This window comes from Proteus genomosp. 6 (assembly GCF_040139785.1).
Lineage (GTDB): Bacteria > Pseudomonadota > Gammaproteobacteria > Enterobacterales > Enterobacteriaceae > Proteus.
Genome location: NZ_JBEEVJ010000002.1, coordinates 52,863 through 168,205, shown reverse-complemented (window position 1 = coordinate 168,205; position 115,343 = coordinate 52,863). Strand labels below are relative to the sequence as shown.

91 protein-coding genes, 2 tRNA genes, 4 pseudogenes and 2 riboswitches (1 of these 99 only partly in view) are annotated in these 115,343 nt (G+C 38.6%); of the genes and pseudogenes, 45 read left to right on the top strand and 52 right to left on the bottom strand.

What is annotated here, in order from left to right:
- Positions 1 to 319, top strand: the 3' portion of a protein-coding gene (locus ABN212_RS03310; RefSeq protein WP_198626222.1) for a hypothetical protein. Its footprint begins 17 nt before the window's first position; 319 of the gene's 336 nt are visible here — the last part of the coding sequence; the start codon falls outside the window, past its left edge; it ends in the stop codon at positions 317 to 319.
- A gap of 63 nt (positions 320 to 382) precedes the next feature.
- On the opposite strand, the gene ABN212_RS03305 is transcribed toward ABN212_RS03310, so the two are convergent.
- Both ABN212_RS03305 and ABN212_RS03300 read right to left on the bottom strand, forming a co-directional pair.
- On the bottom strand, positions 383 to 1,327 hold the full coding sequence (locus tag ABN212_RS03305) for a sugar kinase (protein ID WP_349442867.1): 945 nt from the start codon (positions 1,325 to 1,327) through the stop codon (positions 383 to 385).
- Positions 1,327 to 2,346 (bottom strand): SPFH domain-containing protein, encoded by a 1,020-nt coding sequence (locus tag ABN212_RS03300; RefSeq protein ID WP_198620728.1) that lies wholly within the window; start codon positions 2,344 to 2,346, stop codon positions 1,327 to 1,329. The genes ABN212_RS03305 and ABN212_RS03300 overlap by 1 nt, the downstream gene beginning before the upstream one ends.
- A gap of 153 nt (positions 2,347 to 2,499) precedes the next feature.
- Between ABN212_RS03300 and ABN212_RS03295 the strand changes: the two genes are divergently transcribed.
- A complete protein-coding gene (locus ABN212_RS03295; RefSeq protein ID WP_198632372.1) occupies positions 2,500 to 3,213 on the top strand; it encodes an NUDIX hydrolase in 714 nt (237 codons plus the stop codon).
- On the opposite strand, the pseudogene aes reads toward ABN212_RS03295, so the two are convergent.
- From aes to ABN212_RS03230, 14 genes and pseudogenes are all read right to left on the bottom strand, one after another.
- Positions 3,210 to 4,179 (bottom strand): annotated as a pseudogene (gene aes / locus ABN212_RS03290) (acetyl esterase). The gene ABN212_RS03295 and the pseudogene aes sit on opposite strands and share 4 nt — an antisense overlap.
- Before the next feature lie 320 nt (positions 4,180 to 4,499).
- Entirely contained in the window at positions 4,500 to 5,999 is a 1,500-nt protein-coding gene (locus ABN212_RS03285) for a helix-hairpin-helix domain-containing protein (protein ID WP_349442866.1), read from the bottom strand.
- Between the two features lie 27 nt (positions 6,000 to 6,026).
- Positions 6,027 to 7,523, bottom strand: coding sequence for a PP2C family serine/threonine-protein phosphatase (locus ABN212_RS03280; protein WP_349442865.1), 1,497 nt, complete (start codon positions 7,521 to 7,523; stop codon positions 6,027 to 6,029).
- Positions 7,523 to 8,563: a TerY-C metal binding domain-containing protein gene (locus ABN212_RS03275; protein ID WP_198620733.1), complete on the bottom strand. Its 1,041-nt coding sequence runs from the start codon at positions 8,561 to 8,563 to the stop codon at positions 7,523 to 7,525. The genes ABN212_RS03280 and ABN212_RS03275 overlap by 1 nt, the downstream gene beginning before the upstream one ends.
- A gap of 105 nt (positions 8,564 to 8,668) precedes the next feature.
- Complete coding sequence (locus tag ABN212_RS03270; protein WP_075672662.1) at positions 8,669 to 9,307, bottom strand: vWA domain-containing protein; 639 nt, start codon at positions 9,305 to 9,307, stop codon at positions 8,669 to 8,671.
- Complete coding sequence (locus tag ABN212_RS03265) at positions 9,307 to 9,948, bottom strand: TerD family protein (protein ID WP_349442863.1); 642 nt, start codon at positions 9,946 to 9,948, stop codon at positions 9,307 to 9,309. Before ABN212_RS03265 ends, ABN212_RS03270 begins: the two co-directional genes overlap by 1 nt.
- 17 nt (positions 9,949 to 9,965) lie before the next feature.
- A complete protein-coding gene (locus ABN212_RS03260) occupies positions 9,966 to 10,604 on the bottom strand; it encodes a vWA domain-containing protein (protein WP_160230680.1) in 639 nt (212 codons plus the stop codon).
- Positions 10,605 to 11,117: 513 nt separating this feature from the next.
- Positions 11,118 to 11,615, bottom strand: a complete 498-nt coding sequence (locus ABN212_RS03255; protein WP_109373001.1) for a tellurium resistance protein TerW — start codon at positions 11,613 to 11,615, stop codon at positions 11,118 to 11,120.
- A gap of 284 nt (positions 11,616 to 11,899) precedes the next feature.
- A complete protein-coding gene (locus ABN212_RS03250; protein ID WP_198620736.1) occupies positions 11,900 to 12,844 on the bottom strand; it encodes an HpcH/HpaI aldolase/citrate lyase family protein in 945 nt (314 codons plus the stop codon).
- Positions 12,844 to 13,050 (bottom strand): annotated as a pseudogene (locus ABN212_RS18835) (RNA-binding protein); the annotation flags it as partial. The pseudogene ABN212_RS18835 and the gene ABN212_RS03250, both read right to left, overlap by 1 nt.
- A 125-nt stretch (positions 13,051 to 13,175) precedes the next feature.
- Positions 13,176 to 13,920: pseudogene (locus ABN212_RS03245) on the bottom strand (cysteine protease StiP domain-containing protein); the annotation flags it as partial.
- A 2-nt stretch (positions 13,921 to 13,922) separates the two neighbouring features.
- Positions 13,923 to 14,693 (bottom strand): hypothetical protein, encoded by a 771-nt coding sequence (locus ABN212_RS03240; protein ID WP_349442862.1) that lies wholly within the window; start codon positions 14,691 to 14,693, stop codon positions 13,923 to 13,925.
- A complete protein-coding gene (locus ABN212_RS03235) occupies positions 14,686 to 15,822 on the bottom strand; it encodes a phosphoribosyltransferase domain-containing protein (RefSeq protein ID WP_198630316.1) in 1,137 nt (378 codons plus the stop codon). Before ABN212_RS03235 ends, ABN212_RS03240 begins: the two co-directional genes overlap by 8 nt.
- Positions 15,823 to 15,836: 14 nt before the next feature.
- The gene (locus ABN212_RS03230) at positions 15,837 to 16,904 is read right to left on the bottom strand and encodes an ATP-grasp domain-containing protein (RefSeq protein WP_198620740.1); all 1,068 of its coding nucleotides are present in this window, start codon (positions 16,902 to 16,904) and stop codon (positions 15,837 to 15,839) included.
- A 324-nt stretch (positions 16,905 to 17,228) separates the two neighbouring features.
- Between ABN212_RS03230 and ABN212_RS03225 the strand changes: the two genes are divergently transcribed.
- The 6 genes from ABN212_RS03225 to ABN212_RS03200 all read left to right on the top strand — a co-directional run bounded on the left by ABN212_RS03225 (position 17,229) and on the right by ABN212_RS03200 (position 21,817).
- Positions 17,229 to 17,813 (top strand): TerD family protein, encoded by a 585-nt coding sequence (locus ABN212_RS03225; RefSeq protein WP_198632368.1) that lies wholly within the window; start codon positions 17,229 to 17,231, stop codon positions 17,811 to 17,813.
- The gene (locus ABN212_RS03220) at positions 17,814 to 18,974 is read left to right on the top strand and encodes a TerD family protein (protein ID WP_311748511.1); all 1,161 of its coding nucleotides are present in this window, start codon (positions 17,814 to 17,816) and stop codon (positions 18,972 to 18,974) included. It abuts the gene before it with no gap.
- Between the two features lie 25 nt (positions 18,975 to 18,999).
- Complete coding sequence (locus ABN212_RS03215) at positions 19,000 to 19,455, top strand: tellurite resistance TerB family protein (protein ID WP_109373009.1); 456 nt, start codon at positions 19,000 to 19,002, stop codon at positions 19,453 to 19,455.
- A 34-nt stretch (positions 19,456 to 19,489) separates the two neighbouring features.
- Entirely contained in the window at positions 19,490 to 20,530 is a 1,041-nt protein-coding gene (locus ABN212_RS03210) for a TerC/Alx family metal homeostasis membrane protein (RefSeq protein ID WP_198620743.1), read from the top strand.
- A gap of 53 nt (positions 20,531 to 20,583) precedes the next feature.
- On the top strand, positions 20,584 to 21,162 hold the full coding sequence (locus ABN212_RS03205) for a TerD family protein (RefSeq protein ID WP_100158820.1): 579 nt from the start codon (positions 20,584 to 20,586) through the stop codon (positions 21,160 to 21,162).
- A 79-nt stretch (positions 21,163 to 21,241) separates the two neighbouring features.
- Positions 21,242 to 21,817 carry a TerD family protein gene (locus ABN212_RS03200; protein WP_109373011.1) on the top strand — a complete coding sequence of 192 codons (576 nt, stop codon included), beginning with the start codon at positions 21,242 to 21,244 and terminating at the stop codon, positions 21,815 to 21,817.
- Positions 21,818 to 21,907: 90 nt separating this feature from the next.
- On the opposite strand, the gene ABN212_RS03195 is transcribed toward ABN212_RS03200, so the two are convergent.
- The gene (locus ABN212_RS03195; protein ID WP_198620744.1) at positions 21,908 to 22,582 is read right to left on the bottom strand and encodes an HAD family hydrolase; all 675 of its coding nucleotides are present in this window, start codon (positions 22,580 to 22,582) and stop codon (positions 21,908 to 21,910) included.
- Positions 22,583 to 22,999: 417 nt separating this feature from the next.
- Between ABN212_RS03195 and ABN212_RS03190 the strand changes: the two genes are divergently transcribed.
- Both ABN212_RS03190 and ABN212_RS03185 read left to right on the top strand, forming a co-directional pair.
- Positions 23,000 to 24,526, top strand: a complete 1,527-nt coding sequence (locus ABN212_RS03190; protein ID WP_198632365.1) for a methyl-accepting chemotaxis protein — start codon at positions 23,000 to 23,002, stop codon at positions 24,524 to 24,526.
- 267 nt (positions 24,527 to 24,793) lie between these two features.
- Entirely contained in the window at positions 24,794 to 26,323 is a 1,530-nt protein-coding gene (locus tag ABN212_RS03185) for a methyl-accepting chemotaxis protein (protein WP_198620746.1), read from the top strand.
- Positions 26,324 to 26,481: 158 nt separating this feature from the next.
- Here the strand turns inward: ABN212_RS03185 and ABN212_RS03180 are convergent, their stop codons facing one another.
- From ABN212_RS03180 to rpsU, 7 genes are all read right to left on the bottom strand, one after another.
- A complete protein-coding gene (locus ABN212_RS03180; protein WP_198620771.1) occupies positions 26,482 to 27,399 on the bottom strand; it encodes a bestrophin family protein in 918 nt (305 codons plus the stop codon).
- Positions 27,400 to 27,606: 207 nt separating this feature from the next.
- Positions 27,607 to 28,326, bottom strand: a complete 720-nt coding sequence (locus ABN212_RS03175; RefSeq protein ID WP_349442861.1) for a scabin-related ADP-ribosyltransferase — start codon at positions 28,324 to 28,326, stop codon at positions 27,607 to 27,609.
- An 87-nt stretch (positions 28,327 to 28,413) separates the two neighbouring features.
- Positions 28,414 to 28,773 (bottom strand): hypothetical protein, encoded by a 360-nt coding sequence (locus ABN212_RS03170; RefSeq protein ID WP_198626213.1) that lies wholly within the window; start codon positions 28,771 to 28,773, stop codon positions 28,414 to 28,416.
- A gap of 554 nt (positions 28,774 to 29,327) precedes the next feature.
- Positions 29,328 to 29,404, bottom strand: a tRNA-Ile gene (locus ABN212_RS03165).
- A gap of 317 nt (positions 29,405 to 29,721) precedes the next feature.
- The gene (gene rpoD, locus ABN212_RS03160; RefSeq protein ID WP_198620772.1) at positions 29,722 to 31,578 is read right to left on the bottom strand and encodes an RNA polymerase sigma factor RpoD; all 1,857 of its coding nucleotides are present in this window, start codon (positions 31,576 to 31,578) and stop codon (positions 29,722 to 29,724) included.
- 186 nt (positions 31,579 to 31,764) lie between these two features.
- Complete coding sequence (gene dnaG / locus ABN212_RS03155) at positions 31,765 to 33,513, bottom strand: DNA primase (RefSeq protein WP_198620773.1); 1,749 nt, start codon at positions 33,511 to 33,513, stop codon at positions 31,765 to 31,767.
- Between the two features lie 112 nt (positions 33,514 to 33,625).
- Entirely contained in the window at positions 33,626 to 33,841 is a 216-nt protein-coding gene (gene rpsU, locus ABN212_RS03150) for a 30S ribosomal protein S21 (RefSeq protein WP_001144069.1), read from the bottom strand.
- A gap of 342 nt (positions 33,842 to 34,183) precedes the next feature.
- Between rpsU and tsaD the strand changes: the two genes are divergently transcribed.
- Positions 34,184 to 35,203 carry a tRNA (adenosine(37)-N6)-threonylcarbamoyltransferase complex transferase subunit TsaD gene (gene tsaD / locus ABN212_RS03145; protein ID WP_198620749.1) on the top strand — a complete coding sequence of 340 codons (1,020 nt, stop codon included), beginning with the start codon at positions 34,184 to 34,186 and terminating at the stop codon, positions 35,201 to 35,203.
- A gap of 81 nt (positions 35,204 to 35,284) precedes the next feature.
- Here tsaD and ABN212_RS03140 read toward each other — a convergent pair whose 3' ends face one another.
- The 5 genes from ABN212_RS03140 to plsY form a co-directional block, all read right to left on the bottom strand.
- Positions 35,285 to 36,697 carry a 3-deoxy-7-phosphoheptulonate synthase class II gene (locus ABN212_RS03140; protein WP_198620750.1) on the bottom strand — a complete coding sequence of 471 codons (1,413 nt, stop codon included), beginning with the start codon at positions 36,695 to 36,697 and terminating at the stop codon, positions 35,285 to 35,287.
- Positions 36,698 to 36,756: 59 nt separating this feature from the next.
- Complete coding sequence (locus ABN212_RS03135) at positions 36,757 to 37,155, bottom strand: cupin domain-containing protein (RefSeq protein WP_196532807.1); 399 nt, start codon at positions 37,153 to 37,155, stop codon at positions 36,757 to 36,759.
- Positions 37,156 to 37,233: 78 nt separating this feature from the next.
- Positions 37,234 to 37,758, bottom strand: coding sequence for a prephenate dehydratase domain-containing protein (locus ABN212_RS03130; protein WP_198620751.1), 525 nt, complete (start codon positions 37,756 to 37,758; stop codon positions 37,234 to 37,236).
- Positions 37,759 to 37,774: 16 nt separating this feature from the next.
- Positions 37,775 to 38,473 carry an RraA family protein gene (locus ABN212_RS03125; protein ID WP_349442859.1) on the bottom strand — a complete coding sequence of 233 codons (699 nt, stop codon included), beginning with the start codon at positions 38,471 to 38,473 and terminating at the stop codon, positions 37,775 to 37,777.
- A gap of 440 nt (positions 38,474 to 38,913) precedes the next feature.
- Positions 38,914 to 39,570 carry a glycerol-3-phosphate 1-O-acyltransferase PlsY gene (plsY, locus tag ABN212_RS03120; RefSeq protein WP_023582777.1) on the bottom strand — a complete coding sequence of 219 codons (657 nt, stop codon included), beginning with the start codon at positions 39,568 to 39,570 and terminating at the stop codon, positions 38,914 to 38,916.
- A gap of 104 nt (positions 39,571 to 39,674) precedes the next feature.
- Between plsY and folB the strand changes: the two genes are divergently transcribed.
- Positions 39,675 to 40,025 (top strand): bifunctional dihydroneopterin aldolase/7,8-dihydroneopterin epimerase, encoded by a 351-nt coding sequence (folB, locus tag ABN212_RS03115; RefSeq protein ID WP_099074474.1) that lies wholly within the window; start codon positions 39,675 to 39,677, stop codon positions 40,023 to 40,025.
- Here the strand turns inward: folB and ABN212_RS03110 are convergent, their stop codons facing one another.
- Together ABN212_RS03110 and ABN212_RS03105 are read right to left on the bottom strand one after the other, a co-directional pair.
- Positions 40,026 to 41,264: a multifunctional CCA addition/repair protein gene (locus ABN212_RS03110; RefSeq protein ID WP_198620753.1), complete on the bottom strand. Its 1,239-nt coding sequence runs from the start codon at positions 41,262 to 41,264 to the stop codon at positions 40,026 to 40,028. It lies immediately after the preceding gene.
- A 26-nt stretch (positions 41,265 to 41,290) separates the two neighbouring features.
- Complete coding sequence (locus ABN212_RS03105; protein ID WP_109373056.1) at positions 41,291 to 41,911, bottom strand: TIGR04211 family SH3 domain-containing protein; 621 nt, start codon at positions 41,909 to 41,911, stop codon at positions 41,291 to 41,293.
- A 219-nt stretch (positions 41,912 to 42,130) separates the two neighbouring features.
- Between ABN212_RS03105 and ABN212_RS03100 the strand changes: the two genes are divergently transcribed.
- From ABN212_RS03100 to hldE, 3 genes are all read left to right on the top strand, one after another.
- Positions 42,131 to 43,054 carry an inorganic triphosphatase gene (locus ABN212_RS03100; protein WP_198620755.1) on the top strand — a complete coding sequence of 308 codons (924 nt, stop codon included), beginning with the start codon at positions 42,131 to 42,133 and terminating at the stop codon, positions 43,052 to 43,054.
- Positions 43,055 to 43,080: 26 nt separating this feature from the next.
- Positions 43,081 to 45,921 (top strand): bifunctional [glutamate--ammonia ligase]-adenylyl-L-tyrosine phosphorylase/[glutamate--ammonia-ligase] adenylyltransferase, encoded by a 2,841-nt coding sequence (gene glnE, locus ABN212_RS03095; RefSeq protein WP_349442858.1) that lies wholly within the window; start codon positions 43,081 to 43,083, stop codon positions 45,919 to 45,921.
- 96 nt (positions 45,922 to 46,017) lie between these two features.
- Positions 46,018 to 47,442: a bifunctional D-glycero-beta-D-manno-heptose-7-phosphate kinase/D-glycero-beta-D-manno-heptose 1-phosphate adenylyltransferase HldE gene (gene hldE / locus ABN212_RS03090; RefSeq protein WP_109373059.1), complete on the top strand. Its 1,425-nt coding sequence runs from the start codon at positions 46,018 to 46,020 to the stop codon at positions 47,440 to 47,442.
- Between the two features lie 108 nt (positions 47,443 to 47,550).
- Here the strand turns inward: hldE and ABN212_RS03085 are convergent, their stop codons facing one another.
- Positions 47,551 to 48,255 (bottom strand): GntR family transcriptional regulator, encoded by a 705-nt coding sequence (locus tag ABN212_RS03085; protein ID WP_198632361.1) that lies wholly within the window; start codon positions 48,253 to 48,255, stop codon positions 47,551 to 47,553.
- A 301-nt stretch (positions 48,256 to 48,556) separates the two neighbouring features.
- On the opposite strand from ABN212_RS03085, the gene ABN212_RS03080 reads away from it, so the two are divergent.
- Complete coding sequence (locus tag ABN212_RS03080) at positions 48,557 to 50,185, top strand: alpha-glucoside-specific PTS transporter subunit IIBC (RefSeq protein WP_349442857.1); 1,629 nt, start codon at positions 48,557 to 48,559, stop codon at positions 50,183 to 50,185.
- Positions 50,185 to 51,507 (top strand): 6-phospho-alpha-glucosidase, encoded by a 1,323-nt coding sequence (locus tag ABN212_RS03075; protein ID WP_349442856.1) that lies wholly within the window; start codon positions 50,185 to 50,187, stop codon positions 51,505 to 51,507. Before ABN212_RS03080 ends, ABN212_RS03075 begins: the two co-directional genes overlap by 1 nt.
- A gap of 101 nt (positions 51,508 to 51,608) precedes the next feature.
- Here the strand turns inward: ABN212_RS03075 and ubiK are convergent, their stop codons facing one another.
- Positions 51,609 to 51,929, bottom strand: a complete 321-nt coding sequence (gene ubiK, locus ABN212_RS03070) for a ubiquinone biosynthesis accessory factor UbiK (protein WP_198620759.1) — start codon at positions 51,927 to 51,929, stop codon at positions 51,609 to 51,611.
- 202 nt (positions 51,930 to 52,131) lie between these two features.
- Positions 52,132 to 52,290, top strand: a riboswitch (FMN riboswitch).
- Between the two features lie 124 nt (positions 52,291 to 52,414).
- Between ubiK and ribB the strand changes: the two genes are divergently transcribed.
- From ribB to ABN212_RS03050, 4 genes are all read left to right on the top strand, one after another.
- A complete protein-coding gene (gene ribB / locus ABN212_RS03065; protein ID WP_023582768.1) occupies positions 52,415 to 53,068 on the top strand; it encodes a 3,4-dihydroxy-2-butanone-4-phosphate synthase in 654 nt (217 codons plus the stop codon).
- A 178-nt stretch (positions 53,069 to 53,246) separates the two neighbouring features.
- Positions 53,247 to 54,032, top strand: a complete 786-nt coding sequence (gene ygiD / locus ABN212_RS03060; RefSeq protein WP_198630324.1) for a 4,5-DOPA dioxygenase extradiol — start codon at positions 53,247 to 53,249, stop codon at positions 54,030 to 54,032.
- Between the two features lie 344 nt (positions 54,033 to 54,376).
- Positions 54,377 to 54,628 (top strand): type II toxin-antitoxin system CcdA family antitoxin, encoded by a 252-nt coding sequence (locus tag ABN212_RS03055; RefSeq protein ID WP_198626206.1) that lies wholly within the window; start codon positions 54,377 to 54,379, stop codon positions 54,626 to 54,628.
- Positions 54,628 to 54,948: a CcdB family protein gene (locus ABN212_RS03050; RefSeq protein WP_198626205.1), complete on the top strand. Its 321-nt coding sequence runs from the start codon at positions 54,628 to 54,630 to the stop codon at positions 54,946 to 54,948. The genes ABN212_RS03055 and ABN212_RS03050 overlap by 1 nt, the downstream gene beginning before the upstream one ends.
- Before the next feature lie 98 nt (positions 54,949 to 55,046).
- Here ABN212_RS03050 and ABN212_RS03045 read toward each other — a convergent pair whose 3' ends face one another.
- From ABN212_RS03045 to tolC, 3 genes are all read right to left on the bottom strand, one after another.
- A complete protein-coding gene (locus ABN212_RS03045) occupies positions 55,047 to 56,210 on the bottom strand; it encodes a glutathionylspermidine synthase family protein (protein WP_109373065.1) in 1,164 nt (387 codons plus the stop codon).
- A gap of 8 nt (positions 56,211 to 56,218) precedes the next feature.
- Positions 56,219 to 56,947 (bottom strand): DUF1190 family protein, encoded by a 729-nt coding sequence (locus ABN212_RS03040; protein WP_072070058.1) that lies wholly within the window; start codon positions 56,945 to 56,947, stop codon positions 56,219 to 56,221.
- A gap of 329 nt (positions 56,948 to 57,276) precedes the next feature.
- On the bottom strand, positions 57,277 to 58,674 hold the full coding sequence (tolC, locus tag ABN212_RS03035; protein ID WP_109373066.1) for an outer membrane channel protein TolC: 1,398 nt from the start codon (positions 58,672 to 58,674) through the stop codon (positions 57,277 to 57,279).
- Between the two features lie 213 nt (positions 58,675 to 58,887).
- On the opposite strand from tolC, the gene nudF reads away from it, so the two are divergent.
- The 10 genes and pseudogenes from nudF to ABN212_RS02990 all read left to right on the top strand — a co-directional run bounded on the left by nudF (position 58,888) and on the right by ABN212_RS02990 (position 73,656).
- Positions 58,888 to 59,523 carry an ADP-ribose diphosphatase gene (nudF, locus tag ABN212_RS03030; RefSeq protein WP_349442855.1) on the top strand — a complete coding sequence of 212 codons (636 nt, stop codon included), beginning with the start codon at positions 58,888 to 58,890 and terminating at the stop codon, positions 59,521 to 59,523.
- Between the two features lie 226 nt (positions 59,524 to 59,749).
- Positions 59,750 to 60,589 carry a 3',5'-cyclic-AMP phosphodiesterase gene (gene cpdA, locus ABN212_RS03025; RefSeq protein ID WP_109373068.1) on the top strand — a complete coding sequence of 280 codons (840 nt, stop codon included), beginning with the start codon at positions 59,750 to 59,752 and terminating at the stop codon, positions 60,587 to 60,589.
- 3 nt (positions 60,590 to 60,592) lie between these two features.
- Positions 60,593 to 61,168 (top strand): esterase YqiA, encoded by a 576-nt coding sequence (yqiA, locus tag ABN212_RS03020; RefSeq protein ID WP_198620762.1) that lies wholly within the window; start codon positions 60,593 to 60,595, stop codon positions 61,166 to 61,168.
- A 124-nt stretch (positions 61,169 to 61,292) separates the two neighbouring features.
- Positions 61,293 to 63,188, top strand: a complete 1,896-nt coding sequence (parE, locus tag ABN212_RS03015) for a DNA topoisomerase IV subunit B (RefSeq protein WP_198620763.1) — start codon at positions 61,293 to 61,295, stop codon at positions 63,186 to 63,188.
- 31 nt (positions 63,189 to 63,219) lie between these two features.
- Positions 63,220 to 65,400: pseudogene (parC, locus tag ABN212_RS03010) on the top strand (DNA topoisomerase IV subunit A); the annotation flags it as partial.
- 51 nt (positions 65,401 to 65,451) lie between these two features.
- Complete coding sequence (locus ABN212_RS18830; RefSeq protein ID WP_406588771.1) at positions 65,452 to 66,177, top strand: DNA gyrase C-terminal beta-propeller domain-containing protein; 726 nt, start codon at positions 65,452 to 65,454, stop codon at positions 66,175 to 66,177.
- A gap of 64 nt (positions 66,178 to 66,241) precedes the next feature.
- A complete protein-coding gene (locus tag ABN212_RS03005) occupies positions 66,242 to 66,991 on the top strand; it encodes a 1-acylglycerol-3-phosphate O-acyltransferase (protein ID WP_198620765.1) in 750 nt (249 codons plus the stop codon).
- A 387-nt stretch (positions 66,992 to 67,378) separates the two neighbouring features.
- Positions 67,379 to 68,800 carry a cell division protein FtsP gene (gene ftsP, locus ABN212_RS03000; RefSeq protein ID WP_198620766.1) on the top strand — a complete coding sequence of 474 codons (1,422 nt, stop codon included), beginning with the start codon at positions 67,379 to 67,381 and terminating at the stop codon, positions 68,798 to 68,800.
- A 453-nt stretch (positions 68,801 to 69,253) separates the two neighbouring features.
- Positions 69,254 to 72,484: an autotransporter Pta gene (gene pta, locus ABN212_RS02995; RefSeq protein WP_198620767.1), complete on the top strand. Its 3,231-nt coding sequence runs from the start codon at positions 69,254 to 69,256 to the stop codon at positions 72,482 to 72,484.
- Between the two features lie 113 nt (positions 72,485 to 72,597).
- Complete coding sequence (locus ABN212_RS02990) at positions 72,598 to 73,656, top strand: hypothetical protein (RefSeq protein WP_198632356.1); 1,059 nt, start codon at positions 72,598 to 72,600, stop codon at positions 73,654 to 73,656.
- A 37-nt stretch (positions 73,657 to 73,693) separates the two neighbouring features.
- Here the strand turns inward: ABN212_RS02990 and ABN212_RS02985 are convergent, their stop codons facing one another.
- Positions 73,694 to 74,308, bottom strand: a complete 615-nt coding sequence (locus ABN212_RS02985) for a LysE family translocator (RefSeq protein ID WP_349442852.1) — start codon at positions 74,306 to 74,308, stop codon at positions 73,694 to 73,696.
- Between the two features lie 175 nt (positions 74,309 to 74,483).
- Here ABN212_RS02985 and folA point away from each other — a divergent pair, with 175 nt between their 5' ends.
- A complete protein-coding gene (folA, locus tag ABN212_RS02980; RefSeq protein ID WP_349442851.1) occupies positions 74,484 to 74,969 on the top strand; it encodes a type 3 dihydrofolate reductase in 486 nt (161 codons plus the stop codon).
- A gap of 438 nt (positions 74,970 to 75,407) precedes the next feature.
- Here the strand turns inward: folA and apaH are convergent, their stop codons facing one another.
- The 6 genes from apaH to lptD are packed head-to-tail and all read right to left on the bottom strand — an operon-like array spanning position 75,408 to position 82,194.
- The gene (gene apaH / locus ABN212_RS02975) at positions 75,408 to 76,229 is read right to left on the bottom strand and encodes a bis(5'-nucleosyl)-tetraphosphatase (symmetrical) ApaH (protein ID WP_198620961.1); all 822 of its coding nucleotides are present in this window, start codon (positions 76,227 to 76,229) and stop codon (positions 75,408 to 75,410) included.
- Positions 76,230 to 76,231: 2 nt separating this feature from the next.
- A complete protein-coding gene (gene apaG / locus ABN212_RS02970; protein WP_006535978.1) occupies positions 76,232 to 76,609 on the bottom strand; it encodes a Co2+/Mg2+ efflux protein ApaG in 378 nt (125 codons plus the stop codon).
- Positions 76,610 to 76,634: 25 nt separating this feature from the next.
- Entirely contained in the window at positions 76,635 to 77,453 is an 819-nt protein-coding gene (rsmA, locus tag ABN212_RS02965; RefSeq protein WP_156734007.1) for a 16S rRNA (adenine(1518)-N(6)/adenine(1519)-N(6))-dimethyltransferase RsmA, read from the bottom strand.
- Entirely contained in the window at positions 77,446 to 78,444 is a 999-nt protein-coding gene (pdxA, locus tag ABN212_RS02960) for a 4-hydroxythreonine-4-phosphate dehydrogenase PdxA (RefSeq protein WP_349442850.1), read from the bottom strand. The genes rsmA and pdxA overlap by 8 nt, the downstream gene beginning before the upstream one ends.
- Positions 78,434 to 79,771 carry a peptidylprolyl isomerase SurA gene (gene surA / locus ABN212_RS02955; protein ID WP_198632353.1) on the bottom strand — a complete coding sequence of 446 codons (1,338 nt, stop codon included), beginning with the start codon at positions 79,769 to 79,771 and terminating at the stop codon, positions 78,434 to 78,436. Before surA ends, pdxA begins: the two co-directional genes overlap by 11 nt.
- Positions 79,772 to 79,821: 50 nt before the next feature.
- Complete coding sequence (gene lptD / locus ABN212_RS02950; RefSeq protein ID WP_198620958.1) at positions 79,822 to 82,194, bottom strand: LPS assembly protein LptD; 2,373 nt, start codon at positions 82,192 to 82,194, stop codon at positions 79,822 to 79,824.
- Positions 82,195 to 82,624: 430 nt separating this feature from the next.
- Between lptD and djlA the strand changes: the two genes are divergently transcribed.
- Positions 82,625 to 83,425, top strand: a complete 801-nt coding sequence (gene djlA / locus ABN212_RS02945) for a co-chaperone DjlA (RefSeq protein ID WP_023582748.1) — start codon at positions 82,625 to 82,627, stop codon at positions 83,423 to 83,425.
- A gap of 243 nt (positions 83,426 to 83,668) precedes the next feature.
- Here the strand turns inward: djlA and rluA are convergent, their stop codons facing one another.
- The 6 genes from rluA to thiB all read right to left on the bottom strand — a co-directional run bounded on the left by rluA (position 83,669) and on the right by thiB (position 93,146).
- Entirely contained in the window at positions 83,669 to 84,322 is a 654-nt protein-coding gene (gene rluA / locus ABN212_RS02940) for a bifunctional tRNA pseudouridine(32) synthase/23S rRNA pseudouridine(746) synthase RluA (RefSeq protein ID WP_072064290.1), read from the bottom strand.
- A 55-nt stretch (positions 84,323 to 84,377) separates the two neighbouring features.
- On the bottom strand, positions 84,378 to 87,281 hold the full coding sequence (gene rapA, locus ABN212_RS02935; protein WP_349442849.1) for an RNA polymerase-associated protein RapA: 2,904 nt from the start codon (positions 87,279 to 87,281) through the stop codon (positions 84,378 to 84,380).
- Between the two features lie 185 nt (positions 87,282 to 87,466).
- The gene (locus tag ABN212_RS02930) at positions 87,467 to 89,821 is read right to left on the bottom strand and encodes a DNA polymerase II (protein ID WP_349442848.1); all 2,355 of its coding nucleotides are present in this window, start codon (positions 89,819 to 89,821) and stop codon (positions 87,467 to 87,469) included.
- An 88-nt stretch (positions 89,822 to 89,909) separates the two neighbouring features.
- Entirely contained in the window at positions 89,910 to 90,611 is a 702-nt protein-coding gene (thiQ, locus tag ABN212_RS02925) for a thiamine ABC transporter ATP-binding protein ThiQ (RefSeq protein WP_198620955.1), read from the bottom strand.
- The gene (thiP, locus tag ABN212_RS02920; RefSeq protein WP_349442847.1) at positions 90,604 to 92,184 is read right to left on the bottom strand and encodes a thiamine/thiamine pyrophosphate ABC transporter permease ThiP; all 1,581 of its coding nucleotides are present in this window, start codon (positions 92,182 to 92,184) and stop codon (positions 90,604 to 90,606) included. The genes thiQ and thiP overlap by 8 nt, the downstream gene beginning before the upstream one ends.
- Complete coding sequence (gene thiB / locus ABN212_RS02915) at positions 92,184 to 93,146, bottom strand: thiamine ABC transporter substrate binding subunit (RefSeq protein ID WP_198632392.1); 963 nt, start codon at positions 93,144 to 93,146, stop codon at positions 92,184 to 92,186. Before thiB ends, thiP begins: the two co-directional genes overlap by 1 nt.
- 115 nt (positions 93,147 to 93,261) lie before the next feature.
- Positions 93,262 to 93,353: riboswitch (TPP riboswitch) on the bottom strand.
- 112 nt (positions 93,354 to 93,465) lie between these two features.
- Here thiB and rppH point away from each other — a divergent pair.
- The 7 genes from rppH (at position 93,466) to ABN212_RS02880 (ending at position 99,906) form a co-directional block, all read left to right on the top strand.
- Positions 93,466 to 93,996 (top strand): RNA pyrophosphohydrolase, encoded by a 531-nt coding sequence (rppH, locus tag ABN212_RS02910; RefSeq protein WP_036934096.1) that lies wholly within the window; start codon positions 93,466 to 93,468, stop codon positions 93,994 to 93,996.
- Positions 93,997 to 94,004: 8 nt separating this feature from the next.
- Complete coding sequence (gene ptsP, locus ABN212_RS02905) at positions 94,005 to 96,251, top strand: phosphoenolpyruvate--protein phosphotransferase (protein WP_196532776.1); 2,247 nt, start codon at positions 94,005 to 94,007, stop codon at positions 96,249 to 96,251.
- 79 nt (positions 96,252 to 96,330) lie between these two features.
- The gene (gene lgt / locus ABN212_RS02900; protein ID WP_109373089.1) at positions 96,331 to 97,221 is read left to right on the top strand and encodes a prolipoprotein diacylglyceryl transferase; all 891 of its coding nucleotides are present in this window, start codon (positions 96,331 to 96,333) and stop codon (positions 97,219 to 97,221) included.
- Positions 97,222 to 97,267: 46 nt separating this feature from the next.
- A complete protein-coding gene (locus ABN212_RS02895; RefSeq protein ID WP_198626198.1) occupies positions 97,268 to 98,119 on the top strand; it encodes a thymidylate synthase in 852 nt (283 codons plus the stop codon).
- A gap of 181 nt (positions 98,120 to 98,300) precedes the next feature.
- Positions 98,301 to 98,810: a potassium:proton antiporter gene (locus tag ABN212_RS02890; protein ID WP_349442846.1), complete on the top strand. Its 510-nt coding sequence runs from the start codon at positions 98,301 to 98,303 to the stop codon at positions 98,808 to 98,810.
- Entirely contained in the window at positions 98,804 to 99,448 is a 645-nt protein-coding gene (locus ABN212_RS02885) for a prepilin peptidase-dependent protein (RefSeq protein WP_198626197.1), read from the top strand. The genes ABN212_RS02890 and ABN212_RS02885 overlap by 7 nt, the downstream gene beginning before the upstream one ends.
- Complete coding sequence (locus ABN212_RS02880; protein ID WP_349442845.1) at positions 99,445 to 99,906, top strand: DUF2509 family protein; 462 nt, start codon at positions 99,445 to 99,447, stop codon at positions 99,904 to 99,906. Before ABN212_RS02885 ends, ABN212_RS02880 begins: the two co-directional genes overlap by 4 nt.
- An 87-nt stretch (positions 99,907 to 99,993) precedes the next feature.
- On the opposite strand, the gene ABN212_RS02875 is transcribed toward ABN212_RS02880, so the two are convergent.
- Complete coding sequence (locus ABN212_RS02875) at positions 99,994 to 100,116, bottom strand: hypothetical protein (RefSeq protein ID WP_269812639.1); 123 nt, start codon at positions 100,114 to 100,116, stop codon at positions 99,994 to 99,996.
- A 134-nt stretch (positions 100,117 to 100,250) separates the two neighbouring features.
- On the opposite strand from ABN212_RS02875, the gene recC reads away from it, so the two are divergent.
- Genes recC through recD form a run of 4 tightly spaced genes read left to right on the top strand, consistent with a single transcriptional unit; the run spans position 100,251 to position 112,059 of the window.
- Positions 100,251 to 103,634 (top strand): exodeoxyribonuclease V subunit gamma, encoded by a 3,384-nt coding sequence (recC, locus tag ABN212_RS02870; protein WP_349442844.1) that lies wholly within the window; start codon positions 100,251 to 100,253, stop codon positions 103,632 to 103,634.
- Between the two features lie 15 nt (positions 103,635 to 103,649).
- Complete coding sequence (gene ptrA, locus ABN212_RS02865; RefSeq protein ID WP_349442843.1) at positions 103,650 to 106,538, top strand: pitrilysin; 2,889 nt, start codon at positions 103,650 to 103,652, stop codon at positions 106,536 to 106,538.
- Entirely contained in the window at positions 106,535 to 110,146 is a 3,612-nt protein-coding gene (gene recB, locus ABN212_RS02860) for an exodeoxyribonuclease V subunit beta (RefSeq protein ID WP_349442842.1), read from the top strand. The genes ptrA and recB overlap by 4 nt, the downstream gene beginning before the upstream one ends.
- A gap of 2 nt (positions 110,147 to 110,148) precedes the next feature.
- Complete coding sequence (gene recD, locus ABN212_RS02855; protein ID WP_349442841.1) at positions 110,149 to 112,059, top strand: exodeoxyribonuclease V subunit alpha; 1,911 nt, start codon at positions 110,149 to 110,151, stop codon at positions 112,057 to 112,059.
- A 72-nt stretch (positions 112,060 to 112,131) separates the two neighbouring features.
- Here recD and argA read toward each other — a convergent pair whose 3' ends face one another.
- A complete protein-coding gene (gene argA, locus ABN212_RS02850) occupies positions 112,132 to 113,466 on the bottom strand; it encodes an amino-acid N-acetyltransferase (RefSeq protein ID WP_196532769.1) in 1,335 nt (444 codons plus the stop codon).
- Positions 113,467 to 113,705: 239 nt separating this feature from the next.
- Between argA and amiC the strand changes: the two genes are divergently transcribed.
- A complete protein-coding gene (gene amiC, locus ABN212_RS02845) occupies positions 113,706 to 114,968 on the top strand; it encodes an N-acetylmuramoyl-L-alanine amidase AmiC (protein WP_109373098.1) in 1,263 nt (420 codons plus the stop codon).
- 204 nt (positions 114,969 to 115,172) lie between these two features.
- On the opposite strand, the gene ABN212_RS02840 is transcribed toward amiC, so the two are convergent.
- Positions 115,173 to 115,249, bottom strand: a tRNA-Met gene (locus tag ABN212_RS02840).
- Positions 115,250 to 115,343 lie beyond the last annotated feature (94 nt).

Below are 115,343 nucleotides of genomic sequence, written 5' to 3'. Positions count from 1 at the left end.
GTTATATGCATGGATTGCACTCATGGCGTTTAGTTTGGGTTGGATTGCTCAAGGATGGCATCGAGACAATATGACGTTAGAACAACGGATGTTAATAACGGTAATCGAAGATCAGGTGAGCATGGATGCTTGCCCTGATCTTCAACTTTTTTCTTCTTTTTTTGGCGATAAATCACTAGAACACGCTTCTTCACTTCGGTTTTCTCCGTCATATCAAGAGATGGTGAAATTGAGTTTAAATAATCAGTGTGCCAATGCTGACTTTATTACTGTGTTTAATAATACACAATGTGAAGTTGGTGGCGATTTAATTAACTGATAATTAATAGATTTATTCTATTTTTGTCATGTCTTTATTGTTATTTATTCACCCTCATCAAGCCTAAATACGCTGACGCCCTTTAGGGCTAATAAGTTGGCCTTGTATGTCCGCGATACCAATATGTGCTATACAGCCTGCATTAAACTGTAAATAGTCATCTTCGATACCATCAGAAAAAATAACCCCATTTTCAGGCATTAAAGATTCTAATTGTAAAGGTGAATCAGGCTCAATTGTTCCAAAGGTTAGAGCTACGCCTGTTGTTCGACTTGGAAAAGGTTCTCTCACACTAAATTGCAGCTTTTTGTCACCCCAGCTAAATCCTTGTAACAGGGGATGTGATGCTTCTCCTGTGATTGCCATCGCGCCAGCGAGAATAGATTGAAACCAACCTGTCGAGCCAAGTCCCGTAGACACAATAATTCCTGATGAAGATTGTGCTTCTTGAGCACCACTCCATTGTAAAATATAGCGTGCAGACGTGTGGCTTTTGGGGCCAATAAATAGATCATTAACGGCTAACAGTGATTGGCCATCATTGGTTGTCGCTTGTGCAAAGGTCACGGATTTAAACGGCATTTTCTGATTAATGGTATTAATCACCGTCTCTTTTAATTCACCTATTTCAAAAGGAAGTAATTTGCCATCCCATCTTGAAGGATCGGGATTGATGGCAATAATAGGCTGTCCATTAAGGTATTTCAGTGTATTGGCGACCAGCCCATCTTGACCAATCACCACCACAATATCGTGGGGTGAGAATTGATAGCTAGGCAATAAGTTTCTTTCTAATAGCTGAAAACGTCCCAATGATTTTAAAACCAGCTCTGCTTGTGTTAGTTGTTTTTGATATAAGTTGTGTTCGTTGAGGTAATCCGTTACCTCAACATTGTTGTGTTCTAAATAGAATTTGGCTTGTGACCACGTATTAAAACGCTCAATTAATTCCTGTAAGCGGCTTTTTCTCATCACCAGAACAAAGCGAAAATCTTCGTTACGTTGCATTATTTACTCCCTTTTTTCATAAATTGGCTAAATAAATCAGGAGTGATATTTAACTCACCAATTTTCCCTGAATTCAGCGCTAAGGTTTCAAATGCCATTGCCATTAATTGCTGAGAGTCCATTTTTGCTAGTGCCATGGCTTTTAGGTTTTCAACTGGCAGTTCACGATAAGCACGCATGGTCGCTTCAATAGCATAAGCATCAGCTTCTGATTGTGTTCGCTGATTTTCAGCACTTAACGCGACCAGTTCTTTACGTTTTGCTTCAGCATTTACTTTGGCTTCAAGGCGCTCTTTTTCAATCTCCGCTTGTTCCCGTAATAATGTGCGTTCGTTTTCTAAACGTGCTTCTTCAATTTCTTGTCGTTTACGTTGAACAGATAAGTCGGTTTCCAATTCAGCCTCTTTAATGGTGCGTTCTTGTTCTACCGAGAATTTACGACGAGCATAAATGGCATCGTCGGCTTCTTTCAGTAAGGATTCTCTTGCTTCGGCTTCGAGTGCTTTTAAGGTTTCTGGTGATGGAGTGATTGCTGCAATAGAGACATCTAAAATCGCAATACCTAATGCATCTAATGATGGGTGTTCAATTAATTGTTCCATCACCAAAGTAACTAATGATTGGCTAAGTAATAACGCTTCTCTAAGTGGTGTACTTTGGATCTTTGCTTGGATTAAGGTTTGTGCAATACGCACAACGCGATCACTGAGTTTTAGTGGATCTTCTGATGCATAAGATTTGCCGTTTTTGCTCAAGTTAAAATTGAGCACTTCTGCGGCTTTTTCAGGTGTTTTGACCTGAAATGAAATTTGTCCTTGAATGCGTAAGCCCTGAAAGTCCGAGGTTTGAAAGTTGAAAATAAATGGCGCTTCTTGGGCGTTTAAAGGTAGTGCGGCAATAGAGGTTGTGGCTGAGTTATACCAAAAACTCAATCCTTTACCTTGCTGGCGAATTTTGCCGTTTACCGATTTAATAATGAAAGTTGATGAGTCTGCTTTGAAATAATTTAAGTTAAACATAGGATATCTCCAATTAGTGTCCTTATGACAATAACTGGATTGTGTCCTATCGACACTATGCTTGTCAACTGATTTAGTGTCTTTATGACAAAATTTGATTTTTTGCTGTTTAGGCTTAAAATAGTTTCATCGTTTTCTAATAAAGCTTACGCCATGAATGAACAAGATTTTTTAGCCAGTTATAACCGCCGTGATTTCCTATCCCCACTGATTACTGTTGATGCGGTACTGTTTACTTATCATGAAGAGCAGTTAAAAGTATTGTTAGTGAAAAGAGGAGAGCATCCTGAAAAAGGAAAATGGGGTTTACCTGGTGGATTTGTCGATGAAGTACAGGACAAATGCCTTGACGATACTGTGCTAAGAAAATTAAAAGAGAAAACGGGTGTGATCCCTCCTTATATTGAGCAACTTTGTTCCGTGGGAAATAACCAGCGTGATGTAAGAGGTTGGTCTGTGACGGTCTGTTATACCGCGTTGATTGCACATCAAGTGTGTGAAGCACATATTGATTCCGTGGATTCGGTAATGTGGTGTCCTATTGATGAGATTGCACAACAACGCTTAGCTTTTGATCACCATGAATTAATTACACAAGCAAGAGAGCGATTAAAGCAAAAATCACTCTATTCGATTGTGCCTGGATTTGCATTGCCAGAAGTTTTTACCTTGCCAGAGTTGCAACATGTTCATGAAATTCTGATTGGTAAAGAGATCCAGAAAAAATCCTTTAGACGACGCATCGAACAAGCTGATTTATTGATTGATACAGGAGAAAAGCGGGCAGAGAGAGGACGCCCTGCAAGTCTGTATCGACTTAAAGAGGCGTCTGCGGATTATCGTTTTATTCGAAATCTTGAGTTTTAATTCTTAAGTTGTTTTACAAAGTAATGAGCGCCATCTCGAATGGCGTCATCAGCCACTTTCATCATGCGTGAGTAGTGTAAAAAGGCATGTAATGTGCCTGGATACATTTTATATTCACAAGGTGATTGATGTGCTTCAAGGGTTTTAAAGAGAGTCACGCTATCATCAATAAGTGGGTCGTATTGTGCGCTGGCGATAAAGCAAGGGGGAATATCTTGCGTTAAATCGTTATTAAATAAGCAATAATAAGGTGCATCACGATTGCCTAACGCGGTTAAATAGGCATTATCATATTCTTCTAGATCTTGCTGGCGCAACCCATCCCATTCACCACCATAAAGCCGACGGCTAGTGGAATCACGTAAACCGTATAATCCATACCATAATAAAGCTGCACTTACCTTGCCACAGTGGATTTGTTTGTCGCGTAACCACAGTACAGTAGCAAGCGATAACATGGCTCCCGCAGAATCGCCTGGCAAAACCAATGTGTTGAGTGTTAATACCGTAGTGTTCAGCATGTTGATTATAAAACTGGCAGACTTGCGCTGATTCATCAATCGCTTGTGGATAATGTGCTTCTGGTGATAGTGAGTAATCAATACCAATCACTGCACAACCTGTATAAGACGCGAGTAAACGCATAATGCGATCGTGGGTATCTAAATTCCCTAAAATAAAGCCCCCGCCATGAAGATAATAGAGTGTTGCGGGTGTTTTTTCTGTGGGTTGATAAAGGCGTGTTAGAACCTCGCCATAAGACGTGCTAACGGAAATATCTTGAATGCTAAACATTTCGGGTGCATCTGCATTCCAATAACGTCTGTCTTGATTGTAAGCAAGGCGCATAGAAGGGTAGTCATTACTTTCTGGCGCAGGTTGCGGATTATCTGCATAAAATTGCATAACTTGTTGCATTTCTGGCGAAATAAGTTCTAGTACATTGATTTTATTTTTAGTTTTCATTAGCCCCTCCAATTATCACTGCTCGGTATTGTAAATACTGGGGCTTAATAAACTGGGATCTTGATATCCAATATTGAACGTTAGCGCTAAATAGCAAGGGTGAGACGTGAATATGTGATCTGACTTTGATTTAAATAGGACGGCTGAAATATGATTAATTACACAGTTTTTCTTAACTAAATGAAGGTTTAGAAATAAAAATGATTATTGGATTAAATTAGTGTCTGTAGAATAAGACATCTAAAAAAATAAGTTGAGAATTAAATCAATAAACAGAGAATAACCCTTTATTAATTAAGTGGATTATTCTCTCTTTATCGTTAATTTGAGACTAATTGCACCACAACCAGTCGTCCGCCTTCTTCTGTTGATAATACAAATTGCAACCCATCTGTTAGCGCAATTTTATCGCCAATGGCTATCTGTTTTTTCTCTGGCAATACCATCAATCCCTCAATACGTTCATTCACCAGCCACCATGTTGAATTGTGAAAAACGAAATAACCGACACGTTTTTTCTGTTCATCAGTAGTGCGTTCATTGGGCGCAATAAGGCGATTAACATGCCAAGGAAAGAGTGATTGATTACTCCATACCATTAAGCGGTGATCGTCAGGTCTGAAACTGCCTGCCTTACGTGAAGAGTAGAGATTTAAAATCGGCAATTGACCTTTATAAGGCGTATGGCAATAAGGACAAACGGGCTGTGTTTTTCCAGAAAAAACATACCATTGCTGTTCACAATCTTTATTTTGACAAGGCTGAACTAAATCTACCGTTTTGACTAAAGCCGTCTCCCATTCATCTGCGGTAGGGCGTTGTGAAGGATCGTGTAATCCCGTGATAAACGCTCTTTCAAAAAGAGGCGTAAGGTAAGGCCCCATAATGGTATAAGGGATTTTTTGGGGATCAGCCCAAGGTAGCGATGACGGTTTTACCTGATTAAGTTTTACCGCATTGCTACGATCAGTTGGGTGCTCAATAAATAACGCTTTTTCACCCATAGAGAGCGTTTCATCACGCATTTCATCGTCAAGATCGTGAATTTTACCGCCCCGTAATGGGTGACGATAAAATAGATACATATAGATTAATACTGCAAGTGCGTGTCTATCTGTCGTGATGCTTGGCAAAATACGGTTAGGATCTTCTTTCGGTAAATGGCTGGTTTTTACTACTTCAGGCGCGATAAAGTCAGGGGTTCCCACCACATCAGGCGGATATTTACCGGGAACCACTAAACCGTCAATATCAATCACACAGGCATGACCTTGCTCAGGATCGATAAGGACGTTTTTATAGCTTAAATCACTGTGGCATAAGCCTGCTGCATGCATTCGTCGTACTGCACGAGAGAGCAATAAACAGACTTTAAGGTAATTTAATAGATTACCTTTTTCACGAGGATCGAGAAATTTATTTTGGTTATTGGCACTTGCAAACCATTTACCTTCTTTTTCTCGACCTTTTATCGCAAGAAAGTCATTGTTTTTAGAACCATATTTAAAGAAAAAGTGGGATTGATAAGTTGGAACAACAATACCAATTTTACCTTGATGTTCGACAACATCCGTTGGCCAGCAAAAGAGGTTTTTCCAATATTCTCCACCACTTTGTTCAAAGATATTATGTCGATAAGAGCCTGTTATCATATCGATTCTATCTTTGGCTTGTGCATTCTGTTGTGTTTTATAGAAGGCAACAACGTAGGTTCGGTCAGGGGAAAAATAGACATCTTTCATTGAGCCAGAGCCAATGATCTCATTGACGTACTGAACTGTTTTTCCACTTTGCGTTGTACAGGTAATGATCTCTGCCATGAAACTCACCCATTCTCTCTTTTATGATTACCAAGCCACAACCAGAGTGCGGTCATCGTGATTGCCTGCTGAAAAGAAATTCAGCCATTCAGCCAATGCGCTATCTGCATGTTCAGGAGAGGCTAAACAAGGCGATATTTCATCAATGAATGCAGCCCATTTATTGGGATCTTGTAAGCCATTATCCGTTTCAAATACGGGATCGGACACTCCGTCTGTCATTAAAATAAGATGTGAAATTTCTTTCCACTTACCAATAATAATGCGTCGATTAAATTCAGCATCGTTGAGCGCACTATCATCAAGAAAACGGGTTTGTCCTGCATATTCACCACTATCAGGAATACCTAAAATACGCACTTTTCCAGCAGTACCATAAGCGGCAATCGCACCATCTCCCATCCAAAATGAGGCAGCAAATAACTCATCATTGATACGCAAAGAAACCGTGGCTAATAACGTTGTTGAAAATGATTTTACGGGTTCATTAATATGAATCGCTTCATTTTTGAGGTTATTAATTGCTAATTGGGCGGCATTACGAAAGAGTTGTGCAAAGAAGCTTCCTACTTGATTAATGGCGCTGTTGTCATTCCATTGATGGATGGTTTCAAGATGAGGTTTAATTGCTTCATTTTCCAAACTTAATTGTGATTTTAAATAGTGGCTGACCGTATTGATAGCAATGCGTGAGCCTTCGCGAGAATAGCGAGCACTGCCTGCACCATCAGCAACAATTAAAATATTCCATTGGCTTTGGTTATCGTGGTGAATATAAAAATCATCATCACGGAATGTGCCTGCATGTTCATGAGAACGCCCACGACGGCTTGCTCCTACAATTCGAATGTCTTCTTCAAGAATAAGTTGGCTATCGATGTGGGCTTTGGGATAAGGGCTATCAGCGGGAGGTTCATTGATTTGCCATAAGCTACGCGGATCAGGATTGATGATTAATAAGACTTCATCTTGATAACGAATAGCATTAACAGACCAATGGACAACCAATATGAAATTGCCACTTTTTGTTGGCATTCCTACTAAGCAACAACTTTCATGATCAAAGGTTATTCCAACTCCTTCAGGGACATCAACCGCTTCAATTTCGGCAATTTCGAGGGTATTTAGCTCGATACTGAGCGTAGAATTGAATGCAGTGCCTACTTTTGCATTAGAAAGGGTAATTTTTGCCGTAGGGCGATGAATAATCGGTTTTTCTGTTGGCATTGGTGATGAGTGTGTTGGAATTTGACCTGGCTTTAATGGACACTCTTCTGGTAATGATGTTTCTTCAGCAGCTAAATTGCGAGCTGGTGGCAATAACAGAAGAATAGGGGGGATTTTGTCTTGTGGTGTTATTTTTTCTGCCGCTTTAGCATTGATTTTATCAATAATAAAATCAATGTATTGAGCGATTTCCTCATCTTCATACAACGCAATAACAAGTTCTTCATGCACTGGAATGCGATGTTGTGTCAGCGTGTCATCAATAATCAGTTTTGTGAGTAGGGCTTTTTTATCCATTAGCCTTTACCTCGTGTGACATCAAAGTCAGATTGGCTGCTGTTATCACCAAAGGTGATGTTGTTATCACACCAAGGGCAAACAACGCTTTCAGGGCCATTCACACAAAGTAATTTACCACATTGGCAAACGGCAAAAGCAGTAGCATTGCCGCAATAAGGGCAGCCAGGTGTACCATGAAGTTCGCTGGTGTTAACTTGATATGCCGTGGCGCTGAGATCACTCCATGCAAAGTAATCTTCATTTAAAGTGTAGCAACCCGTTAAGTTAAAACCATTAAGATTGAGGTTAAAATCGAGCCCTGAAGCTTTCATTGGTGGTCGTTCATATTTCATTAAATAAGGTGAACGTGTGTGGCTACAACGCCCGACAAAAGTGACACAAGACTCATCATAGGCACGAGCAACATCATCTTTCGCAAGACGAACAATATACTCTGTTTGATTTAAAAGTGGTGGCGGCTCTTCGCCAACACTTCGGCTATGAGAAACCACTGACATCGTTATCCATTTAATGAAACGAGTAAAATCGCCTTCTTGTGCTTCGGTAAATAACAGCACGTTTTCAGTTAATTGCGACAGCACATGTAAGTCTGCACTTAAGCCTAATCCAATCGCAATTAAGTTAACTTTGTTGGCGTAGTGAGCTTTCCAGCGCTTGATCTCTTGCGCGTAATCATCAGTAGGTCTGCCGTCAGTTAAAAGATAAACGACAGGTTTCCAATCGCCTTTTTGCTCAAGTGTGGTTTTTCTTACTTGCGTGTCGATTTGGTGAGAAAGTTCTCGTAATGCGCTGCCTAATGACGTGCCTCCGCCTAAAGGAAGTTGAGGAGGATAAAAAGAGACGACTTCAGTGAGTGGAACAATCGTTTTTGCAACACCAGCAAAGGCGATAACAGAAATACAAGCCGTTTCAAGGGCGTGCGGATCTCTTCTCAGATCGTTAATAATAGTTGTTAGACCGTCATTCATCTTTTTTAGGTTTTCACCGATCATTGATTCTGAACAATCTAAAACAAAGAAAATGGGTAGCCTTCTCATTGTTATACCTTATCTCTTTATCGTGGCTGTTATGTATTGTGATGGATAAACCAAAGTCTGAATAAAATAAAAGCAAAGCCTTTTGGAGCGCTTTGCTTTTGTAGATCACAGTACCAGTTGGATTTCAGGAGGTGGCGGCGGTAGGGTGTCTTTATCCGTATTCACTCCTGCACTTGAACTGCCAGATGCAACACTGGCAGAAACCCATTTAAAAAAGCCAGAGAAGGCATTGGAGTCTAGCGTTTCTAAAGCTACCACTTGAGATGTAAGCTCTTTAAGGTGATCGTGTTTGGCTTTAGGGCCAACAGCACAAGCGATGATCGAACCAAATGAACGCTTTTTCACTTCTTTAATCGCTTCACCATAGGCGTAAGCATCAGACGGTGTGCCATCCGTCATTAAAAAAACGAGAGGACGCCAGTCACCTTTTTGATCACCATCGGAACGTTTAATATCACGATCGACACACTTGATTAAACATTCCAGCGCAGCACCCGTGAAAGTACCGCCAGAGCTAGGTACGGTGATATCTGAGAATTGGAAATCTTCTAATGCAGTTAATGGGATAAATTCACGAGCCTCGTTATCATAGGTAATGATAGAGATATGCACGCTTTCTAATGCGTAAGGATCTTGTCTCAATGCATTAAGCATTGTTTGTATCCCAACGTTAACCGCATGAATAGATTCACCTCTCATTGATCCTGAAGTATCAATCAGCAGGTAAACGGGAAGTCTTCTCATTAGGCGAAATCCTTTAAGTAAGAAATAAAGCTATCTGAACTTGAAGGCTCTCCAATGGCGTTCAGTTTCCAGCCATTATCTTCTCTGACTAATTCAGCAAACAGCATTGAACGTTGGTTGTTGAAGGCTTCGCCTCCAGATAAATCAAAACGAGCCATTTCTACATTTTTCGCATCAACAGCGCGGATAAAGGCGTTTTGTACTTTACCAAAATGTTGTTGTAGTTCTCGACCATTGTAAATCTGAACAATAAAGACAATTTTGGTAAATTTAGGATCAAGTGTGTTTAATTTCACAATGATCTGTTCATCATCGCCATCACCTGCGCCTGTTCGGTTATCACCCGTTAACCAAATTTGTCCTGATTTGTGTTGTAGGCTATTAAAGAAAATAATATCGCCATTAACGAGAGAAGGTTGCCCACCTTCAATTTGACCTAAATCGTTTACTTTGTCATTTTCACCACATAAGAAGGCAATAACATCTAAATCGTATTCTTCGCTTTTTTTACCAAAAAGCCCACCAAGGAATCCGCGTTTTTCTTCGTTGATATCCCAGCCTAAACCGATAGTAACAGAGGAAAGGTCATATTCATTTTTCTTTAAACTAACACCTTGTCCTTTTTTTAAACTAATAGACATATTCATTCCTTTTTTATTTAAAGTACAACGTTAACCTCAGGAGGTGGCGGTGGTAAGTCATCAAGATCACTAATATCTTTCTTAGTTAAATCGACTTTTTGACTACCGACAGAAATACTGGCTGAAACCCACTTAAAGAATGACTTAATGGTATTGGAGTCCGCAGTATCTAGCTGTAATACAATTTCAGTGATATTTTTTAGTACATCAGTTTGTGCTGATTGTCCTGCTGCACACGCAATAACAACGCCAGTGCGTGCCGCTTTAAATTTCTCAACGCCTTTTTTCCAATCGTCTGTGGGGGCGCCATCTGTCATCACAAAAACTAACGGACGCCAATCTCCTTTTGTTTCAGCTGTAGTTTTTTGTACTTCTTTTTCAATACGACTAGAAACTAAAGTGAGCGCAGAACCTAATGCTGTTGTTCCACTTGCGACTAAATCTGGTACTTTAAAATTGATTAAATCAGTGAGTGGCACAACCTGTTGCGCGGTTGAGTCAAAGGTGATGATAGAAATATAAGCAGTTTCTAATGCGTAAGGATCTTGGCGTAGTGTTGATAAGAGCATTTCAACGCCATTTTTTACTGCTGCAATAGGCTCTCCATACATGGAAGTCGATGTATCAAGCAAAAGGTAAACTGGCAATCTTCTCATGCATTTATCCTGTGAGTGAGATAGAAATAAGCGATTAATATACTAACCGACCCATGAAGGTGTTCAATTGAGATTATGCTTAGTTTAATTAAATTAGAGAAAAAACGCAGTGATGATTGTCCAATATTATTAATCTGAATGAAGATAGTATGAAAAGTAAAATAAAAGAGAAATTAGCCTGTTTGTCATCCTTAAATTGAGTGATGGAGCGATTTTATTTTATTAAAGAAAATATATTTTATTGAACCGTCTTAATAAGAGTAATGCTAAATGAATGACTAATAGTGATTAGGTATAAATACTCTTTTTAATTAAAAAATAACAATTATAAAAGTCAATAAATTCAAAGTATTAGTTAATTGGTGTTTTTTGTTTTTAAAGTAATTTAAAATAAATTAAGAATGTGAGGAAATATATGAAACAATTCTATTAGATAAGTGTTTTTATATATTTTCTGCTTTTGTTGTTTTTATAAAATAACTTGATACCGAAGTATCAAGTTGCTTTTTTTATTTAATTCGAATTCTTTTTTTCTTTTTCTTTCTCTGCTATTTCAGCGAGTGTTGATTGAATTAAATTTTCAATATAGTGATCAACTAATAATTCAACAGCTTCACTACGTGTGGAATTATTTAAATAAGATAATCTATCAATCTTGCGCAATGCTGACATTTTTAATGAAAGTGAAACAGATTTTTTCTTATCTTTATCGAGATAAACTCGGCTTGTCATTCCATTGTGGCGTAGATCTTCGCTGGCGGATAATGCCTCACGCATACGGCGTAACGCCTTACTATCGAGTTGACCTCGTTCAGTCATTTGATATGCACGAGAGGCTTTGCTGTATTTTATTTCAGCACCATAAGAATCTCTTATCTCTTTTAATACACGAGTTAACGTAGGCTCTGAGCATTCAAGAGCAGAAATAATCTTAATGGTTGGAACCTTTTTTCCTGAGCTTAAAAGGGTTGCCAGTGTAAAGACTCTGACCTGACGAGTGCTTAATTGCATGCTTAGTTACCACTTATTTTGTCATTGGTGTGTTAAAATATTCAGCAATAATTTCTATTATTCTTGTTCTGTGTTGACAAGGATAAATAAAATAAGCCGCCTATTAAATGTAGTATAAATTAATAACTGAAATAAAAAAAATACACTTTTTTAAATAAAAAGATTCACGTTGTTCTTATAAGTTCTAGTTAAAGATAACATGCTTTAACTAGAAACTTATAAATCGAAATCAATATAAGATAATTATTTTATCTTATCGAATTTATCACCTGCTATAGAGTATTTTATGTTGCGTTAAAACGTTGAGCATTATTTTGTTGGTTAGGAATAATGCCATAAATTTTAGCTCTGGTTAAAATACTCAATGCCCAGCGACGATGTGTTGCTGGTTCACACATTGCACCTTGTGATTTAAAGACGGCTTGTGTTGAATTTAAAATACGTAATGCATCTGAATGATCGGATTGAGACACCATGAGAGCTTGTTCAATTTTATGAATTTGCTTTGGATGGATCGCTGTTTTACCGACAAGTCCATTAGCAATATCAAGTGCCAGCTCTTTATCCATAATATGGTGATCATCAATATGCTCACAAACAGGTGCTGTGAGGGCAAATTGGCGAGCGCCAAAGACAGCAACTAACATTTTTATCACGTAACCCATTGGGCCATCATAAAGTGTTAATTGGCGATTACGTCTAAGAGAAATGACATTCATTAAATCATTACCACCAATACGTAATGCAATAATTCTGTTATGACAAGGGTGAGTTAGTAGGTGGTTTGCAAGCTCTGTCATTTGAATAACATCAAACACTTCTTCTGTTTCAAGTGTTGGCATCATACATAAATGCGTATTTTCAATAATATTCCACCAAATTGGCAGAGAAACTTGTGTGAACTTAGGCAAAACAAGACCATCGATGGCGCTGACATCAAGATTTTCAGTGATCCATTGACCCATTTCAGTGTGGCGAGGGCGAATAAACAGCAGTGGCCAATGGCTACAATCGCTGTTTTTTTTGTGCTCTGCTAAGGTATTTAATAAGGTTGCCAAGTTTTCTAATGCAACAGGAATATCTGCATCACTCACGGCATCTTCTAAACAGATAATTAAAGAGCGTAACCCTTCAATTTTCTGATTGATGATTGTGGGTGCGATATCTGTTCGTGTCGCGGGCATATAAAGCGTTGCCCCTAAATTCCATGGGGATAATCGTTCAATCATTATTTCACCTTTTTAATGATAGTCACTGCACGATATTGACCAAGCGCTTGCCCTATTTCAATAACAGCAATATTTTTTTCCTGCGCAAGATAAACCAGTAACGCGACATCAGGATCGGTTATTTCTCTCACAAGAACATGATCAGGTACACGGCGTAAAACAGCGCGTGTAGCTTCAGCAATACCGGGTTTTATACGATTGATATTTGAAATATCATATTTGTTTGCAAGTGAACTAACGACGTTTTCGCTCAGCTTTTTTAAGTCTGATTGTTGTTCTTTAAATGTAGCTAGTGGAGTATCGTTATCGATTAATGTATCAACGACTTTTCCAACAGTATCAACAAGGTAACGACTGCATTCATACTGTTTTAAATGTTGGCAATCCACAAAACCATGAAAGCCTTCTTCAGTCCAAATTGAACGTGAAATTAATCCTGAAACAGGCGCTCCCATGATCCCAAATGGGATAAGCCAATCTTCATCGCTGGCACTTAACCATGCACAGCCACAAGGATCAGCAAGGACGACAAGACGAGGCTGAGCTGGATAGCCTTTTCGCCCTGATAACGAACGAATAAGTTCACCTGTAATAGCGCCTTTTCCTGTCCATCCATCGACAAACACAATACCTTCTGTACCGTGGCGTTGTTCTATCCATGAAAGCGCTTCGCTATCAATGCCTCTATCTCGAATAATACTAATGCCGTAGTGATAAGAGGTTTTTCCCATTTTACGTAATGTTTGTTGCAACATGACGCCTAAAGGAACACCTGCACGAACAAGGCTTGTCAAGATAATTGGGGTATCACCAAAGCGTTCAATCAATGATTTAGCCAGCATTATGACTTCAGTTGCTAAGCGTGTAGCGCCTGTTTCTAGCGCTTTTTCAAAGAGATCTAGATGCCATGTTGTTGGCTCTGGCTCTTGACTTAGCATGTCAGAATAGTGGCGCTTACCCGATTGTATCAGCTCTTCTTTTAACTCAACGGGCGTCATTTCGATATTAACCGGTTGAAGTAGAAAATCGACATCCCCTGATACATAAGAGCCCGAAAAAGGCTTATGATCCATCATGTTTATTCTCCAAAAATTTTTGTGTTGATCGCATCCGCAAATTGGCTTTGACGAGGAAGTCCATACCAACTACATAATTTCATAAAGCGATGATCACTTAGGCTGTCACCGAGTCCAATCACAGGAAAAACACCACGCTCAGTTTTTAATTTATTGAGCAAATAGGTGGTAGCTTTGCCTTTTTCGATAGGCTCAGGTAACCAAGCAATATTGTTGCTGTTACGATGAATATAAAAACCTTCAGTTGAGAATGTTTTTTCTATCTCATCACCTATGGTGTATAGCTCGTCTAATCGGGTGCTATCGTTATGCTTCATGACTAAATAAATAGGCAAATCACCGTATTCATAGTTAATTCGCGCCCAACCATCAATATTTCGTTCCGCCATTAATTGCGTGATTGATTGTTGTAGAGTCAATAAACGCTGTGTATATGGCGCTAAGCTTTGAGTGATGTGGTTTTGCCATTGTGTATCAGCATTGCCTTCTGGCGTTAATATCACCGCACCATGTGTAGTAATCGCCCAAGAATGAAAAGGAATGGTGACTCGGCTAATCTCTTCTGTTCCACGAGCAGTAACAGGAATTAAATCCGCATGCTCTAACATCCAATCTACAAGCATGGCTTGCTCTTGGGTCATAAAGCTACGGGGTTCTAAGCTTCTATCTAGCGCGCCAGTCTTATAGGGTTCTAGTGCTAATTCATCCACCATCTTACGACGTGTTTGAAATAGTGTGTCATCGAGATCAGTTAAAATAACGGGCTTAGTCATAACTAATTACCTCAACAATAGGTGCAACTTTATTGAGGGCTTCAATCAGTTGGTTATCAATGCTTTCAGCTGGTGTTTCACAACAAAGCAAAATGCGATCAAATTGTTGATGCGCCACGTTATAGACGAAGTTAGGAATACCTAAACCATAATTATCAGTAAATGTGATCGCTGATTGAATGGCAAAATTAGTTGAAATAGGTGAACGCGTTGTCGAACTATATTTTACGATAGCACCTTGTTTTTCAAGACGTTCAGCCAATAAAAACGGCTCCCAAACAAATTCTCCCGATCCTAAAACAAGGATTTTTTCACCTAAAGAAGCATTGATGGATAAACCCAGATCGCTTGCGGGCGTTGTCATCCCTAATCGACCCCAGCTCTGTTTACCAGTGATAGCAACTTGCCCTGATGCAGTGATATTAACGTTAGGCATAACAGGTAAAGGCGCATTTGGATCGGCATCCCATTGCCACTTCCCTTGAACTAAAGAGAGGGTTTTAATCGGTAATGGGGAGCGCTCAGCGATAGAATCACCACTCCAATCGGTTAAGGTTACCGCTATAACCTGCTCAATATGGGTTAATCCACCTTCTTCACGTAGTGCTGAAAGCAGGTTGATAAAGGTATTACCTGTAGTCGCTTCATCATCAATTAATACAACGGTTTTTGCTTTTTGTACCCACTGGCGTTGCTCTGCTGTTGTAGGTAAATAGAGTAAGTGATCAGTCGCGTGGCTGTGATTTTCTTTAAATTCACACAGCAACTCACCTTTATCAACAGGATGACGTGTTGATGTTAAATAAATGGCTTGTTGATAGCGATTTCTCACTTCATCAAAAATGCCAGCACCTAAACCCACCGCCGTTTCTGCCATACCAATAAACAGTACAGGACCTTCAAGTGAGTCAGGAAATTGATGGGCAAGTTTTTGGTAGGTTTCACGCATTTTTTTCGGTGAAACAGGAATATGACGACCTAATACTTTACTGACAAATAGAAATGCACGCTTAGGATTGCGTCTTTCTGCAATATCAAATAATTCATCAAGTAACTCAATAGAACAATTTGGCGTCACACTTAATGTGCCACAAGAAAGAAGGCGACGATAAACGGATGAGTCACTCATACTATTTTTCATTATTAATTATTATCCGTACTGATTAAGTTTGTTAACGCTGAATTGAAAACAATAGAATCGGTGATTGAGCGTATTTTTGTTGGTGTAAAATGGTTATTTTGGGCTTCAGCCTCTTCAATACTTATTAATCCTAATTGGCGTAAAGCAAAAATACCTGCAAGATTAATTCCACAATGTTGGGTATAACCAATACCACCAGAAGGGCGCATATTAATTTCAAGTAAGAGTGGGCGACCTTGATGATTATTTCGAGTTTGCACATTCACAAGACCATCGGCTTTCATCGCCGTTGCGCACGCTTTACCTAATTCATAAGCCTCGCCTGAGATCTCTAGATGTTGTATTGCACCCTCTTTGCGTCGAGCTACAGCTGCAATAACATCACCTTGTTCAACCACCATATCAACAGAGTATTCAGGACCAGGTAAATAAGGCATTAAGACTAAAGGTTCAAAATGTTCAACTGCCTTTAATGCATCAAGATATTGTTGAGGATTGACTTGGCGATTTTCTGGGTGATTAAACAGTGCCATCGGTGAAACTTGATTATCAAAGCGCCAAAAACCCATACCATAAATCCCTTTTACAGGTTTGATGCATAAAGGTATTTCGCCAAAAGGAGGCTCTTTTATATGCGTTTCTAATTCATCGATAGATTTAATGTAAATAGAAGGTACTGCAGGAAGCCCACATTGTTCCATCGCTTGTGCAAATGCAACTTTATTATCAGCTAACTGAAGCTGTTCAAGTTGTGTGGCCCCAGTTGTTAATTTTACCCCAAATGACTCAATTTCTTGGCGGTGTAATTCAAACCATGCGCTATTACGACCGGTGTGAATGGCACGGACTTGATGCTGTCTTACAACATCATCGATAAATTGTAAGCGTAATGTCTCTTCAAGAGGTTCATAAAAAGCCCCATCAGCAAGCGATAAAATCTCATTTCGAGTATGACGATGAGATGCGAGCACAAAGATCTCTTGGTGTTGCTGTTTTGCAAAGTCTTTAACACTTTGAATTATATCGCGTTGTGATGATAAACCTTCCATAAACCAAATTGTGTTATTCATTACTCTGTATACCGTGAAATAAAAGTGTAGGGTTCAATGCTTATAATCATGAAGATTTCGAAGAACTGTGTCAATCATAATATGATTTATTTGAGTTAATTTTTAAATTGGGTAATTGAGTAAGTTATTATTATGATTTTTTTGTGTTTTTAATATTTTATTACAATGAAAATATCATTAATATCAATAAATTGACAAAACTTTAAATTTAAGTGAGAAAAATAGTCTTGCTCGTGTACTTCATCATGATATGATGATTTTCATGATATGGAATTAATCACAAATGGCGTTATTGTTTCACTCTACCTCTGAAGGAATTTAATTATGGTTTCATTAAGCAAGAATCAAACAGTTTCTCTCAGTAAACAAGTACCTACACTGAGCCACTTAATGTTTGGTTTGGGCTGGGATCCGATTAAGAAAAAAGGATTATTAGGCGGTCTTTTTGGTGGTGGTGGTTCTATCGATTTAGATGCAAGTTGCGTATTACTTGACGCAAGTGGCAATCAAATCGATACCATTTGGTTTAGAAAATTAAAATCAAGTTGTCAGTCGGTTATTCACTCTGGTGATAACTTAACGGGTGACGGTGATGGCGATGATGAAATAATTTTCGTTGATTTAAACCGTTTACCAACAAATGTTGAATACTTGGTATTTACAGTAAATAGTTTCCGTGGACAAACATTTAATGAAGTTGAAAACGCATTCTGCCGAGTTGTTGATAAAACAACGAATAAAGAGCTGGTGCGTTATACCTTAACAGAGCAAGGCTCTCATACAGGTATCGTGATTGCTTCTTTACAACGTAATCATGGTCAATGGGATTTCACTGCGTTTGGTGCGCCTTGTAAAGGCCGTGTTATTAATGACATGATGCCTGATATTGTGGCTACGGTGGTGCGATAAATGAATATGACTCCAGGCGGGAACGTACCTGTTCCTAATCAAACATTAATCATTAGAATTCAATCTGGTGCACCAGTTGATGTGTCTGCTTTTAGACTTTATGCGTCAGGTAAAGTGAATGGCGACACCGATATGGTGTTTTATGGACAGACAGCTAATGATGATCGCACCGTTATTTATGCGACAGCAGGAAACAGCACATCTTTTACGGTGGATCTAACGCGTTTACGTCCAGATGTTGAAAAAATTGCGTTTACGGCGACTTGTGAAGGTCAACAAACTATCGCAAATTTACAACGATTATCAATTCAAGTTGATGCTAATAACGAAGTTGTGGCGAACGGCAATGTTGATATTAACGGTCGTCCTGAAGCGGCATTAATTTTAGGTGAATTGTATCTTCGTAATGGTAGTTGGAAGTTCCGTTTTATCGCTCAAGGATTTAACGGCGGTTTAAAGCCATTAGCTGAACATTTTGGTGTTGATATTGCAGACTCAGCACCAGCACCAGCACCAGCACCAAAACCGGCGCCAGCGCCAAGTTCGGTGAACTTAAGTAAGGTTTCTTTAACTAAAGAAAAACCGGCAATTAGCCTAACGAAGAAAGATGACTTCGGTAAAATTCGGATCAACCTTGATTGGCATCGAGAAAGCAAAAGTGGGGGTTCTGGGTTATTAGGTGGGTTGTTCGGTGGCAATAAAGGTATCGATTTAGATATCGGTGCTTTTGTTGAACTTCAGCAAGGACATAAGTCCGTTATTCAAGCATTAGGAAACGGGTTTGGTGATTTCAATCGTATTCCTTATGTTGAATTGCAAGGCGATGATCGTACGGGAGATGTTGCTGGTGGTGAATGGATCTTTGTGAATGGACGTGAATGGAAAAATATCAAGCAAGTGCTGATTTTCGCGTTTATTTATGAAGGTGTACCGAATTGGAGCAAAACAGATGGTGTTGTCACCATTCATGTACCAGAACAACCTCCTATCGAAACCCGTTTAACTGACGGTAATAATGGTCGCAATATGTGTGCGATTGCACGACTCGTTAATGAGAATGGTTCGATAAAAGTTGAACGTCTCAATGAGTTTTTTAAAGGTCACCGTGATATGGATAATGCCTACGGGTGGGGATTTCGCTGGACAGCGGGTTCTAAGTGATCAAGTTGATATAAGGAAAAATAGCATGAGTTTTTTTAACAAATTAAAAGATGGTTTTAATTCAGGTCGCTCTGAGTTAGCAAAGCAAGTTGGTCGCTTTAAAAACAAAAAATTTATGCAAGGCACTGTTGCTGTTTGCGCACGTATTGCCATTGCCAGCGGTGGAGTGAGTTCTGAAGAAAAACAGAAGATGCTCGGTTTTTTAAAAGCATCGGATGAACTTAAAGTTTTTGATACTTCTGAAGTTATCGAATTCTTTAATAAGCTAATCCTGAGTTTCGAATTTGATACTGAAGTCGGTAAAGGCGAAACCATGAAGTATATTCTGGCAATGAAAGATCAGCCAGAAGCTGCGCAATTAGCTATTCGTGTCGGTATTGCTGTTGCGAAAAGTGATGGTGATTTTGACAATGATGAAAAAGAAGCTGTGCGCGCTATTGCCATTGCATTAGGCTTTGAGCCCGCAGAATTTGGTTTGTAATTAATTTAATATAGGGAACCGTTTAGGAATTATTATGGTATCCACACATATTGGTTTTCCGACAGAAACTGTCATTGTCTTTGTTGTACTTGCGATTGGCGCTATTTTTATCGACTTATTTATGCATCGCTCAGATAAGCCGATAACATTAAAGAATGCCATATTTTGGTCTATATTCTGGGTTGCTATTGCAATGGTATTCGCAGGATTCCTTTATATTCACCATGGTGCAGAGGTTGCGAGTTTATTCGTAACAGGTTATGCGCTAGAGAAAGTGCTTTCGGTTGATAACTTGTTTGTCATGATGGCGATTTTCTCTTGGTTTGCTGTGCCTGATCGCTTCCGTCACCGCGTTCTTTATTGGGGTATCATCGGTGCTATTGTTTTCCGTGGGATCTTTGTTGCCATCGGTACAGGACTGTTAAGTTTAGGACCATATGTTGAGATAGTATTTGCCTTAATCGTGGCTTGGACGGCAGTTATGATGCTGAAAAGCGGTGATGATAGTGAAGAAATTGAAGACTATTCGCAGCATCTTGCTTATCGCTTAGTAAAACGATTTTTCCCTATATGGCCAAAAATCACTGGACATGCATTCTTACTAACACAAAAAGAAGTTGATGTAGAGTTAGCGAAACCTGAAAACAAAGATATTACTATCGGTCGTGGTACAAAAGCTGCGCTATATGCAACGCCACTGATGCTGTGTGTGGCAGTCGTAGAGCTTTCTGATGTGATGTTTGCTTTCGACTCGGTTCCCGCTATTATCGCAGTAAGCCGTGAACCTTTAATTGTATATAGTGCAATGATGTTCGCAATTTTAGGCTTACGTACGCTTTACTTCGTGTTAGAAGCGTTAAAACAGTATCTCGTTTACCTTGAAAAAGCGGTTATTGTGTTGTTGTTCTTTATTGCTGTAAAACTGGGTCTAAATGCAACAGATCATATTTGGCAACATGGATACAGCATCTCCGCGACAACCAGCCTATTTGTTGTGCTTGGTGTTCTTGCTCTGGGTATTATTGCAAGTTTCTTATTCCCAGAGAAAAAGGATAATGAAGGTAAGTCAGAATAATTAGTATTCTTGAGAAATCAGAATATCAAAAACTAAATTAAAGAGGTTAAAAAATGAGCGTTTCTCTTTCTAAAGGTGGTAATGTCTCTCTGAGCAAAGCAGCCCCAACGATGAAAAACGTCCTTGTCGGACTTGGTTGGGATGCCCGTTCTACAGATGGTCAAGATTTTGACTTAGATGCATCTGTATTTCTGTTAGCGGCTAATGGAAAAGTACGTAGCGATGCCGATTTCATTTTTTATAACAACTTAAGATCTGCTGATGGCTCTGTTGTTCACACGGGTGATAACCGTACTGGTGAAGGCGATGGTGATGATGAAGCGCTGAAAATCAAATTAGACATGATCCCAAATGATGTCGATAAGGTTATCTTCGTTGTGACTATCCATGATGCGCAAGCTCGTCGCCAAAGCTTTGGCCAAGTATCAGGTGCATTTATTCGTTTAGTTAATGATGACAACCAAATTGAAGTTGCTCGTTATGACTTAACGGAAGATGCATCAACAGAAACAGCAATGTTATTTGGTGAGCTATATCGCCATAACTCGGAGTGGAAATTCCGTGCTGTTGGTCAAGGTTATGCAGGTGGTTTAGGTTCAGTTTGTGCTCAATACGGTATTAATGCCTCTTGATAGTGGATTTATAAGACACTAACCGCTGGCAGTCATAAGATGTGATTGCCAGTTTATTCAATAAAGTAGGAGCTTTGATATGGCAGTTTCCCTTGTTAAAGGCGGTAATGTTTCTCTGACTAAAGAAGCACCAACAATGTCGGTTGCTATGGTTGGTCTAGGATGGGATGCCCGCGTGACTGATGGCGCAGAGTTCGATTTAGATGCGTCAGTGTTCATGGTAGGTGAAGATGGAAAAGTACTTTCAGACGCAAGTTTTATCTTCTTTAATAACAAAGTGAGTCAATGTGGAAGCGTTGAACACCAAGGAGATAACCGTACTGGGGAAGGCGATGGTGATGATGAGCAAGTAAAAATCACCCTATCAAAAGTCCCTGCTGAAGTGAAAAAATTGGTATTCGCAGTCACTATTTATGATGCTGAAAATCGTAAACAAAACTTCGGTATGGTGAGCAACAGTTTTATGCGCGTTTTTAATAACGACAATAATACTGAAATTGCACGCTTTGATCTTTCTGAAGATGCATCTACAGAAACTGCAATGATCTTTGGTGAGTTATATCGCCATGGTACAGAGTGGAAATTTAAAGCTGTAGGTCAAGGTTTTGCGGGTGGTTTAGGTGCATTAGCATCACAACACGGCGTGAATATCTAATCTCTACACTATTAGTACATATAGTACATAGTGCATGGTAAAAACCCTCGTTAATCGAGGGTTTTTTTGTGCTCAATTTTGTGGGTAAGATTATTTTTTTGTTTCTATCTTTATGGGTGATTTTTTCGATTTACTTTTGCCTGTATGAAAGTGGCGCCAATGAGGATCTTGTGCTGCAAAAAGCAACTCATGATCACCTCGAGAATCTCCCCAAGCTCTTAAATGATATTGTGTGAGATCCCCATAAACACTTTCTAACCGCTTGATTTTTTCACCACAGCGACAGTTATTACCAATAATTTTCCCCGTTAATACACCTTCAACAACTTCGAGCGTTGTACCAATTAATTTAATGCCTAAGCGATCAGCAAAGGGTTGTAATACCATTGCTGGTGATGCTGAACAAATGGTGACTTCAGCGTGACTGTTCACCTCTTCAGCAACGGCTAATAAACCGGTAGGGCGCATTAGTTTAGCCCAGTAAAGTTGGCAGAAGGCTTCGGCTTTTTCTTTTAACCAATTCTCATCAATGTTGGTTAAAAAGGTTTTAATAAGTACTTCTTTTAATTCATCACGAGTAAGTTTGCGTCTAAAGCAACGTAATGTGGGCAATACCATCTTAATCAAACGGCGTGAAAATTTACGTTTACCAAAAGCAAACTTTAAAAAAGGAATAAAACTGTCGTGATAGGTCAGCGTGCCATCAAAATCAAACACTGATAATGTTTTTACGGTGTTTTTTGAGTTTTCAAACTGAGGTTGCATAAAAAGTTAAGCTCCGTAAATCATCAGAGTTTTTTAAGGTCATGGTGCATATTATATCATCGTTCTCAAAATGAGATAGTACGGTTGTTACTTATTGAAAATAAAACTATTTATACTTTTATGAATAATAGGGTGTAGGAATAATCGATGAAAAGCATCAGCAGATATTGGCTACCCAATAAAGTAATGTGTGATTGATAAAAAATAGCGTATTTATTATTAACATTATTGGTTGCATTATTTTATAAAATAAGAATAAAGCGTGATTTATTTAAAATATGATTAGTAATTATTTATAGAATAAAAATTTTTAAATAAAAATTATTAACTTATATGCATCAATGAGAATTAAATAAAAAAATAACTTCGTCGATAAAAAATAAAGTTTATCGATATGTACATATAGGTATTTTTATTATGAGTATTAAACAAAGTGCTAAAATAGGCGCATCTGCACTGTTATTAATTTTTATTTTATCCTCTGCATTATCTACATTTTTCATCTATAAAATGAAAAATAATTTTACTCAAGTTGAAGTATTATTGACACGTTACACCGATGTTTTGATGGCGCGTTATCAATTAGCGATTATGCGTTCTAATGTGAATTTTCTGATACAAGATACCGCCGAAACAAATGCTAAAGATGCTGAAATTATTGAGAAAAACAAAAAAATTGCGGTAAGTGCTAAACATGCAATGGATATATGGGTAAAAGAAAAGAAAGTCACAGTAGAAGCACAAAAAAGTGCAGATGAAATAGCAAAGTTATTTTATAGCCTAATTGATAGACTCTTGATTGCGTCAAATGGCTCAGAAGCAATACATATAAAGGATACAGAGTTTGCCAATGATTTTGATAGATTAAATAATTTATTTGATAACTATGTTTCTGTTAAAGCCAAAAATAGTGCTGGGCTCAGAAATAGACAAGATACGATGGTTCAGCTTTCTATTTATTCCACTCTCATATCCTTATTAATTCTATTCGTTATTTTATATTTTGCTATTCGTTGGATAAACAAAACCTTTATTTATAACCTTAATACGTTGTCTAATGTGTTAAATAAAGTTGGTAAAGGGGAATTAGTTTTCGATTTACCTAAAATGAAAAAAGATGAATTTGGTGAGTTATTTTCACATGTGAGTGATATGCAAAAAGCGTTAACTTCTACCATTCTTACCGTAAAAAGAGAAACGTTAGAGATAAAACGAGGAGCTTCTGAAATTGCATCAGGTAATCAGGAGCTCTCTGCTCGTACTGAAGAGCAAGCTAGTGCATTACAACAAACCGCAGCCAGTATGGAAGAGATTAAAACCGCAGTAGCCAATAACACCGAAAATACTCAAGAAGCCAATGAGATTATTAATCAATCCAATGACATCGTTATAGATGGTGCTAGTGTAATGAAAGAAGCTATCTCATCGATGAAAAAAATAGAGCAAGGCGCGTTAAAAGTGGGTGAGATTAACGAAGTGATTAATAATCTTGCGAGTCAAACGAATATTTTAGCGCTAAATGCAGCAGTAGAAGCTGCGAGAGCAGGGGAACAAGGGCGAGGTTTTACCGTTGTTGCGGCTGAAGTAAGAAATTTAGCAGCCAAAAGTGCAGATGCTGCAAAAGAGATCAGCCAGATATTAAAAGCATCTATAAAAGATGTCGCAGAAGGAACCGCTCTCGTTAATAAAACGGGAAAACATATGCAAGAGATCGTTTCTTCAATTACAAAAGTAAATAATATTATGCAAGGGATAAGTCTCGCTTCTGAAGAGCAACGGGTTGGTATTGAACAAATTGCGGTGGCGATTAATCAGATGGATACGGTTGTGCAACAAAACGCCTCTTTAGTGGATCAAGGCGCATCTTCAACGATGATGTTAGACGAAAAAGCGCAGGTATTGATGGATAATGTAGCGGTATTTCAGATTGAGGAACCGATGTAATAACGATTAAAACAGCTCACTTTGAAGTATTGTATTGAAGTGCGCTGTTTTATTTTTAACTTATTAATAACACTAAAATATTATTTCATTGTGAGATATTATCAAAGTTAAAATATGAATATCAGTATAAAAAACTAGTCGCAATCATTGATTGAAAACTGTAATAAGTGTTTGTATCGATAATTCTGATTAATAAGTAAATAAAATCTATTTCGTGCCGATAAATGAGTACATTTGTATCACTTTATTACCGGGGTGGATTATTTCATGAGTATTGAAAGATCAGCTAAAGTAGGTTCTATCATATTATTAGCCATTTTCTTATTATCATCTGTATTGTCGTCATTTTTTATTTATAGGATGCAAGAGAACTTCGCATCATTGGATTCTTTGAATACCAGATTGAATAGTGTTCAAGAAGCAAGGTATGAATTAGCGACCATTCGTTCTCACGTCAACTACCTAATGTTGTTGAAAACAATGACGGATGAGAATAAGCAAGAAACAATTAAATCACTTGTTGCTGAAGCGAAAGAGTTGGCGACAAAATCAAAAGCGACTATCACACATTGGGTAGGCGTGAAGAAGATAAGTCCCGACGCTCAACGTAATTCAGAACAACTATCAGTGTTATTCTATTATCTTCTAGATGAACTTATTGCACCTATCGATACGCTAGATTACACAGAATCAAACCTCTCTGGTGACTTTAATCGTTTATCTGATCTCTTTGATGAATATCTTATGATCACTAAAGCTGTGAATGATGATATTAAAACACAGCAAGCTTGGATGGTTCATCTTTCTATTTATACCTCGATTATTGCGTTAGCCATTATCCTTTCTCTGCTTTATATGGTTATTCGTTGGATAAACAAAACTTTTATCTTCAATCTCAATACATTGTCTTCGATTTTACAAAAAGTGGGAGAGGGAGATTTAAGTTTCACTCTACCTAAGAAACGAAATGATGAGTTTGGAACTTTGTTCTCTAATGTAGGGGATATGCAAACAGCGCTAACATCGACTATTCAACTTGTTAAAGAAGAAGCGCTAGAGATCAAAAAAGGTTCGGCAGAAATTGCTTCTGGCAACCAAGATCTCTCTTCTCGTACTGAGGAGCAAGCAAGTGCTTTACAACAAACAGCAGCAAGTATGGAAGAGATAAAAATCGCAGTAGTGAATAATACGGATAATGCGATTTTAGCAAACTCCATTACCGCAGAAACACGCGATTTAGCGATTGATGGTTCTAACATTATGAATGATGCGATTAACTCAATGAAGAAAATTGAGGTAGGAACATTAAAAGTTGCTGAAATCAATGATGTGGTTAATAACATAGCAAGCCAAACCAATATTCTGGCATTAAACGCAGCCGTTGAAGCGGCGCGTGCAGGTGAGCAAGGCCGTGGATTTACTGTTGTTGCAACAGAAGTGAGAAATTTAGCAGCAAGAAGTGCAGATGCTGCGCGTGAAATTAATCAAATTATCAGAGAATCCGTTGCTGATGTGGCTCATGGCCGTGAGTTGGTTAATAAAACGGGTGAGCATATGCAAGAGATAGTCTCTTCTATTACTAAAGTCAGCGATATTATGCAGGGTATTAGTATTGCATCAGAAGAGCAAAAAGTCGGGATCGAACAAATTGCTGTCGCAATTAACCAAATGGATTCTGTTGTACAGCAAAATGCTGCCTTGGTTGAACAAGGTGCAACATCAACAATGATCTTAGATGAGAAAGCACAAAACTTAACAGATAAAGTTTCAGTCTTTCAAATTAAAGAACAATATTAATCCGTTAAGTTAGTCTGTTAATATTGTATTCAAAACAAGCTCACTCTGAGTGTAAAACTCAAGTGAGCTTTATTATTATTGGCTTTAGCCAGTTTAAGTCGCGTCAGCGTCTTAAATATAAAATCACCCGCTTACGGGTGGTTATGATTATTTATTGATCATAGTAAGTTATAATGTTTATCTGGTCTTACAGTTATCGGTAATGGGGTAATATCTTGCATTTCTAATAAGTTTCTTTCAATCGTATTACAAATGGCATTTAAGGGTAAGTCATTTGCAGATACACCAAAAGGATCTTCTAATTCTTCAGCTAATGAATCCCAAGATAAAAAAGTATAAGAGATAAAAACTGATACAAACGGTGTCATATAATGGAGATCTGCTACCAAAGCAAAAGGTAATAATGTACAAAATAAATAAACAGTACGTTGCAATATCAAAGTATAAGCAAATGGAACTGGGGTATTTGAGATCCGTTCGCAACCTCCGAGTACATCAGATAAATTATTAATATCTTTATTAATTGATTGAAAAATAACATCACTTATCATCTTGTTATCTCTCAGTTCACCTATTTTTAAACCGATATGTAATAAAATACGATTAGTGGGATAAGGGCTATTCATTATTTCATTAAATAAAGTTCGAGGTAATAGGCGGTAAAGATCAACCATTGGATCTGTTTTTCTTAGCTCGTGCTTTAAGCTCCAACTAAAAGCAATTAATAGATTAGAAAAGTCTCGATTAAATTGTTTATCTTCAGGTAATAATGCTTTTATATTTCTTAATATATTACGATGAGTAATTAACATATTACCCCATAGGGTTCTGGCTTCCACAAGCCTGCTATAGCTTGCATTATTTCTGAAACCAAGGAATATTGCGATGGCAATACCGAGTAAACTAAAAGGAGCAACTGTTAAGTGTATTCCTAATTGTTCATACCATTGATAAATCAAAATAGCGATAATTGACATGATAACATTAAGGCATAAACGAAAGATTATTTTTGAAAGCACTGAACCATGCCAATCAAATAACCGAAAGAACCAGTGTTGATTAGGACGAATGACCATAATAGTAATTATATAAGACAAGATTTGAATTGTGAGAATATTATCTCAATAAAAGAAGTAATAAGCCAATTAATTCTATTAAAATAATTAATAAGTATGAAAGTTCTGATTCATATATACCTATATGAATCAGAAAGATAAATTTATATTATTAGACATGAGTATCGTTAATGTAATAATGCAGACATAGTTGATTTGATTTATTAATCATAATGCTTCAGCCACCTCCATAACTGTACTTAGTACAGAACCCCAAGTGAATGAAGATGAAGGTAGCACTGCGGATGCTTCTGCTAACTCATTGTTTATATTAGTCATAGATAATCCCATCACTAGATGAGGTAAATTATCTATTTTTAATGGGTTATAACCTTTATAGGGTTCATCAGATGAATATGTTTTTTCTGGTGAATAATGAGGATTTACCATTGTTTCTTCAAGGATCTCACTACCTTCTTTAGTGTAAATAGTGACAAGTTCTATTAATTGATTTGGAATATTTATATATGCAGAATATTCTTGCTCTTCAGTTAATACTGATCTTAATACGTCACTAACACGTTCTTTAATTTTATCATGATAATAATAGACAGTCTCAAGTGCAGAATAAAAATTATTTGTTGCCCTTATCTTATAAATATAAGATTTATTTTCGCTTGAGACATTGAGTAAATCTTTTGCGAATTTTTCACTTGATTTAAAACTTGATGTTGTCGGAATAAATGCAGAGTCTTTACTCCCTCTTCTCCCTGAAACACCGTTTACATGGGAATGAAAATTGATATTATTTCCCCAAGCGACAAATCCTTTTTTAAATACCTCCTCGGGTGGTCTTGAATCTGCTCGGTACACTTTACTAACAGGTCTTGCATATGATATTTGTATATTAAATAAAATAAATAATATAATTAAAATTATTTTTTTCATTATAACCTCTATTTTTCAATAAATGCTTTATAGTGTTATGTCATTTCCCTTTTTTATTTAGTCATGATTTCTTTTACTTTTGGATAATTAGTGTCTTGATAACCCAATCATAAAGAGGGCATCGTTACCAGGAAAAGTTTTTTCACTTCCAATACATACGGCTATATTTGTTTGTGTCAGAAATGAAACCTTAGCGATATCGTAAAGTGCAGTTGCGTTGTACATAATGCCATAATGATAAGAGCCACCAGTGGTAGGGACAAATTTTATATTGGCTGCTAACACTGGTTTTTCCCCATCGTTATAACTATTAGTTACAACCGTGAGGCTGGAAATTTTGCCATTTTTTACTTTTCCATTTAGTTTTTTGCAATAACCGTCAAAATCAATACCGGCATGCGAAAATGCTGAAAAGGAAAGAATACTAATAATAAGTAATTTTTTCATTTATAACCTCTATATTTGTTTACGGTATTTATATGTGATTGTTGTGTATTCCATTCAATAAATAATTAATGTTTATTGTGGGGGCTAATATGTACATCAAGGTAATGGAAACGATTTAAATATACAGAGGTGAATTATTTTTTAAATATTTTATTTTAATATGTTGTAATGGAAAAATAATATGTTTTTTTGGATCAAGAAATTTTCATATTCTATTAATGAAAGAATAAAGTTTGAGATGTGGAAAAAGGAACACGATAAAAAATAACACATTAATAGTAAAAGAAATTTCATGCTTTACGTGGGATTGATGATCCATATTTCACGCGAGAGCATTTTAGAGAATATTTATTTTTCAGTGAGTTATAGATTTTTGAAACTGAAATAGAATGGAATTCAAAACAAATAATAAAAAATTTTTAAAATGTAGTGATTCTATAAATATTAACGTAGCTAAAAATATCTGATGGGGCAAAAATGGGGCAATGGTTTATAGAAACAAAAAAGCCACTTGCTAAGAAGTGGCTTAATATGCTGATTTAACAGCTAAAATTTGGTGGCCCCTACTGGACTTGAACCAGTGACCAAGCGATTATGAGTCGCCTGCTCTAACCAACTGAGCTAAGGGGCCTTAATGGAGTGTGATTATACGTGCCATTTGGCACGAGGTCTAGCCTTTGAATGACTGTATGCGCAAATTCTGTTCAATCTAAACAATAAAAAAATAAAACAGAGAATAACTGTGATATCAATAACATAGAGTAACGATTTATGGATAGGCTTACGCACAGGTACAATAATATAAATAATAAGGCTATTTTTTATAAATATATGTAGGTGAAATCTATCGTAGATTAGATAGATTGTAGATACCGTATCGAAATTCCATAAAAAAACGCCTGTGATATCACAGGCGTTTGTTATAACTTTTATTGAAAAGTAAGTCGATTACTCATCAAGGAAGCTGCGTAACACTTCAGAACGGCTTGGGTGGCGTAATTTACGCAGTGCCTTCGCTTCAATCTGACGAATACGTTCACGGGTAACATCAAACTGTTTACCCACTTCTTCCAAGGTATGGTCGGTATTCATATCGATACCAAAACGCATACGCAGGACTTTCGCTTCACGCAATGTTAAGCCTGCTAACACTTCGTGAGTTGCTGAACGTAAGCTTTCTGATGTTGCAGAATCCAGTGGTAATTCGAGAGTAGTATCCTCGATAAAATCACCTAAATGTGAATCTTCATCGTCACCGATTGGGGTTTCCATGGAGATTGGTTCTTTAGCGATTTTCAGTACCTTACGGATCTTGTCTTCAGGCATCAGCATGCGTTCTGCAAGCTCTTCTGGTGAAGGTTCACGCCCCATCTCTTGCAACATTTGACGAGAGATACGGTTCAGTTTATTAATCGTTTCGATCATGTGAACAGGGATACGGATTGTACGCGCCTGATCAGCGATTGAACGAGTAATTGCCTGACGGATCCACCATGTTGCATAAGTTGAGAACTTATAACCACGACGGTATTCAAATTTATCAACCGCTTTCATCAGACCAATATTCCCTTCCTGAATCAGGTCAAGGAACTGTAAGCCACGGTTGGTATATTTTTTCGCGATAGAGATAACGAGACGTAAGTTCGCTTCGACCATCTCTTTTTTCGCACGACGTGCTTTTGCTTCACCGATAGACATACGACGGTTAATATCTTTAACCTGTTCGATTGTCAGTCCAGTTTCAACTTCAATTTGTTGCAGTTTTTGTAAGCTGCGTTGTACTTCTTCTTCAATACCTGCCAGTTTTTCAGACCAAGGCTTATTCATTGCACGAGCAGCAGTGAACCATGTGTCATTGGTTTCGTTACCTGTAAACAGCGTAATGAAGGTTTTCTTTGGCATCTTAACTTGATCAACACAAAGACGCATGATGTGACGTTCTTGAGCACGAACTCTGTCCATCATGTCACGCATATTGTTAACCAAATAATCAAATTGTTTCGGTACTAAACGGAACTGTTTGAAAATTTCAGATAATAATAAGATTTCAAGCTCTGTATCTTTGTGGTTGCGACCTTTCGCCTTGATAGTTTGGCGAGTTTTTTCATATTGCTCACGAAGCTCAGTAAATTTCTGACGCGCTAATTCAGGATCGATGCTGTTATCATCATCGCTATCGCTGTCATTGTCGCCATCTTCATCTTCGTCTTCATCTTCGTCTTCAGCGCTGTTGTCAACTTCATCATCATCTTTGCCTAAGTTGACATCTTCACTTTCTGCCATTTCTTCGGCATTAGGGTCAATAAACGCAGTAATTAAGTCTGAAAGACGTGCTTCGCCAGCTTCAACGCGATCATACTGTTCAAGAAGATAAGTAATTGCTTCAGGATATTCTGCAACGGAACATTGAACTTGGTTAATACCATCTTCAATGCGTTTTGCGATATCAATTTCACCTTCCCGGGTGAGCAGTTCAACGGTACCCATTTCGCGCATATACATACGCACAGGGTCGGTTGTACGGCCAATCTCAGATTCTACACTAGAAAGTACCTGAGCTGCGGCTTCTGCAGCATCATCATCAGTATCATTTGAATTTTCTGCCAGCATCAGATCATCGGCGTCAGGTGCTTCTTCCATAACCTGAATGCCCATGTCGTTAATCATCTGGATGATGTCTTCGATTTGATCTGAATCGACGATATCTTCCGGCAGATGGTCATTGACCTCAGCATAGGTCAGGTAGCCTTGCTCCTTACCTTTAGTAACAAGTAGCTTCAGCTGTGACTGCGGGTTTTGCTCCATAAGACGGTATCCACACTTCAAAGTAATTTGGGTTGGTGTCGGTCGGCGATAACTGTTCAGCCAACAATAACTACGGAGGGGCATTTTCATTGTCGATTGCTACGGTCCCCTCAGCGTAGCAAATGTAGGTTTTTAGTACCTACCGATAGCGGCAATTAAGCCGTGTTTTTAATCTTAATTCTGTGTTTACTTTTTAACGCGTGCCTGTATTATCAATTGGACTTCTTCGCGTTCATCTTGCGTTAGGCCTTCTGTTCTCTCTTTCGCAATAAGTGTGTTTAAACGTTCATCCATTGCGGTTAAAAAAAGATGATCTAACGTGTCTGTAAAGGTTTTTTCTGCAATCTCATCTATATCTATATCGTTCCACATTGCCAATTTTTCAAGCTGTTTACCGAATTTATTCTCTCTATAGAGTTCGATAATCTGTCCCGTATTTAGGCCAGGTTGTGCTTGGCAAACAGAAACTAATTCAATAAAAAGTGATAGACCTGCAATTTTTTCTGTACTTAATCCCTCGAGAGGGGGCACTAATTTAGAGAATTCTGGGTTTTGTATCAATAGGGCAATCAATATACGCATCGGTGTTGTGCGTAATTTTGTCGGTTGATACGATAAATCGTGATTAACCGGCGTTCTACCAAATAAACGATCCATCTGCTCAATATCGGGATTTCCCGTTAAGCTTCCAAGCTCTCTTAATAAATATAGACGTAAAGTTTCACTTGGGATCTTATCTATTAATGGTCTGGCTAAACTATATAGCTTACCATTGCCTTCTTGAGTACTCAGATCCACTTGAGGAACGAGTGAATCAAATAAAAATTCTGATAATGAATGTGCTTGTTCCATACGTTTTTCAAAAGCTTCTTTACCTTCACGACGAACCAATGAATCGGGATCATCACCTTCGGGTAAAAACATAAAACGTAAAGAGCGACCATCATTTAAAAAAGGAAGGGCGGTTTCTAATGCTCGCCATGCGGCATCACGTCCAGCTCTATCTCCATCATAGCAGCAAATAATGTTATCCGTTGTCCGAAAGAGCAACTGGATATGTTCTGCTGTGGTGGAGGTTCCTAATGAGGCAACGGCATAATCAATACCAAACTGCGCTAATGCCACAACATCCATATAACCTTCAACAACTAATAGCTTTGTGACGTTATTATTAGATTGTTGCGCTTCATAAAGTCCGTAAAGTTGACGTCCTTTATGGAATATCTCTGTTTCTGGTGAGTTTAAGTATTTAGGTAAATCATCACCTAAAACACGCCCACCAAAGGCAATAACACGACCACGTCTATCTCGGATAGGAAACATGACTCGTTGGCGAAAACGATCATAAGTGCGACCATTATCGTTAGTTATTACCATACCCGCTTCAAGAAGTAAGGCTTTATTATCGGCACTTTGACCAAAACGTTTTAGGACGTTATCCCAACCTGTTGGTACAAATCCAATAGAAAAACGGGTAATAATATCTTCACTAAGCCCACGATGCGCAAGGTAGTTTCTTGCTTCCTGTGCATCAGGTTTATTGAGAGCGCTACTATAATACTGATTCAATTTCTCCATCACTTGATAGAGATTTTGTCTTATATGTCGTTCAATAGGGCTACTGCTTGTTCCTGATTCATAAGGAACGTCTAACCCATGCATTGCTGCTAACTCTTCAATGGTTTCGACAAAATCGAGTCTGTCGTAATTCATCAAAAAATCAATAGCATTGCCATGCGCGCCGCAACCAAAACAGTGGTAAAACTGTTTGTCGCTATTTACTGTGAAAGAGGGCGTTTTTTCATTATGAAACGGACAACACGCTGAATGATTTTTGCCTTGTTTTTTTAACGGCACGCGAGCGTCGATAAGATCGATGATATCGGTTCGAGCTAGCAAATCATTGATAAATGAACGTGGAATTCGTCCAGCCATAAGCCCTTTTACGCCTGTTGTTGAACGAGAATAAGCCGCGCTCTCAGGAGAAAGCACGGCCTTTAACTGCGACTACAGTGTCTGCATACGTTGCGGTATAAGCCGCAAAATATTAGTACAGACGAGTACGACGTGCGTTTTCGCGAGCTAATTTTTTAGCGTGACGTTTTACTGCTGATGCTTTAGCGCGTTTACGTTCAGTCGTTGGTTTTTCATAAAACTCACGACGACGAACTTCTGCTAATACGCCTGCTTTTTCACAAGAGCGTTTGAAACGACGAAGAGCAACGTCAAATGGCTCGTTTTCACGTACTTTGATTACCGGCATGTGCCTCTCACCTCAATAGAAATCGGTTTGCGCTGGCATTATTTAAGCCAGCCGACATTTAAAATGGTGCGGAATTTTACTTCAAAGCAGGGCACTTTGTAAAGAGATGCACAAAATTGAAACGCAAACTCTCACTTTTGTGTCTTTTTAATAAGTACACAAAAAGCGACAGTCGCTAACCACACATTTAAATCACTTAAAATAGGTGAATAATTATAGACCAGAAAAAGGAATTTGTCACATGCTGGTATGTAAAAGATGTTGCGAAGGCGTATAAAATCACCGAAATAATGATACAATCGATTCATTACGCGAGTTAGCGAAGAAGAATTTGGAAGCGTCATGCGAGTTTTAGGTATTGAAACATCTTGCGATGAAACCGGTATCGCAATCTATGATGATAAAGCCGGCCTATTAGCGAATCAACTTTATAGCCAGATTAAACTGCACGCCGATTATGGTGGGGTAGTTCCTGAGCTTGCTTCACGGGATCATATCCGTAAAACAGTACCTCTTATTCAAGCAGCACTGAAAGAAGCAAATCTTACGGCGCAAGATATTGATGCGGTTGCTTATACTGCTGGCCCCGGTCTTGTTGGCGCGTTGCTTGTAGGGGCAACCATTGGACGCTCATTAGCTTTTGCGTGGGATGTCCCAGCTATTCCTGTTCATCATATGGAAGGCCATTTATTGGCTCCAATGCTTGAAGAGAAAACACCAGAGTTTCCATTTGTGGCACTTTTGGTTTCTGGTGGCCATACACAGTTAATTAGTGTGACGGGAATTGGCGAATACGCCTTATTAGGTGAATCTATTGATGATGCTGCTGGCGAAGCTTTTGATAAAACGGCAAAACTGCTGGGATTAGATTACCCTGGTGGCCCAGTATTATCGAAAATGGCGCAACAAGGCACAGAAGGTCGCTTTGTCTTTCCTCGCCCAATGACAGATAGACCTGGACTTGATTTTAGTTTCTCGGGTTTAAAAACCTTTGCAGCTAATACTATTCGTCAAAATGATGATTCAGACCAAACTCGCGCTGATATTGCACGGGCATTTGAAGATGCGGTTGTTGATACGCTTGCGATAAAATGTCGTAGAGCTTTAGAACAAACAGGCTTTAAACGTTTGGTGATGGCAGGTGGTGTAAGTGCTAATCGTACATTACGTGCAAAAATGGAAACCGTAATGAAGCAATTAGGTGGCGAAGTTTTTTATGCGCGTCCTGAATTGTGTACTGATAATGGCGCAATGATTGCACTAGCAGGAATGATCCGCTTTAAAGGCGGTACAGAAGGCCCGTTAAGTGTGACCGTAAGACCTCGCTGGCCTTTAGCTGAGTTGCCTGCATTAACGCGTTAATAGTTATAAGCTAAAAAATAATTCAAAATTGAAGCGCTTTGGTGTGTTATCAAAGCGCTTTTTTGTATCTTTATTTTAAAGCTAGCTATAAGACATTGTCGTCCAGTGTTGTCCCACAAGAAAAGCGAGCTCTAATGATTGTGTTCGATTAAGTCGAGGATCACATAACGTTTGGTAGCCATGACTTAAGTCCGTAGGATTAATTTGTTGTAACCCACCTGTACATTCAGTGACTTCTTGTCCTGTCATTTCTAAATGTATTCCTCCTGCCTGAATACCCATATCATGAAGAATATGAATAAAAGCACGAGTTTCTGAGGCAATATCAGAAAAATGTCGAGTCTTGATACCTGTACTGGTAGATTGTGTATTGCCATGCATAGGATCGATAAGCCAGATAACAGAGCGCTGATGATGTTGTATAGTTTCGACCAATTCAGGTAGATGAGAATGAATGGCATCTTTTCCCATACGTACAATTAAAATAATTTTACCTATTTCATTTTCAGGATTTAACCTATCAATCAGCTGAATGAGTTTTTCTCCTGACATTCTTGAGCTACATTTTATACCAATAGGATTTTCTATCCCGCGAAGATATTCAATATGAGCGTGGTCAATATCGGTTGTCCTTTCTCCAACCCAAACCATATGTGCTGAACAGTTATACCATTTGTTATCTTCAGAATCTTGGCGACTCATTGCTTCTTCATAATGCAAAAGTAATGCTTCATGGCTGATATAATATGAGGAAGTATCGGGACGCTTATTGATAATATATTGCTGAGAATGATAGAGCTGCTCCAACAAATTAGAATAGTGTGCAGGCTCTGTTGAACCTGGGTAGGTTTTAATCTCTAGTGCGGTTTTATGTCCTGCATATTGAGTATAATTCATTGCTCGTAACAAATTTAATGTTACCGCAGAATGATGATAAGCCGTGATCATTCTTAGTGGATCGGGCTGTCTGCTTTTGCTTGAGAAATCTAGACCATTAATAATTTCGCCACGATAGCTGGGTAAGGTTAAGCCATTTAGTGTTTCAAAAGGTTGGCTGCGAGGCTTGGCATATTGTCCTGCGATACGTCCCAGCTTTATCACGGGTAATCCTGTTGATTGCTCTATTAATGCAGACATCTGTGCCAAGGTAAAAGTTAAATCTCGAATAATGGTTGATTGGCAATTATCAAAAGATTCTGCGCAATCTCCACCTTGAAGGAGAAAAGCTTCTCCATTCGCGACTAGTTTTAATAAATTTTTAAAAGCTCTTATTTCTGATGCCAGAATTAATGGTGGACTGTCTTTTAATCTTTCTTGGCAATAAGTAAGCGCATGAATATCTGGATATTCTGGTAATTGTTTGGACGGTAATGCCTTCCACGATGAAGGTCGCCATGATAATGAAACCACATTGCTTGATAGTATGTGATTGGCTAATTGAGGTGTTTTATCATTACGTCCGGTCAAAACATCAATATCATAAGTACTAAACATCGTGAGTACTCCTATAACTGACGAGAGAAGATGAGCGAGGATTAAACCTCGCTACACACTTATTCTTGTGGTTGAGAGGTCTCTAAATAGGTTTTGATAACGCCATTTTGTCTCGCCACATAGTCTTCTCTTACTGGGGTATACACATCAATAACCTCAGAAGGCTCTAGTGCGATAGCGTGGTGAACAGCCCAAGAGGGAATAATAAAAGAGTCACCAGCATGTAAATAAACGATGCGATCATCAACAGTGAGTTTGAGCGAGCCCTTTAATATTGTTGTGGCTGTTTCATGCTCATGTTTATGTTCTGGAATAATGGCATTAGGTTTAAATGTCCAAAATGCAATTGTAAAATCAGTGCCATGAATAAATTTGGCTTGAATTTTACTTTCTTCACCTTCATTGCGATTTAAATCCATATCATAAGAAATCATTTCATCAGACAAATATAAGCTCATATTTTCTTCCTCATTATTTAAAAATAATATCCCATTAATGAATAATTCATAGATAGTTAATTGAAATGTAATCAATGATTAATTCAATTTTGAATGAATGGAAAATCCCATTGGCACTGGGCCAAAGTCATATAATATATTTAAGTGATATTTATTAGCGGCTTTTAATGTTGTAATACAACCGTCAACATTTCCTAAGCTACATTGTAAAGCTGCTTCACTATTAGAATTGAAAAGTTCTTTCTCAATATTGTCGAGCTCTTTAATTTTATTAAAGAGATCTTTAGGTGCAGGATGAGAACCTAATTTTTTTATTTCATTAATATTGTTAAATCGACTAGCAAACAACATATTATGAGTGTCCATAACAAAGCAGTCGGTTAATTTAATAAATGAAAGATTACTAAAAACAATATTATGTAAATAGGGATAAACAATACAACCTAACAAAACACTATTTGGACTTTTCTCCATCTCTTTCACTGCGGTTTCTAACGTAGGATGAAGAATAATATTACCTTGTTGGTTATTTTTATTTAACCAGTAATGTGCGGCCTTTTCACAGTTTGTTCCAGAAGGCCCTAAAGTATGAATATTTATCATTTTTATGAAGCCTCAATTATATACGACCAGTTGTGTTAATTAGCTCAGGTAAGCGTTCCCCTTGTTTGATTTTCTTTAGCATACTATTTTCAATGCTATGAATTTTTTTTGCTTCTTCTAGTACTTTATCAACGAGGTTTAAGGGAATAATTACGGTGCCATTAGGATCTGAAATTACTAGATCGCCACTATAAATAGTTGAGTATTCAATAGTACAATGGGTTCCAGTCTCACTCACAAGGTAGGCTCCTTGTGTATCTGTGGGAGTAAGATTGGTGGCAATAACTGGAATTGTTAAATCCATAAGTTCATTTTTATCGCGTACAGCTCCACCTAGAATAATGGCGTCAAATCCGAGCTTTTCAAAATAAGTACAGCTCATTCCACCTGCAAGAGCCGCTTTTGTGATTAATTCATACCCACCAGCAATATAAATTAATCCTTTGGCATCTGTTAATTCAGGAACTAAAAAAGGGCTTACTTGCTCCCAAGTTGAAGGTTGTTTTTCTAAAATAGATTTTTGTTTCCTTATTAATTTCCATTGAACTGTATAAGCTTGGGCTACGGAATAAAAATCTTCTAGATTAATACTTCTTAATTGACTATTCAGGACGGTTGTTTTTCCTAACCCATCAAGAATATCAACCAATGTTGATGTACTTAACTTCATTTTTTTTATTGAGTTAATTATATTTTTATCTATTTTTACAAACATAGTTTACTCCAATAAAATGGATGGTTAAATAATTGTTGTTTTTTGGGCTCGTATTAATTAATAGATGTAAATTAATGGTTGTTCAAGTAATTTGTTATTGGAAAAGATGAATTTAATATAGTTCGATGATTATGTTGATTATTTGATTTTAATAATAACTTTAATGTTGTTTGTTTAATTGTTGTTATAATTTTTATTGGTTAATATTAATTGGGGTTGATTTTTGTTTTCTAATTTAATTAACCTCTATGGTTAATTCTATTTTAATAAAACTGTCATGTTTATTTTAAGGCAATATGCTGCTAACTATTATTTAAATGACTTTTAATTACAATTAAAATTAGGGATAATTAATTTATTAAGTTTATATTAAAGAGAAAAAAAGCTACTTATTAATTTAATAGGTAGCTTTTTTTATTATGACATTTGGGCAAAGGAGGTTAATCTTCTTTTTCTTGCTCTTTAGCTTCTTGAATGATCTCTTTTTCTGTTTTTTCAGTCTTTTTCTTTAATTTATGCCAGATACGGCTCTCTTGACCACGCCATAAACGTTGAATATTGTCGTGATGACGGTAAAGTACCAGACATGATAATAAAGCAACGGGATAAGTGAATTCTGGTTTAAACCACCAAACATAAAAAGGGGCAAGCAGTGCGCTGATAATCGCACCAAGCGATGAATAGCCACTCAGTAAGACGGTGAGTAACCACGTTCCTGCGATAAGCCCACTTAAATCCCAACCAATGGCAGCGATAGCACCAAATGCAGTGGCTACACCTTTTCCGCCTTTAAAGTGGAAAAAAACAGGATAAATATGACCTAGACAAGCTGCTATTGCGACAATACCGAGGTAAAAAGGAGGCACATTTAAGTAATAGGCGAGCCAAACAGGGATCATCCCTTTTAGGACGTCACAAATAAGAACGGCTGCCGCGGCTGCCTTTCCTCCAATACGTAGGACGTTGGTTGCTCCGGGATTGCCAGAGCCAAATTTTCTTGGATCAGGGAGTCTTGCCAGTCGGCAAATCAATATCGCGCTGGAGATTGAGCCGCACAAGTAGGCGAAGATGATCATTCCAAGTGCGTTAGCACTCATTTGTATTCTCCAATGTTTATGTAAGTTCGTTAAGCATGTATGGATAATACGCATATTTCATCGGAAGTGGTATCCGATGAGCAGAAAAAATAAGAGATGACGTGATGGATATCGTATTTATTGAGCAATTATCAGTAATAACCACAATCGGTGTTTATGATTGGGAAAAAACCATAAAACAAAAATTAGTGTTCGATATCGAAATGGAATGGGATAACAAACGCGCATCCCAAACTGATGATGTGGTTCATTGTTTAGATTATGCCAGTGTGAGCAATGCAATTATTGACTATGTTGAGACTCGACGTTTTGAATTAGTTGAACGTGTTGCTGAAGAAGTGGCACAGCTATTGATAACGCAATTTGCTGTACCAAGAGTAAAAATTAAATTAGCGAAACCAGGAGCTGTTGCACAAGCCACAAATGTAGGTGTGATTATTGAGCGTAAAGCTTAATTAGCGCTGTTCCTGATTAAGTCGCGATTTCCATTTTATAATCGCGACTTCTCGTTGCTTGGTTAGCGCATCTCGTATTGCACTGCCTTTTAATCCACTTTCAATGATTGGCTTAATATCCACATTATTTGCAACAAGGAAAGCTTGGCAAAGAAACGCACGTTGTGGATAAGCAATATTTTCTAAGCCTTTACGTCCTCTCGCATCCGCTTCACTCACCATTGCAAGTTGTTCAACACGTTCTGGTTTTCGCCATGCATCAATAGCATCAAATAAGCGGATTATTTTAGAGGGGCGCATTCTATCAATACGATGGATATGATCATGAAATCTTGCCGTTAAACGCGCGAGATCACGGATATGATTAGGAATACGATAACGTTGACACAAGGCTTCAACTAAAGGCACACCCGCAGGGCCATGACCGTGATGATGAGGCCAATTTTCAGGAGGTGTTAATCCTTTTCCCAAATCATGGCATAAGGCACTAAAGCGTACCGCAATATCGTCTGTTAATTGACTGGCGATATTAAGTACCATCATGGCATGAATGCCAGTATCGATTTCTGGGTGCCATTTTTCAGGAGCAGGTACACCAAACAAAGCATCAATTTCAGGAAAAAGAACGCTTAAAGCACCACATTGACGTAAAACTTCAAAATAGACTTGAGGCGCGGGGCTCTCAAGGGCTTTTTCAGTCTCTTTCCAAACACGTTCAGCAGTCAGTGCATTTAACTCACCACTTTGTGCCATCGTCTTCATTAATTGCAGTGTTTCAGGTGCAACATTAAATCCTAAAGGCGCAAACCGTGCCGCAAAACGTGCAACTCGCAAAACTCTTAACGGATCTTCTGAAAATGCCTCAGAAACATGGCGAAGTTGTCTCGCATTGATGTCATCTATGCCGTGGTAAGGATCGACATATCCGCCATCAACGGAATAAGCGATAGCGTTAATGGTGAGATCACGACGCGCAAGATCGTCTTCTAATGTGACATCGGGTGCTGCATAGCAAGTGAATCCCGTGTAACCTGAGCCTGATTTTCGTTCTGTACGCGCAAGGGCATATTCTTCATGAGTATCTGGATGAAGAAAAACAGGAAAATCTTTGCCTACTTGTTGATAGCCTTGTTGTAATAGCATTTGAGGTGTTGCACCAACAACAACCCAATCTCTGTCTTTTACTGGCATCTGTAACAGTTGGTCGCGTACAGCGCCACCAACAAGGTATATATTCACGGGATCACTGTTCCTTTGGTTGGATATTAGTTCATCCAACGATCATTACGTTTACGACGACGCGGAATAATATGTGGAAGGATCAGACCAAAGACAAGACCTGCACCAGCAACACCACCACCATACATAAACCACTGTAAGATGATATCGCGTTGTCTGTCATCTAATTGTTGATTAGCAAAATCGAGTTTTTTCTCTGCGACAGCGAGCTTAGTTCTCATTTGTTCATTTTCTTTTTTCAAGCCATTGATGATGTCATCACTGTTTGAAACTTTATTTTGCATATCTATTGTACGTTGATTCCAACTTTGGTCGATATTCGCCAGTTTGTCGCGCAGTGTTTGGATCTCTTTTTCCATCGCAGGAATGCGAGTACGCATGCTTGGCTGAGCACTCAGTTGGCTTTCAGGTATCCAAACAGTACGATCTTTATCGTCTTTAATTTGTACGTAGCCCGTTGCTGCATTACGAGAAAGTACGGTGACTGTTGAGCCAGAATTTAAAGAGCCAACGATTCGATACTGATTTCCTGGTCCACTATGCACATAAGTGGATAATTCATCGGAAACATAACGAGTTTCTGCGTGTGAGCTCAGAGAAAAGCCTAAGCCAAGTAAGGAAAGAAAAAGTAAGGGTAATTTTCGCATTATGTTTTCAACTTTTTTATCTATACAAGAGAATATTTTTACTGATACTAAAGAGTAAAGTTTGCGTAAGCAAATAGTAAACCAGAATGAGAACAGTCTTAACTGGTAGAATATAGGGATAATCTGCCTTTTATTCATTATTGTTATTAGGCTATCACTTGCAAAATGAAAATGCGTCAAATATTTTACTAATCAATTGATTTACTTAAGGGAAATAGAATGAGCCAATTAGAAACTGAACTCAAAATGAGTGCCATACCTGCCGCTATTCCTCACATTATTCAGCGCATTCTGACTCTACCTCATCAGCATACTGCACCCAAAAAGCTGACTAATCTTTACTTTGAAACCGCAGATAATCAAATTCGTCGCTGGGATATGGGGCTGCGTATTCGTGGTGTTGATGAACGTTATGAAATGACAATTAAAACTGCTGGTAAAGTCGTTGCTGGTTTGCATCAACGTCCAGAATATAACGTGGAATTAGAACAACCTAAATTAGATTTAGCACGATTCCCAGCAGAAATCTGGCCTGAAAATACCGACCTTACACAATTAGAGTCTCAACTTGATGTGCTGTTTAATACGGACTTTTACCGTGAAATTTGGCTGGTGGATTTTCAAAATAGCCAAATTGAAGTGGTGTTAGATAAAGGTGCTATTCGCACTCATCAATATGAGTTGCCCATTGAAGAGTTCGAGTTAGAACTCAAAAAAGGCAATGTGTCAGATGTTATCGCATTAGCGACTTATTTAGGTGAAAAGGGCGGATTGCGTCTTGCTTCTCGCAGTAAGGCGGCTCGAGGCTATTATTTGGCGAAAGATAAACCTGCATTATCGTTGAGTGTGGTGAATCTTTCTCCTAGTGATACAACGGCTCAGCAATTGACTAAATGGTTAAGTGCGATACAGGCATTAGAAGAAGCGATTTTTGCCAATCCGACGCCACCGACAATTACCATGCCTGCCATGTTGGCATTATTTTCAGATTGGTGCAAAAAACAGTCTGATTTGCCTAGATCTATGGAACAATCACTCAATGCGATTTCACCGTTAACATTTACAACAGCAACCGACTATTATCATGTTTTATGGTTGAATTTTAAGTTATCTTCTATGGCATGGTTACTGTCTATTGCTTAATTTCCTGACAACTTGAGAGTCTATTTATGTCTGTTATCGGTGTATTTCAACAATTGTGGAATAAAGCACAGTGTGGGTTCTCTTCTCAATTGAATGCGTTAGCGCCTTTTAGTGAACAAGAACAACAGTTTTTTGCTTTTAGCCCCTTTGTAACAGAACATTTGCGCGTTAATCCTCAATGGTTGACTGATATCAGACAAAATCCGCCAACGAGTGTGGAATGGCAGAGTTATGAGCCTCAATTGACAGCAAAATTAGCCGATATTGATAATGAAGATGACGTTATGCGAGTTTTACGCCAATTTCGTCATCAACAATTAGTGCGCATTGCATGGCTACAATTTTTTCAATTAGCCGATATTCCTTGTGTGCTAAAACATTTGAGCGTATTAGCTGAAACATTAATTTGTGGCGCAAGAGATACGCTTTATCAGCAATGTTGCCAACAATGGGGAACGCCTTGTGATAATGGGGGAAAACCTCAGCCATTACTGATTTTAGGAATGGGAAAACTAGGTGGGTTTGAACTTAACTTTTCTTCTGATATCGACTTAATTTTCGCCTATCCTGAAAATGGGTTTACACAAGGTGGACGACGAGAATTAGATAATGCGCAGTTTTTTACGCGCTTAGGTCAAAAGCTGATTAAAGCGCTGGATCAGCATACTATTGACGGTTTTGTCTACCGCGTTGATATGCGGTTACGTCCTTTTGGCGAAAGTGGGCCTTTGGTAATGAGCTTTGCGGCACTGGAAGATTATTATCAAGAGCAAGGGCGCGATTGGGAACGTTACGCCATGATCAAAGCACGCGTTTTAGGGGCAGAAAAGAAAGAGTATTGCCAAGTATTGCGCCAAATGTTGCGTCCTTTTGTTTATCGTCGTTATATTGATTTTAGTGTTATTCAATCACTTAGAAATATGAAATCCATGATAAGTCGTGAAGTTCGTCGTCGTGGCATGATTGATAATATAAAATTAGGCTCTGGTGGTATTCGTGAAATCGAATTTATTACGCAAGTTTTTCAGCTAATTCGTGGTGGTAGAGAGCCTGAGCTTCAAAGCAATTCATTGTTAACGGTGCTTAACGTTATTGCGAAACTTGAATTACTCACCGCAGAAGAAACGGCACAATTGACTGAAAGCTACCTTTTTCTTCGCCGATTAGAAAATCTTTTACAGTCTATTGGTGATCAACAAACCCAAACCTTACCTGAAAGTGAAGAAGATAAAGCCAGATTGACTTTGGCAATGGGATTTGATGATTGGGAAGCGCTTTATCAAGAAATTAACCACAAGATGCAGGCTGTTTCCGTGATTTTCACGCAATTAATCGGTGAAGAAGACGAAAACGATGATGAAGACGATATCTCTGAATTTAAGCGTCTTTGGTTACTTGGTCGCTTGCCTGAAACATCATCATTATTTCATGAAACATTAACCAGTGAAGCGCTTGATGCAATAAATCAGACGTTGCAGAATTTTCGCCAAGATATTGGCAAGCGAACCATTGGGCCAAGAGGACGCGATGTTCTTGATGCCTTAATGCCAAAACTATTGGCTAAAATTTGCCAGCAACCCCTTACCTTAGTGACACTACAACGCGTGACGCCTTTGCTATTAAGCATTGTGAGTCGTACAACGTATTTAGAGTTGATGCAAGAATCGGATGAAGTTTTAACGCATGTTATACGACTTTGTGCGGCATCACCGATGATCGCTGAACAATTAGCGCTTCATCCTTTACTATTGGACGAATTACTTGATCCTAATTCTCTCTATCAACCCCTGCCTTTAGATGCGTATCGTGATGAATTACGCCAATATTTATTACGTGTACCAGAAGAAGATGAAGAGCAACGATTAGAAGCATTACGCCAGTTTAAGCAAGCCCAATTACTACGTATCGCCGCTGAAGATATTACAGGTGTATTGCCAGTAATGAAGGTTAGCGATCACTTAACGTATTTAGCGGAAGCTATTATTCATGCTGTTGTTCATCAAGCTTGGTCATATATGGTGAAACGTTATGGTGAACCTGAACATTTAGCTCATCGTGATGGGCTGGGTTTTGCGGTGATTGGATACGGTAAATTGGGGGGATGGGAGTTAGGATATAGCTCTGATTTGGACTTGGTCTTTTTATTAGATTGTCCAATAAACACTGTGACAACAGGGGCAAAACAGATTGATGCTCGCCAGTTTTATCTGCGTTTAGCACAGCGTATTATCCATTTGTTTAGTACCAGAACATCTTCTGGCGTGTTGTATGAAGTCGATGCGCGTTTACGTCCTTCGGGTGAATCAGGTATGTTGGTTAGTACTATTCAAGCTTTTGATGAATATCAGAAAAATGAAGCTTGGACTTGGGAGCATCAAGCTTTAATTCGCGCTAGAATGATTTATGGCGATGATAAATTACAACAGATGTTTTCACGTATTCGTCATGAAACGTTATGCCTTTCTCGTGATGCTGATGTGTTACAAAATGAAGTACGCGATATGCGTAAAAAAATGGTGCAACATCTTGCACCAACGCAAGCCGATAAGTTTGATTTAAAAACCTCATCTGGCGGTATTACTGATATTGAATTTATTGCGCAATATTTAGTATTGCGTTTTTCTCACCAATACCCAGGTTTAACTCGTTGGTCTGATAATGTGCGTATTTTTGAGTTAATGGCAAAGCATCAAGTGATGGATGAAGATGAAGCTCTCGCTTTAACACATGCTTATGTCACATTGCGTAATGAATTACATCATCTGGCGCTACAAGCATTACCTGCCATTGTGGATAATCATTGTTTTATCGCAGAGCGAGAGTGTGTATTAAAAAGCAAATTGAAGTGGCTTGGTGAACAAGAGTAATGGTTTGTTGGCATGAAGTCTTATGTGTATCTCTTTTTGCTTAACAAGTTATGGTATTATTTCGGCTTATTATTGAAAATAAATGTGGAGTATGGGATGAAAGTAACGCTACCGGATTTTAATAAAGCCAATGTGTTGGTTGTCGGTGACGTCATGTTAGACCGCTATTGGTATGGCCCAACAAGTCGAATTTCACCAGAAGCCCCAGTGCCAGTGGTTAAAGTTGATACCACAGAAGAGCGACCAGGTGGTGCAGCAAACGTTGCGATGAATATTGCGTCTCTTGGTGCTAATTCGCGTTTAGTGGGTTTAACAGGTATCGATGAAGCCGCAAAAGCATTGAGCAATACATTAAATCAGGTCAATGTGCGTTGTGATTTTGTCTCTGTTGCGACACACCCAACGATCACAAAATTACGTGTACTTTCACGTAATCAGCAATTAATCCGTCTTGATTTTGAAGAAGGATTTAGCAATGTTGATCCTCAACCTATTTATGAACGTATTCAGCAAGCATTACCTTCTATTGGCGCATTGGTTTTATCTGACTATGCCAAAGGGGCACTTTCTCATGTTCAAGAAATGATCCAACTGGCAAAAAAAGCGGGTGTACCTGTATTAATCGATCCTAAGGGATCAGATTTTGAACGCTATCGCGGTGCGACGCTATTAACGCCAAATATGTCTGAATTTGAACAAGTGGTTGGTGTTTGTAAAACTGATGATGAGCTGGTGGAAAAAGGGACTCAATTAGTTCGAGATTTAGATCTTGAAGCGTTGCTGATCACTCGCTCAGAGCGAGGAATGAGCTTACTGCGTGCTAATGAAGCTCCATTGCATTTACCAACCCAAGCCCAAGAAGTTTATGATGTAACAGGGGCAGGTGATACAGTAATTGGCGTATTAGCAACCTCTTTAGCTGCTGGCAAACCTTTAGGTGAAGCCTGTTTCCTTGCTAACGCAGCGGCAGGCGTTGTTGTGGGTAAATTAGGGACATCAACGGTATCACCTATTGAGCTTGAAAATGCTATTCGTGGTCGAGCTGATAACGGGTTTGGCATGATGGAAGAAGAACAATTAAAACAAGCCGTCGAATTAGCGCGTCAGCGCGGTGAGCGTATTGTGATGACAAATGGTTGTTTTGATATTCTTCATGCAGGGCATGTTAGCTATTTAGCGAATGCACGTAAATTAGGTGATCGCCTTATTGTTGCGGTAAATAGTGATGCGTCTACTAAGCGCTTAAAAGGTGAAAGTCGTCCTGTTAACCCATTAGAACAGCGTATGACTGTGTTGGGCGCATTAGGTGCCGTCGATTGGGTTGTTGCGTTTGAAGAAGATACACCACAGCGCTTAATTGCCTCTGTATTACCGGATATCTTAGTTAAAGGTGGCGACTATAAGCCTGAAGATATTGCAGGTAGCAAAGAAGTTTGGGCAGCAGGTGGTGAAGTAAAAGTGCTGAATTTTGAAGACGGCATTTCTACAACAAATATTATTAATGCGATTAAAAAGAAATAATGGCATTTATAAAAAATGAAAGGCGCTCTTCGGAGTGCTTTTTTTTGCTCTTATAACAATAAATCTAATTATTAATATTAAAGTTTCAATATTATTTTATATTAATGATTATTGTTCTCGTTTTAAATGATATTCAACAATATAATCTTGGGTGTTTCTATACATTATTGAGTAATTAATATAATCACCATGAATACTGTATGATAATGTGCTGAGCCTTAATATGGGAATGTTATTCTCTATTTTTAATAATTGACAAATATTGTTATCTGGCATGATAGGGTGGAATGTTTCGTAACTTCCCGCTATTTTTATTTGGCAAACATTTTCAATAAAATCAAATTTAGATCCTTCTAAGTGCGTTAATGTTAAATTACTAAAATATTTTACGGGCATATAACTGTCTTCAACAATAAGCGGTTTGTTGTCTACAAAACGTATTCGTCTTGAATAAAATATACGTTCATTTGAATTAATACGTAATTTGCTAGAAATAGATAAAGGGCAGGGAATAACACTAAACTCTACCACTTCGCTTCTTACGTTGTGCCCTGTATTTGCCATTAATTCGACAAAGCCTTTTAGGCTAGCATTTTCATGATGAACATCTTTTTCTTTAATATAAGTCCCTGAGCCATGTTTTCGTTCTAATAATCCTGCAATAACTAATAAATCTACTGCTTTACGTATTGTCATTCTTGATGCGTTGTATTGTTGCGCTAATGTTTTTTCTGCGGGTAGTGGGTCGCCAATTTGATATCCAGCAGAATTTATTTGAATTCTTAGGCTTTTTGCAATGTCTTTATAGATCATTTTTATACCTCTTTTTATTATAAAAATTAGCTTATTCTATTTAATTTATATGAATCTAATCTTTTGATATATAGCATAATCATTTATACCTTTAAAATGTGAACGTTATCAAAAAATAAAAAATGATCTGTCTTTTAACTAAAAAGTAGATCACTTAGTGTGAAAGATTAGTATGAATCAGATCACGAATAGTTCATTTGAGATGAGAGAATAAAGAGAAAAGAATCTAATCTAATTTCACAGAATAAAAATAAATTAAAAAGCGTGTCATTTCAGTAGCAGTAAATAAGAGGATATTTTTATGCTCAGTCAAATACAAAGATTTGGTGGAGCCATGTTTACCCCTGTCCTGCTATTTCCTTTTGCAGGTATTGTTGTAGGCATTGCAATTCTATTACAGAATCCATTATTTATTAGTGAAGATTTATTAAGACCCGATAGTTTATTCGCTCAACTTGTTCATATTATTGAAGAAGGAGGGTGGACTGTTTTTCGTAATATGCCTCTTATTTTTGCAATTGGTTTACCAATAGGTTTAGCTAAAACTGCACAAGCAAGAGCTTGCCTTGCCGTTATGGTGAGTTTTCTCACTTGGAATTATTTTATTAATGCAATGGGAATTGTTTGGGGCAGTTATTTTGGCGTGGACTTTACAAATGAAGTCGGTGGAAATAGTGGTCTTACAATGATTGCTGGTATTAAAACATTAGATACCAGTATTATTGGTGCAATTATTATCGCTGGTATTGTCACGGGTATTCATAATCGTTATTTCGATAAACAACTTCCGGTATTTTTGGGGATATTTCAAGGAACATCTTATGTCGTATTAATTAGTTTTTTTATGATGTTACCGTTAGCGTGGATAACGTTATTTTTCTGGCCTAAAGTGCAAATTGGTATTCAATCTTTGCAAGTATTTATGGTTGAATCAGGCTCTTTGGGTGTTTGGATATATACCTTTCTTGAGCGTATTTTAATTCCTACTGGTTTACATCACTTTATTTACGGACCTTTTATTTTCGGCCCAGCAGTTACTGAACATGGTATTCAAGTTGATTGGGCTCAAAATATGCAATATTTCAGTCAAAGTACCCAATCTTTAAAAGAGTTATTTCCTGAAGGTGGTTTTGCGCTACATGGCAATAGCAAAGTTTTTGGTTCTATTGGTATAGCGCTTGCTCTTTATTTTACGGCTGCACCTAAAAATAGAGCTAAAATTGCTGGCTTACTTATACCTTCTGCATTGACCGCTGTATTTGTGGGAATAACAGAACCATTAGAATTCACGTTCTTATTTATCTCACCTCTCTTATTTGCCATTCATGCCGTATTAGCTGCCACACTAGCCACAACCCTCTATCACTTTGGGGTTGTTGGGAATATGGGCGGTGGGATCATCGATAATTTCCTTCCTATGAATTGGATCCCAATGTTTCATAACCATTACGGAATGATTATTACACAGATAGTCATCGGCCTTACTTTTACAATGATTTGGTTTGTGGTGTTTAGAACGTTAATTATCAAACTTAATTTAAAAACACCTGGTCGTGAAGAAGACGACGAAGAGATCAAACTCTATAGCAAACAAGATTATAAAAATAAAAAGTCACAGGCTTCAGATAATTCCAAATCGGCAAAAGAAGACCGAAAATTGGCACTACCTAAAGGCATTCTCGATGGCTTAGGTGGAAGTGCAAATATCAAATCTTTAAATAACTGTGCAACACGTTTACGTATTGAAGTGATAGATAGCGAACTAGTTGAAACAGATGCCTATTTTAAAGGGCTCGGTGTACATGGTGTGGTGCGCAAAGGTCATGCATTACAAATTATTATCGGGCTACACGTTTCTCAAGTGAGAGACCAAATTGAACAATTAATGAAAGAAGATACACAAAAAATCACCTTGTCGGAGGCTATATAATGAAGAAGTTCTCAGTCGTAATTGCAGGTGGCGGTAGTACATTTACACCCGGTATTATTTTGATGCTATTGGAAAATTTAAAGCGTTTTCCATTAAGAGCCATCAAATTTTATGACAATGATGCCGAGCGGCAAGAAACTATTGCTAAAGCGTGTGAAATTATTCTTACTGAAAAAGCACCTGATATTGAATTTTGCTATACCACTGATCCTAAAACAGCTTTTACTGATGTTGATTTTGTTATGGCACATATTCGTGTCGGTAAATACCCAATGCGTGAAAAAGATGAAAAAATTCCTTTACGTCACGGTGTGTTAGGGCAAGAAACGTGTGGGCCTGGTGGTATTGCTTACGGCATGCGCTCTATTGGCGGCGTGTTAGAATTGGTTGAATATATGGAAAAACATTCACCAAATGCATGGATGCTAAATTATTCTAATCCAGCAGCTATTGTCGCTGAAGCTACCCGCCGTTTAAAACCAAATGCAAAAATCTTAAATATCTGCGATATGCCAATTGGTATTGAATCACGCATGGCACAAATTGCAGGATTAAAGTCACGTAAAGAGATGCGTGTCCGTTATTATGGTTTAAATCACTTTGGCTGGTGGACACAAATTGAAGATTTGCAAGGTAATGATTTATTACCCGTTATCCGTAAGCATGTTGCTGAACATGGATATATTCCAAAAGTGGCAGGGGAGCCTGTTGAAGCAAGCTGGAATGATACATTCGGTAAAGCAAAAGATGTGTGGGCATTAGATCCTGATACGATGCCAAATACTTATCTTAAATATTATCTATTCCCTGATTATGTTGTTGAGCATTCTGATCCTAACCATACGCGTGCGAATGAAGTGATGGAGCACAGAGAAAAGAATGTTTTCAGTGCTTGTCGTGCCATTACGGCAGCGGGTAAATCATCAGCGGGTCATCTTGAGATAGATGAACATGCCTCTTATATTGTCGATCTCGCAACGGCGATCGCATTTAATACTCAAGAAAGAATGTTACTGATCGTTCCTAATAATGGATCAATTATTAATTTTGATCCTGATGCAATGGTTGAGATCCCTTGCATTGTCGGAAGTCACGGGCCAGAGCCGTTAGTGATGGGCAAAATTCCATTATTCCAAAAAGGGATGATGAGTCAGCAAGTTGCAGTTGAAAAATTAGTGGTAGAAGCATGGATTGAAAAATCATATTTGAAACTGTGGCAGGCTATTACAATGTCCAAAACGGTGCCAAGTGCGACTGTCGCAAAAGCAATTTTAGATGATTTAATTGAAGTTAATAAAGACTATTGGCCAGAGTTAAAATAGTGATCAATTGACTTGTTGTGTATAAAAAATAACCCTGCGTCTTTGTGAGATACAGGGTTTTGCTTTATTACTAAATCAAAATCAGCAATAAAGTGAACGAATTAAGCTTTATTGTCAGCTTGCGCCTCTACCACAATTTCAACGTCTTCAATTTGAGCAACTTCAGCTTGAGGTTTTGCAAGCAGACCCGCTTCTAGCTCATTTAAACGTTGTTCTAAACGATTAAGTTTTTCACGAGTACGTAATAAGACTTGAGTTTGTACATCAAACTCTTCGCGATTGACTAAATCCAATTTGTTTAATTGAGATTGCAGAACAGTGCGGATTTTTTTATCAATATCATCACCAAAATCTTTAATGCCTTGTGGCAGAACGTTTTGGATTTGGCGCGCGACTTGTTCAAGTTTTTTCGGGTCCAACATGGGGAGTCCTCACAAATAAAATAGAAAGCTGAGGCTAAGTGTAATATGAGGGCAGAGGGAATTAAACCAGATATCAAGATTATTGTTACTTTTTTATTATAAATCGTTAAATAACCGTATGTCATAAAATGATAATGTGATGAAACAAAGATTGTCACCGATTGATGATTGCCTCTTATAATTTTAAAGCGTATAGTTTCACCGTTAATCTCAGGGCGGGGTGTAAGTCCCCACCGGCGGTAGATACCTAAAATTTAGGTAAAGCCCGCGAGCGCTTTGTGTTGCCATTGTAATGCAAAGGTCAGCAGATCCAGTGTGATTCTGGAGCCGACAGTTAAAGTCTGGATGGGAGAGAATAAAATAGCATCAGTAGGATCATTGTATCCATTCCTGTTGTTTCTGCTTGTGTGTTTATTAAGCAGAGATCCACTCCTAAGACTGCCCTGATTCTGGTAACTTTCATTAATTATTGAGGTTTTTTTACCATGAATCAGACGCTACTTTCCGAATTCGGTAATCCATTTGAGCGTGTTGAACTTGCTCTAGAAGCCCTTCGTGCTGGTAAAGGCGTGATGGTGCTCGACGACGAGAACCGTGAAAATGAAGGCGATATGGTTTTCGCAGCAGAAACTATGACCACAGAACAGATGGCGATGTCTATTCGTCATGGTAGTGGCATTGTTTGTTTATGCATTACAGAAGAACGCCGTCAACAACTTGATTTGCCTATGATGGTGGAAAATAACACCAGTCATTTTCATACCGCGTTTACGGTAACAATTGAAGCGGCACAAGGGGTTACAACGGGTGTTTCAGCATCAGATCGTTTAACCACAGTACGTGCAGCGGCAGCTGATAATGCAAAACCAAGTGATTTAAATCGTCCAGGTCACGTATTCCCATTACGTGCTCAACCTGGCGGTGTGTTAACGCGTGGCGGACACACTGAAGCTTCGATTGATTTAGCAACTTTAGCCGGTTTTAAACCTGTTGCAGTGTTATGCGAGTTAACAAACGATGATGGCACAATGGCAAGAGCACCAGAAGTGATCACTTTTGCTAAAAAGCACAATATGCCAGTGTTAACTATTGAAGATTTAGTGGCTTATCGTCTTCGTGAGGAGAAAAAAGCTGGCTGAAATTAACATGTTATAAACGACACTGAAAACACACACACACTTATATCAAGCCACTTAAGGAAACTTAGGTGGCTTTTTTCATATTTTTTGAATAACTATTTCATACTTCTTTGACTATATTTCAAGTAAGAAGGCAGTATGCTTATGTGATAAGAACACTCGCCATAAGAGGTGGTTTATGGAAACAAAAATGATGCCAGCGCTGTTTATTGGGCATGGTAGTCCAATGAATGTATTAGAAGATAATACATATACTCGCCTCTGGTCAAAATTAGGGGAAATGCTTCCTCAACCTAAAGCGATTTTAGTGATTTCAGCCCATTGGTATACCGATGGAACTTATGTAACAGCAATGTCGCAACCAAAGACAATTCATGATTTTTATGGATTTCCACCAGAATTGTATGCAATAGAATACCCAGCGCGAGGCTCAATAGGTTTAGCAGCGCTGATTGAAGATCTTATTGATCCGATTAAATTAAAACTCGATATGGATCAATGGGGATTCGATCATGGAAGTTGGGGAATACTTGAAAAAATGTACCCGAATGCCAATATCCCAGTTGTTCAATTAAGTATTGATGCACGTCAATCGGCACAATGGCATTATGAATTAGGTCAAAAATTAGTTGAGCTACGTAAAGAAGGTGTCTTAATTATTGGTAGCGGTAATATTGTTCATAACTTAAGAATGATGGATTGGCAAAACAGTGATGCAGCGCCTTATCCTTGGGCTCTTTCGTTTAGTGAAGCAATAGAAAGTAGCTTGCAAAGTGACAAAGAGCCAACTGATCTCTTTACGATTTTATCAACGGAAGAAGGACGATTGTCACATCCAACAGCAGAGCATTTTTTACCCGCGTTATACCTATTAGGTTTAAAACAGGAAGGTGAAAAAGTAACGTTGCTAAATAATGATATCGTTAATAAATCGCTCAGTATGATGACATTTCAAATTGGATAAGATTGTTCAATAAAAACTAATTTATAATATCTAAAGGTCAAATGCACTTTTGTGGAATTTGACCTTTTTTATATTAAATATAATGTATCGACTCATTATATTTCCCTCGTTATTGACCTTTCCAATTTTCTATATAGATATAACAAATAATTTTAACCTTTTGTTTATATTGATTTTATTTTTATTTGGATAAATATCTGATAAGCTTCATTACTATTCAATGAATGCTTTTTATATTCTATTAAATAAGTCAATTATGTTTTTTTGAATATCTCTAGTTTGATGTTGATAATTATCTGCTCTACACTTATGCACATAAATGATGCGCATAAATGGAGTTTATAATGAAAACATTGGTAATGAGTAAAAAAGATAAACGAGGAGTTAATGTGTATCTAACTGCAAAATTGGTGGACGAAGCACGAGAGCTTGGAATTAATTTATCAGCAACACTCGATCAAATGTTATCTGATGCAATTCGTGAAAAAAAGCGGGAACAGTGGAAAGCTGAAAACAAAAACGGCATTCAAGCGCTTAATGAATTTGAACAGGAAATGGGGTTGTTTACTGATGATGATGAATATGGGGTTATTTAATGTCTCAATATACGGTATATCGTAATAAATCCCTTAAATCGAAAGAACAGTACCCTTATTTTATTGATATTCAAAATGAGCTACTAAGTGATATTGATTCTCGGGTTATTATACCGATTACCCAGTTATCATATAAGAATTCTCAAGTAGAAATATTGACACCCATTATTGAAATAGATAATCAGAAATATGTTGTTATGACGAAATCTATAACAGTCGTGGCAAAGAATAAGTTAAGAACAGCTGATATCGTGTGTATTAAGCCTGAGATCCATACAGCGATTGTGTCTGCTATGGATATGATTATTTCTGGAATATAGTCATATATTGAAATCATCAAAATGGAAAGATTTTTGCAATAAAAAACACCTTACTGTTTATAAGCAATAAGGTGCTCAATATAATTTTAAGATTTCTATTAATCTAAAATAATATGTGGATAGAAGCGTGAGAGATCTTGAGTGATAAGCTCTCTATCTTCTCTAATACAAATACCTGCGGATTGGTCGTTAACCAACCAACTACCAATTAATGTATAGCTATCACCAAATTTTGGTAGTGGATGGAAATCTTGAACAATAAAGCCTTCTTCACCGTAAGGACCATCTGCAACAGCAATATCTTTGCCATTTTCAACAATACGAATATTTGCACCTTCACGTGAAAACAGTGGCTTGATAACATAACGTGATAATGAATCAGGTGCTTTACCATCATAAAAATAAGCAGGTAGCAGATTTGGGTGATTAGGGAACATCTCCCAAAGCATTGGCAGTAATGCTTTATTCGAGATAATACTCTTCCAAGATGGCTCCAACCAACGAATTCCCGCATCAGCTAACTTAGTTGAGAAGTCTTCGCGGAACATAAATTCCCAAGGGTAAAGCTTAAACATATTGCTGATTATCTGATCTTGCAGATCAGTCAACTCACCACGTTCACCTAGACCTAGATCTTCAATAAACACAAAGTCAGTTGTTACTTCGGCTTCTTCAGCACAATCTTGTAAATATTGAACCGTACCGCGATCTTCTTCAGTATCTTGGCAACAAGACATATGCAGATAACGCATTCCATATTGATCACGAAGCTCTGCGAATCGATCAATTAACTTCTCTTGAATGCTATTAAATTGATCGGCATTTTGCGGTAAACGACCTGCGTTGACTTGATCTTCAAGCCAGATCCATTGGAAAAAAGCAGATTCATACAGCGATGTTGGCGTATCTGCATTATTTTCTAACAGTTTTGCTGGGCTTTTGCCGTCATAGGCTAAATCAAGACGTGAATAGAGCGAAGGTTGAGATGATTTCCATGAATCACGTACAAAATCCCAGCAGTGACGAGGAATTTGAAAACGAGTCAGCAACTCTTCACTATTAGCCACTTTATCAGCGACCTGTAAGCACATCTGATGCAACTCTTCTGTTGTTTCTTCTAACGTTTCAACCTCTTCCATTGAGAATTGATAATAAGCATCTTCAGACCAATAAGGCTCGCCATACATTGTATGAAAATTAAAGCCAAATTCAGTGGCTTTTTCACGCCAATCTGGGCGCTCAATGATATTTTCGCGTTTCATGGTTTTAATTAACCACCTGAACGATAAGAAGATGAACCGGTTGAGCTACGGTTATTATTTGTTGCACTGGTACGTTGAGCCGCTGCTTGTCTCGAAACTGTATTACCAAAGCCACCACGAGTTACTGTCGAGGTTGTTGATGGTTTTGGTGTCATGGCTGTTTTTGGTACGTTCATTTGACGACCACCAACTGCTGGACCATAGTTACGGCCTGTTGCGTCCACAAATTTACCATTCGCAGGGCTTGTTGGATTACGTGAACTAAACAGAGGTTGTGCTGGCGCACCGCCACCCATTAGGCGACCCATCATATAACCCGCCATTAATGGCATAAAGAAGCTACCACCAGAGTTAGCTTGGGCCATTTGTGAGCTGTCTGGGCTTAAATTATTTGCATTTTCGGTACTAACAGGCTGTCCATCGATAGACGCTGTTTGTGTACATTGTGCATCACCAAATTCAGCTACGCAGTCTTCTAATGTTGCGTATTTCGGTGCTGTACGCTGTGCTTCTTGCAATGCAGTGCGATAAGAGTCTTCGCACTGTGCCGCTTGTGAAGGATTCGCTTGAGCACATTCTTGTGCATTCATATACAGTGAAACTGTCTCATCGCTCTCTTCACATCCTGAAAGCGCGAATACAGCAGTGATGGCGATTGCAACAGGCGCCAGACGATAAGGACGAAATGCTTTACGGAAAGCATCACGATTAATCGATTTGGTACGTTTCATTGGCATATTGATAAGATCCATAAAAGGTAAAACGTTCAAAATAAAAGCTAGGATAGGTTAAATAGTCTAGAAAATAAATAAGAAACGCCTAATCATCAGGGATAACCAGAAATTTGTGATCTTTATAAGGTTAAGAGTAATGAAATTAGGTAAATCCTCTCTTTTTAACCTAATTGTAATTAAGGTATTTGTTAATACAAGAATATAGATATTGCTGAGATCTTAATTTAAGCCATAACACAATATCTTATGCGGAGAGGAAGTATAAAAAAAACCGCTTATCAGTTTATCGCTGAAAGCGGTTTTTTATAAGTGACTAAATTCTTAATTCACGATCAAGGCGCAACGTTAAGAGCAGGGCTTGTTAACGAGCGAATAATGCTATCTGGTGAAGTAGAAACTTCTGCACCTAGTGCATTATTTAACTGAATTAAGTCATTTTCATTTAATGTACCACGCGCATATTCAATATTTAATTGGTTAATTAAATAGTCATAACGTGCGTTGGATAATTTCTGTTTTGCATCATAAAGCGTTGTGGTGGCATTCAACACATCAACAATAGTACGAGTACCTACTTGATAACCCGCTTCAGTTGCATCTAATGAACTTTGCGCAGAAACAACAACTTGTTGATACGCTTTAATGCTACTGATTGATGCAGAAATATTGTTATAAGAAGAACGCGCGATTTGGACAATAGAACGATAAACCGATTCTAATTGTTCGCTCGCACTCGTAAAACCATATTGTGCTTGTTCAACTTGTGAGCTTGTTTTGCCGCCGGTATACAGAGGGATACTAACAGATAGACCAATACTATTTTGACCACTGTAACTATTGCGACTATTACCCGCTGTTGCTGGTGGTAATGCGCTACCGTGGCTATGGCTATTGGACACACCCGTTGATGCATTTAAATCTACTGTTGGTAAGTGACCTGATTGTGCTAAACGAATATTTTCGCGCGCTAAATCTTGACCTAAACGTGCGCTTAATAAACTTAAGTTACGTTCTTCAGCATCTTTTAGTAGTTTCTCAATAGAGTCTGGTGACGTTGTTGAAAAACGGCTGATGTTTAGTGATGCTAGATTAATGTAATAGATACCACTTACTTGGCGTAGTTTTTCTAATGCATTATCTAATTGATTTCGGCCAGCCACTTCTTGTGCCAGTACGCTATCGTAATTTGCACGCGCATTTTGTACGTCAGTAATAGCCACTAAACCTACGTTAAAACGTTGAGTTGTTTGATCTAACTGACGGTAAACTTGCTCTTTTTGCGCTTCAATAAATGATAATGAATCGATAGCACGCAAAACATCAAAGTAAGCGGTCGCGGTGTCTAAAATCAGTTTTTGCTGACTTGTTTGGTAAGTCACATCGCTCATGCCCGCTGTTTTTTCTTGAATGTTTAATTGGCGCCATAACGCCATGTTAAACACACTTTGAGTCAGCGTTAAACTTGCACCAATAGCGTTGGACTCGGTGTTGCTATTATCACGGTAGCCACTTTTATAATCTGCGGATGCGCCTAATCCTAATTGTGGTAATAATGAGCCACGAGCTTCATTAATTTTTTCAAAAGCTTGATTTCGTTCAGCTAATGACTTGCGTAACTCAGGGTTACTGTCCTTTGCTTTTTGATAAACTTGAAGCAGATCCTCAGCCTGACTTGCAGTGCTGAATCCTGCCAAACTCATCGTGACCAAAAGAGAGAGCAGTTTTTTCATTTTAATTCCTTGTTGCAACAGTTTCGCTGAGTTGCCTCTGTTAATCTTGATTGGGGATAATTCTAGCAGATTGTTTCCCTAACTAGGGGTAGCCATTTGTGCCATATCCTTTTATTTTAGATTAACTTTACATGAATTGTTGGCAAATTTCTTTAAATCTGTATTAAACGTAAGCAATAAAAAGACTCTTAAATGTAACTTAAGGAACATTGTATGAAGAAAAGGGAAAATACACCATTTTTATACGGTCGTGAAGATGTGAAATTGCTCAATCAAAGAGATTTATACAAAGGCTTTTTCCGCATGACCGAATATCGCTTTAAACATCGCCTTTTTGAAGGTGGATGGAGTGAGGAAGTTAAGCGAGAGGTTTTTGAACGAGGCAATGCAGGTGTTTTGCTTGCTTACGATCCCAAACGTGATGAAGTGGTGTTAATTGAGCAAATTCGTATTCCTGCGTATGAAACCAGTGAGACACCTTGGTTGCTTGAAGTGGTTGCGGGCATGGTCGAACCAGGAGAAAGTCCAGAAGATGTTGTTAGACGTGAAGCCCAAGAAGAAGCGGGTGTTATTGTTGGACGATGTGAACCTATTGTGAGTTATCTTTCAAGCCCCGGTGGTACGAGCGAAAGAATGCATGTTTACGTTGGTGAAGTTGATGCAACAACAGCAAAAGGTATTCATGGATTAGCGTGTGAGAATGAAGATATTCGTGTTCATGTTGTTAGCAGAGAACAAGCTTATCTTTGGGTTGAAGAGGGGGTTATTGACAACGCAGCATCCGTTATCGCGCTTCAATGGCTACAACTTCATCATGTTGCGTTAAGAAAGCGTTGGTCGATAATTTAATACATTAATCAATCTTTAAAGGATGTTTTTAGTAATATTATCAAGTAGAGTAACTATCTCTAAGTGTACGATATCAAATGAATTAAATTGTAAAATGAAGTGAAAAAAACGTGATTGAAAGCGAGAATATTTCTCACTAATCTTTTGAAATGTGTATTGGTTGGCAGATCTTTACTACGAAAATACGTTAACATAACGGCTAATGAGAGTGAAACAAGGAAACCTTTTGGAAAGCCAGCTTGAATTATCGGTGAAACACAAAAACACCGTAAGAATATTACAAATCACAGACACCCACCTCTTTGCTAATGTGGAAGATACTCTGCTGGGTATAAATACCTATCGTAGCTACCATGCGGTATTAAATACGATTAGAGAGCAGGGTCTTGATGTTGACTTGATTGTTGCGACAGGTGATTTAGTTCAAGATCAAACCTTTGAAGCTTATCAGCATTTTGCTGATGGCATTGCAACGCTGACACCTCCTTGTGTTTGGTTGCCGGGTAATCATGACTATCAACCTGCAATGATTGATGCTTTAAATCAGGCAGGAATTTTGTCAGCTAAACAAGTGTTGATTGGTGATAATTGGCAAATGCTGTTATTAGATAGCCAAATTCAAGGCGTTCCTCATGGTGAGTTATCAGATTGTCAGTTAGATTGGCTAACACGCTGTCTCGAAAGTCAAAAGCACAGAGATACGATTATCTTGTTGCATCATCATCCTATGCCTTCAGGGTGTACATGGTTAGATCAACACAGTTTAAGAAATTCTCAAGAATTGGCAGAACGTTTAAGAAATCACTCTCAAGTCAAAATGATGCTTTGTGGCCATATTCACCAAGAAATGGATGAAATGTGGAATGGCATTCGTTTGTTGGCAACGCCTTCTACATGCATTCAGTTTCGCCCTCATTGTACGAATTTTACATTAGATACTGTTTCTCCAGGCTGGCGCTATTTGGAAATGTCACTTTCATCTGATGAGAAGGGCAAAATTGAAACACAAGTTTACCGTTTAGCGGGCACTGAATTTTGTCCTGATCTTGATGCGGATGGCTATTAAGTTATGCCTCGTATTCTTTACTTGCATGGCTTTAATAGCTCACCTCAATCAGCAAAGGCACAGGCTTTTCGTCAATGGCTTGAAGGAACACATCCTGAAATTGAATTGTTAGTACCTCAACTGCCACCTTATCCTCAAGAAGCCGCTCAGCTAATTGAAACGTTAGTTAAAGAGAGTACAGATGACAAGCTTGGATTAATTGGCTCATCATTAGGTGGCTATTTATCTATTTGGCTATCTCAACGTTTTAATTTACCCGCTGTTGTTGTTAATCCTGCGATACGTCCTTTCGATCTTTTGCAAGATTTCTTGGGTGAGAACGAAAATCCTTATACACATCAAAAATATAAGCTAGAACCTCATCATATGGATGAGTTGCTTGCTTTGCGTATTCCTGCAATTACCTCACCGGAACTTATTTGGTTGCTTCAACAAACTGGAGATGAAATACTTGATTATCGTCAAGCTGTTTCATATCTTGGCGCGTGTAGGCAAACCATAGAATCGGATGGAAACCATGCTTTTGTGGGTTTTGAACGTTTTTTTCCGAAAATTATTCAATTTTTAAAGATAATTTAGCCTTTCGGTCGATTAACCTGTAAAACGTAGGTTGATGTATCTAGCCGAAAATTAATATCATATTGCCGCCAACACCTGTTATTATAAACAGTATTTTTCTAACAGCGAACCGCAGATTAAAACAATGACTCAATCAAGTTATAACGCAAAGGATATTGAGGTTCTTAATGGTCTAGAGCCTGTACGTCGTCGTCCGGGGATGTATACAGATACAACAAGACCGAACCATTTGGCACAGGAAGTGATAGATAATAGCGTGGACGAGGCGCTTGCGGGACACGCATCGAAGGTCGATGTCATTTTATATGCAGACCAATCTATCGAAGTTATCGATAATGGGCGAGGAATGCCTGTCGATATTCACCCTGAACTTAACGTTTCTGCTATCGAGCTAATCCTTGCTCACCTCCACGCCGGAGGAAAATTCTCTAATAAAAATTATCAATTTTCTGGCGGGTTACATGGTGTGGGGATCTCGGTTGTTAACGCCCTCTCAAAGCGTATTGAAGTAACTGTTCGTCGTGATGGTAAAATTTACCAAATTGCTTTTGAAAATGGCGATAAAGTTGAAGAGTTACATGAGATTGGCACCTGTGCAAAACGGGACACAGGAACGAGTGTGCATTTTTGGCCTGATGGCTCTTATTTTGATGTTCCTCGTTTTTCTTCTAAAAGCTTATCTCACGTATTAAAAGCCAAAGCAGTATTGTGTCCGGGCGTTAATGTTTCTTTTGTCGATAAAGTAAACAACACCCAAGAAAATTGGTGCTACGCTGATGGTTTAACCGATTATTTAAGTGAAGCTGTTGCTGAGTTTGTTCGCCTTCCTGAAGAGCCTTTTACAGGCAAATTTGAAGGTGATAATGAAGCTGTTGAATGGTCTATGTTATGGCTGCCTGAAGGTGGCGATCTACTCACTGAAAGCTATGTTAACTTAATTCCGACAGTTCAAGGTGGTACACACGTAAATGGTTTACGCCAAGGTGTGTTAGATGCAATGCGTGAATTTTGTGAATTCCGTAATTTACTACCGAGAGGTCTTAAATTAACTGCCGATGATACATGGGATCGTTGTGCTTATGTATTATCAGTGAAAATGCAAGATCCTCAATTTGCAGGGCAAACCAAAGAGCGACTCTCTTCAAGACAAACCAGTGCGTTTGTTGCAAATGCTGTAAAAAATGCTTTTAGCTTATGGCTAAATCAGAATGTTCAAGTCGGTGAGTTACTTGCTGAAATGGCAATTAGCAGCGCTCAACGTCGTATGCGAGCTGCTAAAAAAGTGGTGAGAAAGAAACTCACTTCAGGGCCAGCATTGCCGGGTAAATTGGCTGATTGTACTTCTCAAGATTTACGTTACACCGAACTGTTTTTAGTTGAAGGGGACTCTGCTGGAGGCTCTGCTAAACAAGCTCGAGATCGTGAATATCAAGCGATTATGCCTCTGCGCGGTAAAATCTTAAATACATGGGAAGTCTCTTCAGATGAAGTACTTGCGTCACAAGAAGTCCATGATATTTCGGTAGCAATTGGTATGGACCCTGATAGTGATGATTTAAGCCAACTGCGTTACGGTAAAGTGTGTATTCTTGCGGATGCGGACTCAGATGGTTTACATATCGCAACCTTATTATGTGCTTTATTTGTGCGCCACTTCCCTGCTCTTGTTAAGGAAGGGCACGTTTATATGGCAATGCCACCACTTTACCGCATCGACTTAGGTAAAGAAGTTCATTATGCCCTTGATGAATCAGAAAAAAATGCCATTTTACAACGTTTAAGCCGTAAAAAAGGAAAGCCTAACGTACAGCGCTTTAAAGGGTTGGGTGAAATGAACCCACTTCAACTGCGTGAAACAACGCTTGATCCTAATACGCGTCGTTTAGTGCAATTGGTGATTGATGATGAAAACTATCAAGAAACCCTAGGCATGATGGATATGTTGTTAGCGAAGAAACGCTCTGAAGATCGCCGAAATTGGTTACAAGAGAAAGGCGATGAAGTTGACATCGAAGTGTAATGGATACCACAAGAGTCTGAGGAAAAATTGAATGAGTGAATTGACTCATGATGGTGTAGAGCGCCAACCGCTCCACTTATTTACAGAAAATGCCTATCTCAACTACTCCATGTACGTCATTATGGATCGTGCATTACCTTTTATTGGAGATGGGCTAAAACCCGTACAACGTCGCATCGTTTATGCGATGTCAGAGCTTGGCTTAAGTAATAACGCTAAATTTAAAAAATCAGCCCGTACTGTGGGTGACGTGCTAGGTAAATATCACCCGCATGGTGATAGTGCATGTTATGAAGCAATGGTACTTATGGCTCAGCCGTTCTCTTATCGTTATCCGTTAATTGATGGACAAGGTAACTGGGGTGCGCCGGATGATCCAAAATCTTTCGCCGCGATGCGTTATACCGAATCACGTCTTTCTAAATATTCACAAACATTATTGAGTGAGTTAGGACATGGTACGGTAGATTGGATCCCTAACTTTGACGGCACGATGCAAGAGCCGAAAATGTTGCCTGCACGCTTACCTAATATCGTGCTTAATGGCACAACGGGTATTGCTGTTGGGATGGCAACGGATATTCCACCTCACAATGCGCGTGAAATAGGGCAAGCTTTAGTGATGCTTTTAGATAATCCTGATGCAGGATTATCTGACGTAATGCAATATGTTCAAGGCCCTGATTATCCGACTGAAGCTGAAATTATTACGGCTCAAGACGATATCAAGAAGATTTATAAAACAGGGCGTGGTTCTGTCAGAATGCGTGCTGTTTGGCAAAAAGAAGAGGGATGTGCAGTGATCACTGCATTGCCTCATCAAGTTTCTGGCGCCAAAGTACTTGAGCAAATCGCAGCATTGATGCGTGCCAAAAAACTGCCTTTAGTTGAAGATTTACGTGATGAATCTGATCATGAAAATCCTACTAGACTTGTTATTGTTCCTCGTAGTAATCGTGTTGATTTAGAACAAGTCATGTACTACTTGTTTGTGAATACTGACTTGGAGAAAAGTTATCGCGTTAACCTGAATATGATTGGGTTAGATAACCGTCCAGCAGTAAAAGGACTACTAACTATTTTAAACGAATGGTTAGTTTATCGTCGCCAAACAGTGACAAACCGCTTAAATCATCGTTTAGAGAAAGTTTTACGCCGCTTAGAAATCCTCAAAGGTTTATTAATTGCTTATCTCAATATTGATGAAGTGATTGAAATTATTCGTCATGAAGATGAACCCAAAGCAGAATTAATGCGTCGCTTTGAGTTATCTGATATTCAAGCTGAAGCTATTTTAGAACTACGTTTGCGTCATTTAGCCAAACTTGAAGAGATGAAACTAAAAGGCGAAAGTGATGAGCTTGAAAAAGAACGCGACAGCATTGAGAAATTGTTAAGTTCACCACGCCGTTTAAATACTTTACTGAAAAAAGAGATTGAAGCCGACGCGAAAGAATTTGGTGATGATCGACGCTCACCTATTCGCCCTCAAGAAGAGGCGAAAGTGGTGAATGAACAAGATATGTTGCCATCAGAGCCTGTGACTATTGTGTTGTCTGAAATGGGCTGGGTACGTAATGCAAAAGGGCATGATATTGATCCTAGTGGCATGAGTTATCGCGCAGGAGATAGCTATCACAGCGCAGTACGAGGCATGAGTAATCAGCCTGTTCTGTTCCTTGATTCCACAGGTCGAAGCTATACCTTAAGTCCAAATGATATGCCTTCAGGACGTAGCCAAGGCGAACCACTAACCGGTAAGTTAACTTTCCCACCTGAAGCCAGCGTGAAATACATGTTAGCGGGAAGTGCTGGACAAGAATATTTATTGGCAACAAAAGAAGGTTATGGTTCGGTTCTCTCTTACGATGAGATGGAAACGAAGAATAAGACAGGTAAAGGGCTACTCACTGTTTCTGAAGAGACTGAATTATTAGCACCGCTCTTAGTTGATCCTCAAAAGAAAAATGAGCAACACTGGTTTATTATCATCACTGACAAAACACGTATTTTAGCCATTTCAGCAGAACAACTGAATGAAATGAATAAAAAAGGGCGTGGTACGCGTCTTGTTGCTTTAGGAAAAGAGCAAGGCGATGTGATTGAACAAATGCTGTTTGCACCTAAAGATGAAGCATTAATCTTTACTGTTGATGGTCAGCAAGAAGTGCTTAAAGCAGAAGAGATCAACTATTTTAGTGGTAATGCGGGTGATGAACCTATTCCGTTAAAACATCTACATCCTGAAGCTGTTACCGTCATTATGTCTGAAAAAGGGCTTATTCGTTGCCAAAAAGGACATAACATTGATGCAAAATCGGCTGGTTTTAAATCTGGTGATGACTATTTTGATGCCGTTGAAGGTATGAGTAATCAACCAGTACACTTAATTGATACCACAGGTCAAAGCTATACCGTTGATGTTGATGCATTACCTTCTGGTCGTAGCAAAGGCGATGCGCTAACTGAACGATTAAAAGTTCAGAAAGGTGCGCAATTACGTCATGTTGTTATGGGCGAAAATACCGATAAGATCTTAATGGCATCTGATGCTGGTTATGGTTTTATCTGTCAGGTTGATGATTTAACTTCTAAAAATAAAGCAGGAAAATCACTACTGACTTTACCTGAAAATGCATTACCATTACCGCCACAACGCTTGAATAATGAGCTCACTGATCTCATTATGATCATTACTAAAGGCGGTAGAATGCTGATTTTTGAAGCAGCAGAATTACCAACTATGGTAAAAGGAAAGGGAAATCAGATGGTTTCTATTCCAGCTTCACAAGCAGCAAGTGGTGAGGATAACGTCGCTTGGTTACGAGTATTACCTGAAAATGCCTCTGTTACCCTGCATTTTGGTAAACGTAAAATGACAATGTCGATGAATGAGTTAGTTAGCTTTAAAGCAAAACGTGGACGTCGAGGAACCTCTTTACCTCGCGGTGCTCAAGTTATCGATCATATTGATATTGAAACAAATTAAATCTAATACTTAATTGATATTGAGTGGGTCTGTTGACCCACTTCTATTTAGGACGCTAAAACTTATGTTAGCCATTATTCGAGGCATCATTGTCATTCTTTACACCATTATTGTGGTGACGTTTGGAATGATTTATTGCATGTTTTCACCAAGAAATCCTAAACATGTAATGACTTACGGACGCTTATTCGGCAAGTTATCTACTGTTTTTGGGATTAAACTCGTTGAGCGTTTTCCAAAAGAAGCGGAAAGCTATGGCCCAAGTATTTATATCGGAAACCATCAAAACAATTTTGATATGGTGACGATGTCAAATGCGGTACAACCTAATACCGTAACAGTGGGTAAAAAAAGCTTAATTTTTATTCCTTTCTTTGGTCAGTTGTATTGGATAACGGGTAATATTTTGATTGATAGAGCAAATCGATCTAAAGCGCATGGCACTATTTCACAAGTTGCCGATCAAATTAAATCGAAGAAGATTTCTGTTTGGATGTTTCCTGAAGGAACTCGTAGCCGTGGTCGCGGCCTTTTACCGTTTAAAACAGGGGCGTTCCATGCGGCCATTCAAGCTGGTGTGCCTATTATTCCTGTTTGTGTTTCTACAACACAGGGTAAAATTAAGCTAAATCGTTGGAACAATGGTTACGTTATTGTTGAAATGTTGCCTCCAATTGATGTTTCAAAATACGGCAAAGATCAAGTTCGAGAATTAGCAGAAGATTGTCGTCAAATTATGAAAGCGAAAATCGAAGAGCTAGATAAAGAAGTTGAAGAAATGAATAAGCGTGATTTTCCCGGTAAATTAAATTAATACTTATTTAGTTTCTTTGTTAGTACGAATATAAGCCTGATTTTCATATACTCGTCATACTTCAAGGTGCAACGTTGTTGACTACGCTCATTCGCACTAGTCACATACTTATGTATGCTCCTAGCGAATCATTCACTTGTCGCCTAGTTGCACCTTGAATTATTTAGAGTATATATTTTTATGTATTCCAGTTGTTCCCTAGCTGCATTTTGAATTATTTAGTGTGCTGGTTATCAACTATTTTTAGGATTTATGTCACATCCGCGCTATTATGCTCCCGTAATTTCATTTAAGTCCTTTTGTCTTTAAATCACAGCAGCTTTTTTTTCCTGTCACAGCATTTTTGATTATGCGATAGGAATATTTGTACTTTGTTGCGGAGAAAGTATGTCATTTAGTCGTCGCCAGTTTATTCAGGCTTCAGGCTTAGCGGTATGTCTGGGCTCTATATCTTCTTCTGTTCGTGCTGAATCAGTCAATGATAAACAATTACCTATACCGCCATTGTTGGAATCTCGTCGTGGTCAGCCGCTGTTTTTGACGTTGCAAAATGTTCATTGGGCGTTTAATGGTACGCAAAAAGCGGAAGTTTGGGGGATCAATGGCTCAACTCCGGGACCGACAATCAAAGTCAAAAGTGGCGATGATATAAAACTTATTTATAGTAACCGCCTTAATGAAGCGGTATCAATGACGGTAAGCGGCTTATTAGTTCCGGGTACACAAGTCGGTGGCGCGGCAAGATTAATGTCACCTGGTGCTTACTGGTCGCCAGTATTGCCTATTCGTCAGAAAGCAGCCACATGTTGGTATCACGCCAATACTCCCTTTAAAATGGCACCTCATGTTTATAATGGGTTGGTGGGAATGTGGATTGTGGAAGATGAAGAGAGCAAATCCCTACCTTTACCAAAACATTATGGAGTGAATGACTTTCCGATCATTATTCAAGATAAGCGGATTGATAATTTTGGTACACCACAATACGACAAAGAAGCCGCTAGTGATGGTTTCTATGGTGATACATTGCTAGTCAATGGACGTGAAGATCCTTATATTGAAGTCTCTAGAGGTTGGATCCGCTTACGTTTAGTCAATGCATCTAATGCTCGTCGTTATGAGCTAACCGCAAATGATGGTCGTTCACTTTACCTTATCGCCTCTGATCAAGGTCTATTAACATCACCCGTTGAGTTGAAATCAATTCCTATGGCTCCGGGCGAGAGACGCGAAATATTGGTGGATATGTCTGAAGGGAGTGAAGTCACAATTACCGCAGGGCAAAGTGCGGGTTTTATGGATAGACTTCGCGGTATTTTTGAACCTTCAGATTTACTACGTAATGCCAATATACTAACCATTAAACCAACTGGGTTAATGTCATTAGTAACAGACAAAGCACCTGCACAATTAGCGGTAGATGACACACAAATTACCACCTCTATTCAGCCTAGAACCATTCAACTGCATAACAGTCCTCCGGGAATAAACAATGCTCGTTGGGAGCTTTCAAGAATTGATTTAGTCGGTAAGCAAAATGGGTGGGAGCGTTGGCTTGTAACAGTACCGACGCCGCAACCATTCCATATTGAAGGTGCCCGTTTTAAAGTGATTAACCATAATGGTCAGAAACCCGCACCTGCAGATTTTGGCTGGAAAGATACTGTTTGGATCGAAAGCCAAAGTGAATTGCTGGTGGAATTAAAACAACCTTCTTATTCGCATTTTCCTTTTCTATATTACAGTCAGTTATTAGAAAATGCAGATAAAGGTATGGTAGGACAAATGGAAGTTACACCTTTAGAATAAAAACTAAGTAGTAACACCAAATTAAAAGGAAAACAGTATTTTTAAAATAAAGATACTGTTTTTTTTATATCAAAAATAATGTGGATTATATTTTTTAGACTAAAGTTAAATAGAGAAAAATATTCTCAAAAAAAATTGTTAATCAATTTGATATTTTTGTTTATTTATTTAAGTTCTCTTTATTAAGTTGATTTAAATATTGTCATTAATGAGGTTAATATTGAAATAGGTTAATTTTGGTTGTTTGTAATATAATAACAAGTGATCTAATTTTGTTTAATCTATCTATTAATTTGTGATTACGTAGTCAATCTATCTATTTTTGTGGCATGAAAACCTATTTTTGAGATGCCCTTCAAGTAATTATTTCTCTAGAAACTAGAGAATCTTTGCGTCTTTTATTTTTGATCCTTAATTAATGTTATTAAATTTTAATATAACTGAAGGTACAGAATGAACAAAGAAATAGCTTTAAGTCATCATCACAAAATGAATAAAAAAAATAAAATAAATAATAATATATTTCAACTTTCTATTGTTGCATCAGCACTTCTTTTTTCTGGATATTCCGTAGCATATTCAGAAGCTGGGCAATTAGGAGATACCAAAAGTTGGGAAAGCCAAGAATATCAAAAAGACTGGGGGCTGGCTGCCATGAATGCCTCTAGTGCTTATGCACTTGGTTTTCATGGGCAGGGTGCCAAAATCGGTGTAATGGACTCAGGTGCATTATTATCACATGAAGAGTTAAGTGGTTCACGTTTTCATGCGGTGAAAGCCAAAGGTCAATATGGCTCAACAGGGATGCGTTATCCTCAAGAAATGGGGGGGCATTATGAAAAAGGTCAAGCCTTTGATGTTGATGGAGGTTGGATCAAAGGTGTGAATGATACACATGGTACGCACGTTACAGGAACAGTCGGTGCTAACCGTGACGGTAATGGCATGCATGGGGTTGCGTGGGGTTCTGATGTTTATTTAGGAAATACTGGCGCAACAGATAGCAATAACTACGGCCCTTATCAAGATTACACTTATTTCTACACTGGCTGGAAAGCGATGGTAGATGCAGGGGCGCAGGTAATTAATAACAGTTGGGGAACAAACCCTCGAATTGTTAATACTATTCCAACTAAAGGTCCTGATGGGGGGAATACCACTGTACACATGCCTGTTGATACCACAGCGCAAACTGAATACGAATATTTTTATTTCAAGAAAGTTTATGGTGATAAACCTTCTTTTGTTGATGCCGCTTATGATGCTGTAAAAGGGACTAATACCGTACAAGTATTCACAACGGGTAATCGTGACTTTGCCCAGCCTTATTATCGTCCTCTTTATCCTTATTTTAATCCAGAAGCAGAAAAGCATTGGATTGCAGTCGCTGGTCTTGAACAAACCGCAGATAAATCGGGGTATCAATTAATTAAAGTCTTCAATGAAGCGGGTAATGCGAAATGGTGGACGGTTGTTGCACCGGGTCGTGCTATTTATTCTTCAGTTGTTGATGAAGAAGGTAACGCAGGCTGGAATACCTTTAGTGGTACATCAATGGCGGCGCCTCATGTTACTGGTGCGATGGGGGTATTAATGTCACGTTATGCATCAATGAATGCAATGCAAGTACGTGATGTGATGTTTACAACGGCTAATCACCGTAATCCAGATGGCTCTTTATATGATAGCTGGACTGCGGCGGAAGGCACTCCTGATGTGCGTTATGGTTGGGGTACACCGGATTTAGATAAAGGCATGTATGGACCGGGTCAATTCTTAGGTAAATTTGAGTATGACCTAAGCATGACGCCACTTGATGTATGGACAAATGATATCTCACAAGTAGCTTTAGATTTACGTGAACAAGAAGATCTTGCCTGGTTAAATGAATATAAAGACAAAGGCATTGCTGCGGGAGGTGACTACAATTTAGGCACTGATTTTGTTATCAATGATGGTAACTCAGATCCAACCTCACACATTGTCAGCAAAGAAGATGCTGAAAAATGGCGTAAAGAGTATTACCAAAAACGTGCTGATGCTATTCAGGCTAAAATTGACGCGGGTTTATATGACGGCGCTTTAGTTAAAAAAGGTGAAGGTACATTAGTGATGACTGGCGATAATACTTATCGCGGAGGTACAACAGTCGAACAAGGTACTTTATATGGCTTTACAGAATCATTTGGCACAGAAGCGATCAATGTGAATGGCGGCAAATTAAGTGTTATTGATCGCTATAACGATACTTTTACTCAAAAAGGTCAATTGGCCTCAAATGAAAGCCACAAAGCCAATATTAATATCAACGATAAAGGGACTTATTTAGTTACCGTTGGACATGATGTTAATGTTGGTGATATTGCACTCAACAAAGGCGCGAATTTAGACGTTGGTGCTGATAGTGAAGGGCAATTAAAAGATATCTACCTTAATAACACGGTCGCAACAGGTACAGTTAATGCAGACAATTTAGTTGATAATCGTGTTAAAACTAAAATGTTAGCGAATAACGATATTGCTTCAAATAATGATTATGCATTATTTGATAAAAATGTGTCTGTAAAAGACAACACCATTACAGGTACATTAAGTAAGAAAGAAAATACCTCACTGGCAACTTTTGCAAATAATGAAAATGGTCGCTCAATTGCTAATACTTTAGACAATACAGGTAGTGGTGATCTATTTAATGCAGTATTACCAATGAATGAAAGAGATCTGAATAAGACCTATGAATCATTAGGTAGTGATATGTATTTAAATGCCAATAGTGCGAGTGTGGTTAATGTTTTAGGGTTAACGCGGACAGTGAAAGATCAAGCTATGGGTATTGGTCAAGGTCGCTATGCTAAATTGGATAACAGCAACGCGCGTATTTGGATGACAGGCATTGGTCAATGGGGTAATGCTGATTATGGTCACAGCAATATGGATGTTGATTTCTATGTCGGCTTATTAGGCGCAGAAATTGATGTGACTGAAAATACTAAGGCGGGTCTGTTCTTTGGTGCGGGTTCAACCAAATATAAAGGTAATGAGCACGGTAAAATAGACAGCAACGATATTCATATTGGTGCTTACGGTGTGTCTAATTTGTATGACGTGGCTTCATTGAACTATGGTTTCACACATACTAACCAAGATAGAGATGCAAAAAGAACACTTTGGGTAGGACAAAATGCAGGTTATAACTCTACCAGTTATGATGCAAAAATTACTCAAATTTTCTTAGAGGGTGCTTATACTCAATTTAATACCAATCAGTATTCTATTGAACCATACGCAGGATTTAGCTGGTTACGTGTATCAACTGATGATATCAATGAGAATGTCGGTAATATGAAATTTACCACTAAGACAGACTCACAAGATATTCAAGTGGGTACTATCGGTTTACGTGGTGGCTATCCATTTATGGCAGGTAATATAAATATGGCATTAAAAGGCGATATTTCTGCAAGCCACTTGTTTGGTGACAATCGCCCTGAATCACGTCTCTTCTTATCAAACTCTGGTGATGCGACATTACGTGGTGGCAAACTGGATAATTTATTTGGTGTTGGCTTAGGTGTTGATGCGCAATTAAGTAAATCAACGACTTTCGGACTGTCTTACCAAGGTCAATATAATAGTGATGTAAGTTCAAGTGGAATTAATGCAACATTGAAAATTAATTTCTAAATTTATTTGTTATTTTTTTTATATTTAAAGCCCTTAGTTATAAGGGCTTTTTTTTGTATTTATTTTTATCATTTTTAATTATAAATTTAATTGTTTTAAAATGGAGGTAAGTAATGGTTTTAAAAGTAAATAATAATATTTCACCTAGTTATATATCTATCGAAAATAAAACAAATATAGAATTTGATGAAATAAAAAATAGATTGAGTAAAATAGAGAATACACACCTTTCTTTATTTTACTCATTTAAGGATAAAGGTTTAGTTTATAAGATAATTGAAAAAATAAAATCCGTTTTAAATATAGAAAAGAAAATTGGTTCTGTTAATAAAGCTAGGGAGTTTAAAAGCGTTCTACTTTTAACTGATGAAATCCGTGAAAAAAAAGTGAAAGATATAGATAAAATCACGGTAAGTAAAAAACAACTTCATGATTTTATTATTTATTATCACTATAATGATAAATCAATATCATTTAATTGGTTTGTTGAACAATATGTGAAAACGAAAGGCGATTTACTGTTGGTTTCAAAGATAGCCTCTTTTTTAGAAAATGATAAATATAATTTCAATCCAATGAAAATGACAGCTAATTCGACGTGTCTATCAAATTATTTATCTTTGTTTAATTTAATAATAACGGAATCTACGAATAAAGTTAAGAAGGATATTTTTTTTGATATTGTTGATGGTTATTTTAATAAAAATAAAGTTAACTTTGAATCTAATGAGGAAGTAAAGAGATTAGGTTTTCTTTTAAAAAATAGTTATCTTGTTGAATGGTCAGATGAATTAAAAAATGCATTTAAAAATATCATGGATAATATGATAAATAGAAATATTGATCTTAATTCTTTTCTTAAAGGTGTTATTGATTTTGAACTGATTGATGTAAAAAAATATTTTAATCACTACGGAACGGCTGAAAATTATGTGAAAGTTTTGAATAATACAATACAAAAATACATATTGGATTATCCAAGAAAAGATGAATGTAATAAAATCATTAAGTATATTATTGATAATAAAAAAAATATTGGTAATTTATTTGAAGAGTATTTAAATAAAGTTGATGGTGATTTATTTATGGGCGTAAATAAAGAACAATATTTAATTAGAGTTGAGCAAGTTTTAGACGTTTTTCATACATATAGCGAGAACAGTAAAAAATAAAGCACCTTGATAGGTGCTTTACCTCATTAGTGCATTATTAGTTCAACGCGACTTTAATCCCCAAACCAATCAGTACCACACCTAGCACTTTATCAATGCTTTTTTGGATTTTATTGAGCATTTTTCTGACTGGCGCACTTTGGATTAATAGAACCAATAAAGGCCAATAGACTAAAGCTAAACCCCAAATAATAAAGGCATACCACAATTTTTCACCGATGCTGGAATCAACACTTAATACTTGAGTGAAAACGGCAAGGAAGAACAAGGTGGCTTTAGGGTTAAGTAAATTGCAGAGAAAACCTTGCATAAAGGCTTTTTTAAAGCTGATTTGTGAATGTTGTGCTGCTTTTTCATCAATCGAATGATTAGATTTTGAGAGTAAGCTCTGAAAACCAATCCACAGTAAATAAGCGGCTCCAGCATATTTTAAGATGGAAAAAAGCCAAGGTGTTGTGGTGATAAGCACAGCAATACCTGCAACACAATATGACATATGCACAAGTAATGCAGCTACAATACCCATTGCGGTCATCATTGCCGCAGAACGTTGATAACGCGCAGCATTTTTTACAACGAGAAAAAAGTCAGGGCCTGGTGAGATCATACCAAGTAAAGCAATTGTAAAAACAACTAAAGAAGTTTCAAGCATAATAGCGCCTTGTATATAACAATATTATAATGATTGAATCTTATATGATTAAGTTAACATTTCGAGTATAAAGCAATTATTTATTATCAAGGAAGCATAATTTGTATCGACTCAGGTTTTAGCTTTACGTATAGTGTGAACAGTTTTTTTCCCATCTTTACCCGTAGGTGTGTAAATGAATATTAGTTTAATCGCAGCATTAGCGATGGATCGCATTATTGGTATGGAAAAGGTAATGCCTTGGACATTACCGGGTGACCTAGCATGGTTTAAAAAGAATACGCTAAATAAACCCGTTATTATGGGTCGGGTGACTTATGAGTCTATTGGACGTCCTTTACCGAATCGTCTTAATATTGTTTTAAGTAGCCAGCCAGGAACAGATAGCGATGTTGTTTGGGTTAAATCCGTAGAAGAAGCCTTGCAAGCTGCTGAAAATCATGAAGAAATTATGGTTATCGGTGGTGGAAAAGTGTATGAGCAATTTCTGCCTATGGCAAATACACTCTATTTAACTCATATCGATGCTGAAGTCATCGGTGATACAACATTCCCAGATTATGAGCCTGATGAGTGGGATTCTACCTTCATGGAATACCATGAAGCAGATGAAAATAACTCACATAACTACTGCTTCGAAATATTAAAAAGAAGAAAATAACAAGAATTAAATAAAAAGGGAGATTAAATATCTCCCTTTTTATTATTCCTATTTTATTAATATAAGAATAATAAAAAATAAGATTTATTATTCTAACTAAAATTTTTATTTATAAAGATTTATTTATTAAATGTAATCATTATTTATATTTTAATAAACTCATTTTATAAGAATAATATATGAGATATTAATCAATATAGCGATTTTTTATTCTCAATATTGTGTTTTTTTGTACTTATTTTTCCATGAAAAAAAATAACATATTGATTATTAATAGTTAAATTTAGAGATATTTTAAAGTGTTCGTTTTTGTATATAAAATGTTCTCTTTAGAATAAAAAAGAGTAATTTAGGTAATATGTGAGGATAAAACCCGCATAGCGCAAAAGGCAATGTGGCCATTTTTGCGCTTTAAGAAAGAAGGGGATAATAAGTGATTTATTTGGGAGCAGATAGGCTAGATTGAGTGAAATATTGTTTGTCTTCCCAACGTAAACAAGTGAGATCCCCACCCCAGCAACATCCTGTATCTAACGCATAAATATTATCAGGAGTGCCTTTCCCTTCAAGAGAGGCCCAATGCCCAAATATAATGCTATAGCCTTCAGGTAATTGGCTTGGCAAATCGAACCAAGGCTTTAATGGTGCAGGCGCGTCTTGTGGTTTATCTTTGCAAATCATATCAAGCTGACCATTAGGAAAGCAGTAACGCATACGAGTGAGTGCATTAGTACTAAAGCGTAATCGCGCTAGACCCGAAAGTTCTGGTGACCAGTTGTTTGGTAAATCACCATACATTGAGTTAATAAATAAAGGGTAGCTATCACTACTTAAAATAGCTTCGACTTCACGAGCGCACATTTGGGCTGTTTCTAAATCCCATTGTGGCGTGATCCCTGCGTGAGCCATGATGATTTTTTTGTCTTCATCAACTTGCAATACAGGTTGGCGTCTTAACCAATTAATTAATTCGTCTGCATCTGGCGCATTAAGTAAATCATTCAACTTATCTCTTGGTTTATTGCGGCTAATTTTTGCAAATACACCTAAAAGATGAAGATCATGATTGCCCAAGACGAGTTTAAGTGAAGTCCCTAAGCTTTTTACAAAGCGCAGTACTTCAAGAGAATCAGGGCCTCGTGCAACAAGATCACCCGTTAACCACAATGTGTCTTGTGCTGGATTGAAACTGACTTTATCAAGAAGGTGGCGCAGTTCATGGTAACAGCCATGAATATCACCAATTAAATAAGTTGCCATAGTTAGTTTATCAATGTTGGAAGTGCAAGGCGGAAAACAGGGATCTCTATTTGAAATAATCGACCATCAGTGTCAATCATTTCATAATGACCTTCCATTGTTCCCATTGGTGTTTCAAGAACGGCACCACTGGTATAGCGATATTGTGTGCCAGGTTCAATAAGCGGCTGTTCGCCAACAACACCTTCACCTCGAACTTCAGTGGTATTACCTTGTGCATTGGTGATCAACCAATAGCGGCGCAGGAGGCGAATTGCACATTTATTCAAATTATGAATTGATATGGTATAAGCAAAAACATATCGCTCATCTTCAGGGGAAGATTGGCTTTCAATGTAAACGCTTTGTACCTGTATCGCCACTTTTGATGAGGTAAACATAGTGCCTCCTGTCTCTGGCTTTATCTTATGCTTGTGAGTCTTGCTTTTGCGATAACCAGTTTGCCACTTTGCAGTATTGCTCAACAGAAATATTTTCTGCTCTTGCAGTTGGATCGATATCAAGAGCTATCATATCTTCTGCTGTGAGTAATCCACCTAAGCTATTACGTAGTGTTTTACGGCGTTGATTGAATGCTTGAGCGGTAATACGGCTAAGCATTGTAATATCCGTTACTGGGTATGGCTTTTCTTTGTAAGGGATCAAGCGAACAACCGCTGAATCAACTTTAGGTGCCGGTTTAAATGAAGTTGGTGGAACTTCAAGTACAGGGATGATTTGGCAATAATATTGCGCCATCACACTTAGGCGACCATAAGTTTTGCTGCCGTGACCAGCAACAAGGCGATTGACCACTTCTTTTTGCAACATAAATGTCATATCAGAAATTGCGTCAGCAAAACTGAATAAGTGGAACATGAGTGGTGTAGAAATGTTATAAGGCAAGTTACCAAAAACACGCAGAGGCTGCTGACGCTCTTTTGCTAATTGCGCAAAGTCAATCGTCATAGCATCTTGCTGAATAATGGTCAGCTTGTCTTTTAATGTAGGATGAACTTCTAAACGAGCGGCTAAATCACGGTCAATTTCTACAACCGTCATTTTATCCATTCTTGCGCCTACTGGCTCTGTAATTGCACCTAAACCAGGACCAATTTCAACAATGGCTTCACCAGGTTGAGGATAAATGGATTCAACAATACTTTCAATAATATAGCTGTCTGTTAAAAAGTTCTGCCCGAAGCGTTTGCGGGCAAAGTGCCCCTGATGGACTCTATTATTCATTACAATTTTGTATCATATTAATGGCTAAATTTAATGCGGTGCAAAAACTGCCAGCATCTGCGCTTTTCGTACCTGCAAGCTCAAGGGCGGTGCCATGATCAACAGAAGTACGGATAAAAGGAAGGCCGAGAGTTATATTCACGGCACGACCGAAACCTTCGTATTTTAGCACAGGTAATCCCTGATCGTGATACATCGCAAGTACCGCATCAGCATGTGTTAAATATTTAGGTTGGAATAAGGTATCAGCAGGATAAGGACCATGAAGATGAATGCCTTGCTGACGTAATTGTGTTAATGCAGGCTCAATAATATCAATTTCTTCACGTCCCATATGACCGCTTTCCCCTGCATGAGGATTAAGGCCACAAACATAAATTTGAGGTTCTGCTATACCAAATTTGGTTTTTAAATCGTGGTTTAAAATAGTGATAATTTCATGCAGAAGCTCACCTGTAATTGCATCCGCCACATCTCGTAATGGTAAATGTGTGGTTGCTAATGCGACTCTTAATGTATCTGTCGCCAGCATCATAACGACACGTTCACAGTGGCTACGATCAGCAAAAAATTCGGTGTGTCCTGTAAAATGCACACCTGCATCATTGATAATGCCTTTATGAACTGGTCCAGTCACGAGTGCCGAAAACTCACCATTTAGGCAACCATCACAAGCACGAGCTAATGTTTCTACAACGTATAAACCATTGCGTGCATCTAATGTACTTGGAATGACATTAGTGTGAAGTGCAATTGGGAGTATATAAATTTGGCTTGGTGTGTGTATTTGAGGTGGCGTAGCAGGATCGTATTCAACTAATGAAAGAGGCAGGTTTAACAATTCTGCTCTTGTTTTAAGTAACTGAGGATCAGCACAAACAACCCAAGGTAAATCCCAACTCATTTGTGCTAATGAGATAATAAGGTCAGGACCAACCCCGGCTGGTTCGCCGGGGGTGATAACAAGTGGTTTTATTTGCTTAGTTTGCATTATTCTCGTTCATTATTTTCACATAAGCCCCTACTCGTAGCTCTTGCATCCAGTTTTGTACTTCTTCATTAAATTTACGGTTGAAGAGTAAACGGTATGCTTGTTCTTTATTCGCGGCATCTGTTTTATCAACACTACGTGTGTCTTCTAATTCAATTAGATGCCAGCCAAAGTTTGAGCGAACAGGTTGGCTTAATTCGTTTTTATTTAAGCGCATCAACGCATCACGGAATGCCGGATCGTAAACATCAGGCATTGACCATCCTAACTCACCGCCGCGTAATGCTGAACCTGGATCTTCAGAGTACTCTTTTGCTGCATCAGCAAAGGTTATTTTACCACTGCGAATATCGGCAGAGATCTGCTGTAACTTGGCATAGGCTTGCTCATCATTCATGATTGGCGAGCTTTTTAGCAGAATATGACGGCTTTTCACTTCTGTAACAGAAAGGGTATTAGAACCACCACGAATATCGTTTACTTTGATAATGTGTAAGCCAACACCAGAGTGAAGAGGCCCTACGATTTGGCCTTTTTGCGCATTTGCTAATTCTTTTGCAAATAGTGTTGGTAATTCATCAATAGATGCCCAACCCATATTACCGCCATTTAAAGCTTGTGGATCAGCAGAATAAGTTGCAGCCAATTTACCGAAATCCGCACCATTTTTAAGCTGATTCATAATGCGAGCAATGACTTGCTTTGCTTTTTCCATTTCTGCTGGCGCAGGATTTTCTGATAATGGAATTAAGATATGGCTCAGGTTTAGATCAACACTTTGGCTTGCTTGACCTTCAATTTGCTTCGCAAGAGAATCAACTTCTTGAGGCAAAATAGTAATACGGCGACGCACTTCATTGTTGCGAACTTCAGCTAGCATCATCTCTTTACGGATATCTTGTCGATATTCGTTATAAGAAATCCCATCGGCAGCAAGACGCTTTTTCAGTTGCTCAAGAGAGAGTTTATTTTCAGCAGCAATACCCTGAATTGTAGATTCTACTGCGGCATCAGGAATATCAATTTGCATTTGCTGTGCCATTTGCAAAATGATGTTATCCATCACCAAACGCTCTAGAATTTGTTGGCGAAGAACTTGCTCATCAGGCATCTCTTGTCCCGCATTTTTTGCGTTCATTTTGACTGTCTGTAGCATTCTATTGACGTCACTTTCTAGAACGACACCGTTATTGACAATCGCCGATACACGGTTTAATTCTTGAGCAGCAAATGTTGTTGAGCTGGTGGCTGCACCGACCGTGATCATTAAGCCGATAAACAGCGTTTTCCAATTTTTCATAAGTTTCCCATTATGTATTTTCCGCATCTTATTGCGGGGTGACATATTTATTCAGCCAATTCCGTAGTCTGATTAAATCAGAATGCTCTTTGATAAGGTAAGATACCGCGTTCAAGCATTTTCTGGCTACCCAAACTATGATTGTTACTTAGGCCTCTGAGTTCCACATTGACAGACCATTTATTATCAATATCGCTGTGGTCAACTTTCCAGCCAACAATTTTCCGTTCATAACCCACATTCACAGCCCAGCAACAGGTGTTGTATTGTAGACCAACCATTTGGCTAACAGGCTCTGATTCTTTGGTATCAAAGTAATAAGCACCCACAAGTCCCCAACGCTCTGCTAATGGCCAGCTTCCTACGACACCGACTTGTGAAATACCTTTTTGGTATTCAGGAAGTTTATTAATACCACCATCATAAGGGCGAACACGCGTGGCTTGGATATAGTCACGATCAACATAACGATAGCTTAACTGTAGAAGATGATCGCTATCTGCGCGATATTCCATAATCGCATCGCCCATTGAGACGCTACCTAAGCGACGGTCATATTGTAAACCACCACGCATACCTACAGTATCTGTGATCCGCCAGTAGGCATCACCCGCCCATACCATTGAACCTGTTTCATCTTTGCTATTAATAATCTCATTACCAATAGAAGAAGGACCTGTTCTTGGACGCTCAAAGAAGTAGATTTGACCTACAGAAACGTTAAAACGTTCAACTAATTCGCTATCATAAAAACGCGAAGTTACACCCGTGGTTAATTGGTTTGCAGAAGCAATGCGGTCTAAACCACCATACATTCTATCGCGGAAAAGTCCGCCATAGTTTGATTGTAATAATGCGGAGTCAAAGTTATTGATATTAGACTGATCTTTATAAGGAACATAAAGATATTGCACACGAGGTTCGAGGGTTTGAGTAATATCATTGGTTTGATATTGGCGCTCGAAAACCACTTTCATATCAGATTTAAACTGTGGCAATACACGATTAACGCTGTCATCTAATTGGTTAGGATATCTTTTCTTATAAGCCTCAGGAATGTCCTGATCGTAATGAGTTGCCATCACTTTCAGTTCATTATTAAAGCTTGCCCAACCTGTTGATGCAGGCAGTGAGATCGTTGGCTCAATATGGAAACGATTTGCTTCAGGGGTGTTATCTCCCACACTGGTAAAGCGAACAAATTGAGCGTAAGTACGGAAATCAAACGGCCCGATATCATTCTTATAATAATTGAGATCAAGTTGTGGCTCTGCACGATAAGCCCTTGCATCTTTATTATCAGAGAAGACTTGGAACTGTTTGGTTGTTAATGTGGCATTCCAGTTCTGTTGCGCATAACCCGTACTAAATTTCTGAGTTGCATAACCATCTGTGGTGTTACCATATTGAGAGGTGAAATCAGTGAAGTACTTGTTATCACTTACTTTTGTGTAATCGATATTAAATCGCCACACATTGTTCATGACGCCACTATGTCCCCAGTAGAATAACCAACGTGTTGCAGAATCACGAGGAAGATAGCCAGCTTTATTTTCTTCTTTATCTTTATTGTATTGGCTATCGTGATTAATCCAATCAACGGCAATCGTACCGCTACCTGGAGTCGTTAAATAACGGAATTCATTATCTAATTTTAAACCACGACGGCTGATATAGTTAGTCGTAATGGTCGCATCATAATTAGGAGCTATATTCCAATAATAAGGGAGTTGGAAATCAAATCCAGAGCTACGGGAATAGCTTCCGTTAGGAATTAAGAAACCAGAACGGCGTTTATCACCAATTGGTAATTGAAGATAAGGGCTATAAAAGATAGGCACATTGGCGACACGAAAACGCGCATTCCAAATTTCAGCGACTTGTTCTTCACGGTCTAAAATAACCTCTGAGCCAACAACGCTCCAGCTATCATCTCCTGGTAAACAAGAGGTGAACATGCCTTTATCCATAATGGTATAGCGGTTTTCGCCACGCATTTGCATTTTATCTGCGTAACCACGGCCTTGACGGCCAACCATTTGGTAATCACCTTGCTCAATATCCGTATCTTTATTATTAAGATTAGACCAAGCACGCGGGCCTTTTAAGATGATTTGAGGATCATCATAAGACACATTTCCCGTTGCTGTGACCATTCTTAATGGTGTTTCTCCCTCAGTCTGTGTCAGTTCAACACTGTCGGCACTTAAGGTTTGGTTTCCCTGTTTAATATCAACATCACCTTTATATTTGACCATGCGAGGATATTCACCTTGCATATCATTTGCAGTGATGGTGACGGGCAAGCTGTTAGGATCGCCTTGTACTAATGGTTTGTTATAAACAGGAACTCCCAGTAAACATTGGGAGGCAAGATCAGCATAAGCAGGCTGACCGTATATTGTGGCCCAAACTAGGGTGGCCAGCAGTGTGGGATAACTTTTTTTCATAAGTATTTATGTGCTTCCGTCATCAGTGGCTTCGTGCTGATAAACAGCGAGAAACTAACGCAGGGAGTTATGCGACACCAGCCCAACGTTCTGAACATTGTTCTAACGGTAACCGAAAAATAGGCGTATGCCTCATTTTTTCGATGTTTCTGTGTTGAAATAGGGTTATAGCCTTATTAGAAACAAAAAAACACCGCGCTGATGCGGTATTTCGTGCTGTATAACAACGCTAAAGTTATTCGTTTGGTCACTCATTTTACTTTAACACAATTTAAACGAAAACAGCATTACCTCTGTCCAAAGAGAAACAGTAAATCTCTTCATTTTAAGAAAAAGTCTATTTAGAGGTTGCTTGGTGTTAGGTGTGCAAGCAAATGAATAGTATGATAATGCAAAATTGCAGTCAGAGCATTGAAGATTTGAGGAGTCTATGCGCTATTGGGGAAAATTATTAGGCCTTACCATTGGTAGTTTTGCAGGAATAGGCTTTTGGGGCATTGTTATTGGTGTTTTTCTTGGGCACCTCTATGACATGCAACGAAGTAAATTAGGAAGTGGTGGGCGCTATACGCGTGATAGACAAGCTTTTTTCTTTGCCGCAACCTTTCAAGTTTTAGGCCATCTGACAAAATCAAAAGGGCGAGTGACTCAAACCGATATCTCTCTTGCCAGCGAATTAATGGATCGCATGAATCTGCATGGTGTTGGTCGCCAAGCCGCGCAACAAGCTTTTAGAGAAGGCAAATCACCCGATTTTCCATTAAGAGCCACATTGCAACGTGTTCGGCAAATTTGTGTTGGGCGCCGTGACTTACTTCAGATGTTTCTGGAAATCCAATTACAAGCTGCTTTTGCAGATGGTCAACTGCATCCAAATGAAAGAAAAATGTTGTTTATCATTATCGATGAGCTAGGTTTTTCTCGTGCGCATTTTGAACATATATTAGCAATGATGCAGGCTGGTCAGAATTTTCATTATCAAAATGGACAGGGTTATCAGCCCCAACCTCAAGGTCCAACGCTCTCTGATGCGTGTAAGGTACTTGGCGTCGATGAGAATGATGATGTTAAAACCATAAAAAGAGCTTATAGAAAATTGATGGGAGAACATCACCCGGATAAACTTGTAGCGAAAGGTTTACCGCCAGAAATGATGGAAATCGCAAAACAAAAAGCACAGTCTATACAAGTTGCTTACGATTTGATTAAAAAAGAAAAAGGATTTCGTTAACATCTTGTAAAAGAAGATGAGAAAAGAGAGAATTATTCCGTGATAGAGATAACTTAGACTGAGTTGAGTTTATTATTTATTACGGTAAAATATAAGTGAAATTTAATTATTTCATTCTCTCTTCTCTTAAAAAAGGAACTATATCCATGTCAAACGTCCGTGTTCTTGTTGGGGTTATGGGATTAGCGCTTTGCCTGCTCCTTGCTTCATTGAGTTCAGTGACTGTTTTAGTGTCATAAGACACTAAAAATCGGCAAGGCATTCAAAATGTATCGGGGATCGAAAAGCAGGATGCGTAATAAATAATTCCTGAGCATGTAACTGCAGGCGAGGCGCCATCGCTCTTGCCTGTGGGTGTGCATAAAAGCGATCCCCAAGAATTGGATGCCCCAACGCTAGCATATGTACCCGCAATTGATGTGAACGCCCAGTAATTGGTGAGAGTTTCACTCTTGTCGCATTCTCTTCATATTCCAACACTTCATAAAAAGTTTGCGCCGCTTTCCCTGTTTCATGACAGACTTTTTGTTTTGGTCGATTAGGCCAATCACAAATCAAAGGTAAATCAACCAAACCCTCTTCTTTTTCGATATGTCCCCAAACGCGTGCGATATAGGTTTTTTTGGGTTCACGTTCACGAAATTGACGCTTTAGTTCACGCTCTGCTTCTTTATTTAGTGCAACAACAATAACGCCACTGGTTGCCATATCAAGGCGATGCACACATTCAGCATTAGGAAATTCAGCTTTAATGCGCGACATAATACTGTCGTTATGCTCTGGCGCTTTGCCCGGTACTGACAGTAATCCGCTGGGTTTATTGACGGCAATAATATGCTCATCTTGATATAAAACATGTAACCAAGGATCTGTCGGCGGGTTATACACTTCCATCATGGTGGATATCTCATCAAAACAACGGGGAGTAAAATACTCCCCGCTTTAACGGTGATTATTGGTGGGTAACAACAATGAGGCGAATTGAATCTAAACGCCACGTTGCTTCATCTAAATGGTTAAGAATATGAGCACGTTCATTTTCAATTGCTTCGACTTCATCATCACGAATATTTGGGTTTACCGCACGTAAAGCTTCTAAGCGCGACAATTCATGAGTCAGCACGCGATCCGCTTCTTCTTTCGCTTTTTGGATAAGTCCTTTCGCTTCAACTTCCATTAACGGTTCAGAAGCTTTAAGTACATGGTGGACTTCACTTTGTACCGCATTGACCAGTTTGCTCGAAGTATGACGATTAACCGCATTTAATTGGCGATTAAAGCTTTCAAACTCAACTTGAGATGCAAGATTATTACCTTTCAGATCAAGTAATAAGCGAACTGGTGTTGCCGGTAAGAAACGACTTAAGTGAAGATGTTTAGGCGCTTGCGCTTCGACCACATAAATCAGTTCCACTAACAGCGTTCCCACTGGCAATGCTTTATTTTTTAGTAAAGAAACGGCACAACTTCCTGTATCGCCAGACAAAATTAAATCTAAGCCATTACGGATAATTGGGTGTTCCCAACTAATAAATTGGGTATCTTCACGAGATAATGCTTGCTCTCTATCAAATGTGATGGTGCAACCATCTTGCGGTAATCCTGGGAAATCAGGCACTAACATATGATCGGATGGCGTTAAAATAATTAAGCTATCACTGCGATCTTCTTGATTAATACCGACGATATCAAATAAGTTCAGTGCAAAGTTCACTAACTCAGGATCGTTATCTTGCGCTGCAATCTCACCCGCTAATTCAACACCAACTTCACCACCGTTAGAATGCATTTCTAATAGGCGGTCGCGGCCTTGCTCAAGTTTGAGCTTCATTTCATCATGCTGTTTACGGCAAGCAGCGATAAACTCGTCAAAGTCCGCTAATTCATTAGGTTGCGCAAGGTAATTGACGAGAGCATCATATTTGCTGTCATAAATAGTACGACCTGTTGGACAAGTATGCTCAAAGGCATCTAAGCCTTCGTGATACCAACGCAATAATACGGATTGAGCCGTACCTTCAAGATAAGGAATGCTAATATCAATGTCGCGATTTTGACCAATTCGATCGAGGCGACCAATACGTTGTTCTAGTAAATCAGGGTTAAATGGCAGATCAAACATAACCAGTTGATTAGCAAACTGGAAGTTACGTCCTTCAGAGCCGATTTCTGAACATAGTAGAACTTGCGCGCCTTCTTCTTCAGACGCGAAATAAGCAGCTGCACGGTCGCGTTCAAGTAATGACATACCTTCGTGGAAGACTGCCGCGCGAATACCTTCACGCTCACGTAAAACTTGTTCTAATTGCAGTGCGGTTGCTGCTTGAGCACAAATTACCAGTACTTTTTCATTACGATTTGCAGTTAAGAAACCCAGTAACCATTCAACACGAGGGTCAAAGTTCCACCATGTTGCATTTTCACCTTCGAATTCTTGGTAAATACGTTCAGGGTAGAGCATCTCTTTTGCACGAACTTCGAGGTTCTTTTTCGCTGCCATAATTTCAGCCACTTTAATTGCGGTTTGATATTGTGTTGGCAGTGGCATTTTTATCGCGTGAAGTAAGCGATTCGGGAAACCTTTAACACCAGAACGAGTGTTACGGAATAACAAACGACCTGTTCCGTGTCTGTCCATTAGCATATGGATAAGTTCTTGGCGGGATTTAGTACGTTCTTCACCTTGGGTATTTGCCGCTTTCAGTAATGGCTCAACATCTTGCTCGCTGATCATTTCACTGATGATATTTTGTTGTTCGATATTTAAATCATCTTCTGATAGCAAAATAGTGACAGCATCAGCAACAGGGCGATATTTTTGTTGCTCATTAATAAATTCGTTATAGTCATGGAAACGGCTTGGATCGAGCAGACGTAAACGGGCAAAGTGGCTTTCTTGACCTAATTGCTCAGGGGTTGCGGTTAATAGCAATACCGAAGGAATAGATTCAGCTAATTCTTCAATTACTTGATATTCACGGCTTGGAGCATCTTCACTCCAAACAAGGTGATGAGCTTCATCGACAACTAACATATCCCATGTTGCTTCAACCAAGTGTTCAAAACGTTGTTTGTTTTTACGCACAAAATCTAAAGAGCAGATGATCATCTGTTCTGTTTCAAATGGATTATCGCTATCTAATAAAGATTCGCTATAACGGCTATCATCAAACAGTGAGAAACGGAGGTTGAAACGGCGTAACATTTCAACTAACCACTGATGTTGTAAGCTTTCAGGCACAATAATCAACACGCGCTCAGCACGACCATCCATTAATTGTTGATGGATAATCATACCAGCTTCAATCGTTTTACCTAAACCCACTTCATCAGCTAATAATACACGAGGGTTATGACGTTTACCCACTTCATTGGCGATATAAAGCTGATGAGGAATAAGGCTTGCGCGGATACCACGTAAACCACTTTGTGCTTGCTTAAACTGCTCGCTCATAAACTTACGAGCGCGGTAGCGTAATGCAAAGCGATCCATACGGTCGATTTGACCTGCAAAAAGGCGATCTTGAGGCTTATTAAAAGTGAGTTTGTTATCTAAGAACACTTCACGTAATTGTGCAGGCTCTTCAGTGTCTAAACGTACACCCTGATAGATAAGTAGGCCGTTATCTTCTACAACGTTATCGATGGCGAGTTTCCAGCCTTCGTGACTGGTGACGGTATCCCCTGCATTGAACATCACCCGCGTTATTGGTGCATCATGACGGGAGTAAAGGCGGTTTTCGCCACAGGCAGGAAAAAGTAAGGTAACCATGCGGGCATCAATTGCCACAACAGTACCCAGTCCAAGCTCGCTTTCAGTATCGCTAATCCAACGTTGACCAAGAGTAAAAGGCATATATATAAACTCAGCTCTCAAATATATAATTTAGGAATTATTAATGAATGCAGTATTGCGGTGTTGTCATTAAAATCTGCGGGATAAAAAGTGCTTGTTCCTTGAACAAAGAAAAGCTAATTATCACCAAAGGGGCGTTATGTTAATAGATGCAAAGCAAACCGTCACCTGCAAAATGACACAACTTAAAATGAGAGTGTCATTTGCCCATTTAACAAGGTTGAAAAATCATCTTGTATAAAAGGTAGGATTGCATCTGCAATAGGCATTAATTGCTTATTGATATAGTGCTCATAATCAGGTGCAGTGGTAATGTGCTCTAATGGCTCAGGCCCCAAGAGGGTAATTATATAACTAATCCAACCGCCTTGCTGATATTGTTGAGGTCTATTTTGGGATAAATTATATTCATCCGCCTTACGTGCTGCTTTGACGTGAGGGGGGACGTGGTGCTGATATTCTGATAATTTTCGACGTAATCTTTTACGATACACTAATCTCTCATCATATTTTCCCGCAAGCGTATCCGCAACATAATCACGAATAAACTGCTGATAAGGTTGCTGATGAAAAATGCGTGTATAAAGCTCTTGTTGAAATTTTTGAGCAAGGGGAGTCCAATCTGTTCTGACGGTTTCTAATCCTTTAAATACCATTTTATCATTGCTGAGTCCGGCGTAGCGTTTCTTGCTACCCGTTTCCATACCTCGGATGGTAGGCATTAAAAAGCGGCGGTAATGGGTTTCGTATTCTAGTTCTAATTTGCAATCTAGTTGGTAGTTTTCAAAGAGATGTGTTTTCCACCATTGATTTACCTCTTGTACTAATTGATATCCAATCTGTTGTGCTTGTTGTTCTGTGTGAGGTGACTTCAGCCAAACAAAGGTTGAATCCGTATCGCCATAAATAACTAGATAACCTTTGGCCTCAATTAATTCTCGTGTTTTTTTCATAATTTCATGACCTCGTAGCGTAATGGAAGACGCTAAACGAGGATCAAAAAAGCGACAACCCACAGAGCCTAAAACACCATAAAAAGCATTCATAATGATTTTGAGCGCTTGAGAGAGCGGGGCATTTTTATGTAATTTGGCATTATCTCTTTCATGCCAAATTTGCGACACAATAGCGGGTAAACAGTGCAGTTCTCGTGAAAATCGTGCTTGGCGAAATCCAGAAATAGAAAACTTTTCGTCAGGTTGGTGCATTCCTTCAATCATTCCTACTGGATCGATTAAAAAAGTACGAATAATAGAGGGATAAAGGCTTTTGTAATCAAGCACAACAACAGAATCATATAAGCCGGGAGCAGAATCCATCACAAAGCCACCGGGGCTATGCTCTTCAGGTTTTTCACCTTGATTAGGCGCGACATATCCAATGCGATGCATTGAGGGTAAGTAGAGGTGAGTAAAAGCCGCGACAGAGCCACCGCTTCTATCAACTGAAAGCCCTGTAACACAGGCTCTTTCTAATAAGAATGCCATAAGAGATGTCGCATCAAAGATACGGTTCACTAAGACACAATCTTGCCAATTATAATAAGCCAGTGCAGGTTTATCTTCTTTAAAGCGCCGATTAATTTCATCCATTCTGGCATAAGGTGTATCAATGGCTTTACCTTCACCTAACAGTGTTTGAGCAACCGATTCGAGGCTAAAAGAGGGAAAATTCCACGTCGCCATTTTCAATGCTTCAATGCCATCGATAATTAAACGACCTTGAGCCGATGCAAAAAAATGTCCTTTTTTAAATCCATGCTCACGCCATTCTAACGGGCTATTTTGACGACCTAATAATAAACTGACGCCATACCGTTGGGCATGCGTGTACAAAATACGTAGATCGAATTGAATTAAATTCCAACCAATAATGGCATCGGGATCATAGTGTTGTATCCATTCATTTAGCTTTTCAATTAAACGTAATCGGCTACTGACATAACATAAACGATAGCCTTGAGATTGTTGGCTTTCACACTCTGCGGGCAACTCATCAGTAAGCATAAACACCACATTATCGCCACAACCTGCAAGTCCAATGGAGTAAAGTTCACCAAACTCGCTGGTTTCAATATCCAAAGATACGGTTCGAAGCGTTGGGCGATAATCAGGAGCGGGTTTTAATGTAGCAATATTATTTTGTTGATAACGAAACCAGACTGGTGCGGTGATAAAGCGCTCCATCATATAACGTTCATGTGGGCGGATATCCGCTTCATAAAGTCGGATGTGATGCTCTTTAAGTTGTTGCTTAAGTTGAACAAGTTGGCGGTATTGTTTGCAATAAACACCGAAAACGGGCTGTCTTTCGAAATCTTTTAACTCGAGGGGGCGAATTTCAATATCAGGATTTTTATTAACGAGTGAGCGTAAAACAGTTTCATATTGGCGGGCAACAAAACCGATAGCACGTTGCATAGGAACAGTCACTTTATGCGGACCATGATCTGTCGCCAGCCAATAAGAGACGACAATACCTTTTGGTGTGTCGCTCCAGTGGCGAGTAAGAATAAAACCTTGTTCCGTATGACCAATCATGAGCACCCAATAAACACAAATAATTTACTAAATATGTGTTTATTATAGTCAATATAGTGGTTATTTATACAGTTAATTTTAGCTAAGATTAATTAAACGGAATACCTAAAATAAGTGATTGATCCACTTTACCATTTATTAGTGATTGTGTATTTCCATCATACACAATCATACCGTTATCAATCACAATCGCTCTTGAGGCGATTTTTGCAGCATCTTCTAAACTATGCGAAACCATCAATAAGGTTAACGTCTTCTCACCACAAAGTTGCTCAAGTAGTGCCAGCATTTCAATGCGTAAAGCGGGATCTAATGCAGAAAAAGGCTCATCGAGTAATAAAATCGGTTGTTCACGTACCAAGCAGCGTGCAATTGCGACACGTTGACGCTGCCCCCCCGATAATTGGGATGGTAAGCGTTCAAGATATTCACTGAGAGCCACTTGTTTAGCGCGATCTTCTAATAGTGCTTTTTGCGCATCAGTCAGTTTTAAACTGGGATTTAACCCTAAACCAATATTCTGTCTGACAGTTAAATGTGGAAATAAGTTATTATCTTGAAATAACATGGAGATAGGACGTTTAGCAGGGACGGTTTTAGTATGGTTTTCACCATTGAGAAAAAGGCTTCCTTTTTCTGACGGTAAAAAACCCGCAATTAAACTGAGTAATGTACTTTTTCCAGCGCCACTGGGGCCTAACACAGCTATACGCTCTCCCGTATTAACGGTTAAATTAAATAAGAGATGTTGGTGTTCATAGGTGTAAGCAAGGTGCTCTAATTTAATCATGAGATTTTCCTGCCAATCGTTCTATTAGGCTAAAAAGAGTGAAGCAAAGTAGCAATAAGATCATGGCGGTCACGGCACCATCTTGAGTGTGATAAGCACCAATTTGCTGATAAAGATAGAAAGGTAAGGTTCTAAAGGTTTCATTACCAAAAAGAGCCACAATACCGAAATCCCCAATAGAAATCACACAAGCAAAAGCAAGGGCTTGTGAAATTGGTTTTTTTAATGCGCGTAATTCTATCCAACGGAGTCGATTTATACCTTGTAAATTGAGCGACTGACACAAAAGACCATAACGTGAAGCGATGTCATTCATTGGATTTTCAAGTACTTTTAATGCATACGGAATAGCAATTAATGCGTTGGTTAAAATGACTAAAACATACGGTGATTCGGGTAATCCAATCGTATTGTTGAATAGAAGGAAAAAGCCTGTTGCCAACACAATCCCCGGCATCGCCAGAATAATCAAACCACTCATTTCCATGGCTTGTCCTGCTTTTTTAAAGTGCCGTAAGCGAAGTTCTCGGCTACTCCATAGCAACATCATCGTTAATACAACACAAACAATACCTGCACCAACCGCAATAATCAGTGAGGTAGTAAACGCCTGCCAAAGTACAGGTTGTTGTATGACACGTATAAATTGACTGTTAAGACCGTCCGTTATTATCGCTAGAATTGGCGGTACTAAAAAGAGGATCGCAAGAGTGATCACTAAACCATCGGTTATTTTGCTAAAGATAGGATCATAGGGATCACGCCAATGTAGCTTTTGACTGCTTCCCACAAAAAGGGTGCCTTTTAGTTTTTGGCTAATAAGCACTAAACCTAAACAACAAAAAAGCTGGATCAACGCTAACAGTGCAGCGCGATGTAAATCGTAGTCATAGTTTAACGCTTGATAAATCGCGAGTTCAACAGTCGTTGCCGCAGGACCTCCGCCTAATGCCAAGACAGTGGCAAAGCTTGCAAAGCAGAGCATAAAAATGAGTGATGCCGTGGGCAGAATTTGACGCCACAAATAGGGAAATTCAAGAAAACGAAAACGTTGCCAGCCATTCATGCCAAGCTGTGAGGCTAATTGGCGTTGTTCTGACGAAATACTTTCGAGTGCTTGTAATAGCATTCGGGTTGCTAACGGCATATTGAAAAAAATATGAGCTAATAGAATGCCTTGCAAACCATAAGGGGTAAATTGGTAGTCGATCCCTAGCCATTCACAAATTTGAGCAATCCATCCCACTCTGCCATAAACCGTTAAAATACCAAAAAGTGCAACTAGAACAGGTAACACAAGACTCATGGCACATAGGCGTAAAAACAGTGTTCGTCCTTTAAATTGGCGTCGATAGAGTGCTTTGGCAAGCCAAATAGCAGGTAATATCGAAAACAGCGCAGATAAAAAGGCTTGCCAAAAAGTAAAGCGGACAACATGCCATAAATATTCATCAGCAAAAATTGAGGTCAGCTCACCACTTGGTGCGTTAAACCACAATGCGCCAAATGACAATAACGCCACAATAAGCAGTAAACCCGAGGCACATAGCCCCGGGATAAGCCATCTTCCCATTAGCGGCTAACCGCAGATTGCCAATTACGAGTCCATGTTTGGCGCTCTTTTGCGACAACATCTGCATCGAATTGCAATGATTTTTCGGGTTTAGGCATCACGGAATAGACGTCAGGTAATGGCATATCAATAACAGGATACATCCAATTGGTTGTAGGAATAGTTTCTTGGAAAGCAGGGGTGAGCATAAATTGCATAAATTGTTGCGCTAATTCAGGTTGTTTGCTCGATTTCAATTTTGCCGCGACTTCGACTTGTAAGTAATGTCCTTCATCGAAAATTGCCGCTGCATAGTTATCTTTTTTATCCGCTAAAATGTGATAACCCGGAGATGATGTGTAACTAAGCACAAAATCACCTTCACCTTTTAAGAATAAGCCATAAGACTCACTCCAACCTTTAGTCACTGTCAGCGTTTTCTCTGACAATTTTTTCCATTCAGAGGCCGTATTTTCAGGATAAAGTGACTGCATCCATAGCATTAAACCCAAACCCGGTGTGCTGGTGCGAGGATCTTGATACAAAATCTTCCACTTTTCTTTGCTATTTAGCAGTTCAGCCATACTTTTTGGCGGATTAGCAATGCGGTTTTTATCATAGATAAAAGCAAAATAACCGTAGTCATAAGGCACAAAGGTATCATCAGCCCATTTTTCAGGTAGGGTGAGTTTTGATGTATCGATATGACTTGGTGCGAAAAGTCCCGTTTCTTTTGCTGCGTGGATCAGATTGTTATCCAAACCCAAAATAATATCAGCCTTACTCTTATCACCTTCCATACGTAAGCGATTAAGCAGAGAAACACCATCAGAAAGGGCAACAAGTTTTAATTCGCAATCACATTGTTGTTCAAACGCTTTTTTTATTGCAGGCCCTGGCCCCCAATCTGCGGTAAATGAATCATAAGTGTAAACAGTCAGTGTGGGTTTTTGTGCTAAGGCTTGAGTTGAAAAAGTGCTCATAATGCCCAGAGCGCCCAGAAGGAAAGTAAAGCGAAGCGATTTAGTTAACACGTTTAGTTCCTCAGTAAAAGTCAGGTAGGATCTGAGGAGTGAGGATGGCAAATCAATGAATATTGCAACATCCTGACTCAAATCCCTACGCCAGTATTAGCTGGATCAGGTTCCACGAGTTTTTCTCAGCCTAAAAAGGCACCCCGTTGAGACTTTCCCATTGTAGATAAATACGCGCGTCGTGCAAAGTCTGTTGATAGAGGTTTACCGTTTGTGGGTAGTATGAAACAATGAGTTATCTTTCAAATTTGGTTATTGAGGTAGTCTAGTGATCGATGATGATGGCTACCGCCCGAATGTAGGGATTGTAATTTGTAATCGGCAAGGGCAAGTGCTTTGGGCTCGTCGCTATGGGCAACATTCATGGCAGTTTCCTCAAGGGGGAATTAATCCTGGAGAATCGCCAGAGCAGGCAATGTACCGAGAGTTGTTCGAAGAAGTTGGGTTAAGTCGCAAGGATGTTAAAATTCTTGCCTCCACACGTAACTGGTTACGTTACAAGTTACCGAAGCGTTTGGTGCGTTGGGACACAAAACCTGTTTGTATTGGACAAAAACAGCGTTGGTTCCTCTTGCAGTTAACAAGTAATGATAAAGACATTAATGTTCAACAAAGCAAAACGCCAGAATTTGATGGCTGGCGTTGGGTGAGTTACTGGTATCCTGTTAGACAAGTCGTCTCTTTTAAACGCGATGTTTATCGACGTGTAATGAAAGAGTTCGCACCCGTAGTCATGCCGTTGCAAGAACAAGTGTCTTTACCTCGTCCATCGTATGGATATCGGCGTAAAAGGTATTAGATAACACTATGCTGACACGTTTGCGAGAAATTGTAGAAAAAGTGGCTATGGCAGCGGGGCTTCCAGAAGCGCTTGAACTCTTAGTCAAGGAAACGTGTCAGGCAATGCACACGGATGTGTGTTCTATTTATCTTGCCGATAAACAACGTAGTTGTTTTTATCTTATGGCGACCAAAGGGTTAAAAAAACCCAGAGGGAGAGCCGTTAGCCTCTCATTTGATGAAGGCGTTGTTGGTGAAGTGGGGCGTCTTTCAGAGCTCATCAACCTCGCTGATATTCGCGAGCATCCTAGCTTTAAATACCTTCCTCAAGTTAAAGAAGATGATCTCCGTGCTTTTCTCGGTGTACCTATTGTCTATCGTCGCCAACTCCTTGGTGTATTAGTCGTTCAGCAAAAAGAGCGTCGCTTATTTAATGAAAGCGAAGAATCTTTTATGGTGACACTGGCGACACAATTAGGTGCAACGTTATCGCAAGTACAAACTAAAGGGCTTTTTGGACAATATCGTCAAAGCCGTATTAAAGCACTTTCGGTTTCGACGGGGGTGGTGATGGCATATGGCTGGCAAGAAGTCGCTCAGCCAATCCTTGAAAATGTATTTAAAGCCAGTGCACTTGATATAAAAGCAGAGCTAAATCGACTCACTGTTGCTTTAGAAGATGCGACAGCAGAATGTCGCCGTTTTAGTAAGCGTTTTATGGCGAATGCACAAAAAGAGAGTGCGGCCATTTTTGATCTCTACTCGCATTTACTTAATGATCCACAGCTTAAACATAAAATGACCGCGATAATCACACAAGGCTATGTCGCAGAATGGGCAGTTAAAGTGGTGGTTGAGAAAGTATCAGCACAATTTTCCAGCCTGAAAGACGGTTATATGCGAGAAAGAGCCTCTGATCTTAAAGCATTAGGACAGCGTTTATTATTTCATTTAGATGATGATCTAAGCTCAACCAATATTTGGCCAGAGCGTTTTATTTTGGTCGCTGATGAATTAAGTGCCAGTTTATTGGCGGAGTTACCAGAGCAACAACTTGCTGGTGTCATTGTTCGAGATGGCGCAACTCACTCACATTCTGCCATTCTTGTTAGGGCGATGGGAATACCTGCGATTATGGGAGCAGATATTCAACCTGAGCTGTTACATAATCGCATGCTTATTCTTGATGGTTATCGTGGTGAAATATTTATTGAGCCAGAGCCTTTTATTACTCAAGAATATAAACAAATTATTGATGAAGAGAGTGTATTAAGCCAAATTGCAGAAGATCAACTTGAACAGCAAGCGGTTTTAAAAAATGGTGAAGCAGTTAGCGTTCAATTGAATGCGGGATTAAATATAAAATATGAGCAACGCATTAGTGTGGGAATAGATGGTGTGGGTTTATATCGCACCGAAATTCCTTTTATGTTGCAAAGTGGTTTTCCCTCTGAAGATGAACAAAAAAACCGTTATCGTGAAATTCTCTCTTTTTTTCCAGATAAACCCGTTGTATTGCGCGCTTTAGACATTGGTGCTGATAAGCAACTTCCTTATATGCCAATTAATGAGGAAAATCCCTGCTTAGGTTGGAGAGGAATAAGAATATTGCTCGATCAACCTGAAATCTTCCTTATTCAGCTACGTGCAATGCTAAAAGCAAATCTCGAATTTAAAAATTTGAAAATATTGTTGCCGATGGTGACAAGTCTTGATGAAATCGACGAAGCAAGAACATTGCTGCTACGAGCATGTGATGAAGTTAGTCGAGAAATAAAGTGTGAGTGTGTTCCACCACCGTTAGGCATCATGCTTGAAGTTCCTTCGTTGGTGTTTATGCTGTCACAATTAGCCAATCGGGTTGATTTTATCTCTGTTGGAACAAACGATTTGACTCAGTATTTACTTGCTGTCGATCGTAATAATACCCATGTAGCATCACTCTATGATAATTTGCATCCTGCGTTATTGCGTTCACTGAATTTGATTGCAACACAATGCCAATATTATCAGTTGCCAGTGAGTGTTTGTGGTGAAATGGCGGGTACGCCAATAGGGGCATTGCTGTTAATAGGGCTCGGTTTTAGGCAGTTAAGCATGAGTGGTCGTAGTTTACCTAGGGTAAAATACTTATTGCGCCATCTTGATCCTGTGATGTTACAGCCTTTTATGCAACAGGTGTTGCAAGCTGAAACCACAACAGAAATCAAAAAATTGTCTTCTGAATTTATGGAACGGCAAGGATTAGGTGGATTAATTCGCGGAGGTATCTAGCAGACCTTCGTATAAGCCTTTTCTGTGTTGGTAATAAATAACCAGCACAGAAATTATTGATTAAGTGAAGTAGGGAATAATGAGTATAAGCTACCTTAAATTTCCAGAGATTGATCCCGTTATGTTCTCTATCGGGCCTGTGTCACTACACTGGTACGGTATGATGTATTTAGTTGGGTTTGTCTTTGCCTTATGGCTTGCAAATCGCCGAGCTGCAAAACCGAATAGTGGTTGGAATAAAAATGAAGTTGAAACATTACTTTATGTCGGTTTTGTGGGGGTATTTATCGGTGGTCGTTTAGGTTATGTTTTATTTTATAACCTACCTGTCTTTTTAAATGATCCTCTTTACCTCTTTAAAGTGTGGGATGGCGGAATGTCGTTCCATGGCGGTTTAATTGGGGTCATTTGTGCCATGATTTGGTTTGCTAAACGCACTAAACGTAAATTTTTCCAAGTGGCAGACTTTGTTGCACCGTTAATTCCATTTGGATTAGGGCTAGGCCGTATTGGTAACTTTATCAATGGCGAATTATGGGGACGTGTCACATTAGATACGCCTTGGGCGTTCTTATTCCCAACCTCGCGTTCTGCGGATCTCCAGCTTGTTGCTCAAGATCCAACAACGTTACTGCCTATTATTCAAGAATATGGTGTTTTACCTCGTCATCCCTCTCAGCTTTATGAAATGCTGTTAGAAGGCGTGGTGCTATTTATTATTCTGAATATTTTTGTGCGTAAAAGTCGTCCTGTCGGAAGTGTGTCGGGTCTATTCCTGATTGGTTATGGCGCATTCCGTATTATTGTTGAATTCTTCCGTCAACCAGACGCACAACTAGGATTATTTGGTGGTGTGAGTATGGGGCAAATACTTTCAATTCCAATGATTCTGTTGGGTATTATTTTTATGGTATGGGCTTATCGTCAAGATAAAAAAACGGCACAAAACCCAACATCTGCTCACAAATAGTGTGAGATAAATTTTTTATTATTAGCTAATTAACAAGAGAGACAACATGAAGCAGTATCTGGCATTGTGTCAACGCATTATCGATGAAGGGCAATGGATTGATAATAAACGGACAGGAACCCGTTGTTTAACGGTGATTAATGCCGATCTGGAATATGATGTTGCGAATAACCAATTTCCGCTGATAACAACACGAAAAAGTTTTTATAAAGCGGCCATTGCAGAACTGTTAGGGTATTTACGTGGCTATGACAATGCCGCTCAATTTCGTGAAATTGGTTGCAATACATGGAATGCCAATGCAAATGAAAATGGTGCATGGTTAAATAACCCTCATCGCAAAGGCGAAGACGATATGGGGCGTGTTTATGGCGTTCAAGGACGTCAATGGCAACGCCCTGATGGTTCTCATTTTGATCAATTACGTAAAGTGGTAGATGACCTGACTAAAGGTATCGATGATCGTGGTGAAATCGTAACGTTCTATAATCCGGGTGAAACGGAACTGGGTTGTTTACGCCCTTGTATGCATACGCATACCTTTTCACTTGTGGGGGATACGCTTTATTTAACCTCTTATCAGCGCAGTTGTGATGTGCCGCTAGGTTTGAATTTCAACCAAATTCAGTGCTTTGTTTTATTGGCGCTGGTGGCTCAAATTACAGGGCATAAGCCGGGTAAAGCATTTCATAAGATAATCAATGCACATATCTATGAAAATCAATTACCTCTAATGCGTGATGTGCAGTTAAAAAGAGAGCCATTACCGTTACCAACATTACATATCAATCCAAAAATCAAAACGTTGGAAGATATTGAAACTTGGGTAACAACGGATGATTTTACTGTTGAAGGTTATCAATGCCATGAAGCAATAAAATATCCATTTACAGTTTAATTTATTCCTTGCTTTAAAGGCCTCTGTTTAGCAATAAACAGGGGCTTTTTTCATGTTTACCCTTATTTTGTATTTATTCTGAAAATACGGTTATTGCGTTGTTGTTCGAAAAAAACACTTTCCTTTATTTACCTTTAAATGTTTTGTCTGCATTCTCGCAGTAGGTTAAAAGGAGAAATAAATGAACAATAACATGGATATAAGCCTAAGTAGGGCACGTCAGCAAGAGGGCGAATTTGGTATAAGCTTACTTGAAATATTGGTTGTGATGATGATAGTTTCTATTTTAAGCTATTTATCAATTCCTGCTTATCAGCATTTTACTTACCAGCGTCAGTTACTGCATAGCGTGCGTGAAACCATTGCTTTTCTTTCTTATCAGCAACAACAAGCTCTATTATTTAATGTAAGAATTAAAATTACGCTTTTGTTATCACCAAATAATAAAATAATTGCGACTCCTCTTCATTCTCGCCATTTATCAGAGCAACAAGATATTTTTCAATTAGCTTCAGGCATTCAACTTAAGCAATCAACAGTTTCAAACTTTACGTTTGGTGGAATTCGTCAAACGTTAAAACCCATGAGCTTTGTTCTTCACAGTGTAGAAGGCGAAGTGAAAATTATTATTTCATCATTAGGCAGAATAAGAGCATGTAGTCAGAGCATGAAGGCATTTCCATCATGTTGAAACGATCTGGAATTTCATTTTCGTCTGGCATGATGTTGATGGAATGCCTTTTTGCTATCGCGATAAGTGGGGTTTTATTTCTATGTATCAGTCGGGCTTATCCTCAAATAATGAACACACTGATCTATTCTTACCAACAATACCAGTTAGATATTTTTTTAAGAGAACGGTTATTGGTGTTAGAAGCACAATTAAGACGCACAGGGTATTGTTATGACAGTTGTGTTAATACGTTGAAGCCAAACGGCTTGGCTGAGTCTTCTTTAAAGATAGGACAATACCCCCTTCAAGAGAAAAACTCCTGCGTTATTTTTGCTTACGACATAAACAGCAATGGCAAATGGGAACCGCCTTCTTCAAAAGAGAGTGATTATTTTGGATACCGTCTTAAAAATGGACAACTAGAACAACGAAGAGGAGTCAAAGATTGCGCCTCTTCAGGATGGCAACGTTTTTTTGAGAGTAATGAAATTGAGGTGACTGAATTTACTTTGCGTTCTTATTCAAAGCCCCATTTAATAAAAGGGATGTCTCTTTTTTATCTTTCAGTTTCTTTAAAATTTCATTTAAAACAAAATCATAAAGTGAAGTCGCATTATCAAAATATCATGCGTTTAAGGAATGTGACCTTGTTATGAATACCGATTTTACATATAGAAAAGATGAACAGGGGTTTGCAAGTTTATTGATGGTAATGGGTTTTGTTGTGATGAGTTTATCTGTACTTGGAAACTTTGCTTATCATTACAGGCAGTCTCAACAAATAGTGATGCAAGAGTTACAAGCACGACAGGCTTTTTTATTTGCTGAATCTGCATTGCAGTGGGGGATTGCACTTAATTGGGATCTTTCATCAACTCGATTAAATAAATGGCAATGTCATACTTTTCATGCAAATCCTAAAATAAAAAGCTGCCTATTTTTGCTCTCTCTAGATAAGGGCTTACTTCAAGGACAAGCAGAAAGCTTAAAAGGTTATAAAATATATCATTACCAATGGGTTAGTATCTTAAAGGATAAAAATAGAACAATAACTATTCATCCAAGCGGATGGCTAGATTATTGCCCATTAGTGCATAAGGAGTGTGTGTTATAGATAATATTCAAAATAAATCAGAAAGTGGCTCTATATTACTTAATACAATGTTTATATTGCTGTTTTTTAATATTAGTTTTGTCGCTATTATAGCGTATAGTCAATCATTAAAAGCTGATTTTCAGCAGCTAATTCAAATTCAGCAGTCAGGGCAGGAACTTTTTGTTTTATTTGAACAAATGTCTGATAAATCACCTGATTATTTCGCATCTAACCCCAAAATAATGACACGCTCACTTTTACAGTCTGAAGGTTGTCAGCAAATAGAAGGTTATGTTGCCAATAATGTATTACCCGAAATAAGGCTGTATTACTGGTCATGCTATTAATAAGATGAGGATCTGATGTTTCATATATATCACTCAAATCAGTTGTCATTACTAAAGTCACTTATGGTGCACTTTATGCAGACCAGGCCACTTTCTTCTCCTTTTGAACAAGAAGTGATCCTTGTACAAAGCCCTGGAATGTCTCAATGGTTGCAAATCCAGCTTGCCGAAAGCTTGGGTATTGCTGCTAATATCCGTTATCCATTACCAGCAACCTTTATTTGGGAAATGTTTACTCGGGTGTTATCAGGTATACCTAAAGAAAGCGCTTTTTCTAAAGATGCGATGACATGGAAATTAATGGCATTACTTCCTGAATTTTTGCCTAATGAAGAATTTAAACCCTTACTGCATTACCTTGATGATGATGAAGATAAACGTAAACTTCACCAGTTAGCAGGACGTGTAGCTGACTTATTTGACCAATATTTAGTTTATCGTTCAGATTGGTTAGCTTCGTGGGAAAATGATGAGTTAATCGAAGGGTTGAGTGAAAATCAACGCTGGCAAAAAATATTGTGGGTAGCATTACAGCAATACACAAAAGATCTTAATCAGCCTCAATGGCACCGTTCTAACCTTTATCAGCAATTTATTTCGACTTTAAATAATGCAAAAGAAGGGGAGCTTCAACACTGTTTTCCACCTCGTATTTTTATTTGTGGGATTTCGGCTCTACCTCAAGTTTATTTGCAGGCATTACAAGCGATAGGGCGTCATACTGAGATCTATTTACTCTTTACTAATCCTTGCCGTTACTATTGGGGAGATATTCAAGATCCTAAATTTCTCTCTCGTCTTAATAGCAGAAAGCCACGCCATTATAAGCAATTGCATGAATCGCCTTGGTTTAAAGATGAAAAAAATGCTTCTTCGTTATTTAATGATGAGGGCGAGCAAAACATCGGTAATCCTCTATTAGCATCATGGGGAAAACTAGGTAAAGATAATCTTTATTTCCTCTCTGAACTTGAATATACCGATGTGTTAGATGCGTTCGTTGAGATCCCAAGAGATAATTTACTCCATCAATTACAAGCAGATATTCTTGATTTAGAAGATTTTTCGCAATTAGGTACAACACTTGAAACTTATGAGTGTAGTGAAAATAAACGAGTGATTTCACCAGATGATCACTCACTGACTTTCCATGCAAGCCATAGCCCACAGCGCGAAGTCGAAGTACTGCAAGACCAATTACTGCATTTATTAGAACAAGATCCTGAATTGTTACCGCGCGATATTATTGTGATGGTTGCGGATATCGATAGCTATACACCTTATATTCAAGCAGTGTTTGGTAATGCATCTTCAGAACGTTATCTTCCTTTTGCTATTTCAGATAGAAAAGCGCGTCAAGCGCACCCTGTATTACAGGCTTTTATTACGTTGCTAGAACTTCCTCAAAGTCGTTTTACCGCTGAACAAGTGTTGGCACTGCTTGAAGTCCCTGCTTTAGCAGGGCATTTTTCTATTTTTGAAAATGAACTAAAACTACTACGTCGTTGGGTTGATGAGTCAGGCATACGCTGGGGATTAGATGATGAGAATGTGGCTTCATTCTTATTGCCAATCACGGGCAAAAATACATGGGAGTTTGGCTTACTGCGCATGTTGCTTGGTTATGCGATGGAAAGTGAAAATGGTCCTTGGAAAGGTGTGCTTCCTTATGATGAATCCAGTGGATTAGTTGCGGAGCTTGCAGGGCATCTCGCTGATTTTCTTTATACATTAAGTGATTGGCGTACACGTTTAAGTGAAACTCGTTCATTAGAATCATGGCTAGAAGTTGGACAACAATTAGTTGATGCCTTTTTTGAGTCTGATGAGGAAACGGAATTAGTTTTAGTGCTTATTATCCAACAATGGCAAAAAGTGATTGAAAATGGATTGAAAGCGCAATATCAAAATGAAATTCCGCTGGTCCTTATTCGGGATGAATTAACAGTACGGTTCGATGATGAAAAAATTAGTCAGCGTTTTTTAGCTGGTAGCATTAATTTCTGTACACTAATGCCAATGCGCTCCATTCCCTTTAAAGCAGTGTGTTTATTAGGTATGAACGATGGTATTTATCCTCGTAATATTCAGCCGTTAGGATTTGATTTAATGGCGGAAAAACGCCGTCGTGGTGATAGAAAACGTCGTGATGATGACCGCTATTTATTCCTTGAAGCGCTTAGCTCAGCTGAAAAATACCTTTATATCAGCTATATCGGAAAATCGATACGTGACGATCGAGAATGCAATCCATCAGTTTTAATCAAAGAGTTACAAGATTATATTGGGCAAAATTTCCGTTTACCGGAGGATGATGAACTCAATGTCGATGACAGTGCGGCTCGTATAAATCAGCATCTATTAACACAACATAGCCGTGTTCCTTTTGCCCAAGAAAATTTCCAAATAGGCGCTTTCTTTCGTTCTTATGCCTCTGAATGGCTGCCTGCTGCCAGTGGGCAGGGAATGGTTCATCAAACTTTTACCGAGCCACTAAACGATGATGACACAATAGATCAAGTCTCTGTTGATGCGCTTGCACGTTTTTATCGTCATCCTATTCGTGCATTCTTCCAACAAAGATTAAAAATAAACTTTGTTATTGAAGAAACAGAATTACCCGAAGAAGAGCCATTTGTGATAAATGCTCTTCAACGTTATCTATTGAATCAATGGTTATTAAAAGCATTGATTGATCAAACTTCAACAGAAGCTTTGTTTGAGCGTATCAAAGCAGCAGGTCAACTTCCTGCAAGTGCATTTGGTCAAATTTATTGGGAGCAGCAAATAGAAGAGTTACTTCCTTTAGCTGAAAAGATAAGAAGTGAACGATTAGCTACACATTCTGTCACATTAGAGCAAAGCTTTAGTGCAATGCCATTGATTGGTCGTTTAAATGAGGTACAAGCTGATGGTTTATTACGTTGGCGACCTGCCAGCTTAACCGCTAATGACTTATTGCAGCTGTGGATTGAGCACCTAGTTTATTGTTTGAAACAGGGAACGGGTGAGAGTCGGTTTTACGGCAGAAAAGAGACTCAATGGTGTTTATTACCAGTTGATCCTGAATTTGCCTATTCAACGTTAGACAAGTTAATCAGTGACTATAAACAAGGGTTAAACAGCCCATTAGCGCTATTTGCGAAAAGTGGCTGGGCTTGGTTACAAGCTTGCTATGATAAAAAATCACAAGAGTTTTTACTTGATGATGAAGAGACACTTGAGAAAGCAGAATTAGTACTGATGCAACATTTAACGGATAGCTATAATCGAGATGGTGAAATGAGTGATATGTATGTTCAGCGTGCTTTCTCTCAATTAGACGAGCCTTTTTTACAAACGGTCAAACAGACGGCATTAACAATATTTAAACCAATAATTCCATTTCTGAAAAAATAAGGGAGCTCATATCAGATGAGAAAGTACTGCTCGCAACTATGGATCATGTTGTTATTGATGCTAGTGAGTATCAACAGCTTTGCCGCTGATCCACTCTGGCAAGTATTGCCTGATAGCATTGAAAAAAGTGAGAGCGATCCACGGCAATATCAAGCGATTAAACTACCTAATGAAATGACAGTATTACTGGTTTCTGATGAAAAAGCAGTTAAATCATTAACGGCAGTTGCGCTACCTGTTGGCGCATTAGAAGATCCTGATAGTCAGCAAGGTCTTGCGCACTATTTAGAACATATGGTGTTAATGGGATCGGTGAAATATCCTCAATCAGGCAGCATGTCTGAGTTCTTACAAAAGAATGGTGGCTCTCATAATGCGAGTACAACGACTTATCGTACTGCATTCTATTTAGAAGTGGAAAATAGTGCCATTAATGAAGCGGTTGATCGACTTGCTGATGCTTTAGCTGAACCTTTACTTGATCCTAAAAATGCAGATCGTGAACGTAATGCTGTTAATGCAGAATTAACTATGGCGCGCGCGCGCGATGGTATGCGTTTTTGGCAAGTCAGGGCAGAAACCTTAAACCCTGCTCATCCAAGTTCCCGTTTTATGGGCGGAAATTTAGAAACGCTGAGTGATAAGCCAAACAGTAAATTACAAGATGAATTAATTAAATTTTATCAAACGCACTATTCTGGCAACTTAATGAATGGGGTAATTTACAGTAATAAGTCACTTGATGAATTATCTAAATTAGCCGCAGATACTTTCGCTCGTATCCCGAATAAAAAGGCAGGTGTGCCTGTCACCACTGTACCTGCTATGACGGATAAAGAAAAAGGGTTAATGATCCACTTAGTACCGGCTCAACCGCAAAAGACTTTACAAATTGAGTTTGGTATAGATAACAACGTTGCTGATTTTCGCAGTAAAACGGACGAATACATTGGCTATTTAATTGGTAATCGTAGTTCAGGCACTTTAGCAACATGGTTACAAGACCAAGGTTTAGCCGAAAATATTAGTGCGTTCTCAGAGCCCTATATTGATCGTAACCAAGGCTCGTTTACCATTTATGTTTCGTTAACCGATAAAGGGTTAGCGCAAAAAGACAAAGTGATTTCCGCTATCTTTTCGTACATTCGTTTAATTCAAACAGAAGGTATCAGTCAGCGTTACTTTGATGAAATTGCGAATGTATTGGATCTCTCATTCCGTTATGGCTCTATTGTAAGAGATATGAATTACATAGAAGGCATTTCGGATATGATGCTGCGTTATCCAGTCAAAAATATCCTTAATGCAGACTATATCGCTGATAATTATGAGCCTTCAGCTATCCTTTCACGTCTTGATTCACTGACACCAGAGAAGGCTCGTATTTGGGTAATAAGTCCTAATGAACCTTCTAACAAACAAGCTTACTTTGTTAACGCGCCTTATCAGGTTGATAAAATCACAGATAAGCAATTAAAAACATGGCAAACATTATCAGATGATATTTCATTATCATTGCCAGCACTTAACCCTTACATCCCTGATAATCTTTCACTGATTGATGCGGACAGTAAAATCATCAAACCACAATTGTTGTGGCAGGATAAAAGTGCTCGTCTGTTCTATATGCCATCACACTATTTTTCTGATGAACCGAAAGCGAGTGTGACATTAAGTTTGGTGAATAAAAAATCGGATATCACTGTTAAGCAACAAGTGACACAAACTTTAACAGACTATCTTGCAGGTCTAGCATTAAGTGAATTATCTTACCAAGCTTCTGTTGCGGGAATGAATATCTCATCTACATCAGGACAAGGTATTGATTTTTCAATGAATGGTTATACGCAACATTTACCAGAACTTGTTAATGCGACACTGAAAAGCTATATGAGTTTTGAGTCAACTCAAGAAGAGCTAGATCAAGCTAAATCTTGGTATCGTGAACAACTTGAAGTGACCCATAACTTAAAAGCATTTGAAGCAGCTATGCTACCAGCTCGTCGATTAAATACGATCCCGTACTATGAAGAAGCTGACAAACTCAAAGCATTAGAGTCAATTACACTGCAAGATATTATTGATAATCGCCGTGAAGTCATTAAAAACGCGGCACTTCAAGCGCTGATTATTGGTAACTTAACGCCAGAGCAAAGCCGCAATATTGCTAAATCTGCACACGAATTATTAGGTAATCAAGGCACAGAATATTGGATCGGTGAAACATTAGTATTCAATAAATTAAATGCAGTTGAATTCCAAAATAAATCGAAGAGCACAGATAACGCATTAGGTGAGCTTTATATCCCAACGGGTTATAGCCGCCTTGAAGGTCAGGCAATTTCTTCAGTGTTATCGTCTATTATCAAACCTTGGTTCTATGATCAATTAAGAACAGAAGAGCAACTTGGTTATGCTGTATTTGCTTATCAAGCTACTATGGGTGAGCAATCAGGTATCGGCTTTTTACTGCAAAGTAATGCAAAACCGCCTGTCTATTTAAATGAGCGCTATAACGCATTTTATCAACAAGCTTACGAGCGTTTGAAAAAAATGAAAGAGGCTGATTTTAATCAGTATAAACAAGCGATTATTACCGAAGTTAAACAGCCACCTCAAACATTCTATGAAGAAGTTTCTCTTTATCGAAATGACTTCCATCGTAATAACTTAAAATATGATGGACGTGAAAAATTCTTAGCTGAGCTTAATAAAGTAACGTTAAAACAAGCTATTGAGTTTTATGAAAAAGCAATTATAAAACCAAACGGATTTATTTTTGTTTCTCAAATTATTGGTAAAGATGGCAAAGATGCTGATTACGCCGAAAATAAACAATGGAAACGTTATGCTACGGTAAGTGAATTACAAAAAACCTTACCTATTGAGGAAATTAAAGAGTGAGTGAAGTGATACAGGCACAGCCATTAAACCCGTATACACTCCCTCTGTACCAAAGACGCCTCATCGAGGCGTCAGCAGGAACAGGGAAAACTTATACAATAGGGTTGTTGTATTTACGGTTGCTTCTTGGATTAGGCGGAGAGTCTGCATTCTACCGCCCTCTCAGTGTTGAAGAGATTTTAGTTGTGACATTTACGGATGCGGCGACAGATGAATTACGAGCCCGCATTCGTAAAAATATCCATGAACTAAGACTTGCCTGTATCCGTCATGATGTTGAAAGTAGTGATAACGCTTACCACGAATTACTTAAACAAATCCCGAATAAAGAGCTGGCTGCACAGTGGTTGTTAGAAGCAGAACGACAAATGGATGAAGCGGCTATTTATACTATTCATGGATTTTGCCAGCGTATGTTGGCAAACAATGCATTTGAATCAGGAGTCTTGTTTGAACAAGTCTTGATCCAAGATGAATATGAGCTTAAAAAACGGGTATGTGCTGACTTTTGGCGCCGTCATTGTTATCCACTTTCTTATGATGTTGCTAATGCAGTAAGCCAGATTTGGTCTGGCCCTGAACAGCTACTTTATGAAATACAGCCTTATTTACAAGGTGAAATGCCTGAAATCGAAGGTGTGGCATTAGACAGTGAAAATGAATCAGTCAAAGAGCGTCATCAAGCGGTTATTGAAGCAATTAACAAGGTGAAAGCTCGTTGGCATGAACATCATCATGAAGTTGAAGCATGGATAACCGCTTCAGGTGTTGATAAACGTAGTTATAGCAGTCGTTTCTTACCTAAATGGATTGAAGAAATTACTCTGTGGGCATCAACATTAGAAACGAAAAGCTATCAATTACCTGATTGTTTGGTTCGTTTTTCTCAAGAAACGCTGAATGAAAAGGCAACGAAAGGCCCAGCACCAGAGCATATTCTTTTTATTGAAATTGAACGATTAACAAAGCAGAGCCTAACTCTGCGAGATGTTATTCTTGCCAACGCCATTCCTGAAATACGCCAAGGTATTGAAAATGAAAAGATGCGTCGTGGTGAAATGGGCTTTGATGATTTATTAACACGTCTAGACAGAGCGTTAAAACGTGAAAGTGGCGAGGCTTTAGCGCAAGCTATTCGTGAACGTTATCCAGTTGCAATGATCGATGAATTCCAAGACACCGATCCTCAACAATATCGTATTTTTGATGCCATTTATGGTGAGCATGAAAATAGTGGTTTGCTGTTTATTGGTGATCCTAAACAGGCAATTTATGCTTTCCGTGGTGCGGATATTTTTACTTATATTCAAGCACGAAAGCAGACATCTCATCACTACACATTAAATACTAACTGGCGCTCTGCGCCGGGTATGGTGAATGCAGTTAACAAGCTTTTTATGCGTTCCAAGGCCCCATTTTTATTTGAACATATCCCTTTTATTGAAGTAAGTTCGGCTGAAAAAAACCAAGACATGGTCTTTATTTACCATGATGAGCCGATTTCGCCTTTTAATTTTTGGCTTGCTGAAGGCGAAAGTGTTTCTACGGGAAATTATGAGCAAATCATGGCAGCGCAATGTGCCGCACAAATTCGTGATTGGTTATCAGCAGGGGATCAGCAACAGGCTTGGCTGATTGAGCAAGGTGCAAGAAGAGCGGTTACGTCTGCTGATATTATGGTACTGGTGCGTAGCCGTAGAGAAGCGATACTGATCCGTGATGCACTGAATTTACTTTCAATACAATCCGTATTCTTATCCAATCGTGAAAGTGTATTTGAAACCAATGAAGCGAAAGATCTACTTTGGTTACTACAAGCGGTTGTAACACCAGAGAAAGAGCGTGTTTTAAGAGCCTCTTTAGCCAGCCGATTATTTGGTTTTAGCGCGAAGCAAATTGATAGCCTAAATCATGATGAACATCGCTGGAATAATTATGTAGAAAAATTTGCTGATTATTATGCATTATGGCAAAAGCGTGGTGTTTTACCAATGTTGCGTAAAATCATGATGGATAATCAAATTGCGGAAAATTTACTCGCAAGTATTGATGGTGAGCGCCGGCTTACAGATATCATGCATATTGGTGAATTATTACAAGAAACATCATTACAACTTGATAGTGAACACGCTCTTATTCGTTGGTTAGCACAACAGATTTCTCATCCTGATGCGCAATCTGAAAGTCAACAAATGCGCTTGGAAAGCGACCGAAATCTTGTGCGAATTTGTACTATTCATAAATCTAAAGGCCTTGAATATCCTATTGTTTGCTTACCTTTTGCTTGTAATTACCAAGAACAAAAAGGGGCGCTTTATCATGACAGAGAAAAATTTCACGCGAAATTAGATATTTTTAGCCGACCTGAAAGCTTACGTTTAGCAGATGAAGAGCGCTTAGCTGAAGATTTACGCTTACTTTATGTGGCATTAACACGATCTAAATTCTGCTGTTATGTTGGTGTTGCTCCTCTTGTTAAAGGGACTAAACGTAAATCAGGGCTTACTGATCTGCATAAAAATGCTTTAGGGTATTTATTACAGCAAGGTGAAGAAGGCGATAGTGAATTATTACATCAATCAATTCACGCTTTATTAGATGATAATATCAGTGTAACAACGCTTGATAACATATCAGTACATCGCTATCAGCCTCAATTAATGGCAGAAACAAAACTTGAAGCCGCTATATTTAAACGTCAGATCCATGATAATTGGCGTATAACGAGTTATTCAGGATTAACCTATCAGCATTCAAATCGTAATTATCATTTTGATTTGGGTGATATTGAGGCTTTGGTGCAATCTATCGCACCAGGACTTGATACAGATGCTAAAGGTGAGAAGCAACAAGGAGAGGTTGATGAAAATTCTATTCATCATTTCCCTCGTGGTGCAGTAGCAGGAACATTCTTACATAGTTTGCTTGAAGTGTTGGATTTTTCGCAGCCTATTGATGAACTGTGGATACAAGGACAATTGACAGCTCAAGGCTTTGATGAAAAGTGGGCTCCTCTTTTAGTTACATGGATGGAAACGCTGTTTCATACGCCTCTTAATTCTCAAGGATTATGTCTTGCTGATATCCCAAAATCACAACAACTTGATGAATTACAATTCTATTTACCTATTGAGAAAGAAGTATCATCAGCTCAATTGACTCAATTAATAAGTCAGTTTGATCCTCTATCAAAACGTTGTCCTGCTTTGCAATTTCAACAAGTAGAAGGGATGCTCAAAGGCTTTATTGATTTAGTTTTTTCTTGGGAAGGTAAATACTATGTTGTGGATTATAAATCGAATTGGTTAGGTGGATCGAGTGAGGATTACACACAAGAAGCGATGATGAATGCAATGATGGATCATCGCTACGACTTGCAATATCAACTCTATACCTTAGCGTTACATCGTTTTTTACAGCAACGTATTCCTGATTATGATTATCGAACTCATTTTGGTGGTATTTATTATCTTTTTTTACGGGGTATAGATAAAGAACATCCCGGAAATGGGGTTTACGCTTATTTGCCTGATGAAGCTTTTGTTTTGGCGTTGGATTCATTATTTACAGGTAAAAGTAGCAAATCCGATGTAGTCGGTGAGAAATAAAAATGATCAAACTATTAGAACAAGCGATTACACAAAACTTATTACGACCTTTAGATCTCCGATTTGCACAAATGCTGGTTGAAGATGAAAACCCTATTTTACTATTTGTATTTGCTTATTTGAGTGCTCAAACTGGAGCGGGGCATGTTTGTTTACCATTGAGTATTATTCAAAAAGATCAACTGTTTGATGGTAGACAAAAAGAGTTTGCACAAGAAATTTGGCAAAAAATGGGTAAGCCTTCTGCTAAAAAAATAGTAGAAGAGTTGACTCATTGTCATTGCGTTAGTCAAAGTAACGATGATTCTCCTTTCCCCATTATTTTAGATAATGGACTTCTTTATCTACAAAGAATGTGGAGCTATGAAGAGAAAGTAGCGCAATTTTTTAGGCAAGAGCACAGCATTGTTGATATTGATGAAAATGAATTAATTAAGGTACTTAACCAGCTTTTTCCAGCAACGAAAGAAAGCCAAGAAACAAATTGGCAAAAAGTAGCTGCCAGTGTTGCTATCACAAGCCCCATTTCTATTATTTCAGGGGGGCCAGGAACGGGGAAAACCACGACAGTTGCTAAAATTTTAGCGGCTTTTGTGATGCTCACATCAAATGAGAAGCCCATTATTCAATTAGCGGCGCCAACTGGAAAAGCCGCTGCGAGATTAACGGAATCTTTAGGTAAGGCTTTGGCGCAACTTAATTTAAGCGAAGAAGAAAATAAGTGGATGCCAAAGCAGGCACAGACTATTCATCGTTTATTAGGGGCTCAGCCTGAAAGTCAGCAAGTGCGTTACCACAAAGATAATCCATTACAGCTTGATATTTTAGTTGTTGATGAAGCCTCAATGGTTGATTTACCCATGATGGCACGCTTGATTGATGCACTTCCATCAAAATGTTACGTCATTTTCTTAGGTGATAAAGACCAACTTGCTTCTGTTGAGGCAGGGGCTGTATTAGGTGATATTTGCCGTTTTTCTGAAGATGGTTTTAGTCAAAAAAGATTTGATCAGATTAATCACTTAACTCAAGGTGAATTGGTTAAATCTACTGATATTATTCCTGTTTCTCAAACTCCAGTGTCTGTCGTCAGTGATTCTCTGTGTCTATTACGTAAAAGCTACCGTTTTGGTGAAGATTCAGGGATAGGACAACTTGCTTTGGCGGTTAATAAAGGACAAACCAAAATTGCTATTGCGTTGTTGAAAAAAGCAGAGGTTAGCCCACAACAGCTTGAAATAGCATTAGAGCCTCAAGATGTGAGCTTTATTGCTTTAGAGTCAAAAGAAAGTTATTTACTGATGATACAAGATGCTGTTAATGCTTATCGAGAGTATCTCACTTTAGTTTCTCAAAAAGCATCACCTGATATTATTCTTAATGCATTTAACCAATACCGTTTATTGTGCGCACGAAGAGAAGGTCCTTTTGGTGTGAGTGGTTTAAATGACAGAATTGAAATGTTATTGCATCGCCAGCGATTGATCCGTCGTCCTACAAACAGTTATCAAAGTGATTATATTGGTCGCCCAATTATGATCCAACGAAATGACAGTACGTTAGGTCTGTTTAATGGTGATATTGGCATTATGCTCAATAACGATGAAGGTGAAATGAAAGCATTTTTCCAACTACCAGATGGAAAATTGAAAGCGATCCAACCTAGCCGATTACCACAACATGAAACTGCGTATGTAATGACGGTGCATAAATCACAAGGTTCGGAATTTACCCATACAGCATTAGTTCTTCCCGATAAATTTTCACCTGTTGTTAGTCGAGAATTGTTGTATACCGCATTAACACGCGCTAAACAGAAGCTTTCTCTTTATGCTTCAGAGTCTATGGTGAAAATGGCAATACAAACGCGTATTCAACGTCGAAGTGGATTAATTGATAAATTACGTTATTAGCGGTTAGTTAATAATGGAAAATAATAAAAGACAGGCATTGAGAGGGATACCTGTCTTTTTTGTGCTTGGTAATTACTCTTTATGTAAGTCTAAAATTAAAATTTTAGAACGGCGTTGGTAATTATAGAGTGCTTGTTTTTCAATGGGTAATTTATCAATTTCAGCAGGTTCAAATCCTTTTTCTTGAAACCAGTGTATGCTACGAGTTGTTAGAACAAATAGCTTTTCTAACCCCAATTGCTTAGCATGCGCTGAAATGCGCTGTAGTAAAACCTCACCACGACAAGAGCTACGATAATCAGGATGCACTGCAACACAGGCCATTTCACCAATTTTTTCTGATGGATAAGGGTAGAGCGCTGCGCATGCGATAGTCATATTATCGCGTTCAATAATAGTGAATTGATCAATTTCAATTTCCAATTGTTCTCTTGAACGTCTGACTAAAATACCTTGCTGTTCTAATGGGCGAATAAGTTCGAGTATGCCACCAATATCATTAATATTTGCTCTACGAACTTTCTCTGCACTCTCCATGACGATTTGAGTACCAATACCATCACGAGAGAATAATTCTTGAATAAGCGCACCATCAGATTGATAACTTAATAAGTGGCTACGCTCTACACCACGACGACAGGCTTTAACAGCTCCCCGTAAGAATCTTACTGTGCCTGAGTGATAATCGCCTTCTGTTTGTAGCTCTCGAATTTTATCTTCAGCTTGATTAGGCAGCAGTTCAGAAACAATGTGACCTTCTTCATCGATAACACCTTGGAATGAGCAAAAACCAATCAGCTTTTGTGCTTTAAGTTTTATCGCAAGCTGTGTTGCCACTTCTTCTGAGGTGAGATTAAAGCTTTCACCAGTAACAGACACTGCAACTGGGCCAATTAATACAATAGCATTACTGTCTAACTGGCGATGAATAGCTTCTTCATCGATACGACGAATTTTTCCGCTATGACAATAATCAACGCCATCATCAACCCCTAATGGCTGTGCGATAACAAAGTTACCACTAACAACATTAATATGCGCACCTTGTAATGGCGTATTGCTTAAACTCATTGATAGGCGAGCCGTAATATCAAGTTGCAATGTACCCGCAGCTTGTTTAACGATTTCTAAGGTTTTACTATCTGTGATGCGCGTATATTTATGATAAATCGGAGATACTTTTTGTATTTCAAGAGCAGTATCAATTTGTGGGCGAGCACCATAAACAACCACTAAACGAATGCCTAGGCTGTGTAACAACCCAATATCATTAATGATAGATGGGAAGTTTTCGTGAGCAATGGCTTCGCCACCTAGCATAATGACAAATGTTTTGCCTCTATGTGCATTAATATACGGAACCGAGTGGCGAAATCCATCGACCAATTCGGTGCTACGCTCTTTCATAAAACCCTCTCAAGTGAATTTTTATTCGAATTTAATGTATTTTTATTCTTTTTGGAGAGGAATGGCAAGTAAAATCCTATCTTATTGTTTTCCCTGAAGGCAGAATATTCGTGTAAAAGTGAGTAATTGTGCTGTTTTTAAGTGACAGTGAAGTGTGGATTGGGTAAAGTTTTTCGTTCTTAACTTTTTTATCTCTTTTTAGAGTTTATTGACGTTAATCGTTTTTTTGGAATATTTTCATGAGTCATTCTGAGCACAATCAAACTCGTCGTCGTCTTGTTAAAGGAATTGGCGCGTTATTATTGTTAAGTATTAGTCCTGTTGGTCTTGCAGCCACAGCATCTATTGTTGCTGTGAGGGTTTGGCCTGCCTCGACTTATACTCGCGTGACTATAGAATCCAGTACACCACTGAAATATCGTCAGTTTGCATTGTCAAACCCTGAACGTATTGTGGTGGATTTAGAAGGTATTCAACTTAATAGCGTATTGAAAGGTGTTGCTAATCAAGTTCAGACTAGCGATCCGTATTTAAAACTTATTCGGGTTGGTCAAAATACACCTAAAACAGTGCGACTGGTATTTGAAGTAAAAACGCCTGTACAACCACAAATGTTTACGCTTAAACCTGTGGCTGAATTTAAAAACCGTTTAGTGCTAGATTTCTACCCAAGTCATGGGGCTGATACTGAAGATGATCCACTATTAGCACTATTGCGTGAATATAACGACGGTGATTTACAACAAGCTGTACCCGCACAAACAGACACACGTAAACCTGGCAGAGCGGGGCGTGATAGGCCGATTATTATCATGATCGATCCTGGTCATGGTGGAGAAGATCCGGGAGCAATCGGCAAATATAAAACTCGTGAAAAAGATGTGGTTTTACAAATTGCTCGTCGCTTAAGAACGCTTATTGATAAAGATGCCAAAATGAAAGCGTATATGACACGTAATGAAGATGTCTTTATTCCATTGACTGTACGTGTTGCTAAAGCGCGAAAAATGCAGGCAGATTTATTTGTCTCTATCCATGCTGATGCATTTACAAACCGCTCTGCAAGAGGTTCATCTGTTTTTGCATTATCAAAAACCGGCGCAACCAGTAATACAGCGCGTTATCTTGCTCAAACACAAAATGAGTCTGACTTAATTGGTGGGGTGAGTAAAAGTGGTGACCGCTACGTTGACCATGCAATGCTTGATCTTGTGCAAACAGCCACTATCAACGACAGTCTGAAATTTGGTAGTGAAGTGCTTAAGCTGATGGGGGGGATTAATAAATTGCATAAAAATAAAGTCGATCAGGCTGGGTTTGCGGTATTAAAAGCGCCAGAAATTCCGTCAATTCTGGTTGAAACGGCCTTTATCAGTAATATCGAAGAAGAGAAAAAGCTGAAAACAGCAAAATTCCAGCAACAGATTGCAGAATCTATTTTCAAAGGTATCAAAGCTTATTTTGCTAATGGCGGTGAATTAACGTTAGCTGATCGTAGTTAAATTCTTTTTATACCTTCTTTTCATATTCCAGTAGAAAGTGAATATCATCTGCTTTCTATTGGAATGTCTTATTGTTTTTCAACACAATAATCTTATTAAAATAAAAGAGAATGATCAGAATAAATGTATAAATAAGTTGGGTAATAGATTTGAATTAATAAATCAAAAGAGATGGTAAAAATGAGGAATAACATTGAAAAGAATTGGTTGCGGGAGCTGGATTTGAACCAACGACCTTCGGGTTATGAGCCCGACGAGCTACCATGCTGCTCCATCCCGCGACTGAATTGTTGTTTATAGAATTGGTTGCGGGAGCTGGATTTGAACCAACGACCTTCGGGTTATGAGCCCGACGAGCTACCATGCTGCTCCATC

Bases quoted from the DNA above. Each gene is read 5' to 3' on its own strand.
- tolC (WP_109373066.1), bottom strand. From the start codon at position 58,674: ATGAAAAAACTGCTCTCTCTTTTGGTCACGATGAGTTTGGCAGGATTC.
- ABN212_RS03050 (WP_198626205.1), top strand. From the start codon at position 54,628: ATGTCTCAATATACGGTATATCGTAATAAATCCCTTAAATCGAAAGAA.
- pta (WP_198620767.1), top strand. From the start codon at position 69,254: ATGAACAAAGAAATAGCTTTAAGTCATCATCACAAAATGAATAAAAAA.
- ABN212_RS03205 (WP_100158820.1), top strand. From the start codon at position 20,584: ATGAGCGTTTCTCTTTCTAAAGGTGGTAATGTCTCTCTGAGCAAAGCA.
- ABN212_RS03230 (WP_198620740.1), bottom strand. From the start codon at position 16,904: ATGAATAACACAATTTGGTTTATGGAAGGTTTATCATCACAACGCGAT.
- rpsU (WP_001144069.1), bottom strand. From the start codon at position 33,841: ATGCCGGTAATCAAAGTACGTGAAAACGAGCCATTTGACGTTGCTCTT.
- ABN212_RS03190 (WP_198632365.1), top strand. From the start codon at position 23,000: ATGAGTATTAAACAAAGTGCTAAAATAGGCGCATCTGCACTGTTATTA.
- ABN212_RS02990 (WP_198632356.1), top strand. From the start codon at position 72,598: ATGGTTTTAAAAGTAAATAATAATATTTCACCTAGTTATATATCTATC.
- ABN212_RS03170 (WP_198626213.1), bottom strand. From the start codon at position 28,773: ATGAAAAAATTACTTATTATTAGTATTCTTTCCTTTTCAGCATTTTCG.
- argA (WP_196532769.1), bottom strand. From the start codon at position 113,466: ATGAAAGAGCGTAGCACCGAATTGGTCGATGGATTTCGCCACTCGGTT.
- ABN212_RS02985 (WP_349442852.1), bottom strand. From the start codon at position 74,308: ATGCTTGAAACTTCTTTAGTTGTTTTTACAATTGCTTTACTTGGTATG.
- glnE (WP_349442858.1), top strand. From the start codon at position 43,081: ATGTCTGTTATCGGTGTATTTCAACAATTGTGGAATAAAGCACAGTGT.
- ABN212_RS03180 (WP_198620771.1), bottom strand. From the start codon at position 27,399: ATGGTCATTCGTCCTAATCAACACTGGTTCTTTCGGTTATTTGATTGG.
- rsmA (WP_156734007.1), bottom strand. From the start codon at position 77,453: ATGAATAATAGAGTCCATCAGGGGCACTTTGCCCGCAAACGCTTCGGG.
- ABN212_RS03300 (WP_198620728.1), bottom strand. From the start codon at position 2,346: ATGTTTAACTTAAATTATTTCAAAGCAGACTCATCAACTTTCATTATT.
- ygiD (WP_198630324.1), top strand. From the start codon at position 53,247: ATGGAAACAAAAATGATGCCAGCGCTGTTTATTGGGCATGGTAGTCCA.
- ABN212_RS03240 (WP_349442862.1), bottom strand. From the start codon at position 14,693: ATGACTAAGCCCGTTATTTTAACTGATCTCGATGACACACTATTTCAA.
- ABN212_RS03220 (WP_311748511.1), top strand. From the start codon at position 17,814: ATGAATATGACTCCAGGCGGGAACGTACCTGTTCCTAATCAAACATTA.
- ABN212_RS03005 (WP_198620765.1), top strand. From the start codon at position 66,242: ATGTTAGCCATTATTCGAGGCATCATTGTCATTCTTTACACCATTATT.
- ABN212_RS03260 (WP_160230680.1), bottom strand. From the start codon at position 10,604: ATGAGAAGATTGCCAGTTTACCTTTTGCTTGATACATCGACTTCCATG.
- amiC (WP_109373098.1), top strand. From the start codon at position 113,706: ATGAGTCATTCTGAGCACAATCAAACTCGTCGTCGTCTTGTTAAAGGA.
- ptrA (WP_349442843.1), top strand. From the start codon at position 103,650: ATGAGAAAGTACTGCTCGCAACTATGGATCATGTTGTTATTGATGCTA.
- hldE (WP_109373059.1), top strand. From the start codon at position 46,018: ATGAAAGTAACGCTACCGGATTTTAATAAAGCCAATGTGTTGGTTGTC.
- ABN212_RS02875 (WP_269812639.1), bottom strand. From the start codon at position 100,116: ATGCGAAATAATCAGGTGATTTATCAGACATTTGTTCAAATAAAACAA.
- ABN212_RS03195 (WP_198620744.1), bottom strand. From the start codon at position 22,582: ATGCAACCTCAGTTTGAAAACTCAAAAAACACCGTAAAAACATTATCA.
- ABN212_RS03055 (WP_198626206.1), top strand. From the start codon at position 54,377: ATGAAAACATTGGTAATGAGTAAAAAAGATAAACGAGGAGTTAATGTG.
- thiQ (WP_198620955.1), bottom strand. From the start codon at position 90,611: ATGATTAAATTAGAGCACCTTGCTTACACCTATGAACACCAACATCTC.
- ABN212_RS03075 (WP_349442856.1), top strand. From the start codon at position 50,185: ATGAAGAAGTTCTCAGTCGTAATTGCAGGTGGCGGTAGTACATTTACA.
- ABN212_RS03105 (WP_109373056.1), bottom strand. From the start codon at position 41,911: ATGCGAAAATTACCCTTACTTTTTCTTTCCTTACTTGGCTTAGGCTTT.
- ABN212_RS02890 (WP_349442846.1), top strand. From the start codon at position 98,301: ATGAACAATAACATGGATATAAGCCTAAGTAGGGCACGTCAGCAAGAG.
- surA (WP_198632353.1), bottom strand. From the start codon at position 79,771: ATGCGGAAAATACATAATGGGAAACTTATGAAAAATTGGAAAACGCTG.
- tsaD (WP_198620749.1), top strand. From the start codon at position 34,184: ATGCGAGTTTTAGGTATTGAAACATCTTGCGATGAAACCGGTATCGCA.
- ABN212_RS03135 (WP_196532807.1), bottom strand. From the start codon at position 37,155: ATGAGCTTATATTTGTCTGATGAAATGATTTCTTATGATATGGATTTA.
- ubiK (WP_198620759.1), bottom strand. From the start codon at position 51,929: ATGTTGGACCCGAAAAAACTTGAACAAGTCGCGCGCCAAATCCAAAAC.
- ptsP (WP_196532776.1), top strand. From the start codon at position 94,005: ATGCTGACACGTTTGCGAGAAATTGTAGAAAAAGTGGCTATGGCAGCG.
- yqiA (WP_198620762.1), top strand. From the start codon at position 60,593: ATGCCTCGTATTCTTTACTTGCATGGCTTTAATAGCTCACCTCAATCA.
- ABN212_RS03305 (WP_349442867.1), bottom strand. From the start codon at position 1,327: ATGCAACGTAACGAAGATTTTCGCTTTGTTCTGGTGATGAGAAAAAGC.
- ABN212_RS03175 (WP_349442861.1), bottom strand. From the start codon at position 28,326: ATGAAAAAAATAATTTTAATTATATTATTTATTTTATTTAATATACAA.
- thiB (WP_198632392.1), bottom strand. From the start codon at position 93,146: ATGAGCACTTTTTCAACTCAAGCCTTAGCACAAAAACCCACACTGACT.
- rpoD (WP_198620772.1), bottom strand. From the start codon at position 31,578: ATGGAGCAAAACCCGCAGTCACAGCTGAAGCTACTTGTTACTAAAGGT.
- ABN212_RS03255 (WP_109373001.1), bottom strand. From the start codon at position 11,615: ATGCAATTAAGCACTCGTCAGGTCAGAGTCTTTACACTGGCAACCCTT.
- ABN212_RS03185 (WP_198620746.1), top strand. From the start codon at position 24,794: ATGAGTATTGAAAGATCAGCTAAAGTAGGTTCTATCATATTATTAGCC.
- ABN212_RS03225 (WP_198632368.1), top strand. From the start codon at position 17,229: ATGGTTTCATTAAGCAAGAATCAAACAGTTTCTCTCAGTAAACAAGTA.
- ABN212_RS02930 (WP_349442848.1), bottom strand. From the start codon at position 89,821: ATGATTGGTCATACGGAACAAGGTTTTATTCTTACTCGCCACTGGAGC.
- ABN212_RS03080 (WP_349442857.1), top strand. From the start codon at position 48,557: ATGCTCAGTCAAATACAAAGATTTGGTGGAGCCATGTTTACCCCTGTC.
- ABN212_RS03085 (WP_198632361.1), bottom strand. From the start codon at position 48,255: ATGATCTATAAAGACATTGCAAAAAGCCTAAGAATTCAAATAAATTCT.
- ABN212_RS03270 (WP_075672662.1), bottom strand. From the start codon at position 9,307: ATGAGAAGACTTCCCGTTTACCTGCTGATTGATACTTCAGGATCAATG.
- ABN212_RS03140 (WP_198620750.1), bottom strand. From the start codon at position 36,697: ATGTTTAGTACTTATGATATTGATGTTTTGACCGGACGTAATGATAAA.
- ABN212_RS03215 (WP_109373009.1), top strand. From the start codon at position 19,000: ATGAGTTTTTTTAACAAATTAAAAGATGGTTTTAATTCAGGTCGCTCT.
- ABN212_RS03200 (WP_109373011.1), top strand. From the start codon at position 21,242: ATGGCAGTTTCCCTTGTTAAAGGCGGTAATGTTTCTCTGACTAAAGAA.
- apaG (WP_006535978.1), bottom strand. From the start codon at position 76,609: ATGTTTACCTCATCAAAAGTGGCGATACAGGTACAAAGCGTTTACATT.
- recC (WP_349442844.1), top strand. From the start codon at position 100,251: ATGTTTCATATATATCACTCAAATCAGTTGTCATTACTAAAGTCACTT.
- ABN212_RS03235 (WP_198630316.1), bottom strand. From the start codon at position 15,822: ATGAGTGACTCATCCGTTTATCGTCGCCTTCTTTCTTGTGGCACATTA.
- ABN212_RS03275 (WP_198620733.1), bottom strand. From the start codon at position 8,563: ATGAGAAGGCTACCCATTTTCTTTGTTTTAGATTGTTCAGAATCAATG.
- pdxA (WP_349442850.1), bottom strand. From the start codon at position 78,444: ATGCAAACTAAGCAAATAAAACCACTTGTTATCACCCCCGGCGAACCA.
- ftsP (WP_198620766.1), top strand. From the start codon at position 67,379: ATGTCATTTAGTCGTCGCCAGTTTATTCAGGCTTCAGGCTTAGCGGTA.
- ABN212_RS03250 (WP_198620736.1), bottom strand. From the start codon at position 12,844: ATGATTGAACGATTATCCCCATGGAATTTAGGGGCAACGCTTTATATG.
- parE (WP_198620763.1), top strand. From the start codon at position 61,293: ATGACTCAATCAAGTTATAACGCAAAGGATATTGAGGTTCTTAATGGT.
- ABN212_RS03045 (WP_109373065.1), bottom strand. From the start codon at position 56,210: ATGAAACGCGAAAATATCATTGAGCGCCCAGATTGGCGTGAAAAAGCC.
- ribB (WP_023582768.1), top strand. From the start codon at position 52,415: ATGAATCAGACGCTACTTTCCGAATTCGGTAATCCATTTGAGCGTGTT.
- ABN212_RS03125 (WP_349442859.1), bottom strand. From the start codon at position 38,473: ATGTTTGTAAAAATAGATAAAAATATAATTAACTCAATAAAAAAAATG.
- ABN212_RS03210 (WP_198620743.1), top strand. From the start codon at position 19,490: ATGGTATCCACACATATTGGTTTTCCGACAGAAACTGTCATTGTCTTT.
- thiP (WP_349442847.1), bottom strand. From the start codon at position 92,184: ATGGGAAGATGGCTTATCCCGGGGCTATGTGCCTCGGGTTTACTGCTT.
- ABN212_RS18830 (WP_406588771.1), top strand. From the start codon at position 65,452: ATGTCTGAAAAAGGGCTTATTCGTTGCCAAAAAGGACATAACATTGAT.
- recD (WP_349442841.1), top strand. From the start codon at position 110,149: ATGATCAAACTATTAGAACAAGCGATTACACAAAACTTATTACGACCT.
- plsY (WP_023582777.1), bottom strand. From the start codon at position 39,570: ATGAGTGCTAACGCACTTGGAATGATCATCTTCGCCTACTTGTGCGGC.
- ABN212_RS03040 (WP_072070058.1), bottom strand. From the start codon at position 56,947: ATGCCAATGAAACGTACCAAATCGATTAATCGTGATGCTTTCCGTAAA.
- nudF (WP_349442855.1), top strand. From the start codon at position 58,888: ATGAAGAAAAGGGAAAATACACCATTTTTATACGGTCGTGAAGATGTG.
- ABN212_RS03295 (WP_198632372.1), top strand. From the start codon at position 2,500: ATGAATGAACAAGATTTTTTAGCCAGTTATAACCGCCGTGATTTCCTA.
- ABN212_RS03265 (WP_349442863.1), bottom strand. From the start codon at position 9,948: ATGTCTATTAGTTTAAAAAAAGGACAAGGTGTTAGTTTAAAGAAAAAT.
- apaH (WP_198620961.1), bottom strand. From the start codon at position 76,229: ATGGCAACTTATTTAATTGGTGATATTCATGGCTGTTACCATGAACTG.
- dnaG (WP_198620773.1), bottom strand. From the start codon at position 33,513: ATGGCTGGACGAATTCCACGTTCATTTATCAATGATTTGCTAGCTCGA.
- folB (WP_099074474.1), top strand. From the start codon at position 39,675: ATGGATATCGTATTTATTGAGCAATTATCAGTAATAACCACAATCGGT.
- rapA (WP_349442849.1), bottom strand. From the start codon at position 87,281: ATGCCTTTTACTCTTGGTCAACGTTGGATTAGCGATACTGAAAGCGAG.
- folA (WP_349442851.1), top strand. From the start codon at position 74,484: ATGAATATTAGTTTAATCGCAGCATTAGCGATGGATCGCATTATTGGT.
- ABN212_RS02885 (WP_198626197.1), top strand. From the start codon at position 98,804: ATGTTGAAACGATCTGGAATTTCATTTTCGTCTGGCATGATGTTGATG.
- rluA (WP_072064290.1), bottom strand. From the start codon at position 84,322: ATGATGGAAGTGTATAACCCGCCGACAGATCCTTGGTTACATGTTTTA.
- ABN212_RS02895 (WP_198626198.1), top strand. From the start codon at position 97,268: ATGAAGCAGTATCTGGCATTGTGTCAACGCATTATCGATGAAGGGCAA.
- djlA (WP_023582748.1), top strand. From the start codon at position 82,625: ATGCGCTATTGGGGAAAATTATTAGGCCTTACCATTGGTAGTTTTGCA.
- ABN212_RS03130 (WP_198620751.1), bottom strand. From the start codon at position 37,758: ATGATAAATATTCATACTTTAGGGCCTTCTGGAACAAACTGTGAAAAG.
- lptD (WP_198620958.1), bottom strand. From the start codon at position 82,194: ATGAAAAAAAGTTATCCCACACTGCTGGCCACCCTAGTTTGGGCCACA.
- ABN212_RS02880 (WP_349442845.1), top strand. From the start codon at position 99,445: ATGAATACCGATTTTACATATAGAAAAGATGAACAGGGGTTTGCAAGT.
- ABN212_RS03280 (WP_349442865.1), bottom strand. From the start codon at position 7,523: ATGGATAAAAAAGCCCTACTCACAAAACTGATTATTGATGACACGCTG.
- ABN212_RS03100 (WP_198620755.1), top strand. From the start codon at position 42,131: ATGAGCCAATTAGAAACTGAACTCAAAATGAGTGCCATACCTGCCGCT.
- ABN212_RS03285 (WP_349442866.1), bottom strand. From the start codon at position 5,999: ATGGCAGAGATCATTACCTGTACAACGCAAAGTGGAAAAACAGTTCAG.
- lgt (WP_109373089.1), top strand. From the start codon at position 96,331: ATGAGTATAAGCTACCTTAAATTTCCAGAGATTGATCCCGTTATGTTC.